This window comes from Streptomyces sp. NPDC054887, assembly GCF_053610585.1.
Map to the genome: position 1 here is coordinate 1 of NZ_JBSGYQ010000014.1, position 102,332 is coordinate 102,332.

96 protein-coding genes are annotated in these 102,332 nt (G+C 72.4%); 52 read left to right on the forward strand and 44 right to left on the reverse strand.

The window, feature by feature from the left end; genetic code table 11:
- Positions 1–249: 249 nt before the first annotated feature.
- Positions 250–1,563, reverse strand: a complete 1,314-nt coding sequence (locus tag ACWGH0_RS10515; RefSeq protein WP_453403761.1) for an Nramp family divalent metal transporter — start codon at positions 1,561–1,563, stop codon at positions 250–252.
- A 200-nt stretch (positions 1,564–1,763) separates the two neighbouring features.
- On the opposite strand from ACWGH0_RS10515, the gene ACWGH0_RS10520 reads away from it, so the two are divergent.
- Positions 1,764–3,131, forward strand: a complete 1,368-nt coding sequence (locus ACWGH0_RS10520; protein WP_453403762.1) for a M14 family metallopeptidase — start codon at positions 1,764–1,766, stop codon at positions 3,129–3,131.
- Positions 3,132–3,308: 177 nt separating this feature from the next.
- Here the strand turns inward: ACWGH0_RS10520 and ACWGH0_RS10525 are convergent, their stop codons facing one another.
- A complete protein-coding gene (locus ACWGH0_RS10525) occupies positions 3,309–3,836 on the reverse strand; it encodes a hypothetical protein (protein ID WP_453403763.1) in 528 nt (175 codons plus the stop codon).
- A gap of 129 nt (positions 3,837–3,965) precedes the next feature.
- On the opposite strand from ACWGH0_RS10525, the gene ACWGH0_RS10530 reads away from it, so the two are divergent.
- Positions 3,966–5,246, forward strand: a complete 1,281-nt coding sequence (locus tag ACWGH0_RS10530; RefSeq protein ID WP_453403764.1) for a serine hydrolase domain-containing protein — start codon at positions 3,966–3,968, stop codon at positions 5,244–5,246.
- A 60-nt stretch (positions 5,247–5,306) separates the two neighbouring features.
- Here ACWGH0_RS10530 and ACWGH0_RS10535 read toward each other — a convergent pair whose 3' ends face one another.
- From ACWGH0_RS10535 to ACWGH0_RS10550, 4 genes are all read right to left on the reverse strand, one after another.
- The gene (locus tag ACWGH0_RS10535; protein ID WP_453403765.1) at positions 5,307–6,779 is read right to left on the reverse strand and encodes a GntP family permease; all 1,473 of its coding nucleotides are present in this window, start codon (positions 6,777–6,779) and stop codon (positions 5,307–5,309) included.
- Between the two features lie 125 nt (positions 6,780–6,904).
- Positions 6,905–7,315, reverse strand: coding sequence for a RidA family protein (locus tag ACWGH0_RS10540; RefSeq protein WP_453403766.1), 411 nt, complete (start codon positions 7,313–7,315; stop codon positions 6,905–6,907).
- A complete protein-coding gene (locus ACWGH0_RS10545; RefSeq protein WP_453403767.1) occupies positions 7,312–8,082 on the reverse strand; it encodes an IclR family transcriptional regulator in 771 nt (256 codons plus the stop codon). Before ACWGH0_RS10545 ends, ACWGH0_RS10540 begins: the two co-directional genes overlap by 4 nt.
- Positions 8,079–9,203, reverse strand: coding sequence for a sugar kinase (locus tag ACWGH0_RS10550; RefSeq protein ID WP_453403768.1), 1,125 nt, complete (start codon positions 9,201–9,203; stop codon positions 8,079–8,081). The genes ACWGH0_RS10545 and ACWGH0_RS10550 overlap by 4 nt, the downstream gene beginning before the upstream one ends.
- Before the next feature lie 92 nt (positions 9,204–9,295).
- Here ACWGH0_RS10550 and ACWGH0_RS10555 point away from each other — a divergent pair, with 92 nt between their 5' ends.
- Together ACWGH0_RS10555 and ACWGH0_RS10560 are read left to right on the forward strand one after the other, a co-directional pair.
- A complete protein-coding gene (locus ACWGH0_RS10555; RefSeq protein WP_453403769.1) occupies positions 9,296–10,621 on the forward strand; it encodes an amino acid deaminase in 1,326 nt (441 codons plus the stop codon).
- A 79-nt stretch (positions 10,622–10,700) separates the two neighbouring features.
- The gene (locus ACWGH0_RS10560; RefSeq protein WP_453403770.1) at positions 10,701–12,308 is read left to right on the forward strand and encodes an N-acyl-D-amino-acid deacylase family protein; all 1,608 of its coding nucleotides are present in this window, start codon (positions 10,701–10,703) and stop codon (positions 12,306–12,308) included.
- Positions 12,309–12,338: 30 nt separating this feature from the next.
- Here ACWGH0_RS10560 and mptB read toward each other — a convergent pair whose 3' ends face one another.
- A complete protein-coding gene (gene mptB / locus ACWGH0_RS10565; RefSeq protein WP_453403771.1) occupies positions 12,339–13,964 on the reverse strand; it encodes a polyprenol phosphomannose-dependent alpha 1,6 mannosyltransferase MptB in 1,626 nt (541 codons plus the stop codon).
- A 301-nt stretch (positions 13,965–14,265) separates the two neighbouring features.
- On the opposite strand from mptB, the gene ACWGH0_RS10570 reads away from it, so the two are divergent.
- Both ACWGH0_RS10570 and ACWGH0_RS10575 read left to right on the forward strand, forming a co-directional pair.
- The gene (locus ACWGH0_RS10570; protein ID WP_453403772.1) at positions 14,266–15,477 is read left to right on the forward strand and encodes a pyridoxal phosphate-dependent aminotransferase; all 1,212 of its coding nucleotides are present in this window, start codon (positions 14,266–14,268) and stop codon (positions 15,475–15,477) included.
- Positions 15,478–15,565: 88 nt separating this feature from the next.
- Complete coding sequence (locus ACWGH0_RS10575; RefSeq protein ID WP_453403773.1) at positions 15,566–15,952, forward strand: SCO4983 family protein; 387 nt, start codon at positions 15,566–15,568, stop codon at positions 15,950–15,952.
- A 187-nt stretch (positions 15,953–16,139) separates the two neighbouring features.
- On the opposite strand, the gene ACWGH0_RS10580 is transcribed toward ACWGH0_RS10575, so the two are convergent.
- Positions 16,140–17,963, reverse strand: coding sequence for a phosphoenolpyruvate carboxykinase (GTP) (locus tag ACWGH0_RS10580; RefSeq protein ID WP_453403774.1), 1,824 nt, complete (start codon positions 17,961–17,963; stop codon positions 16,140–16,142).
- A gap of 222 nt (positions 17,964–18,185) precedes the next feature.
- Between ACWGH0_RS10580 and trhA the strand changes: the two genes are divergently transcribed.
- Together trhA and ACWGH0_RS10590 are read left to right on the forward strand one after the other, a co-directional pair.
- Positions 18,186–18,896: a PAQR family membrane homeostasis protein TrhA gene (gene trhA / locus ACWGH0_RS10585; RefSeq protein WP_453403775.1), complete on the forward strand. Its 711-nt coding sequence runs from the start codon at positions 18,186–18,188 to the stop codon at positions 18,894–18,896.
- Positions 18,897–19,238: 342 nt separating this feature from the next.
- Positions 19,239–19,874 carry a TetR/AcrR family transcriptional regulator gene (locus ACWGH0_RS10590; RefSeq protein ID WP_453403776.1) on the forward strand — a complete coding sequence of 212 codons (636 nt, stop codon included), beginning with the start codon at positions 19,239–19,241 and terminating at the stop codon, positions 19,872–19,874.
- Between the two features lie 143 nt (positions 19,875–20,017).
- Here ACWGH0_RS10590 and ACWGH0_RS10595 read toward each other — a convergent pair whose 3' ends face one another.
- Together ACWGH0_RS10595 and ACWGH0_RS10600 are read right to left on the reverse strand one after the other, a co-directional pair.
- On the reverse strand, positions 20,018–22,459 hold the full coding sequence (locus ACWGH0_RS10595) for a galactose oxidase-like domain-containing protein (protein ID WP_453403777.1): 2,442 nt from the start codon (positions 22,457–22,459) through the stop codon (positions 20,018–20,020).
- A complete protein-coding gene (locus tag ACWGH0_RS10600) occupies positions 22,456–23,904 on the reverse strand; it encodes an ArnT family glycosyltransferase (protein ID WP_453403778.1) in 1,449 nt (482 codons plus the stop codon). The genes ACWGH0_RS10595 and ACWGH0_RS10600 overlap by 4 nt, the downstream gene beginning before the upstream one ends.
- 413 nt (positions 23,905–24,317) lie before the next feature.
- Between ACWGH0_RS10600 and ACWGH0_RS10605 the strand changes: the two genes are divergently transcribed.
- Together ACWGH0_RS10605 and ACWGH0_RS10610 are read left to right on the forward strand one after the other, a co-directional pair.
- Entirely contained in the window at positions 24,318–25,571 is a 1,254-nt protein-coding gene (locus ACWGH0_RS10605; protein WP_453403779.1) for a glycosyltransferase, read from the forward strand.
- Between the two features lie 17 nt (positions 25,572–25,588).
- Positions 25,589–26,812: a glycosyltransferase gene (locus ACWGH0_RS10610; protein ID WP_453403878.1), complete on the forward strand. Its 1,224-nt coding sequence runs from the start codon at positions 25,589–25,591 to the stop codon at positions 26,810–26,812.
- 339 nt (positions 26,813–27,151) lie between these two features.
- On the opposite strand, the gene ACWGH0_RS10615 is transcribed toward ACWGH0_RS10610, so the two are convergent.
- Positions 27,152–29,173, reverse strand: a complete 2,022-nt coding sequence (locus ACWGH0_RS10615) for a thioredoxin domain-containing protein (RefSeq protein WP_453403780.1) — start codon at positions 29,171–29,173, stop codon at positions 27,152–27,154.
- A gap of 45 nt (positions 29,174–29,218) precedes the next feature.
- Positions 29,219–30,553 carry a recombinase family protein gene (locus ACWGH0_RS10620; protein ID WP_453403781.1) on the reverse strand — a complete coding sequence of 445 codons (1,335 nt, stop codon included), beginning with the start codon at positions 30,551–30,553 and terminating at the stop codon, positions 29,219–29,221.
- A 141-nt stretch (positions 30,554–30,694) separates the two neighbouring features.
- On the opposite strand from ACWGH0_RS10620, the gene ACWGH0_RS10625 reads away from it, so the two are divergent.
- Entirely contained in the window at positions 30,695–33,913 is a 3,219-nt protein-coding gene (locus tag ACWGH0_RS10625; protein ID WP_453403782.1) for a tetratricopeptide repeat protein, read from the forward strand.
- A 105-nt stretch (positions 33,914–34,018) separates the two neighbouring features.
- Here the strand turns inward: ACWGH0_RS10625 and ACWGH0_RS10630 are convergent, their stop codons facing one another.
- Both ACWGH0_RS10630 and mca read right to left on the reverse strand, forming a co-directional pair.
- Positions 34,019–34,312, reverse strand: coding sequence for a hypothetical protein (locus ACWGH0_RS10630; protein ID WP_453403783.1), 294 nt, complete (start codon positions 34,310–34,312; stop codon positions 34,019–34,021).
- Positions 34,305–35,186, reverse strand: coding sequence for a mycothiol conjugate amidase Mca (gene mca / locus ACWGH0_RS10635; protein WP_453403784.1), 882 nt, complete (start codon positions 35,184–35,186; stop codon positions 34,305–34,307). The genes ACWGH0_RS10630 and mca overlap by 8 nt, the downstream gene beginning before the upstream one ends.
- 97 nt (positions 35,187–35,283) lie before the next feature.
- Here mca and ACWGH0_RS10640 point away from each other — a divergent pair, with 97 nt between their 5' ends.
- Together ACWGH0_RS10640 and greA are read left to right on the forward strand one after the other, a co-directional pair.
- A complete protein-coding gene (locus ACWGH0_RS10640) occupies positions 35,284–35,703 on the forward strand; it encodes a DUF4307 domain-containing protein (RefSeq protein ID WP_453403785.1) in 420 nt (139 codons plus the stop codon).
- Positions 35,704–35,849: 146 nt separating this feature from the next.
- Entirely contained in the window at positions 35,850–36,347 is a 498-nt protein-coding gene (gene greA, locus ACWGH0_RS10645; protein WP_453403786.1) for a transcription elongation factor GreA, read from the forward strand.
- 83 nt (positions 36,348–36,430) lie between these two features.
- Here greA and ACWGH0_RS10650 read toward each other — a convergent pair whose 3' ends face one another.
- The 3 genes from ACWGH0_RS10650 to ilvA form a co-directional block, all read right to left on the reverse strand.
- The gene (locus ACWGH0_RS10650) at positions 36,431–37,285 is read right to left on the reverse strand and encodes an ABC transporter permease (protein WP_453403787.1); all 855 of its coding nucleotides are present in this window, start codon (positions 37,283–37,285) and stop codon (positions 36,431–36,433) included.
- Entirely contained in the window at positions 37,282–38,253 is a 972-nt protein-coding gene (locus tag ACWGH0_RS10655; protein ID WP_453403788.1) for an ATP-binding cassette domain-containing protein, read from the reverse strand. The genes ACWGH0_RS10650 and ACWGH0_RS10655 overlap by 4 nt, the downstream gene beginning before the upstream one ends.
- Before the next feature lie 123 nt (positions 38,254–38,376).
- On the reverse strand, positions 38,377–39,606 hold the full coding sequence (gene ilvA, locus ACWGH0_RS10660) for a threonine ammonia-lyase (RefSeq protein WP_453403789.1): 1,230 nt from the start codon (positions 39,604–39,606) through the stop codon (positions 38,377–38,379).
- A 144-nt stretch (positions 39,607–39,750) separates the two neighbouring features.
- Here ilvA and ACWGH0_RS10665 point away from each other — a divergent pair, with 144 nt between their 5' ends.
- Genes ACWGH0_RS10665 through ACWGH0_RS10675 form a run of 3 tightly spaced genes read left to right on the forward strand, consistent with a single transcriptional unit; the run spans position 39,751 to position 41,068 of the window.
- Complete coding sequence (locus ACWGH0_RS10665) at positions 39,751–40,287, forward strand: MarR family winged helix-turn-helix transcriptional regulator (RefSeq protein ID WP_453403790.1); 537 nt, start codon at positions 39,751–39,753, stop codon at positions 40,285–40,287.
- Positions 40,288–40,319: 32 nt separating this feature from the next.
- On the forward strand, positions 40,320–40,820 hold the full coding sequence (locus tag ACWGH0_RS10670) for a sigma factor-like helix-turn-helix DNA-binding protein (RefSeq protein ID WP_453403791.1): 501 nt from the start codon (positions 40,320–40,322) through the stop codon (positions 40,818–40,820).
- Positions 40,817–41,068, forward strand: a complete 252-nt coding sequence (locus tag ACWGH0_RS10675) for a hypothetical protein (protein ID WP_453403792.1) — start codon at positions 40,817–40,819, stop codon at positions 41,066–41,068. The genes ACWGH0_RS10670 and ACWGH0_RS10675 overlap by 4 nt, the downstream gene beginning before the upstream one ends.
- 48 nt (positions 41,069–41,116) lie before the next feature.
- On the opposite strand, the gene ACWGH0_RS10680 is transcribed toward ACWGH0_RS10675, so the two are convergent.
- On the reverse strand, positions 41,117–42,262 hold the full coding sequence (locus tag ACWGH0_RS10680) for a cystathionine gamma-synthase (RefSeq protein WP_453403793.1): 1,146 nt from the start codon (positions 42,260–42,262) through the stop codon (positions 41,117–41,119).
- Positions 42,263–42,353: 91 nt separating this feature from the next.
- Between ACWGH0_RS10680 and ACWGH0_RS10685 the strand changes: the two genes are divergently transcribed.
- The 6 genes from ACWGH0_RS10685 to ACWGH0_RS10710 all read left to right on the forward strand — a co-directional run bounded on the left by ACWGH0_RS10685 (position 42,354) and on the right by ACWGH0_RS10710 (position 47,856).
- Positions 42,354–43,460 carry a hypothetical protein gene (locus tag ACWGH0_RS10685; RefSeq protein WP_453403794.1) on the forward strand — a complete coding sequence of 369 codons (1,107 nt, stop codon included), beginning with the start codon at positions 42,354–42,356 and terminating at the stop codon, positions 43,458–43,460.
- 98 nt (positions 43,461–43,558) lie between these two features.
- Complete coding sequence (gene msrA, locus ACWGH0_RS10690) at positions 43,559–44,221, forward strand: peptide-methionine (S)-S-oxide reductase MsrA (RefSeq protein WP_453403795.1); 663 nt, start codon at positions 43,559–43,561, stop codon at positions 44,219–44,221.
- Between the two features lie 107 nt (positions 44,222–44,328).
- A complete protein-coding gene (locus ACWGH0_RS10695) occupies positions 44,329–44,823 on the forward strand; it encodes a hypothetical protein (protein WP_453403796.1) in 495 nt (164 codons plus the stop codon).
- Positions 44,824–45,474: 651 nt separating this feature from the next.
- Complete coding sequence (locus tag ACWGH0_RS10700; RefSeq protein ID WP_453403797.1) at positions 45,475–45,897, forward strand: DUF7919 family protein; 423 nt, start codon at positions 45,475–45,477, stop codon at positions 45,895–45,897.
- Between the two features lie 88 nt (positions 45,898–45,985).
- The gene (locus ACWGH0_RS10705; protein WP_453403798.1) at positions 45,986–46,693 is read left to right on the forward strand and encodes a GNAT family N-acetyltransferase; all 708 of its coding nucleotides are present in this window, start codon (positions 45,986–45,988) and stop codon (positions 46,691–46,693) included.
- Between the two features lie 74 nt (positions 46,694–46,767).
- A complete protein-coding gene (locus ACWGH0_RS10710) occupies positions 46,768–47,856 on the forward strand; it encodes a DUF4034 domain-containing protein (RefSeq protein ID WP_453403799.1) in 1,089 nt (362 codons plus the stop codon).
- A gap of 261 nt (positions 47,857–48,117) precedes the next feature.
- Here the strand turns inward: ACWGH0_RS10710 and ACWGH0_RS10715 are convergent, their stop codons facing one another.
- Positions 48,118–49,251: an NAD(P)-dependent alcohol dehydrogenase gene (locus ACWGH0_RS10715; protein ID WP_453403800.1), complete on the reverse strand. Its 1,134-nt coding sequence runs from the start codon at positions 49,249–49,251 to the stop codon at positions 48,118–48,120.
- Between the two features lie 130 nt (positions 49,252–49,381).
- Between ACWGH0_RS10715 and ACWGH0_RS10720 the strand changes: the two genes are divergently transcribed.
- Both ACWGH0_RS10720 and ACWGH0_RS10725 read left to right on the forward strand, forming a co-directional pair.
- Positions 49,382–50,236, forward strand: a complete 855-nt coding sequence (locus ACWGH0_RS10720) for a helix-turn-helix transcriptional regulator (protein WP_453403801.1) — start codon at positions 49,382–49,384, stop codon at positions 50,234–50,236.
- Positions 50,233–50,721, forward strand: coding sequence for an N-acetyltransferase family protein (locus tag ACWGH0_RS10725; protein ID WP_453403802.1), 489 nt, complete (start codon positions 50,233–50,235; stop codon positions 50,719–50,721). Before ACWGH0_RS10720 ends, ACWGH0_RS10725 begins: the two co-directional genes overlap by 4 nt.
- Positions 50,722–50,806: 85 nt before the next feature.
- Here ACWGH0_RS10725 and ACWGH0_RS10730 read toward each other — a convergent pair whose 3' ends face one another.
- The 5 genes from ACWGH0_RS10730 to ACWGH0_RS10750 form a co-directional block, all read right to left on the reverse strand.
- On the reverse strand, positions 50,807–51,793 hold the full coding sequence (locus ACWGH0_RS10730) for a GNAT family N-acetyltransferase (protein WP_453403803.1): 987 nt from the start codon (positions 51,791–51,793) through the stop codon (positions 50,807–50,809).
- A gap of 100 nt (positions 51,794–51,893) precedes the next feature.
- Complete coding sequence (locus ACWGH0_RS10735) at positions 51,894–52,580, reverse strand: ABC transporter ATP-binding protein (protein ID WP_453403804.1); 687 nt, start codon at positions 52,578–52,580, stop codon at positions 51,894–51,896.
- Positions 52,581–52,631: 51 nt separating this feature from the next.
- A complete protein-coding gene (locus ACWGH0_RS10740; protein ID WP_453403805.1) occupies positions 52,632–54,089 on the reverse strand; it encodes an ABC transporter permease in 1,458 nt (485 codons plus the stop codon).
- Between the two features lie 207 nt (positions 54,090–54,296).
- Positions 54,297–55,565 (reverse strand): L,D-transpeptidase, encoded by a 1,269-nt coding sequence (locus ACWGH0_RS10745; RefSeq protein ID WP_453403806.1) that lies wholly within the window; start codon positions 55,563–55,565, stop codon positions 54,297–54,299.
- A 219-nt stretch (positions 55,566–55,784) separates the two neighbouring features.
- Positions 55,785–56,111, reverse strand: a complete 327-nt coding sequence (locus ACWGH0_RS10750) for a hypothetical protein (RefSeq protein ID WP_453403807.1) — start codon at positions 56,109–56,111, stop codon at positions 55,785–55,787.
- A gap of 109 nt (positions 56,112–56,220) precedes the next feature.
- Here ACWGH0_RS10750 and ACWGH0_RS10755 point away from each other — a divergent pair, with 109 nt between their 5' ends.
- On the forward strand, positions 56,221–56,517 hold the full coding sequence (locus ACWGH0_RS10755) for a hypothetical protein (protein WP_453403808.1): 297 nt from the start codon (positions 56,221–56,223) through the stop codon (positions 56,515–56,517).
- Between the two features lie 102 nt (positions 56,518–56,619).
- Here the strand turns inward: ACWGH0_RS10755 and hutH are convergent, their stop codons facing one another.
- The 5 genes from hutH to ACWGH0_RS10780 form a co-directional block, all read right to left on the reverse strand.
- Positions 56,620–58,164: a histidine ammonia-lyase gene (gene hutH / locus ACWGH0_RS10760; protein ID WP_453403809.1), complete on the reverse strand. Its 1,545-nt coding sequence runs from the start codon at positions 58,162–58,164 to the stop codon at positions 56,620–56,622.
- Between the two features lie 122 nt (positions 58,165–58,286).
- Complete coding sequence (locus ACWGH0_RS10765; protein ID WP_453403810.1) at positions 58,287–59,450, reverse strand: diguanylate cyclase domain-containing protein; 1,164 nt, start codon at positions 59,448–59,450, stop codon at positions 58,287–58,289.
- Between the two features lie 44 nt (positions 59,451–59,494).
- Positions 59,495–60,295 carry an enoyl-CoA hydratase/isomerase family protein gene (locus ACWGH0_RS10770; RefSeq protein WP_453403811.1) on the reverse strand — a complete coding sequence of 267 codons (801 nt, stop codon included), beginning with the start codon at positions 60,293–60,295 and terminating at the stop codon, positions 59,495–59,497.
- Positions 60,296–60,334: 39 nt separating this feature from the next.
- Positions 60,335–61,441 (reverse strand): adenylate/guanylate cyclase domain-containing protein, encoded by a 1,107-nt coding sequence (locus ACWGH0_RS10775; RefSeq protein WP_453403879.1) that lies wholly within the window; start codon positions 61,439–61,441, stop codon positions 60,335–60,337.
- Between the two features lie 412 nt (positions 61,442–61,853).
- Entirely contained in the window at positions 61,854–62,735 is an 882-nt protein-coding gene (locus ACWGH0_RS10780) for a biotin--[acetyl-CoA-carboxylase] ligase (protein WP_453403812.1), read from the reverse strand.
- 105 nt (positions 62,736–62,840) lie between these two features.
- On the opposite strand from ACWGH0_RS10780, the gene ACWGH0_RS10785 reads away from it, so the two are divergent.
- Together ACWGH0_RS10785 and ACWGH0_RS10790 are read left to right on the forward strand one after the other, a co-directional pair.
- Positions 62,841–64,421 carry an acyl-CoA carboxylase subunit beta gene (locus ACWGH0_RS10785; protein ID WP_453403813.1) on the forward strand — a complete coding sequence of 527 codons (1,581 nt, stop codon included), beginning with the start codon at positions 62,841–62,843 and terminating at the stop codon, positions 64,419–64,421.
- 14 nt (positions 64,422–64,435) lie between these two features.
- Complete coding sequence (locus tag ACWGH0_RS10790; RefSeq protein WP_138896790.1) at positions 64,436–64,642, forward strand: acyl-CoA carboxylase epsilon subunit; 207 nt, start codon at positions 64,436–64,438, stop codon at positions 64,640–64,642.
- A 55-nt stretch (positions 64,643–64,697) separates the two neighbouring features.
- Here the strand turns inward: ACWGH0_RS10790 and ACWGH0_RS10795 are convergent, their stop codons facing one another.
- Positions 64,698–65,969, reverse strand: coding sequence for an SGNH/GDSL hydrolase family protein (locus ACWGH0_RS10795; protein WP_453403814.1), 1,272 nt, complete (start codon positions 65,967–65,969; stop codon positions 64,698–64,700).
- Positions 65,970–66,040: 71 nt separating this feature from the next.
- Here ACWGH0_RS10795 and ACWGH0_RS10800 point away from each other — a divergent pair, with 71 nt between their 5' ends.
- The 3 genes from ACWGH0_RS10800 to ACWGH0_RS10810 all read left to right on the forward strand — a co-directional run bounded on the left by ACWGH0_RS10800 (position 66,041) and on the right by ACWGH0_RS10810 (position 67,592).
- Positions 66,041–66,676, forward strand: coding sequence for a TetR/AcrR family transcriptional regulator (locus tag ACWGH0_RS10800; protein ID WP_453403815.1), 636 nt, complete (start codon positions 66,041–66,043; stop codon positions 66,674–66,676).
- 71 nt (positions 66,677–66,747) lie between these two features.
- Positions 66,748–66,876 (forward strand): morphogenic membrane protein MmpB, encoded by a 129-nt coding sequence (gene mmpB, locus ACWGH0_RS10805; protein ID WP_453403816.1) that lies wholly within the window; start codon positions 66,748–66,750, stop codon positions 66,874–66,876.
- A gap of 101 nt (positions 66,877–66,977) precedes the next feature.
- Positions 66,978–67,592: a Maf family protein gene (locus ACWGH0_RS10810; RefSeq protein ID WP_453403817.1), complete on the forward strand. Its 615-nt coding sequence runs from the start codon at positions 66,978–66,980 to the stop codon at positions 67,590–67,592.
- On the opposite strand, the gene pdxR is transcribed toward ACWGH0_RS10810, so the two are convergent.
- Positions 67,573–69,126, reverse strand: coding sequence for a MocR-like pyridoxine biosynthesis transcription factor PdxR (gene pdxR / locus ACWGH0_RS10815; protein ID WP_453403818.1), 1,554 nt, complete (start codon positions 69,124–69,126; stop codon positions 67,573–67,575). The two genes, ACWGH0_RS10810 and pdxR, sit on opposite strands and share 20 nt — an antisense overlap.
- On the opposite strand from pdxR, the gene ACWGH0_RS10820 reads away from it, so the two are divergent.
- Positions 69,125–69,730, forward strand: a complete 606-nt coding sequence (locus ACWGH0_RS10820; protein ID WP_453403819.1) for a LysE family translocator — start codon at positions 69,125–69,127, stop codon at positions 69,728–69,730. The two genes, pdxR and ACWGH0_RS10820, sit on opposite strands and share 2 nt — an antisense overlap.
- A 75-nt stretch (positions 69,731–69,805) precedes the next feature.
- On the opposite strand, the gene ACWGH0_RS10825 is transcribed toward ACWGH0_RS10820, so the two are convergent.
- The gene (locus tag ACWGH0_RS10825; protein ID WP_453403820.1) at positions 69,806–70,297 is read right to left on the reverse strand and encodes a hypothetical protein; all 492 of its coding nucleotides are present in this window, start codon (positions 70,295–70,297) and stop codon (positions 69,806–69,808) included.
- Between the two features lie 353 nt (positions 70,298–70,650).
- On the opposite strand from ACWGH0_RS10825, the gene ACWGH0_RS10830 reads away from it, so the two are divergent.
- Complete coding sequence (locus ACWGH0_RS10830; protein ID WP_453403821.1) at positions 70,651–72,405, forward strand: acetyl/propionyl/methylcrotonyl-CoA carboxylase subunit alpha; 1,755 nt, start codon at positions 70,651–70,653, stop codon at positions 72,403–72,405.
- Positions 72,406–72,652: 247 nt separating this feature from the next.
- Positions 72,653–73,213 (forward strand): TetR/AcrR family transcriptional regulator, encoded by a 561-nt coding sequence (locus ACWGH0_RS10835; RefSeq protein ID WP_453403822.1) that lies wholly within the window; start codon positions 72,653–72,655, stop codon positions 73,211–73,213.
- A 13-nt stretch (positions 73,214–73,226) separates the two neighbouring features.
- Here ACWGH0_RS10835 and ACWGH0_RS10840 read toward each other — a convergent pair whose 3' ends face one another.
- Positions 73,227–74,198 (reverse strand): DeoR/GlpR family DNA-binding transcription regulator, encoded by a 972-nt coding sequence (locus ACWGH0_RS10840; protein WP_453403823.1) that lies wholly within the window; start codon positions 74,196–74,198, stop codon positions 73,227–73,229.
- Positions 74,199–74,342: 144 nt separating this feature from the next.
- Positions 74,343–75,782 carry an NAD(P)H-quinone dehydrogenase gene (locus ACWGH0_RS10845; protein WP_453403824.1) on the reverse strand — a complete coding sequence of 480 codons (1,440 nt, stop codon included), beginning with the start codon at positions 75,780–75,782 and terminating at the stop codon, positions 74,343–74,345.
- A gap of 193 nt (positions 75,783–75,975) precedes the next feature.
- On the opposite strand from ACWGH0_RS10845, the gene ACWGH0_RS10850 reads away from it, so the two are divergent.
- The 4 genes from ACWGH0_RS10850 to ACWGH0_RS10865 all read left to right on the forward strand — a co-directional run bounded on the left by ACWGH0_RS10850 (position 75,976) and on the right by ACWGH0_RS10865 (position 80,466).
- Positions 75,976–76,413 (forward strand): gamma-glutamylcyclotransferase, encoded by a 438-nt coding sequence (locus ACWGH0_RS10850; protein ID WP_453403825.1) that lies wholly within the window; start codon positions 75,976–75,978, stop codon positions 76,411–76,413.
- Positions 76,414–76,515: 102 nt separating this feature from the next.
- Positions 76,516–77,346 (forward strand): purine-nucleoside phosphorylase, encoded by an 831-nt coding sequence (locus ACWGH0_RS10855; RefSeq protein WP_453403826.1) that lies wholly within the window; start codon positions 76,516–76,518, stop codon positions 77,344–77,346.
- Between the two features lie 106 nt (positions 77,347–77,452).
- A complete protein-coding gene (locus ACWGH0_RS10860; protein ID WP_453403880.1) occupies positions 77,453–79,105 on the forward strand; it encodes a phospho-sugar mutase in 1,653 nt (550 codons plus the stop codon).
- Between the two features lie 152 nt (positions 79,106–79,257).
- Entirely contained in the window at positions 79,258–80,466 is a 1,209-nt protein-coding gene (locus ACWGH0_RS10865; RefSeq protein WP_453403827.1) for a hypothetical protein, read from the forward strand.
- Between the two features lie 88 nt (positions 80,467–80,554).
- Here the strand turns inward: ACWGH0_RS10865 and ACWGH0_RS10870 are convergent, their stop codons facing one another.
- Positions 80,555–81,202 (reverse strand): PH domain-containing protein, encoded by a 648-nt coding sequence (locus ACWGH0_RS10870; RefSeq protein ID WP_453403828.1) that lies wholly within the window; start codon positions 81,200–81,202, stop codon positions 80,555–80,557.
- Between the two features lie 88 nt (positions 81,203–81,290).
- On the opposite strand from ACWGH0_RS10870, the gene deoC reads away from it, so the two are divergent.
- From deoC to ACWGH0_RS10885, 3 genes are read left to right on the forward strand one after another with little or no spacing between them, the layout of a single operon-like run.
- Positions 81,291–82,241 carry a deoxyribose-phosphate aldolase gene (gene deoC, locus ACWGH0_RS10875; RefSeq protein ID WP_453403881.1) on the forward strand — a complete coding sequence of 317 codons (951 nt, stop codon included), beginning with the start codon at positions 81,291–81,293 and terminating at the stop codon, positions 82,239–82,241.
- 5 nt (positions 82,242–82,246) lie between these two features.
- Entirely contained in the window at positions 82,247–83,683 is a 1,437-nt protein-coding gene (locus ACWGH0_RS10880; RefSeq protein WP_453403829.1) for an aldehyde dehydrogenase family protein, read from the forward strand.
- Positions 83,676–84,566 carry an aldehyde dehydrogenase family protein gene (locus ACWGH0_RS10885; RefSeq protein WP_453403830.1) on the forward strand — a complete coding sequence of 297 codons (891 nt, stop codon included), beginning with the start codon at positions 83,676–83,678 and terminating at the stop codon, positions 84,564–84,566. Before ACWGH0_RS10880 ends, ACWGH0_RS10885 begins: the two co-directional genes overlap by 8 nt.
- Positions 84,567–84,670: 104 nt before the next feature.
- Here the strand turns inward: ACWGH0_RS10885 and ACWGH0_RS10890 are convergent, their stop codons facing one another.
- Positions 84,671–85,084: a hypothetical protein gene (locus ACWGH0_RS10890; RefSeq protein ID WP_453403831.1), complete on the reverse strand. Its 414-nt coding sequence runs from the start codon at positions 85,082–85,084 to the stop codon at positions 84,671–84,673.
- 54 nt (positions 85,085–85,138) lie between these two features.
- Between ACWGH0_RS10890 and ACWGH0_RS10895 the strand changes: the two genes are divergently transcribed.
- Positions 85,139–85,834: a uridine kinase gene (locus tag ACWGH0_RS10895; RefSeq protein WP_453403832.1), complete on the forward strand. Its 696-nt coding sequence runs from the start codon at positions 85,139–85,141 to the stop codon at positions 85,832–85,834.
- Between the two features lie 128 nt (positions 85,835–85,962).
- Here the strand turns inward: ACWGH0_RS10895 and ACWGH0_RS10900 are convergent, their stop codons facing one another.
- Positions 85,963–86,754: a SigE family RNA polymerase sigma factor gene (locus ACWGH0_RS10900; protein ID WP_453403833.1), complete on the reverse strand. Its 792-nt coding sequence runs from the start codon at positions 86,752–86,754 to the stop codon at positions 85,963–85,965.
- Between the two features lie 160 nt (positions 86,755–86,914).
- On the opposite strand from ACWGH0_RS10900, the gene afsQ1 reads away from it, so the two are divergent.
- The 5 genes from afsQ1 to ACWGH0_RS10925 all read left to right on the forward strand — a co-directional run bounded on the left by afsQ1 (position 86,915) and on the right by ACWGH0_RS10925 (position 90,655).
- Positions 86,915–87,592 (forward strand): two-component system response regulator AfsQ1, encoded by a 678-nt coding sequence (afsQ1, locus tag ACWGH0_RS10905; RefSeq protein WP_176733210.1) that lies wholly within the window; start codon positions 86,915–86,917, stop codon positions 87,590–87,592.
- Entirely contained in the window at positions 87,490–89,130 is a 1,641-nt protein-coding gene (locus ACWGH0_RS10910) for a sensor histidine kinase (protein WP_453403834.1), read from the forward strand. Before afsQ1 ends, ACWGH0_RS10910 begins: the two co-directional genes overlap by 103 nt.
- Positions 89,127–89,732: a hypothetical protein gene (locus tag ACWGH0_RS10915; protein WP_453403835.1), complete on the forward strand. Its 606-nt coding sequence runs from the start codon at positions 89,127–89,129 to the stop codon at positions 89,730–89,732. The genes ACWGH0_RS10910 and ACWGH0_RS10915 overlap by 4 nt, the downstream gene beginning before the upstream one ends.
- A gap of 76 nt (positions 89,733–89,808) precedes the next feature.
- Positions 89,809–90,363: a VanZ family protein gene (locus ACWGH0_RS10920; RefSeq protein ID WP_453403836.1), complete on the forward strand. Its 555-nt coding sequence runs from the start codon at positions 89,809–89,811 to the stop codon at positions 90,361–90,363.
- A gap of 91 nt (positions 90,364–90,454) precedes the next feature.
- Entirely contained in the window at positions 90,455–90,655 is a 201-nt protein-coding gene (locus ACWGH0_RS10925; protein WP_453403837.1) for a PspC domain-containing protein, read from the forward strand.
- Between the two features lie 85 nt (positions 90,656–90,740).
- Here ACWGH0_RS10925 and ACWGH0_RS10930 read toward each other — a convergent pair whose 3' ends face one another.
- Both ACWGH0_RS10930 and ACWGH0_RS10935 read right to left on the reverse strand, forming a co-directional pair.
- A complete protein-coding gene (locus tag ACWGH0_RS10930; protein ID WP_453403838.1) occupies positions 90,741–91,115 on the reverse strand; it encodes an ATP-binding protein in 375 nt (124 codons plus the stop codon).
- A gap of 132 nt (positions 91,116–91,247) precedes the next feature.
- Positions 91,248–92,396: an adenosine deaminase gene (locus ACWGH0_RS10935; protein WP_453403839.1), complete on the reverse strand. Its 1,149-nt coding sequence runs from the start codon at positions 92,394–92,396 to the stop codon at positions 91,248–91,250.
- A gap of 102 nt (positions 92,397–92,498) precedes the next feature.
- Here ACWGH0_RS10935 and ACWGH0_RS10940 point away from each other — a divergent pair, with 102 nt between their 5' ends.
- Positions 92,499–93,266 carry an alpha/beta hydrolase gene (locus tag ACWGH0_RS10940; protein WP_453403840.1) on the forward strand — a complete coding sequence of 256 codons (768 nt, stop codon included), beginning with the start codon at positions 92,499–92,501 and terminating at the stop codon, positions 93,264–93,266.
- A gap of 55 nt (positions 93,267–93,321) precedes the next feature.
- Here ACWGH0_RS10940 and ACWGH0_RS10945 read toward each other — a convergent pair whose 3' ends face one another.
- On the reverse strand, positions 93,322–93,597 hold the full coding sequence (locus ACWGH0_RS10945) for a hypothetical protein (RefSeq protein ID WP_453403841.1): 276 nt from the start codon (positions 93,595–93,597) through the stop codon (positions 93,322–93,324).
- Between the two features lie 79 nt (positions 93,598–93,676).
- Here ACWGH0_RS10945 and ACWGH0_RS10950 point away from each other — a divergent pair, with 79 nt between their 5' ends.
- Positions 93,677–94,777: a calcium:proton antiporter gene (locus ACWGH0_RS10950; protein WP_453403842.1), complete on the forward strand. Its 1,101-nt coding sequence runs from the start codon at positions 93,677–93,679 to the stop codon at positions 94,775–94,777.
- Positions 94,778–94,780: 3 nt separating this feature from the next.
- Here the strand turns inward: ACWGH0_RS10950 and ACWGH0_RS10955 are convergent, their stop codons facing one another.
- Positions 94,781–95,734: a LysR family transcriptional regulator gene (locus ACWGH0_RS10955; protein ID WP_453403843.1), complete on the reverse strand. Its 954-nt coding sequence runs from the start codon at positions 95,732–95,734 to the stop codon at positions 94,781–94,783.
- Positions 95,735–95,796: 62 nt separating this feature from the next.
- On the opposite strand from ACWGH0_RS10955, the gene ACWGH0_RS10960 reads away from it, so the two are divergent.
- The 3 genes from ACWGH0_RS10960 to ACWGH0_RS10970 all read left to right on the forward strand — a co-directional run bounded on the left by ACWGH0_RS10960 (position 95,797) and on the right by ACWGH0_RS10970 (position 98,619).
- The gene (locus ACWGH0_RS10960; RefSeq protein WP_453403844.1) at positions 95,797–97,095 is read left to right on the forward strand and encodes an MFS transporter; all 1,299 of its coding nucleotides are present in this window, start codon (positions 95,797–95,799) and stop codon (positions 97,093–97,095) included.
- Between the two features lie 108 nt (positions 97,096–97,203).
- Complete coding sequence (locus ACWGH0_RS10965) at positions 97,204–98,187, forward strand: sigma-70 family RNA polymerase sigma factor (protein ID WP_453403845.1); 984 nt, start codon at positions 97,204–97,206, stop codon at positions 98,185–98,187.
- A gap of 165 nt (positions 98,188–98,352) precedes the next feature.
- On the forward strand, positions 98,353–98,619 hold the full coding sequence (locus tag ACWGH0_RS10970; RefSeq protein ID WP_453403882.1) for a chaplin: 267 nt from the start codon (positions 98,353–98,355) through the stop codon (positions 98,617–98,619).
- A 97-nt stretch (positions 98,620–98,716) separates the two neighbouring features.
- Here ACWGH0_RS10970 and ACWGH0_RS10975 read toward each other — a convergent pair whose 3' ends face one another.
- From ACWGH0_RS10975 to ACWGH0_RS10985, 3 genes are all read right to left on the reverse strand, one after another.
- Positions 98,717–99,580 carry a tyrosinase family protein gene (locus ACWGH0_RS10975; RefSeq protein WP_453403846.1) on the reverse strand — a complete coding sequence of 288 codons (864 nt, stop codon included), beginning with the start codon at positions 99,578–99,580 and terminating at the stop codon, positions 98,717–98,719.
- A 17-nt stretch (positions 99,581–99,597) separates the two neighbouring features.
- On the reverse strand, positions 99,598–100,122 hold the full coding sequence (locus ACWGH0_RS10980) for a tyrosinase family oxidase copper chaperone (protein ID WP_453403847.1): 525 nt from the start codon (positions 100,120–100,122) through the stop codon (positions 99,598–99,600).
- A 142-nt stretch (positions 100,123–100,264) separates the two neighbouring features.
- A complete protein-coding gene (locus ACWGH0_RS10985) occupies positions 100,265–100,771 on the reverse strand; it encodes a hypothetical protein (protein ID WP_453403848.1) in 507 nt (168 codons plus the stop codon).
- A gap of 143 nt (positions 100,772–100,914) precedes the next feature.
- Between ACWGH0_RS10985 and ACWGH0_RS10990 the strand changes: the two genes are divergently transcribed.
- Positions 100,915–102,207, forward strand: coding sequence for a cytochrome P450 (locus ACWGH0_RS10990; RefSeq protein WP_453403849.1), 1,293 nt, complete (start codon positions 100,915–100,917; stop codon positions 102,205–102,207).
- Positions 102,208–102,332 lie beyond the last annotated feature (125 nt).

A 102,332-nucleotide genomic window follows, 5' to 3' on the forward strand; every position in this document is an offset into this window, starting at 1 on the left:
GCCCGCCTCCGCCTGTACCACGGGGGGGGCCCCCCCGGTCAACACCCCGCCTTACCTGGGGGCGGGGGGGGGGGGCGGCCGCCGCGGTTCTCCGGCGGCGCCGACTTCCGTGTCCGGCCGGGCCCCCATTGACGCGTGCGGTCGGACCCCCGGGTCCGGCCGGGCCGCCATTGACGCGTGTGCCCCCCGGTCCCCCCGGTCCGGCCGGGCCGCCGCTGACGTGTGCGGTCGGGCTCCCGGGTCCGGGTGCTACCAGGGCAGCTCCCGTACCTGCTGGACGCACAGCACGATGAACAGCAGGCCCGCCGCGATCAGCATTCCGTTGCTGAGCGGGCCGTTGCGCCATTCGGCCGGGGTGCGGGTCGAGTTGAGCAGCCACACGAGCGTCAGTGCCAGGAACGGCATGAAGAACGCGCCGAGCACGCCGTACACCACGACCAGGCCGAACGGCTGGTCCAGCCACAGCAGTGCCATGGGCGGGAAGGTCAGCCACAGCGCGTACGCCCGGAAGGGGAGGGAGCGCTCCTTCACGCCGGCGGCGACCTCCTCCACCGTGCCCACGTCGGCGGGGGCGCCCTTGCGGTCGCGCTGGAGGCGTTCGACGAAGTCGGCGAACATCAGGCTCACGCCGTGCCACACGCCGATGAGGGACGAGAACGACGTGGCGAAGAAGCCGACGAGGAAGAGCTTGGCGGTGACGGCGCCGTACCGGTCCTCGAGGATCCTGCCGAGGTCGATCAGGCCGCGGTCGCCCTTCGTGAGGGCGAGCTGGGAGGAGTGCAGCAGTTCGGCGCCGACGATCAGCATCGCGACGACGAAGATGCCGGTGGTGATGTACGCGACGCGGTTGTCGAGGCGCATCACCTTCATCCATCCGGAGTCGGTCCAGCCCTTGGCGTTCACCCAGTAGCCGTACGCCGCCATGGTGATGGTGCCGCCGACGCCGCCGATCAGGCCGAGGGTGTAGAGGAGCGAGCCGTCGGGGAGGACCGGGGCGAGGCCGGCGAAGGACGCGCCGATGTCCGGGCCGACGCGCAGGGCCACGTACACGACCACCACGAACATCACGCCGACCAGGATCGTCATGACCTTCTCGAAGACGGCGTACTGGTTGAACCAGACGAAGGCCAGGCCGATCAGGCCCGTGACGATCGCCCAGGTCTTGAGGCCGGGACCCTCGGGGAAGAGCGCCACGATGGGGAGGGCGGAGGACGACATGGCGGTCGCGCCGTAGACGAAGCCCCAGATGACGACGTAGATCGCGAAGTAGACGGTGGTCCACCGGCCGAGGCTGCGCCAGCCCTCGAAGAGGGTGCGGCCGGTGGCCAGGTGCCAGCGGCCGGCGGCTTCGGCCAGTGAGATCTTGACGACGCAGCCGATCACGGCGGCCCACATCAGCGTGTAGCCGAACTTGCTGCCCGCGATCAGCGTCGCGACGAGGTCGCCGGCTCCGACGCCGGTCGCGGCGACGACGATGCCCGGGCCGATGTACTTCCAACTGGACTTGCGCGGCGGGGAGACGGCTTTCCCCGTGCCGCTGCCGCTCTCTGTCGTCTCTGCCATGTCGGGCGTCCTCCCGCTCGTCCCCAAGTGGTGATCCACGTCACCAAAGCGGGGTCGGGGGTGATCGCGCAAGAGGACGACGGGGCGGACCGGTGGCCGAACACCGCTCTTGACCCGTTCATGCCATGCGCTCACCATGTGCCCAGCACTCCCGCACGACATGCGTCGCACACCCCCACACTCCCCACCCAGGAGACAGCATGCGACTTCGCATCCGCGGAAGAGGGTCCGCCGCGTCCGGCGCCTCCGCCAGGTCCGCCACTCTCGCGGGCCTCGCGGCCCTCGTGGCACTCGCCGTGGCGGCCCCGCTCACCGCGAACGCGTCCACGTCCGGGGCGCGATCCGCCCCCGCCGCCGCAGCCGAGGAAGTGATCAAGCAGTACGAGATCCACGGTCCGGCCACCGCCGCCGACCGCACCGCCGTCGCGGCCACCGGCGTGTCGGTGGACGAGTCCGACGACCACTCCGTCGTCGTCAGCGCCAACGCGGCCCAGCTCAAGCGGCTGAAGGCGCTCGGTTACGCGCCGAAGGCGCTGCCGGGGCCGCCGGCCCGCCTCAACGGGCTGGCCGCCGAACCGTTCGACTTCCCGCCCGCCGACTCGCGCTACCACAACTACGCCGAGATGAACGCGGAGATCGACCAGCGCCTCCAGCAGTACCCCAACCTCATGAGCAAGCGCGTGATCGGGAAGTCGTACCAGGGCCGCGATCTCATCGCCATCAAGATCAGCGACAACGTGGCGACCGACGAGAACGAGCCCGAGGTCCTCTTCACCCACCACCAGCACGCCCGCGAGCACCTGACCGTCGAGATGGCGCTCTACCTGCTGCGCGAGCTGGGGGCGGGCTACGGCTCCGACTCCCGGATCACCAACGCCGTCAACGGCCGCGAGATCTGGATCATCCCCGACCTCAACCCGGACGGCGGCGAGTACGACATCGCGTCGGGTTCGTACCGCAGCTGGCGCAAGAACCGGCAGCCCAACAGCGGTTCGTCGTACGTCGGTACGGACATGAACCGCAACTGGAACTACAAGTGGGGCTGCTGCGGCGGTTCCTCGGGGTCGTTCGGTTCGGAGACGTACCGGGGCCGCGCGGCCGAGTCCGCTCCCGAGGTGAAGGTCGTCGCCGACTTCGTCCGCTCCCGGATCGTCGGCGGGAAGCAGCAGATCAGGACCGGCATCGACTTCCACACGTACAGCGAGCTGGTGCTCTGGCCGTTCGGCTACACGAACGCGGACACGGCGCCCGGCATGACCCAGGACGACCGCAACGCCTTCGCCGCCGTCGGCCAGAAGATGGCGGCGAGCAACGGCTACACGCCGGAGCAGTCGAGCGACCTCTACATCACCGACGGGTCGATCGACGACTGGCTGTGGGGCAACCAGCGGATCTTCGGGTACACCTTCGAGATGTACCCGAGGAGTTCCGGCGGGGGCGGGTTCTACCCTCCCGACGAGGTGATCGAACGCGAGACCAGCCGCAACCGGGACGCGGTGCTGCAACTGCTGGAGAACTCCGACTGCATGTACCGGTCGATCGGCAAGGAGCAGCAGTACTGCGGCTGAGTGACCGTGAGCGCCAGTGACTGAGTGCGAGTGGCTGGTGCGAATGGTTGGTGCAAGTGGCCGGCGCGAGAGGCCGAGTGGCGGTGGCGTGGCGGTGGGGTGTGAGTCCCCGCCCCGGCCGCCGCCTCTCGGTCGTCGCCGGGGCCGCCCCGGGGGCCGTCGGCCTCTTCGTCGCCGTCAGCGTCCTGTGGGCGCTCCGGGCTGGTGGCCCCGGCCTGCGAGGTAGAAGTGCAGCACGGGGGCCAGGTGGGCGAACCACTCCTGGAGCTTGGCCTGGTTGCGGGCCGCGACCACGCCTTCGTAGAACCGGCCGTCGGGCAGCACGACCGCCACCATGAGGACTCCGCCACCGGGGCCGGCCTTGTAGTGGACGGTCGCGATGTCGTGCCAGGGGAAGTCGAGGGTGGCGCCGTCGCGTTCGAGCGACACGCCTTCGGAGTCGACCACGACCGCGTTGCGCCGGTCCGCCGCCAGGAAGTCCGGGCCGGGTGCGGGTGACGGGTGTACGGGTGCGGGTGCGCCCGCGGGCTGCGGTGCGTACGGCGAAGGTGCGTGGGGTGCGGGTGCGTGGGGTGCGGGGGCGTACGGCGAAGGGGCGTACGGCGGTTGGGGGGCGTAGGCCGGGGGCGGCGGGCCGAAGCCCTGGGGTGGCGGGGCGTACGTACCCGGCACCGCGCCGCCCTGCTGTCCGGTCTGTTCGTCCATGCCCCCAGTATGGACGCCCGCCCGCCGCGGTCACCGAACACGCCCACCTACGGCGCAAGCCCGTTCGCCGCCGTCGGCCGCGTGCTACACCGGGCCCGACCACTCCCCGCGGCGAACTGGACGCTACGCATGCACGTACGACTCTTGGCGCGATCCGTCTGTGACCGATCCCCGGCCACCCCGGCCCGGCGCACGCGTGCCCGTTCCTGGGCGGCGCTGCTGGTGGCCGCGCTGCTGCCGCTGTCCGCCGCCGCCCCGGCACTGGGCGTGCCCGCCGACGCGCAGGACGTGCGGGCCGTACGGGCGGCCGGGTCCCCGGAGCGGCTGACGCCGGACCTGGTCGCGCTGACGCAGCGGCTGCGCGTGCCGGGGGCGGTCGTGTCCGTCAGTACGCCCGAGTGGGGTACCTGGACCACGACGATCGGGACCGGCGACCTCGCGACCGCAAGGCCGATCAGTACCGCCGACCACATGCGTGTCGGCAGCATCACCAAGACCTTCACGGCGACGGTGATCCTCCAGCTCGTCGACGAAGACAGGCTGTCGCTCGACGATCCGGTGGCGGCCTACCGCCCGGACGTGCCCAACGGGAAGAACATCACCGTCCGCCACCTGCTCCAGATGACCAGCGGGCTCTACAACTACTCCGAGGACCTGGGCTTCAACCAGCGGCTCGACCGGAAGCCGCAGGCGCGGTGGACTCCCGGGGAGCTGCTGGACGTGGCGTTCAGCCACCGCCCGTACTTCAAGCCGGGCAAGGGGTGGCACTACTCCAACACGAACTACGTGCTGCTCGGGCTCATCGCCGAGCAGCTCACCCGTCAGCCGCTCGGGCGGCTGCTCCAGGAGCGGGTGTTCGGCCCGGTCGGCATGCACAGGACCGCGTTCGCCAACGGCTCGTCGATTCCCGGTCCGTACGCGCGGGGCTACCAGTTCATCGGCAACGTCGCGAGCCTGACCGCGCCGGTGCTGACCGGGAAGAAGGCCGCGTGGGCGAACTGGTCGGCCGGCGACCCGCTGGACGTCACGCACGTCGACGCCTCGTGGGCGTACGCCGCGGGCGCCGCCGCGTCCACCGTGGACGACCTGCGGCGATGGGCGCCGGCCCTGGCCACCGGGGCTCTGCTGAGCCCCGAGGTGCAGCGGGAGCGGCTGAACTTCGTCCCCACGTCCGACGTGCCCGGCAGGCCCACCTACGGGCTGGGGATCGCGAAGATCGACGGGTTCCTCGGCCACGACGGGCAGATCCCCGGCTACAACAGCTTCGTGGGCCACGACCCCGAGCGCGGAGCGACCATCGTGGTGCTCGTCAACCTGAACCAGTCGCCCGACGGCAGCGCGCCGGCCGACGAGCTGACCAAGTTCCTCATCGCCGAGCTCTTCCCCCGCGCGGGCACGGCCAGGGGCTGACGGTCGTACCCGTACCGCGCCCCGCCTCCTCTACGGCCGAGGAGGCGGGGCGCGGCGTCGTCAGAGCGCCAGGCTGAGGAGCGCCGCGACGGCGAAGCCCGCGACGGACAGGACCGACTCCAGCACCGTCCAGGACTTCAGGGTGTCCCGCTCGGATATGCCGAAGTACTTGGCGACGATCCAGAAACCGCCGTCGTTGACGTGCGAGGCGAAGATCGAGCCGGCCGAGATCGCCATGATGACCAGGGCAAGGAACGCCTGGGAGTGGCCGCCGTTCTCGACGAGGGGGAGGACGATGCCGGCGGTGGTGACGATGGCGACCGTCGCCGAGCCCTGCGCGACGCGCAGCACGAGGGAGATCAGGTACGCGAGGACGACGACGGGCAGACCCACGTCGTTGAACGTGTCGGACAGGGCCTGGGCGACGCCGCTCGCCTTGAGGACCGCGCCGAAGACACCGCCCGCGCCGACGACCAGCAGGATGTTGCCGACGGGCTTGAGGGACGAGGTCGACACCTGCTCCAGGGACTTGCGCGACCAGCCGCGCCGGATGCCGAGCAGGTAGTACGCCATCAGCAGCGCGATCGTCAGGGCGACGAAGGGGTGGCCGAAGAACTCGACGACCGAGCGCGGGGTGGACGGGTCGAGCGCGATGGAGGAGAACGTCGCGGCCAGGATGAGGACCAGCGGCGTGCCGATGATGGTGAGGACCGTGGCGAGCGGGACGGGCTGCTCCTGGGTGCCCCGGCCGGCGGCGGTCCGCTCTGCGGCGACGGCGGCCTTGGCGTCCTCGGCGGCCTCCACCATGTCCTGCGGGACCTCGACGAAGACGCGCTTGCCGATCCAGGCGGCGTACGCCCAGGCCGCGAGCACGGCGGGGACGCCGCAGACGACGCCCATGAGGATGACCCAGCCGAGCGACACCTGGAAGAGGCCGGCGGCGGCGACGGGACCCGGGTGCGGGGGCAGGAACGCGTGGGTCATGGAGAGGCCGGCGAGCAGCGGCATCGCGTACAGCAGGATCGACTTGCCGGAACGCTTGGCGGCGGCGTACACGATCGGGGCGAGGACGAAGATGCCGACGTCGAAGAAGACCGGGATGCCGAAGATGAGGCCGGTGAGGCCCATGGCGAGCGGGGCGCGCTTCTCGCCGAAGAGGCCCAGCAGGCGCGAGGACAGCACCTCGGCCCCGCCGCTGACTTCGAGTATCGCGCCGAGCATCGTGCCGAGGCCGATGATGATCGCGACGTGGCCGAGGATGCCGCCCATGCCGGATTCGATGACGGAGACGACGGCCGACTTCTGGACCGTGCCGAAGAGTTCGGTGACCGACAGGCCCGCGCCGAGGCCGACCGCGATGGAGACGGCGAGGAGCGCGACGAACGGCTGGAGCCTGACCTTGATGATGAGGACCAGGAGCAGGGCGATGCCGAGGGCGGCGACGGTCAGGAGGCCGGCGGTGCCGTCGACGAGGGCGAGGAGACCGCCGGTGTGGGGTGGGGTCTGAGCGGTGGCGGTGGCGGCGAGCAGCATGCGGGGGACCTCGTCATTCCACGGGGCTTTCGGGCAGGGGGGATCGCGGCACGGCGCCCGGGCGGTGGGCGCCGTGCCGTGACGGCGTACGGGGAAGGGGGTGCGGGGCGCGGGTGCGGGGCGCGTCAGCTCAGGACGGCGAGCGCGTCGATCTCGACGAGGAGTCCGGCCGGGAGCCCGACGTAGACGGTCGTACGGGCGGCGGGGGCCTCCTTGAGGCCCTGCTCCTCGAAGTACGCGTTGTAGATCTCGTTCATCTCGGCGAAGTGGCCGGTGTCGGTGAGGTAGACGCGCATCATCATCACGTCGTCCCAGGTCGCACCGCCCGCCTCCAGGATCGCCTTGACGTTGGCGAAGGTCTGGAGGGTCTGCACGCGCAGGGTCGGGCCCGCGGGCGTGGGCGCCTCGCCCTCCACGGCCGGCAGGAAGCCGACCTGACCGGCGACCTGGAGGATGTTGCCCTTGCGTACGCCGTGGGAGAACCTGGCCGGCGGGGCGGTGTGGGTGGGCGGGGTGATCGCGGTCTTCTCGCTCATGCGCTTGCTTCCTTCGGGGGTGTGTTTCCTGAGTACTCCCTGCTGATGGCGTCGGCGGTGCGGCGCACCAGCGGCAGGAGGGTGAGGAGTTCCTCGGCGGTGACGACGACGTTCGGCGCGGACACCGACATGGCGGCGACGACCCGGCCGTCCGCGCCGCGGACGGGGGCCGCGACGCAGTTGATGGACTCCTCGTGGCCGCCGAGGTCGGTGGCCCAGCCCTGTTCGCGTACGAGCGCCAGCTCCTTGAGGAAGGCGGCGGCGTTCGGTGTCGAACGGGAGGTGTACGCCGGGTAGTCGAGCTTCTCCGCGAGGGCGCGGCGCTCGGCCTCGGGGAGGTCGGCCAGCAGCAGTTTCGCGACGGCGGCGACGGTGATCGCGACGGGTTTGCCGATGCGCGAGTACATGCGGACGGGGTAGCGGCTCTCGACCTTGTCGATGTAGAGGACCTCGACCTCGGTCTCCTCGTACACGGCGAGGTGGACGGTGTGCCCGCACGCGGTGTTGAGGGCGGCGAGGTGGGGGTGGGCGATCTCGCGCACGTCGAGGTTCTCGACGGCTTCCTGGGCGAGGGCGAAGAGGCGGGCGCCGAGGCGGTAGCGCTGGTCCTGCTGCCGGTAGACGAGGCCGTGCTCGTGGAGGGTGCGCAGGAGGCGCAGGGCGGTGGACTTGTGCACGCCGAGGCGGTCGGCGACCTGTCCGAGGTCGGCCGGTCCCTGCGCGAGCAGCGGCAGGATGCTCAGCGCTCGGTCGACGGTCTGGCTCATGGCGTACGTTCCTCCTGGTCGTCGGCGCCCTGTGCGGGGGCTGGACCGGCTGCGGCCGCTTCGCCCGCTTCGGTCCACCCCGGGCCGAGACGAAGTCTCCCCCAGGCGTCCGGGTCGAGGGCCGCCAGGCGGTCGGCGTGCGCGCGGGACGGGGGCGTGCCGAGGTCGCCGGGGACGGTGAGCGCCGCGGCGGCCATGAGGTGACCGTGCCGGAGCCGGTCGCGTACGGGGAGCCCGCGCAGGGTCGCGGAGAGGAATCCGGCGGCGAAGGCGTCCCCGGCGCCGACGGGGGCGACGACGTCGACGCGGAGGGCGGGGACGGTGGTGACGGTGTCCCCGCCCGTGGCGGCGCGGGTGTAGGCCGTCGCGCCCGTGGCGCCCTGTTTGACCACCAGGGTGTCCGGTTGGGGCAGCGTCTCGCGGATCGCGGACGCGCCCCGCACGCCCCAGGCCGTCTCGGCCTCGTCCTCGCCGACGAAGACGAGGTCCGCGCCGCGCGCGAGGTCGAGCAGCACCCGGGGGCCGTCCGCCCCGCGCCACAGGTGCGCGCGGTGGTTCACGTCGAAGGAGACCAGCGGGCGGCCGGCGCGGCGGGCGGTCAGTGTGCGCATCAGCGCGAGGCAGTCGGCGGAGAGCGCCGCCGTGATGCCGGACAGGTGCAGTACCCGGCCCGCGGCCAGTGCGCCGAGCGGCACGGTGCGCGGGGACATGGCGGAGGCGGCGGACCCGGCGCGGTAGTAGACGACCTCGAAGCCGTCGGCGTCGCGGTCGTCCGCCGTGCGGAAGTAGACGCCGGTGGGGCGGTCGGGGTCGCGCCGGACGGCGGAGGTGTCGACTCCGTAGGCGGCGATGGTGTCGACGAGGTGGTCGCCGAAGCCGTCCGCGCCGACCCTGCCGACCCACCGCGTGCGGTGCCCGGCGGCGGCGAGTGCGCAGGCGACATTGGACTCCGCGCCCCCGATGCCTCGCCCGAAGGAGGGTACGTCGGCGAGGCGGCCGGGCCGGGAGGGCAGGAACGTCACCATGGACTCGCCGAGGCAGACGACATCCACCGTCACGGCGTCCGCTCCTGGCTCTGCTGGTTCGTCCGCGGGCGCGGTCACGATCGGGCTCCTCACCATTGACCCTGCGTCGGCTCGGATGTTAGACAGCGTTCAGCGTTACGCGCAATGGTCGTTGCACATGCTGCAACATGACGTGTGAGGAGGCCAGTATGGCCGTCGACAACCCGGCCGGACGAGGCGCCGACCGTACGGACGGTGCGGGCCGAGCGGCCCTCGCGGCGCTCGCCGGGGAGCGCGTGGACCACCGCTTCAAGGCGCTCCCGCCGGACGCCGACGGGCTGACCGTCGGCGAGCTCGCCGCCGAGCGGCGCAACCTCTTCACGGGCGGCTTCACCACCCCCGTCCTCGCGCTCTCCGCCGAGTCGCTCGAACACAACCTCGCCGCGCTGGAGACGTACGCCGAGCGCCACGGCCTCGCGTTCGCCCCGCACGGGAAGACGTCGATGGCGCCCCAGCTCTTCGCCCGCCAGCTGGAGCGCGGTGCGTGGGGCATCACCGCCGCCGTCCCGCACCAGGCGCGCGTCTACCGGGCGTACGGCATCCAGCGCGTCTTCCTCGCCAACGAGGTCGTCGACGCGGCGGCGCTGCGCTGGCTGGCCGCGGAACTCGACGCGGACCCCGGCTTCCGCTTCGTCTGCTACGTCGACTCCGTGCGCGGAGTGCGCCTGATGGACGAGGCGCTGCGGGCGGCCGCCGCGTCCCGCCCGGTGGAGGTGGTCGTCGAACTCGGCGCCGGGGAGGGCGCCCGTACCGGTGCCCGGACGGCCGCCGACTGCGCGGCGGTCGCGGACGCGGTCGCGGCCACGTCGACGCTGCGGCTGGTGGGAATGGCCGGGTACGAGGGCGAGGTCCCCCGGGCGGACGGCGACCGGGTGCGCGCGTGGGTGCGTGAACTGGTCGCGGTGGCGGTGGAGTTCGACAAGGCCGGCCGGTTCGCCGGGGCGCCGGAGATCGTGGTCAGCGCGGGTGGCAGCGCGTGGTTCGACGCGGTCGCGGAGGTGTTCGCCGAGATCCCCGAGCTGTCGCTGCCGGTCCTCAAACTGCTCCGGTCCGGCGCCTACGTGTCGCACGACGACGGCCACTACAGCCGCCTCACCCCGTTCAACCGGGTCGCGCGGGAGGGCGGACTCCAGCCGGCGTTCCGCCTGTGGGCGCAGGTCGTCTCCCGGCCCACCCCGGAGCAGGCGTTCGTCAACGCGGGCAAGCGGGACGCGGCGTACGACCTGGACCTGCCGGTGGCGCAGGCGGTACGGGACGCCGAAACGGGCGAGATCCGCCCGGCGCACGGCATCACGGTCACCGGACTGTCGGACCAGCACGCCTGGGTGCGTACGGAGCCGGAGGCCCGTCTGGAGGTCGGCGACTGGCTCGGGCTCGGCCTCTCGCACCCGTGCACGTCGTTCGACAAGTGGCAGCTCATCCCCCTGGTGGAGGCGGACGGCACGGTCACGGACTACATCCGCACGTTCTTCTAGCCCGCGGCGGCCCGGCGCGGGGGCGGCGGCCCCCGCCCGTCGCCCCCTGTTCCGCAGCCACCGAGAGAGGCGAACAGCCATGGACCTCGTCATCCGCGACGTACGCGTCATCGACGGCACCGGCGGTGCCTCCTACCGCGCCGACGTCGGCCTGGCCGGGGGCCGCGTCGCCCGGATCCGGCGGCCCGGCGACGGCGGCCCGCGGCTCGGCGCGCCGCGCACGCTGGACGCGCACGGCCTCGCCCTCTCCCCCGGCTTCATCGACATGCACGCCCACAGCGACCTCGCGCTGCTCCGCGACCCCGACCACAGCGCCAAGGCGGCCCAGGGCGTGACGCTCGAAGTCCTCGGCCAGGACGGCCTGTCGTACGCACCGGTCGACGACCGCACCCTGGCGGAGGTCCGCAGGACGATCACCGGCTGGAACGGCGGCGGGCCCGGGGACACGAGCGTCGACTTCGACTGGCGGACCGTCGGCGAGTACCTCGACCGGCTGGACCGGGGCATCGCCGTCAACGCCGCGTACCTCGTCCCGCAGGGCACGGTCCGCATGTACGCGACCGGCTGGGAGGACCGGCCGGCCACCCCCGCCGAGCTGGCCCGCATGCGGCAGCTCGTCGCCGAGGGCATGGAGCAGGGCGCCGTCGGCATGTCCTCGGGCCTGACGTACACCCCCGGCATGTACGCGGACGACGCCGAACTGACGGAACTGTGCCGCGTGGTGGCGCGGTACGGCGGCTACTACTGCCCCCACCACCGCTCGTACGGCGCCGGGGCCCTGGCGGCCTACGAGGAGATGACGACCCTCGCCCGCGACGCGGGCTGCGCGCTGCACCTGGCCCACGCCACCATGAACTTCGGCGTGAACAAGGGCCGGGCACCCGACCTCCTCGCCCTGCTCGACGGGGCGCTCGCCGCGGGCGCCGACATCTCGCTCGACACCTACCCCTACACACCGGGCTGCACGACGCTCGTCGCCATGCTGCCGAGCTGGGCGAACGAAGGAGGTCCCGAGGCGGTGCTCGCCCGTCTGCGGGACGACGGGAGCGCCGAGCGGATCCGGCACCACCTGGAGGTGGTCGGCTCGGACGGCTGCCACGGCGTCCCCATCGAGTGGGACACGATCGAGATATCCGGTGTGAGCGACCCGGCGCTCGCGGGCTGCGTGGGCAGGACGATCGCCGAGTCCGCCGCCCTGCGGGGCGAGGAACCCTGGGCCACCGCCCGCCGTCTGCTCGTCGACGACCACCTCGGCCCGACGATCCTCCAGCACGTCGGCCATGAGGAGAACGTCCGCGCGATCATGCGCCACCGGGTCCACACCGGCGGCAGCGACGGCATCCTCCAGGGCGACAAGCCGCACCCGCGCGCGTACGGCACCTTCCCCCACTATCTGGGCCACTACGCCCGCGACCTGGGCGTCCTGTCGCTGGAGGAGTGCGTCGCGCACCTCACCTCGCGCCCGGCGGCGCGCCTGCGGCTGCCGGACCGGGGGCTCGTACGGGAGGGATACCGCGCCGACCTGGTGCTGTTCGACCCGGACACCGTCGCGGCGGGCTCCACCTTCGAGGCCCCGCGCACCCTGCCGGTGGGCATCCCGCACGTCCTGATCGACGGCCGGTTCGTGATCGAGGACGGGAAGCGGACGGACGTCCTCGCGGGGCGGTCGGTACGGCGTACCGCCTGAGCGCGGGACCGTCCCGCGAAGGCGGGGGCGCTACCGCACCGGCGCGGGGCGCTTCGAGCCGTCGGCCGGCCCGTCGCCCGGACCGCCGGGCGTCGCGGCGGTCCGCGCCGGCGCGGGGTCCGCGTGGGTGCGCATCGAGGGCAGGGCGACGGCCGGGGTCGTGCGGCGTACGGGCCCGCTCGCCGGTCCGCCGGTACGCCGGAAGCCCGCCGGTGGCGGCCACCGGCCGCTCTCGCGCAGCAGCAGCACCGCACCCAGCGCGCACACGGCCCCCGCGAGGTAGAAGCCGTAGCCCGGGGTGCTGCCCGTGGGGTGCGTCTCGTAGACGAGGGCGGCCGACAGCACCGAAAGGACGCGGCCGAGCCGGCCGTTCCAGGCGGTGGCCGCGACGACGGCCGTGCCCCAGAGCAGGTACCACGGCTGCACCATCGGCGAGAGGGCCACCAGCGCCACCAGCGCCACGCCCAGTGCGTGGACCGGGTGCGGCGGCGGACCGCCCCGCCAGGGCCGCACCCGGCGGAAGGTGGCCAGGGCGGCGTACCCGATGACGGCGACCGCGAGGACGAGGCCCAGCGTCTGGAACACGCGCTTGACCGGCTGCGGGTCCCAGCCCCACAGGGCCCGCGCCAACTCGCCGGCGCCCAGGCCGATGTCGCTCGTGGCCGACAGCGCGGTGTGGATGGTCCCGGCGACGCTCTGCGTGTGCAGCCATCCGAAGCCGGTGCCGCAGAGCAGGGTGGCGGTCACGGCGACCGCCGCGGCGACCAGACCGGGGACGGCGAACGCCTTGGCGACGCGCCACGGCAGGGGGCCGGAGGTGCGGCGTACGGCGAGGGTTCCGACGAAGAGCAGGGCGACGGCCGCCGGCGACTTGACCATCATCGCCAGCGCGACGACGGCGCTGCCGAGGATCCAGCGGCCGCGCAGCGCGCACACCAGGCCCGTCAGCATGAGGGCGATCATCAGGCCGTCGTTGTGCATGCCGCCCACGACGTGCATCAGCAGCAGCGGGTTGAGGGCGCCGAGCCACAGCGCGCCGGTCTCACTGGCGCCCCGCGCGCGGGCGATGCGGAGCGTGGCCCAGACGATCAGGGCGAGCGCGGCGAGGGCGACGAGCCGCATCCCGAGTACGGCGGGGACGATCCGGCCGTCGGTCACGAGCGCGACCCATTTCGCCAGCACGAGGAAGACGGGCCCGTACGGGGCCGGGCTGTCCCTCCACTGGGCGCCGCTGCTCGCCGCCGCGTCGGCGCCGAGTTCGTCCGGGCCGATGAGCGAGGGGCCGGACGTGTAGACGTCGTGGCCCTCGACGACCATCGCGCCCTGGGCGATGTAGCTGTAGACGTCGGCGCTGTGCAGCGGAGGCGCCGCCACGAGCGGGGCCGCCCACCAGACCAGCGTGACCAGCACGTCGCGCACCTCGCCCGCCGCGCCCCGGGCCACGAGCCGCCCGTACTGCCACCAGGCCGCGACCAGCACGGTCAGGCCCAGATACGCCAGGACGGCGGCGACCGCGGTCGTCGTGGTCCCGTGGGGTATCCACAGCCCCCACGGGTCGCGAGCCGGCAGCCTCCCGGCGGCCATGCCGCCCACGGCCGCGGCGACCGATCCGGCGGCGCCCAGCCGGCGGTACCCGGCAGCACTCAGCGTCCACATGAACGGTCAACTTATCCGAGCCGGGGAAACGGCCGGAGGACGCGTGGGAACGGCCGGGCGGCGGAGCGGGCCGGGGAGGTCACGCCACTTCGGCACCGCCGTCACCGCTGCTGTCACAGCCACCGTCGGCCTGACCGTGACCGCCACCGTCAGCCTGCCGTGACCGCCGCCGTCGCGGCCGCCGTCACCGCCGCCGGTTCGGTGATTCGTGCAGGTCAGGGCGGTGGCGCCGGGACCGCCGCGCACCCGCGTGGCCAAAAACACGAAGCGGGTCCCGTTATGCACCCGTAAGGTGGCCAGCATGCAGGTGATCCAGTCGACGAAGCTCGCAAACGTCTGTTACGAAATCCGCGGCCCCGTGCTCGAGGAGGCGATGCGGCTCGAAGCGGCGGGTCACCGCATCCTCAAGCTCAACACCGGCAACCCGGCGGCGTTCGGTTTCGAGTGCCCGCCCGAGATCCTTGAGGACATCCTCCGCAACCTCGCGGGCGCGCACGGCTACGGCGACGCGAAGGGCCTGCTGGCGGCGCGGCGCGCGGTCATGCAGCACTACCAGACCAAGGGCATCGAGCTGGACGTCGAGGACATCTACCTCGGCAACGGCGTCTCCGAGCTGATCCAGATGTCGATGCAGGCGCTGCTCGACGACGGCGACGAGGTGCTCGTACCGGCGCCGGACTACCCGCTGTGGACCGCGTCCGTCTCGCTGGCCGGCGGCACCGCCGTGCACTACCGCTGCGACGAGCAGGCCGACTGGATGCCGGACCTCGCCGACATCGAGCGCAAGATCACGGACCGCACCAAGGCCATCGTGATCATCAACCCGAACAATCCGACGGGTGCGGTGTACGACGACGAGATGCTGCGGGGGCTGACCGAGATCGCCCGCCGCCACAACCTGATCGTCTGCTCCGACGAGATCTACGACCGGATCCTGTACGACGGCGCCACGCACACGCCGACCGCCGCCATCGCGCCCGACCTGCTCACCCTCACCTTCAACGGCCTGTCGAAGAACTACCGCGTCGCCGGCTACCGCAGCGGCTGGCTGGCGGTCTGCGGCCCGAAGGCGCACGCCTCCTCGTACATCGAGGGGCTCACGATCCTCGCCAACATGCGCCTGTGCGCCAACATGCCGTCGCAGCACGCGGTGGCCACGGCGCTCGGCGGCCGGCAGTCGATCGAGGACCTGGTGCTGCCGGGCGGCCGGATCCTGGAGCAGCGGAACACGGCGTACGAACTGCTCACCCAGATCCCGGGCATCACCTGCGTGAAGCCCAAGGGCGCCCTGTACCTCTTCCCGCGCCTCGACCCCAAGGTCTACAAGATCAAGGACGACCGCGAGATGGTCCTCGACCTGCTGCGGGCCGAGAAGATCATGGTCGTGCAGGGTACGGGCTTCAACTGGCCCGAGCCGGACCACTTCCGCATCGTGACGCTCCCGGCGGTGGAGGAGCTGGCGGACGCCGTGACGCGGATCGGGACCTTCCTGGACGGATACGGGCAGCCGTAGGCGGGGGCCGCCCCTACGGATCGACCGGACTCAACTTTAGACAGAATCTAATGTAGGCTGGAGTCCTGATCCTGTCAGGAGGCCATCCATGTACGAGCCGATCCGTACCAAGTCGGTGCACCGCATGGCCGCCGACCGGGCCGACTTCCCGCACCGCTCCCGCGAGGAGGAGCTGGACATCCAGCTCGCCGGACACCTGGCGGCGCTCCTCGCGGTCACCGACGAGCTGGGTCTGGGCGCGGCGGCCGACCGCATCGCCACCCAGGTCGCCCGGCTGCGCGGTGCCCCGCCGGCCCGGCACGCCGGTCTCACCCACGCGGACCCGATCGCGCTCCATCGCCGCGCCCACGAGCTGGCGGGCCGCGCGCTCGTCGTCGCCGCCTCGCGCGCCGACACGGCGGTCGCGATCCTGGCCGCCGAGCGCATGGACGCCCACGCGGCCGCGCTCGAAGAGCTCCTCGTCGGAGCCCACTGACGGCCCCGGCCCGCGTGCCTTCGCGGCGCACGGGCCGGGTGCCACCGAATGAACCGCTCCCCCGGCGAAAAGAACAACCCCCGAAGCCGTGAGGGGGCTTCGGGGGTTGTGCCGCGGCGGGTCTGTGACCCCACAGGTCAGGGCGGATGTCAGGAAGGCCCGGCCGCGGAGTCCGGTGGCGCGGGGATCAGCCCAGGCGCTCCACGAGCGCGTGGTACTCGTCCCACAGCTCCTTCGGGGCGTGGTCGCCGAAGGTGTTCAGGTGCTCGGGGACCAGGGCGGCCTCCTCGCGCCAGACCTCCTTGTCGACCGTCAGCAGGAAGTCCAGCTCGTCCTCGGACAGGTCCAGGCCGTCGGTGTCCAGGGAGCCCTTCGCCGGCAGGATGCCGATGGGGGTCTCGACGCCCTGGGCCCTGCCCTCCAGGCGCTCGACGATCCACTTGAGCACGCGGCTGTTCTCACCGAAGCCCGGCCACACGAACTTGCCCGCGTCGTTCTTGCGGAACCAGTTGACGTAGTAGATCTTCGGCAGCTTGGCCGGGTCCTTGTCGGCGCCGACCTTGACCCAGTGGCCCATGTAGTCGCCCATGTTGTAGCCGCAGAACGGCAGCATGGCGAACGGGTCGCGGCGCAGCTCGCCGACCTTGCCCTCGGCGGCGGCGGTCTTCTCGGAGGCGACGTTCGCGCCGAGGAAGACACCGTGCTGCCAGTTGAAGGACTCGGTCACCAGCGGCACGGCGGTCGCGCGGCGGCCACCGAAGAGGATCGCCGAGATCGGCACGCCCTTGGGGTCCTCCCACTCGGGCGCGATAATCGGGCACTGGCCGGCCGGGACGGTGAAGCGGGCGTTGGGGTGGGCGGCGGGGGTGCCGGACTCGGGGGTCCAGTCGTTGCCCTTCCAGTCCGTGAGGTGCGCGGGCGCCTCCTCGGTCATGCCCTCCCACCACACGTCGCCGTCGTCGGTGAGCGCGACGTTCGTGAAGACGGAGTTGCCCCACATCGTCTTCATCGCGTTGGCGTTGGTGTGCTCACCGGTGCCGGGCGCGACGCCGAAGAAACCGGCCTCCGGGTTGATCGCGTAGAGCTGGCCGTCCTCGCCGAACCGCATCCAGGCGATGTCGTCGCCGATGGTCTCGACGGTCCAGCCGGAGATCGTGGGCTCCAGCATGGCCAGGTTGGTCTTGCCGCAGGCCGACGGGAACGCGGCGGCGACGTACTTCGGCTCGCCCTTCGGCGGGGTGAGCTTGAGGATCAGCATGTGCTCGGCCAGCCAGCCCTCGTCGCGCGCCATGACGGACGCGATGCGCAGGGCGTAGCACTTCTTGCCGAGCAGGGCGTTGCCGCCGTAGCCGGAGCCGTAGGACCAGATCTCGCGGTCCTCGGGGAAGTGCGAGATGTACTTCGTGGAGTTGCACGGCCACGGGACGTCGGCCTCGCCCTCGGCGAGCGGCGCGCCGAGGGTGTGGACGGCCTTGACGAAGAAGCCGTCGGTGCCGAGCTCGTCGAGGACGGCCTGACCCATCCGGGTCATCGTGCGCATCGAGACGGCGACGTACGCCGAGTCGGTGATCTCGACGCCGATGGCGGAGAGCGGGGAGCCGACCGGGCCCATGCAGAACGGGACGACGTACATGGTGCGGCCGCGCATCGAGCCGCGGAAGACGCCCTGCTCGCCGGCGAAGATCTCCCGCATCTCGGCGGGGGCCTTCCAGTGGTTGGTCGGGCCCGCGTCCTCCTCCTTCTCGGAGCAGATGAACGTGCGGTCCTCGACGCGGGCGACGTCGCTCGGGTCGGACGCGGCGTAGTAGGAGTTCGGGCGCTTGACCGGGTCCAGCTTCTTGAACGTGCCCTTGGCCACGAGCTCCTCGGCGAGCCGCTCGTACTCGGCCTCCGAGCCGTCGCACCAGACGATCCGGTCCGGCTCGGTGAGGGCTGCGATCTCGTCGACCCAGGAGATCAGCTCCTGGTGTTTCGTCGGAAGGGTGGTGGGAGCCGCGTTCTCGCGCGCCACGGTTGCTCCTAAGTGAGGGTGTTTTCAGGTGTATGCCCCGTGGGGGCTGCGACCCGGATGCTTCACGACGTTGTTTCGCTGGCGCTCATCCGGTGCCGACCGCACTCAAATGATGATCCGTGGAGAGCGCCCATATGTCCAGGGGGCCTCTCACGTGAGCATCACCACTCATTTCGCCCCTACCTGCGCGTAACCTACGGTGGCGTAGCTAGGATTGATCGCATGACGTCCGCCCAGTCCGACCAGCGCACCAACCCCGACGGCCCCGGGGAGGGGCCCGTCGAGATCGACCTTCCGAGCCCCGTCAAACCGAAGCTGCGCGGCTGGCTGCACGCCGGCATGTTCCCCGCCGTGCTGATCGCCGGCGTGACGCTCGTCGTCCTCGCGGAATCCACCCGCGCCCGCGTGGCCTGCGGGATCTACGTCCTGACGGCATGCCTGCTCTTCGGCGTCAGCGCGGTCTACCACCGGGGCACCTGGGGGCCCCGGGGCGAGGCCGTGCTGCGCAGGCTCGACCACGCCAACATCTTCCTGATCATCGCCGGCACCTACACCCCTCTCACGGTCCTCCTGCTGCCCGACTCGACGGGCCGCACCCTGCTGTGGGCGGTCTGGGCGGCGGCCGTCGCCGGCATCGTGTTCCGGGTCTTCTGGGTCGGCGCCCCGCGCTGGCTCTACACCCCCTGCTACATCGCGATGGGTTGGGCGGCCGTCTTCTTCCTGCCCGACTTCATGCGCGCGGGAGGCATCGCCGTCCTGGTGCTGGTCATCGTCGGCGGGCTGCTCTACAGCGCCGGCGGCGTGATCTACGGCCTCAAGCGCCCCAACCCGTCACCGCGGTGGTTCGGGTTCCACGAGGTGTTCCACTCGCTGACCCTGGCCGCGTTCGCCGCGCACTACGTGGGCATCTCGATGGTCGCCTATTCGGCCTGACAGCCCGCGCCCGTTCGGCCGCGCCGCCCGTACGACGCGCACCACCCGCACCGGCCGCGGCCTCGACGCCGCGGCCACCCGCCACGTCGTCAGCGCGACGACGGCCAGCACCACCCCGAGGACGGCGGCCCCGCCGCCGACCAGGACTCCCACCACGCACAACGCCGCCGCGACGACGGCCGACCCGTTGACGACCTCACCCATGACGACAGCCCCCTTCCGCACACCCCGCACACCTGTCCGGTTTCACGGACCGTTCATCTACCCCGCACACATCGTGACATGCCCCACTGACAGCGGCCGGGGGCCCGGCATCGGCCCGCGACGGGCCGATGCCCGACAATGGCGGTCATGGCCGCCGACATCCCGCACCCGCTCGCCGACACCGCACCGCCCCGCCCGGGCCTGCGCGAGCGCAAGAAGCTCAAGACGCGTACCGCGATCCGCACCGCGACGTACCGGCTGATCGCCGAGCAGGGGTACGAGGCCACCACCGTCGACCAGATCGCCGAGGCCGCCGAGGTGTCGCCCTCGACCGTCTTCCGCTATTTCCCGGCCAAGGAAGACATCGTCATCACCGACGAGTACGACCCGCTGATGGAGGCGGCCCTGCGCGCCCGCCCCGCCGACGAGCCGCTCGTCGAGTCCCTGCGCGTCGTCGTCACCCAGGCGCTGCGCCACTCCCTGACGCACGAGCCCGAGGAGATGCTGACGCGTTCGCGGTTGGTGACCGAGGTTCCCGCCGTACGCGCGCGCATGATGGAGAGCATGTCCGTGACCGGCCGCAGGCTGTGCGCGGTCGTGGCCGAGCGGACCGGGCGGCGGGCGGACGACCTCGACGTACGGGTCGTCTCGATGGGCTTCGTCGCCGCCCTGATGGAGACGACCGTGTACTGGGCCGAGCACGGCAGGCAGGACGACCTGATCGCCCTGGTAGACCGCACGCTCGACACCCTCGACCACGGGTTCCGCCTGTGACGGCGCAAGTGGTGACAGCGCGAGCGGTGACCGGGTGAACCGGTGACCAGGTGAACCGGTGACCGCGTCAGCCGGTGAACAGGCCGGTGGCCCGGACCTGCGAGGTCCGGGCCACCGGGTCCGGCAAAGCCGGGAGGCGTCGCTCACCGCCTGCGGAAGTCACCCTTCCCGCACGCCCTGCCGTCCTTGTTCCGGTCCAGCCGGTGCCGGTCGCGCCGCACGTCCAGCACGCCGTACCCCTTGGACTTCAGCCACTCGCACCGGTCGGCCGCCGGCACCGCCTTCGGGAACGTCCACGGCACGCAGGTGCTGACCTCGCCGTACGCGTGGTCGCAGCCGTCGTACCCCACGGGCATCTTCACGCCCCGCTTCCCGCCGCGCGGCTTCCCGTGGTCGCCGTGCCCCGGCGTCCTGGGCGCCGCCGCCAGTTCGTCGGCGAAACTCTGCACGCGCTGCGCCGCGACCTGCCCCTGCGGGCCGATCCGCACCCACTTCGAGACCGACGGCACGCCCTTGGCGTCGACGACCGAGAGCATGTACCAGCCGGGCGGCGCCAGGTTGGGGTTGCTGGTGAGGCTGAGGTCGATGGTGCTCCCGTCGACCGTCATCGGCAGGTCGACGAGGCGCTGGTTCGGGTCGGACGAGTGCGTGACGGCCGCCGGACGGATCAGGGACGCCTTGACCACCGGCCTGTCGACCGTGATGCGCTGCGCCGAGCCGTACGCCCAGTTCTGCGAGGCCACCGAGGTGATCCTGGGGCGGGTGCCCTTGAAGAAGTAGGGCGGCTTGTAGATCGACACCCGCTGGTCGAAGGAGCCGTCGCCCGGGTTGTCACCGACGCTCAGCACCCGCCCGTCCGGCAGCAGCGTGGACGAGGAGTGGTACGTGCGCGGCACCGGGTCGGCGGCGAGTCCCGGCTGGAACGTGTTCGTGGCCGGGTCGTACATCGACGCCTCGAAGACCGGGTCCTCGCGGTAGGTGTGCAGCGCGCCGCCGGTCTCCAGCACCTTGCCGTCCGGCAGGATCACCGCCGACAGGTAGACCTTGCCCTCGGCGCCCTTCTGGAAGGTGCCGTCCTTGTACTTCCCCTGCGGGAGGTCGGGCCCGGCGACGTACTGCGGGGAGGCGGTCTTCAGGTCGATCAGGTCGACGAGCCGGTGCGCGTCGGGCGAGACGGTGTGGTTCCCGCCGCCCGCCGTGAGCACTTTCTGGTCCTGTGCCGGGGGCAGCAGCAGCGACGCGGACTGGTCGCGTTCGTCCTTCTTCCGCAGGCCCGGCACGTCCGTGATGGTGCCGTTCTCGTAGTCGTAGACGGACGCCCCGGTGCCGGGCAGGCCGACGCCGAAGGTGTGGCTGCCGCTGTAGAAGAGACGGCCGTCCTGGAGCAGGATCATCGCCGGGTACAGGCCCCAGAACGACCAGGCCTGCTTGGCCCCGCCCATCGGGAGCCACTTGTTCTGGGCGTAGCTGAAGTGCTCGTTGACGACCGTCCCGGCGGCGTCCTCGCCGAGGCCGCCCAGGGAGAGGACGTCGCCGCTGCCGAGGGCGGTCGCGGACGGGTACCAGTGGCCGGCCAGCATGTCGTTGACCTTGAGGTACTTGTTGAGCTTCGGGTCGAAGACGTAGCTCGTCCGCAGGCCCTTGTAGCCGACCGTGCCGTCCGCCGAGGCGTAGTCCTTGTTGCCGCCGACGACGAGCACGCGCCCGTCGGGCAGCTGGACGTGCCCGGCGCAGAAGAAGTCCTCGGGGGTCGGAACGGCCGTGTACGTGCCGGTGGCCGGGTTGAACAGCGAGGACTTGAACGTCCCGGCGGCGAAGGCGTCACGGTCGTTGCCGGAACCGGCGATCAGCAGCACCTTGCCTGTGTGCAGCAGCACGGAGTGGATGGCGCGCACCGGTGAGGGCGCGGTCTGCACGGTCCACTGCCCCCTGCACTCCGGTCCCTTGCCCTCGCAGGGGTCGGCGGGCGGCTCGGGCACGACGGCGGCGTCGGCCATCGCGTAGTCGTCGGTGGTGAGCGATCCGACGCCGTAGAGCGCCGCGCCCCAGGTGATCCGGTCGGTGCCGGCGGGGATCACGGGCGTACGGACCTCGGTACGGCCGTACGCCTCGCTCTGCGGCAGGGTGTTGAGGTCGGTCCAGAACACCCAGCCGGCCGTCGTGTCGTGCCGGAAGAGCGTCATGGTCACGTCGGGCGACGTCGACTTGTACCAGAGGGACAGGTCGTACTGGTGGCCCTCGGTGACCTGCGGCGCGCACTCGTTCTCCAGCATCATCACCTTGCGGTCGCCGTCGGTGCGGCGGGTGAGGTCGATGCGCAGGGCCCGCTGTCCGGCGTGCGCATCGCCGGTCACCGTGTACGTGAAGTCGTTGTCGCCCCAGCCGGACTTCTCGAAGCACTCGGGGAACTGGCCCTGCGCGTCGAGCGTTTCCAGACCGGGATTGGCTATGAGGTTCGGTGCGGCGCTGGCGGGCGGGGCGTCGAGCGGCGCGAGCCCGAAGCCGGCCGCGAGCAGGGCGAGCGCGGTGAGCACCAGGCGTGTCCTGCCGCGCCGGCGTCCCGCCTTCCTGCGGTACGAGGTCATCGTCCGGCCCCCTTCTTGAACGTGCTGTCACCGTCGACCTGGAGGATGTCGATCCGGCCGTCCCCCTCCCCGAAGGTGGCGACCGGTTCGCTGTGCCGGAACAGGTCCCGCAGCGTCGGCAGGTTGCTCTGCTCGCCGCGCAGGGCGGGCGTGGACACGACGAGGTCGATGTCCTTCCAGCCGTGCGGCAGGGTCCTGGCGACCGCCGGGTCCTGGTCGAGCTTGTAGTGCCAGATGGCGCCGGTGCCCGGCCGGTATCCGGCCTCGACGGCGTCCAGCCACAGCACGCCGTCGGTGACGACCCGCATGCGCGCCCGGTCGCCGACCGGCGTCTCGCGCAGCCAGCGGGCGGCCGCGTGGTAGACGCCGTTGTCGTCGCCGCGCACGGTCTCGCGGTCCTCGCGGTACCAGTGCGGTGCGACGAACACGGCGGCGACCGCGACGAGCGCGGTGGCCGCAGCGGGGCGCGCCAGGCGGTGGCGGGCCGGGACGAGGGCGACCAGCGCGCACCCGAGTCCCGTCACGGTGAGCGCGAGGAACGGCAGCACCTGGGCGACGTACATCTGCGGCAGGTAGCCGCCCGGGCGCAGGGCGACCAGGGCCAGGACCAGGACGGCGAGGGCCACGGGCCGCAGGCGGCGCACGGCGAGGCCGGCCACGGCGGCCGCGCTTCCGGCGGCCAGCAGGTACGGGTCGCGGGAGAACCAGTCGAGGACCAGGGTGTTGGCGTCGGTCCCCGCCTGGAACACGGAGCCGCTGCCCTCCCGCCCGCCGAGCTGGAACTTGAGGGTGCCGATGAGCGAGACGTGGCCGGCGCCCGGCACCAGCTCGCCCTTGAGCGTCGCGTACAGCGGATAGAAGAGGCCGGTCAGGACGAAACCCGAGCCGAATCCGGCGAAGGAGAACTTCCGCGTCCTGGGATGGCTGCCCTGCCACAGCGTCACCAGGACGACGGGCAGCAGGACGGCGATCGTCTCCTTGGACAGGACCGCGAGGGCGAACGCGCTGCCCGCGGCGATGTGGTGCCACAGGTGGCGGCGCGGCGAGAGGGCGAGGGCGAAGGCCGCCAGCGCCCAGACGACCGCGAAGTTGTCGAGGTAGATCTGCCGGTGCAGGGTCACCGCGAGCGGCGAGAGCCCGTACAGCAGCGTCGCGAAGGCGGCGGCCGGGCGGCCGAGGCCGATGCGGCGGCCGACGACGAAGACGAGGAACGCGCCGGCGGCGACCACGGGCAGCATCGCGATGCGGCCCTGGACGAACGTCGGCAGGTCGGGGAAGAGCCAGGCCGGCAGCCAGGCGAGGCCCGCGAGCTGTATCCAGCCGAACGGCGGATGGTCGTACCAGTAGGTGTAGTGGGCGAGGTCGCCGTTGCGCACCGCCCACGCCTGGGCGAGATACGTTCCCTCGTCGTCATTGGGGAACGGGAAATTGCCTATGTTCCACACGCGAACGGAAATGATCAGAAGCAATAGCGGCGCCACCCAGAGGAAATCTCTGAGAAACGTGGACCCGTTCGGAGTTTCCGGAGCTTTCCGGGATGTGGACGCCACGTGAGGAGGGCGTAATTCCGGACCGTTGCGGGTATTGGCGCGCAGCACAGTGTTACTCATGCAGATCCCCCCACCCTGAAGACCCCCCTGGCCTGCAGCTCCCCGAATCCGACCCCCCGGACCCGGGCATGCCGCAGCAGCATGGCACACAACGGGCATGCCACATAAGAAGAATCTTATATTCCGGTTGTGGCGGCGGGAGTGCGACCCATGCGTCGACCCAGGCCTCATTGCCGCGCAAAACAATGACCTGCTAGCTTCCCCGGCGGGGAGGAACAACAGAACACGAGAGACCCAGGGGGGAATTCATGGTCTCCGCCGTCCTTTTATTGGACTCGCTCATACTCATGGCCACCGCCGGAGTCACGCTCTGGTGGATGGTTCACGCCTGGCGCACGCCAGAGACGCTGGAGGCGACCGCCTTCGCCGAACCCGACGGACACCACGGGGTGTCCTTCTCGCTCCTCGTGCCCGCCCGGCACGAGGAGGCCGTGCTCCGGCACACGGTCGAGAACATGCTGAAGATCGACCACCCGGACTTCGAGATCGTGCTCATCGTCGGCCACGACGACCCGGGCACCGCCGCCATCGCCCACCAACTGGCCGCCGAGCACCCGCACATGGTGCAGACCGTCGTCGACCACCACGAGGCCAAGAACAAGCCGCGCGCCCTCAACACGGCGCTGCCGTACGCGAAGGGCGACGTCGTCGGCGTCTTCGACGCGGAGGACATCGTCCACCCGGAGCTGCTCAGCCACGTCGACTTCGCCTTCCGCCGCGACGACGCGGACGTAGTCCAGGGCGGCGTGCAGCTCGTCAACTTCGACACCAGCTGGTACAGCCTGCGCAACTGCCTGGAGTACTTCTTCTGGTTCCGCAGCCGGCTGCACCTGCACGCCCGCAAGGGCTTCATCCCGCTCGGCGGCAACACCGTCTTCGTACGCGCCGCACTGCTGCGCGAGACCGGCGGCTGGGACGGCGACTGCCTCGCCGAGGACTGCGATCTCGGCGTACGGCTGTCGTCACGCGGCGCCAAGGTCGTCGTCGCGTACCACGCCGCACTCGTCACCCGCGAGGAGACACCCGACACGCTGTACGCGCTCTACAAGCAGCGCACCCGGTGGAACCAGGGCTTCCTCCAGGTCCTGCGCAAGGGCGAATGGCGCCGGCTGCCGGGCTGGCGCCAGCGTCTCCTCGCCCGCTACACCCTCTCCACGCCCTTCCTCCAGGCCGCCACCGGCGTCATGATCCCACTGGGCCTCGTGCTCGCCTGGCTCGGCGGCGCGCCCCTGCCGATCGCACTCGTCGCCTGGCTGCCGATGGTCCCGATGGCCGCGATGACGGTCTTCGAAGCCGTCGCCCTGCACGACTTCGGCCGTGAGTACGGCTTCCGCATCGGGCCGTGGCAGTACGTGAAACTCACCGTCGGAGGCCCCGTCTACGCCGTCGTCCTCGCCGGGGCCGCGCTGCGCGCCGTCTGGCGCGAGTACACCGGGCGCAGGGACTGGGAGCTCACCTCCCACATCGGCGCCCACCTCACACCGCAGCAGGAGGCCCGGTGACGGCGGACCCGCTCGACATGGCGCTCGACGTGTCCCTCGGCGCACCACCGGACGCCGCCCCGGACTCGCCGCTCGACGTCTCCGTCGTCGTCCCCACCTTCAACGAGGCCGGCAACATACGAGAGCTGCTGCGCCGCATCACCGCGGCAGTGACCTCGGCCGGCCTCAGCGCCGAGATCGTCTTCGCCGACGACTCGACGGACCACACGTGCCAGGTCATCGAGGACGCCGCGGCCTCGACCCCGCTGCCCGTCGTCCTGCACCACCGGGCGGTCCCGTCCGGCGGGCTCGGCGGCGCGGTCGTCGAGGGCGTCGCCCGCTCCACCGCCCCATGGATCGTCGTCATCGACGCCGACCTCCAGCACCCGCCCGAACTCGTCCCCGAACTGCTCGCCCGCGGCCGGTCCACCGGCGCGGAACTCGTCGTCGCCAGCCGGTACGCCGCGGGCGGCAGCCGGTCCGGCCTCGCGGGCGGCTACCGGACGCTGGTGTCCGGCACGTCGACGCTCCTCACCAAAGCCGTCTTCCCGCGCGCGCTGCGCGGGCTGACCGACCCGATGAGCGGCTTCTTCGCGATCCGCCGCGAGGCGGTGGACCGGGCGGCCGCCGCCGAGGACGGGCTTCAGCCGCTCGGCTACAAAATCCTGCTCGAACTGGCGGTACGGTGCCGGCCGAGCGGCGTCGCGGAAGTGCCGTACGCCTTCGGGGAGCGGCACGCCGGCGCCTCGAAGTCGACGGTGCGGGAGGGCCTGCGCTTCCTGCGGCACCTGGTCACGCTGCGCACGGCGGACCCCCGGGCCCGGGTCGCCGTCTTCGGCCTGATCGGCCTCTCCGGGTTCGTACCGAACCTGGCGCTGCTGTGGCTGCTCAACGGACCGGGGGACATGCACTACGCCCCCGCCGAGATCATCGCCAACCAGGCGGGCCTGCTCTGGAACTTCGTCCTGGTCGACTCGCTCCTGTACCGCCTGCGGCGGGGCCACCACCGCAGATCGCTGCGGCTGCTCACCTTCGCGGCGGTGGGCAACGCGGACCTCGTGGCGCGGCTGCCGCTGGCGGCGCTGTTCATCGCGTACGGAGGGCTCGCTCCGGTCCCCGCGACGGCGGCGGGCATGGTGGTGGTCTTCGCGGGCCGCTTCCTGCTGGTGGACCGCTGGCTCTACCGCCGTTCCCAGGGCCGCCGGCAGCCCCTGCCGGCCCCGGCCCGCACCGCGCTGCCGGACGCGACCGGCGGGGGCTGACGGGGGCGGGGGCGAGGACCGGCAGTGCGGCCGGGCTCCGCCCCCGTAACCCGTCCCGGACGCGCGAGGGGCCTCGACGAGGAGCGTCCGCCGGGCGCGGCCCGGCGGCACGCGCCCACACCCACACCTCGCCTCCGGCCTGCGGAAACCCGGCGCGGAACGCTTGGCCGGGGGCCCGTGCCCCGGCCCGGCGAGCCGGGACGGGCGCGGGAAACGACCAGGGTCCGGCGAGGCGGCGTGGGACACGACCCGACCACACACGGGCGGCCGCGTACGGCCCGGGTCCGCAGAGGCGAGGCGGGCGCCGGACACGGCCCGCGCGCCGGGGCAGTCCGCGCCCTAGCCGGCCGCGTCGCCCAGCCGCTCCCGCAGCACCGCCGGGTCCGAGGTCGGCGCGTCGCACACGAAGTGGCGGCACACATACGCCCCCGCCGGCCGCTCCGCCAGCAGCGGGAACTCGTCACTGCCCACCTCGCCGACCGCGACCACCGCGCCCGGCGCCGCGGTCAGCAGCGCCACCCGGCGCAGTTCCTTCGTCACCGGGTCGTCGCCGGCGCCCACCACCGCCACCTCGCGCGGCCCGTCCAGCGCCGCCTCGGCGACCGCCAGACCCCACCCGATGAAACGCGGCGCACGCGGCCCCAGCGTCTTCACCACGCCCAACGCCCGCTCCGCGGCGCTGCGGTGCGCCTCCGACCCCGTGTGCGCGGCGTACGACAGCAGCGCACCCGCCGCGGCCGTCCACCCGGACGGCGTGGCGTTGTCCGTCGGGTCCTGGGGGCGCCGGATCAGCTTCTCCGCGTCGTGGGCGGTGTCGAACAGCGTCCCGTCGTCCCCGAGGAACTGGTCGATGACGATGTCCAGCAGGAAGCCCGAGAACTCCAGCCAGACGCCCTCCCCCGACACCGCCGCCAGCGCCAGGAACCCCTCCGCCACGTCGGCGTAGTCCTCCAGCACACCCGCGTTCGCGCCCACCTGGCCGTCCTTCGACGTACGGGCGAGCCGCGCCCCTTCGCCCATGTGCACCCGCACCAGCAGGTCGGCGGCCTCGGTCGCCCGCTCCACCAGGTCCGGCCGGTCGAAGTACGCCCCGGTCTCGGCCAGCGCGGCGATCGCCAGGCCGTTCCAGGCGGCCACGATCTTGTCGTCCCGGCCCGGCCTCTCCCGTGCCCCGCGCGCCGCGAGCAGCCGCGCCCGGACGCCGGCCACCCGCGCCAAGTCGTCCTCGCCCTCGCCGGCCGGGAGCTGGAGGACGGACGCCCCTTCCTCGAACGTCCCCTCCTCCGTCACCCCGAAGAGCCGGGCGGCGAACTGCGCGTCCTGCTCGCCGAGCACCTCCCGAAGCTGCTCCGGCGTCCATACGTAGTACGCGCCCTCGACGTGCCTGCCCGTGCCGTCGTCGCTGTCGGCGTCCAGCGCGGACGCGAATCCGCCGCCGGGCGTACGCAGTTCGCTCACCATGAAGTCGGCGGTCTCCAGCGCGACCCGGCGGGCGAGCTCCGAACCGGTGGCCCGCCACAGGTGGGCGTAGACCCGGCACAGCAGCGCGTTGTCGTACAGCATCTTCTCGAAGTGCGGCACGACCCACGCGCGGTCCACCGAGTACCGCGCGAAACCCCCGGCGAGCTGGTCGTAGATCCCGCCGCGCGCCATCGCCTCACAGGTGTCGGCGGCCATGTGCAGAGCGCCCTCGGACTGCGTGCGCGCGTAGTGCCGCAGCAGGAACTCCAGCACCATGGACGGCGGGAACTTCGGCGCCCCGCCGAACCCGGCGTGGGTGGCGTCGTAGTCCCGCGTCAGCGCGAGCAGGGCATGCGCCAGGTCCGACTCCCCCGGCAGTTCGGGCGCCCCGTACGCGAGCGAGCGCTCGCCCAGATCCCGGACGATCTTCCCGGCGACCTCGGCCACCTCGTCCCGCCGCCCGGTCCAGGCGGCACTGACGCCCTCCAGCACCTGCCGGAAGGACGGCATGCCGTGCCGGGGCTCGGGCGGGAAGTACGTACCGAAGTAGAAGGGGGCGGCATCGGCGGTCATGAACACGGTCATGGGCCAGCCGCCCTGCCCCGTGGCGGCCTGCACGGCCTCCATGTACACGGCGTCCACGTCCGGCCGCTCCTCGCGGTCGACCTTGACGTTGACGAAGTGCTCGTTCATGTAGGAGGCGGTCTGCTCGTCCTCGAAACTTTCAGTCGCGAGGACATGGCACCAATGACAACTTGAATAGCCGACACTGAGCAGAACCGGCACCCCCCGCCGTCGCGCCTCCTCGAAGGCCGCGGGCGACCACGGCCACCAGTCGACCGGGTTGTCGGCGTGCTGGAGCAGGTACGGGGACGTCTCATGAGCCAGGCGATTCGGCATACCTCCATCCTGCCTCACGGTGTCCGCCAAGCCCGCGAGCCCAGCTCAAACGGCATGTACGGGCACTGCCACCCGATCTGCCCACTTCCAGACAGGGGTTATGCGCAAGTAGTCCCAGGCGTGTCTGCCCTTGACGCCCGGCTGGACGACGAGGCACCGAAAGACGGAGGCGATCACCTTCCGCCTCTCCTCAAAGCCCATCTCGCCCGAGCTCCAGCGCCGCCGCAGGGGCTCCGGCAAACGCACACGGCCTTCACCACCCACGGGAAAGAGCAGCGTCTCGATGGCGTGGTCCACCAACGGCCCGCTGATGGCACAACGGCCGCAGTGGGTGCAGGCGTACCTGTACGGACTCTTCCTACTGCTGCCCCTGCCACCCCCCAGCTTTTGGTTGCAGGGCTCACCGCTCGCGAGTACCGCGCCGCAGCGGAGAAATCCGCTGGCCAGGTAGAGGGGCCGGGCCTTCTCCTTGGTGAGCCTAGGAGCTCCGCTGCCCCGATGGGCATAAAGGCTGCCGGCCTCGAAGGTGGTGCACACCGCGCGCCACTGATCGGGGGTCACGATGGGGGCCCATTGCCCGACCACTGGCTGGCCACTGTCCGGATGGAGCAGCAGGGTGCCGCGGTTCGCCCGGTAACCGCAAACACGCGGCGCGGTGATGATCTGAGTAACGGTCTGCGACTTGGGAAGGCCGCCACGCGTACCCGTGATACCGAGTTCGCGCCACTCCCTTGCTACGGCTCTGACGGCCTTGCCATTGATGCGGTCCTCGATCGCTCGGCGTACCAGATCGGCTTCCACCGTGTGGAGGGTGAGGCGATCGTCCTGCCAGCCGAATGGACGCGGCCCGCTGTGGGGCGTCCCGTCCACGGCCCGGGACCAGTGCCAGTCGCGCAACCGCCGGCCCCGGGTCTCGGTCTCGGTGTTTGCCGCCTCGAGTGAGTGCACAGCTTGGAGCAGCCCCTCCTTCGTATAGGGATTTCGGATCCCGTTCTGATCCACTTGGACACGCCCCGGTCGGCAGGTCAGGGCCTCGAAGAAGCGGGCGAAGTCTTCCGTCGTGCGGTAGAGGCGATCGTCCGCCACAGAGACGACACCGTGCAGCGGTCTGCCGTCATGGACGGACCCCTTCCTCAGGTCTGCGAGCAGTTGATCGAAGCCCAGCCGTTCGGAGCCGGGCTTGGAGGCGCCGCGTCCGTTGTCGGTGTACGCGGCGACGATGACGCAGCCGTATGCACGGGCCGACCGCTCATTGATCCGGTGCTGGTTGTTGACCCCGTGGGCATCGCGCCTGCGGAAGTCCTCCGAGGTACGCGCGTATGAGGCAACCGGTATGAGTCCCGGCCCTGCGGATTCCGGGTAACTGTGTGTAACGCGCATGTGTCCTCGATCGACTTCACGATTCGACTGTTATTCCGACGACCACCTCAACGATCGATTGCCGAAGCAGGTCACCCTCGCGCGGACGCGCGTCAAGCAGGACACTTGTCGCGCGGTCATCGCTGTCGGAGGGGGACGTACATGCGGGAGAGCCACCGGGCCGAAGCCGAGCGGTTGTTGGTGCGGGCCGTCGAGGAGCAGGTGCGGCGGTCGGGCGGGCGGGTGGACGCCAACGCGCTGCTCGTGCGGGGCCGGGCCGCGCTGGAGTCGATGGCGGCGGGCGCGGGCGAGGAGTACGGCGCGTACGTCCGGGCGCTCGACGAGGCGCAGGCCGGGCAGGAGTCGCTGGCGGAACGGTTCAGCGGTGCGCGCCTGGCAACGCCCGTGCTCGTCGCGGCGGTTGCGGCCGTGGCCGCCTTCGGGGCCGACCTGGCCCTCGGTACGGGTGCCGGCACCGCGCTCGCCGCCGGGGCCGTCGTCGGCGTGGCCGGGGCCGCCGCCACCGTCGCCAAGGTGACCGCCTCGCACTGGCCCGCCGCTCACCGCAGGGCCGGCGCGCTGGCGCAGCCCGGCGGGCCGGAGCAGTTGCGGCTGGAGTGGCTCGCGGCGCTGGAGGTGCGGGGGATACGGCCGTTCCTCGATCAGCAGCAGGTGCTGCTGGCCGCGACCCGGGGGGCCACGGCGAAGAAGAAGGCCGCCGTGGGGCAGCTGCGGGGAGCCGACCGCAGCCAGGCGGCGCGCAGGCGGACCGTACTGGAGCAGTCCTTCGGGCACCTGCCGGAGCCGGAGGGGCCGTTCGCGGGGCGGCGGGGCGCGATGGGGCAGATCGCGCGGTGGGTGCACGCGGCGCGGGCGAGCACCGAGACGCGGCCGACGGTCGTGGTGCTGCACGGGGCGCCCGGTTCGGGGCGTACGACGCTGGCGGTGCGGGCGGCGCACCACCTGCGGGACCAGTTCCGGGGCGCGTGCGTGGTGGATCTGCGCGGTGACTCGGCGGGCGAGGCGCCGCTGTCGACGCGGGAGGCGCTGCTGCACCTGCTGAACCGGCTGGGTGCGCCGCGCGAGCAGTTGCTGTTCCGGGAGCGGTCCTCGCAGGAGCAGCAGTTGCGCAGGCTGACCGAGCTGTACCACCAGCATCTGACGGGCCTGCCGGTGACGGTGGTGCTCGACGACGCCTCGGACGCGGCGCAGGTGCGCACGCTCGTGCCGGAGCGTTCGGACAGCCTGGTGCTGGTGACCGCGCGCGGGCCGCTGGACCTGCCCGCCGACATCCCGGCGTGGGTGCACCAGCTGCCGGTGGAGGCGCTGGACACGGCGGGCGCGGAGGAGCTGCTGCGGGAGGTGGCGCAGGAGAAGGAGGGACCGTACGACGCGGAGGCGGCGGACCGGATCACCGAGCTGTGCGGCGGGCTGCCGCTGGCGCTGCGGGTCGCCGGTTCGTCGCTGGGAACGCGCACCCCGCGGGTCCTGGCGGCGGATCTGGAAGCGTACGGCCCCGTCGAGCCGGTGGAGCGTGCGCTGTGGCTTCGCTACGCCGACCAGCCGGAGGCGGCCCGCCGCCTGCTGCGGCGGCTCGCGCTGGCCGGGCGGGCGAGCCTGGGGGCGGCCGCGGCGGCGGCGCTGCTGGCCACGGACGAGCAGGAGGCGCAGCGGCTGCTGGGGGAGCTGTCACGTGCCGGGCTCATCGACCATGTGCGGGGCAGCCGCTACCGGCTGCACGATCTCGTCCGGGCCTTCGCGCAGGCGCGGCTGCTGGACGAGGAGGAGCCGGCGGACCGTGCGGCGGCGCAGGAGCGGTTGATCCGCAACTACGGCGAGCTGGCCGACTCGGTGATCCGCCTGGTCGACGGGAAGACGTCGACGAGGGCGGACCGTTTCGGCGCCCACGGCTTCACGTCCCTGGAGACGGCCCTGCGCTGGCTGGACGACGAGTCCAGCTTCATCACGGCGGCGCTGCGCCAGGCGGAGGGGGTGGACCAGCAGGCCGTGCTGAACCTGCTGGGCGCGTTGTGCGACTACTGCCTGCTGCGCGGCGACCTGTACCGCCTGGGGGAGATCAGCGAGCTGACGCAGGCGGTCGACCAGGGGCTGCTCGTGCGGTCGGTGCAGTGGCGTACGGGTATCGCGGCGCGCCAGCTCGGTGAGCTGGACAAGGCGCGTACGACGCTGTCCTCGGTCGTCGATCTGTACTTCGAGGCGCAGCACGAGGCGGGCGCCGCCCGCGCCCTGTGTTCGCTGGGCATCACGCTGCACCACCAGGGGAATCTCGTGGAGGCGGCGGCCAAGCTGGGTGAGGCGCTCGCGCTCCAGGCGTCGGACGAGCTGGCGGCGGACCGTGCGTGGACGCTGCACGCGCTGGCGGCGGTGGAGCGGGACCGGGCGGACCTCGCGGACGCGGTCGCCCATCTCGACACCGCGCTGGTGCTCCACCGTGAGAGCGAGAGCCTGCACGGGCAGGCGTGGGCGCACTTCCAGCTCGGCCAGGTGTTCCTGCGGATGGGCGACGTGGAGCGGGCGGAGGGGCAGCTGCGGGAGGCGCTCGGTCTGTACGGGCGTACGCGCGACGGCCGCGGTGAGGCGTGGGCGCTGACGCAGCTGGCCCGCGCGCGGCTGGTGGACGGTGACGCGCCGGCGGCGGTCGGGGAACTGCGGGAGGCGCTGTCGCGCCACCGTGGGGCGGAGGACGCCCGGGGGGAGGCGTGGACGCTGTACTACCTCGGGCAGGCGCTGGAGGAGCAGGGCGACGCGGACGAGGCGGTGCGGGAGCTGGAGCGGGCGCGCGGCATGTTCTCGCGGATGCGGGACGTGTACGGGCTGGCGTGTGCCCGCCATCACTCGGGGCGGGTCACGCGCGACCAGCGGGCGGCCCGGACGGGCAATCTGCGCAACTCCGGTTTCGCCCGTCAGCTCCTGGTGGACGCGCGCGCCGACTTCCGCCGCATCGGGGTGGCGCACGGTGAGGCGTGGACGTGTCTGGAGCTGGCGATCGTGGACGCGGGCAACGACCGGCCGGCGCAGGCGCTGGGGCTGTGCGACGAGGCGGTGCGCCTCTTCACGTCGTACGAGGACCGGCGGGGCGCGGACTGGGCGCGCTTCCTGCGGTGCACGCTGCTGCCGTTCGGTTCGCCGGGGGGTTCGGAGATCGGCACGGCGGTGGCCCAGGAGGAGCTCTCCCAGCTGCTCCGGGCGTCCCACGCGTCCCGTGACGGCAAGCTGGAGGACTGCGCGGAGGCGTACGGCCTGGTCCTGGAGCGGGGGGTGGATCTCGCGGAGGGCTGGCAGGCGTGGCGGCTGGGCATGGTGCCGAATCGGCACGCGCGCGAGGTCATGGGCGTGCCGGTGGAGGCGGCGCGCGGGTAGCGGCCGGGGGCGCGGGGTCCGGGAGGCGGAAGGTCCGGGAAGGCGGAAGGCGCGGGAAGGGGCGGGTGGCGGTACGGGCCCGCCGGGGCCGCCCCCGTCCCGGCCCTAGGCGTCCTTGGGACGGTCCCCCGCCGGGCCGGCCTGGTCCGCCGGGGACGCGGCCGCGGCGGACGCCGTGGCGGTGTCCTTGCCGGGCTTCGCCGCCGGGTCCGGCGCCTCTTCGAAGTTCACCTTGCCCATGTGCCGGTTCATCGACTTCATCAGCATCCACACGCCGACGGCCAGCGCCGCGAACACCAGGAACCCGAGAACACCGGGGGTCACCTTGTTCTTGTCGAACTTGTCCGCGGCGAGCGGGACGAACTGCGTCATTGCCAGGGTTACGTTCACATCAGGCATTGTCGCGGATGCCTGCGAACAGGTCGCTCTCGGGGAGGGACGTATCGACGAGCGACTTGGCCAGCTCGTACTCCTCGGTCGGCCAGACCTCCCGCTGGATGTCCATCGGCACGCGGAACCAGCCGCCGTCGGGGTCGATCTGGGTGGCGTGCGCGATGAGCGCCTTGTCACGGATCTCGAAGAAGTCGGCGCACGGAACGTACGTGGTCAGCGTCCGCTCCGCCCGCTGGAACTCCTTCCAGCGCTCCAGCCACTCGCCGTACGGGGACTCCAGCCCGCGCTCCAGGAGCGCCTCGTGGAGGGCGACGGTGCGCGGCCGGTTGAAGCCCTGGTTGTAGTAGAGCTTCTGCGGCTGGTAGGCCGGGCCGAACTCCGCCTCCGGGAACTTCTCGGTGTCCGCCGCGCCCTCGAAGGCCACCATCGTGATCTTGTGGGTCATGATGTGGTCGGGGTGCGGGTAGCCGCCGTTCTCGTCGTACGTCGTGACGACCTGCGGACGGAAGGCGCGGATGGACTTCACCAGGCGGCCCGCCGCCACGTCGACGTCTTCAAGGGCGAAGCAGCCCTGCGGCAGCGGCGGCAGGGGGTCGCCCTCGGGGAGCCCGGAGTCGACGAAGCCGAGCCACTCCTGGCGGATGCCGAGGATCTCGCGGGCCTCGTCCATCTCCTTCTTGCGGACCTCGTGGATGTGCTCCTCGATGTACTTGTCGCCCTGGAGCTTCGGGTTGAGGATGGAACCGCGCTCGCCCCCCGTGCAGGTCACGACCAGCACGTCCACCCCCTCGGACACATACTTGGCCATGGTCGCCGCACCCTTGCTCGACTCGTCGTCGGGGTGGGCGTGAACGGCCATCAGTCGCAGCTGCTCAGTCAAGACTCGATCCTCAGTGATTCGGCGCAATAAGCGGCTTCTATAGTGACCGAATCGGGGGACGGAAAATTCCGGAGTCCCGGATCCAGGAGGAACGATCATGACCGCGGTGCGGCAGGACCTGCCCGAGGGCCGTTACGGCCGGTCGGCGGACGAGCGCGCGGACCGCAAGCTCAAGATCCTGGGCGCCGTGCTGGGCGCCGCGCTGCTGGCGATGACGGCCTGGTTCGGTTACGACTACATCACCGGCCAGAGGATCAGCGCCGAAGTGATCAAGTTCGACACCGTCTCGGACTCCGAGGTGAAGGTGCACCTGGAGGTCCGCAAGGAGGCGGGGGCGACCGGTACCTGCACCCTGCGCTCGCTCGCGGAGGACGGCGCCGAGGTGGGCCGCAGGGACGTCCGCGTCGAGCGGGCCGGCGTCGACCGCTTCGACGAGGTCTACTCGGTCCGTACGACGGCGAGGGCGACGAGCACCGAGCTGACAGGGTGCGTCGCGGACCCCGGTTCCACCGGCTGACCTGCGGATCTCCCGCTCCGGGCGTTTTCCTCCTCCCCCTTTTCCGCCTGAATTGTTAGGCTCGTGGTTTCGCCCGCCCCTGGAGGCACATCCTTCTGGGTAGGGCGATGCTTGCTTTGTAATCCCAGTACCGACGAGGAGCACCTGTGACCCAGACCAGCGAGAGCGTCACCTGGCTGACCCAGGAGGCGTACGACCAGCTCAAGGCCGAGCTGGAGTACCTGTCGGGTCCCGCACGCACGGAGATCGCCGGCAAGATCGCGGCTGCCCGCGAGGAGGGGGACCTGCGGGAGAACGGCGGGTACCACGCGGCCAAGGAGGAGCAGGGCAAGCAGGAGCTCCGTGTGCGCCAGCTGACCCAGCTCCTGGAGAACGCGAAGGTCGGCGAGGCCCCCACGACCAGCGGCGTCGTGGCCCCCGGCATGGTCGTCAAGATCGCCTTCGACGGCGACGAGGACGACACGATGACGTTCCTGCTCGCCTCCCGCGAGTACGCGAGCTCGGAGATCGAGACGTACTCGCCGCAGTCCCCGCTGGGCACCGGCGTGATGGGCAAGAAGGTCGGCGAGGACGCGCAGTACGAGCTCCCGAACGGCAAGAAGGCCTCGGTGAAGATCCTCGAAGCCACGCCGTACCAGGGCTGAGCTGCGCAACGCCCCGAGCTGCGCGAAGCCCCCGGCCGGATCCCCGGCCGGGGGCTTCGTCGTGCGTACGCCGGTCCGCGCGGTCAGACCGACGCCGAGCGGTACTTGCGCACCGCCAGCGTCCGGAACACCACGATGATCACGAGTGACCAGAGCAGCGAGGCCAGTACCGGCTGCTGCATGGGCCAGGCGTCGGACTGCACGACGCCCGGGTTGCCGAAGAGCTCCCGGCACGCCTGCACGGTGGCGCTGAAGGGGTTCCACTCGGCGATGGGGCGGATCCAGGAGGCCATCATCGTCGGGTCCACGAACGCGTTCGAGACGAACGTGACGGGGAAGAGCCAGATGAGGCCGCCGGACGTGGCCGCTTCGGGGGTGCGGACGGACAGGCCGATCAGGGCGCCGATCCAGGAGAACGCGTACCCGAGGAAGAGCAGCAGGGCGAAGGCGGCGAGCGCCTTCGCGACGCCCTCGTGGATGCGCCAGCCGACCAGCAGGCCGACGGCGGCGAGGACGACGACGGTCAGCGCCGTCTGCACGAGGTCGGCGAGGGTGCGGCCGGTGAGCACCGCGCCGCGCGCCATGGGCAGGGAGCGGAAGCGGTCGACGAGCCCCTTGTGCATGTCGTCGGCGATGCCGGCGCCCGCGCCGGCCGTGGCGAAGGTGACGGTCTGGGCGAAGATCCCGGCCATCAGGAACTCCCGGTAGGTGGCCGGGTCGAGGCTGCCCCCGACGCTCATGGAGCCGCCGAAGACGTAGCTGAACAGCACGACGAACATCACCGGCTGGATCAGCCCGAAGACCACCATTTCCGGGATCCTGGCCATCCGGATGAGATTCCGCTTGGCGATGACCAGGGAGTCGGTGACCGACTGGGCGAGGCCGCCGCGCGGCTGCGGGGCGCGGGGGCCGGGTGCGGTGTCCGTTACGGCGCTCACTGGGCGGCCTCCGCTTCTTCCTCCGCCGCCGCGGCCGCGTGGCCGGTCAGGGAGATGAAGACGTCGTCGAGGGTGGGGCGGCGCAGTCCGATGTCGTCGATCTCGACCCCGCGGAGATCCAGTTCGCGGATCACCTCGGCGAGCAGCTTGGCGCCGCCGGTGACGGGGACGGTGATCCTGCGGGTGTGCCGCTCGGTCTTGGTCTCGCCCTTGCCGAAGGCGCGCAGTACCTCGTCGGCCGCGGCGAGGTGTTCGGGGTCGTGCACGACGACCTCGATGCGCTCGCCGCCGGTGCGGGCCTTGAGCTGGTCGGAGGTGCCGCGCGCGATGACGCGGCCGTGGTCGATGACGCAGATGTCGTGGGCCAGGTGGTCGGCCTCTTCGAGGTACTGGGTGGTGAGCAGGAGCGTCGTACCGCCCTGGACGAGTTCCTGGATGACCTCCCACAGCTGCTGCCGGTTGCGGGGGTCGAGTCCGGTGGTGGGCTCGTCCATGAACATCACGGGCGGGCTGACGACGAGCGCCGCGGCGAGGTCGAGGCGCCTGCGCATGCCGCCGGAGTACGTCTTGGCCGTGCGGTCGGCGGCGTCGGCGAGGTGGAAGCGCTCCAGCAGTTCCTCCGCGCGGGCTTTCGACGCCTTCGCGGACATCTGGTAGAGCCTGCCGACCATCTGGAGGTTCTCGCGCCCGGTGAGGTATTCGTCGACGGCGGCGAACTGGCCGGACAGGCCGATGGAGCGGCGTACCTCGTTGGGATGCTTGAGGACGTCGATGCCGGCCACGACCGCCCTTCCGCTGTCGGGTCGCAGCAGGGTGGTCAGGACGCGGACGGCGGTGGTCTTGCCGGCGCCGTTCGGGCCGAGGAGGCCGAGGACCGTGCCGTGCGGCACGTCGAGATCGACCCCGTCCAGAGCTTTGACGTCGCCGAAGGTCTTCACCAGACCTTCGGCATGGATGGCGCCTGGCATGAGCGGTCCCCCCATGTGAGTGGGCGTTGCCTACGCGGATCCTAGATTCGCCGGACGTGCCCTGCTCGGCGAAAGCGTGCCGCGAAGACCACCGTAACGCGATACATCGCGTTCAGTCATCCCTCATGACAGCACGGTGTACCCCGCCGCCCGGAGCGACGACCTGACCTCCGCGCAGTGCTCGGGGCCCTTGGTCTCCAGGTGCAGTTCCACCTCGACCTCGGTGAGACCGAGGCGCGGATCGGTGCGTACGTGCCCCACGTCCAGGACGTTGGCGTCGGCCAGCGACAGCACCCCGAGCATGGCCGCGAGGGCGCCCGGCCGGTCCGTCAGGCGCAGCCGCAGGGACAGGTAGCGGCCCGCCGCGGCCATGCCGTGCCGCAGGATCCGCTGCATCAGCAGGGGGTCGACGTTGCCGCCCGACAGCACCGCCACCACGGGCCCCTCGAACGACTCCGGCCTGCTCAGCAGCGCGGCGACGGGGCTGGCCCCGGCCGGCTCGACGACCATCTTGGCCCGCTCCAGGCAGAGCAGCAGGGCGCTCGACAGCTCGTCCTCGGAGACCGTCACGATCCCGTCGAGCAACTGGTTGATCACCGCGAACGGCACGTCGCCGGGGCGCCCCACCTTGATGCCGTCCGCCATCGTCTGCGCCGTGTCGACCGACACCGGCCGCCCGGCCGCCAGCGACGGCGGGTAGCACGCCGCGTTCGCCGCCTGTACGCCGATGATCCGCACGTCGGGCCGCAGCGCCTTGACCGCGACCGCGATCCCGGCGGCCAGCCCGCCGCCGCCCACCCCGACGACGATGGTCCGCACCTCCGGGCACTGCTCCAGGATCTCCAGGCCCAGCGTTCCCTGGCCCGCGACGATGTCGGGGTGGTCGAAGGGGTGGATGAAGGCCGCGCCCGTCGTGTCGGCGTACGCCTGCGCGGCGGCCAGCGTCTCGTCGACCACCTGCCCGTGCAGGCGCACCTCGGCGCCGTACTCACGGGTCGCCGCGACCTTCGGCAGGGGCGCCCCCAGCGGCATGAACACGGTGGACCGTACGCCGAGGAGTGTCGAGGCCAGGGCGACGCCCTGCGCGTGGTTGCCGGCGCTGGCGGCCACGACGCCGGCCGCGCGCTGCTCGGGGGAGAGCCCGGCGATGCGCACGTACGCGCCGCGCAGCTTGAACGAACCGGTCCGCTGGAGGTTCTCGCACTTCAGGTGGACCGGTGACCCGACGAGTCGCGACAGGTGACGGCTGCCCTCCATCGCCGTGCTCCTGGCCACCCCGGAGAGCATCTTCTGCGCCCCCCGGATGTCGTCGAGCATGAGGTCGCGGAAGGGGTCGGCCGTACGGAAGCTCATGACCGCAAGTCTGGCAGCTCGGCGGCCGGGGGGCCGCCGGGGTACGAGCCCGCACCGTTTCTCGCAGCGCCGGTACGCGCCCGCTGCCACCCGCGTACTCTGTCCCCCACCAAACCGACCACCGCACGAAGAGAGCCCCCAGCCATGCCCACTTCCCAGGACATGACGACTGATCCGGACACCGGCCTCCTCGATGCCCTCCAGCACCAGGTGGCCGTCTTCGCCCGCCGTGCCGAGCAGACCAGGCTCGGCGGAGTGGGCCAGGTCCGCAACTCCATGGACCGCGCGGCCTATCTGCTGCTCAACCGGCTCGACCAGGAGGGCCCGATGGGCGTCAAGGCGCTGGCCGCGGGCATGGGGATCGACTCGTCGACCGTGACCCGGCAGGTCGCGCCGCTCGTCGACACGGGCCTCGTGAAGCGCACGTCGCACCCGGAGGACGGCCGCGCCGTCGTGCTCCAGCTGTCGCCGCGCGGGCAGGCGCGGCTCGACGAGGTGCGCTCGTCGAGGCGCGAACTGATGGCGCAGGTGACGGACGGCTGGACCCAGGAGGAGCGCGACGCGTTCTGCACGCTCCTCACGCGCTTCAATTCCGCGCTGTCGGCCCGCCAGAGCGCGGCCGGGACCGAGCCGGGCGCCGAGGCGGCGGGCGCCGGCGCAGAGGTGCCTCCCGCCTCTTGACCCGGGGCGGGTTCCTGCCCTGATATGAGGGCGTGCGAGAGCGGCAGGCGGTTCGGCACCGCCGCACGGCCCGGGAGTTCGAGACGTTCGTCGCGGGCGCGGCAGGCAGGCTGCTGCATGCCGCGACGCTGCTGACGGCGGAGCCGCCGGACGACAACGCGCGGGCGCGGCGGCTGCTGACGGCCGCGCTGGCCCGTACGTACGCCGACTGGGACCGGCTGCGCGGCGAGGACCCGTACGACCGCACGCGCCAGGAGCTGGCCGCCCGTTTCGCGCGCGGCGCGTGGCGTCACCGGCAGCACGGCGGGCTGTGCGCGCCGCCCTCCGGCGCCGTCGGGTCCGGCGGCGTACTGGAGCGGCTGACGCCGCAGGAACGGCTGATCCTCGTCCTGCGGCTGTACGAAGGCGTCGCCGAGGAGCAGGCGGCGGCGCTGCTCGGGCTCCCGGCGGAGCGCGTGAGGGCGATCTGCGCGCGGGCGACCGCCGCGATGCGCGGCCGGCCGCCGGCGCCGGCCCGCAGGGCGGCGCCGTGAGCTTCCCCGACCGCAAGCAGGAGGAGGTCCGCCGGATGCTGGAGGGCGCGCACCCCCCGGTCCCCGCCGACCTGGGCGACCGCGCCGCGGAACGCGGGGCCCGCCTGCTGCGCCGGCGGCGGCTGGCGCGGCGACTGCTGTGGCTGCTGCTGGCCCTGGCGGCGGTGTCGTTCGCGGTGTGGGCGGTGCTGGAGCAGCCGTGGGTCGCGCCGCCGTCGGAGGTCGCACCGCCACTGGAGGGCTGGTAGCAGGGCCGCCGCCCCGCCGGGCGGGGCGGCGGCGACCCGGACGCCGGGTCAGCCCAGCATCTGCTTCAGGTCGGCCAGCAGGTCGTCGCCCGACTCGATGCCCACCGAAAGCCGCACCAGGTCCGCCGGAACCTCCAGCGCGGAGCCCGCCGCCGACGCGTGCGTCATCCGGCCCGGGTGCTCGATCAGCGACTCGACGCCGCCCAGCGACTCGCCCAGCGTGAACAGCTTCGCGCGGTTGCACACCTCGACCGCCGCCTCCTCGCCGCCCTCGACGCGGAACGACACCATGCCGCCGAACGCCTTCATCTGCTTGGCCGCCGTCTCGTGGCCGGGGTGCTCCGGCAGGCCCGGGTAGAGGACCTGCGTGACGCGCGGGTGCCGCGTCAGCATCTCCGCGGCCCGCGTCGCGTTCTCGCTGTGGCGGTCCATGCGCACCGCGAGCGTCTTGATGCCGCGCAGCACCAGCCACGCGTCGAAGGGCCCGGCGACCGCGCCCATCGCGTTCTGGTGGTACGTCAGCTCCTCGCCGAGGGCCGCGTCGTTGACGATCAGCGCGCCGCCGACGACGTCCGAGTGGCCGCCCATGTACTTCGTGGTCGAGTGCACGACGACGTCCGCGCCAAGAGCCAGCGGCTGCTGGAGGTAGGGGCTCGCGAAGGTGTTGTCGACGACCAGGCGTACGCCGGCCGCGCGCGCGACGCCCGCGAGCGCCTGGATGTCACTGATGCCGAGCAGCGGGTTCGACGGGGTCTCGACCCAGATGACCTTGGTCTTCGGGGTCAGGGCCGCCCGTACCGCCGCCGGGTCGGAGGAGTCCGCGACCGAGAAGTCGACGCCCCACCGGGAGACGACCTTGGCGAACAGGCGGAAGGTGCCGCCGTAGGCGTCGTTCGGGATGACCACGTGGTCGCCCGGGCTCAGCAGGGTCCTGAGCAGGCAGTCCTCCGCCGCCAGGCCCGACGCGAAGGCCAGGCCGACGCTGCCGCCTTCCAGCGCCGCCAGGTTCTCCTCCAGAGCGGTGCGGGTCGGGTTGGCGCTGCGGCTGTACTCGTAGCCGCCGCGCAGTCCGCCCACGCCGTCCTGCTTGTACGTGGACACCTGATAGATCGGCGGTACGACCGCGCCCGTGAGGGGGTCCGCGGTGTTTCCGGCGTGGATCGCGAGAGTCTCGAAACTGTGCTGGTCGCTCATGGGAAACGAGCGTAGTTCGTCGCCGCCCGGGTCCCGTCCTCCCCACACGGCATCCGGCCATGCTCCGGACGGCGTCCGGGACAATGGAGCCATGGAGATTCTCTGGTTCCTGATCGCTCTGTGCATGCTCGCGGCGATCATCGGCCCTGTCGTACGCCGCAGGCGGGCCGGTGGCATCCGCCTGGTCGCACCCGGTTCGCCCGACGCCGCCGACCCGGCCGCCTACGGGTTCGTACGCCAGGAGCTGCTCGACGTACGGATGCCGGGCCCGGACCGGGACCTGGAGGACGTGCTGGAAGTGGTGCAGCGCTCGCAGGACTGGCGGGCGGCGGCCCAGCTGCTGGCCGGGACGCCCAAGGACGGCGAGGTGCGCTGGCAGCGCGTGCAGGCGTTCGCCGGGGCCGCGTCCCTGGAGCTCGCGGGGCAGCCCGGCGAGGGCGGGCGCTGGCTGCGGGCCTGGCGGGCCGAGTCGCCGAAGGACGCGGGCGGGGCGCAGGTGCACGCCGAGTTCCTGGTGCAGCAGGCGTGGCGCACCTCGACGCCCGGCACGGACGACTTCCGGATCATCCTGGAGGAGGCCCGCACGGTGTGCGGCGAGGCCGCCCTGCTGGCGCCGGGCGACCCGGTCCCGTACATCACCGAATTGGCCGTGGCCCGCGGGCTCGCCTACCCCGAGCCGGAGTTCGACCAGCTGTGGGCGAAGATCCTGGACCGGGCGCCGACCCACATGGGCGCGCACCTCGCGGCGCTGAGCTACCGCAGCGAGAACTGGCACGGCTCGCGGGAGGCCGCCGACGCCTTCGCGACCGCCGCAGCCGCCCGCGCCCCGAAGGGCTCGCTGCTCGCGGCGCTGCCCCTCTTCGCGGTGTACGAGCACCTGCCCGAGGTGGTGCTCGTGCAGAGCTTCTACCAGAGCGCGGTGGTGACCAGGGCGATGGAGGGCGCTCTGTACGCCGTGCACGCCGCCCGCCCCGACGACCCGATGCTGGCGCACGTACGCCACCTCCTGATCCTCTTCCTCGTACGCGCGGAACGCTGGTCGGAGGCCATGGACCAGATCCGCCACGTCGACGGCCACGTCGGCGCGCTGCCCTGGACGCACAGCCCCGACCCGGCGGCGGACTACGCGGTGTACCGGGCCCTCGCGGTGGCGGGCTACGAGGCGAACGGCGGCAGCCCGGCGACGCTTCCGGGCTGACCCGGCAGCCCGCCCCGGGCGCCCCACAGCCCGTGCGGAATCCCGCGCCCCTTCCCGGCGTTCACCCAAGGCGCAGTCCGTCCAGGAGGAGAGATCGCATGATGTTCGGCCGTACCCCCCAGCTCCCCACCCCGGAGCAGGCCCTGAAGGGCCGCCCGACCCCCGAGTTCGACGTCCCCTCCCGGCACACGGTCCTCGGCAACCCGCTCACGGGCCCGTACCCCGACGGCCTGGAGACCGCCGACTTCGGCATGGGCTGTTTCTGGGGCGCGGAGCGCAAGTTCTGGCAGACGGACGGCGTCTGGACGACGCTCGTCGGCTACCAGGGCGGCTACACCGAGAACCCGGCGTACGAGGAGACCTGCTCGGGCCTGACCGGCCACACGGAGGCGGTGCGGGTGGTCTTCGACCCCTCCGTCGTCTCGTACGAGGAGCTGCTGAAGGTCTTCTGGGAGAACCACAACCCGACCCAGGGCTTCCGCCAGGGCAATGACGTGGGCACGCAGTACCGCTCGGCGGTCTACACCCACTCCCCCGCCCAGGCGGCGGCCGCCGAGGCGTCCCGCGAGGCGTACCAGAAGGTGCTCACGGCCACGGGCCACGGCACGATCACCACGGAGATCCTCCCGGCGGACACCCGCCCCTTCTGGCCCGCCGAGCCGTACCACCAGCAGTACCTCGACAAGAACCCGGCCGGTTACTGCGGCATCGGCGGCACGGGTGTCTCCTGCCCGATCGGAGTGGCCAAGACCGACGGGTGACCTCCACCCCCGCGGCGACGAGGCGGGCACGACGACCGTCGTCCCCACCCGTCGCCGTGTACACGTACCGCGGGAACCCCACGACGCCGGAAGCGGAACAACGGCCGATGCGTACGATCGCCCACCGCGTACTGGGCCCCACCTGGGGCATAGCCATCGACCTCACGGCCGCCTCGGCCACGGTGACCACCCCACCGCCCGACGCCCACCGCATCGGCCCACGCATCTGGCTGGACCCGCACCCCGTCCTGCACCACCCTCCCACCGACCGCGCGGGCCTGCGCCTGTCCCCCGCCGAAGCCCAGTGGCTGCGGCACGGCCTCGTCCTGTCGGCGGAGAGCATCGAAGCGACCCTGCCACCGGAGCGGCTCACCCTGGTGACGACCCACCGCGTGTTGTTCCCCGAGACGCACTTCCAGCCGGAGGGCCTGGCCGGGGCGATGATGACGTGGTGCGCCGAGGAGTTCGCCCTGGCCCCTCCCACCGACCTCATCACGTTCGACCCCGCGGCGAACCGATTCCGCTACGGCTGGGAGCAACACCCCCCCTCCCAGCAGACGGCCCCCGCACGCACACCGCGCCGCACCCGCTTCCTGACGTGAGCCCCCGGGACCAACCACACACATGCGCCCCGTCCGTTAAACGCATGTGACTCCCGAAACTCCTGAGGCGTCGCCCACCGCCAACTGTCGACTTCCTCCCACCTCCACCCGTCGAACCGGCTGAGGGCTGGTGCCGGTGAGCCCCCTGTGACGGGACAGGCCCACCAGACGGCCCGCAGGCAGCCAACCGCCGCTCCCAAACGACAGCCACGAACGGACAGGTCGCCCCACACCCGCAGCCCCACCGACGGGTGTGCCGGCGCGGGTCGGGATGCTGATGTCGCACCGACAACCGTCGCCGCACCCGCCGAGCCAGGGGCCGCACCACCGCAGAAGCGACCGCGCCCCACCCACCGACCCGTCGCCCGGCAACGGTGTACGGCCACTCACCGAGCCTGACCCGTGGGCTCCCCCCGGGGGCCGCCCCCTCAAGCATTGCGTCGGAGGTTCGGCGGTCAAGGGTGGAGCGCAGCGCAATCGCCGCAGGCGACGCGACGCAGGAGCGCCCTTTACCGCCGAACCTCCGACGCCACCCTCCAGAAAGGCGGCCCCCACACCAGAAACAACCAACGCCCCGGCTCCACGAAGCCGCCCGCGCCACCCCGTCGCGCCCATGCCGCTGCCCGGCAATGCGACTGATAGACAGCAACCATGACTTACTACGCAGACCTCACGCCCTACACCTACGGCACGAACACAGCCGCGCCTCAACAAGCCGACAGGGCACCCCTGTTCGACGGTCTGCCGCAGGTGAACGTCGGCTGGCTCGCGCGGGTCAGGCCGTACGCCAAAGGCGACGCTCCTCCCGGCCTGGTGGAAGCCCTCAGAGACATGCAGCACACCCACCGGGCCCAGCAGACCCGCGGCTATCACTTCTGCCCCTGGTGTGCCGCGAGGCTCCTCGGCCTCAACGGCGCTCGTGACACCTGTCCGCGCGGCAGCGCCGAGATACGCGTCGTCGGAGACGGCGTCGTCTACGCCGCACCCGAGCTCATCACCCACTACGTCGAGGCCCACGAGTACGCGCCGCCCGCCGAGTTCGTCCGAGCCGTCCTCGCCGCCTCCGCGAGCTGAACCGCCCTCCTCCCCCGCCTGCGCCCCGCACCCCGAGGCGGCCCGTAATTCGTTGGCCCGCCGCAGCACAGCCCGCCACCATCACAGGATGCGCAACATCTTCCTGGAGACCGACCGGCTCATACTCCGCCCCTTCCGTGACGGTTCGGCAGACGGCTCGGACGACTGCTTCGCCGACGGTGACAGCGACGTCGACCGGCTCGTCGCCCTCGACAGCGACCCCGAAGTCATGCGCTACCTCAACGGAGGCCGACCCACCTCCCGCGCTGCCGTCGTCGAGCGCGTGCTGCCGCGGCTGATGCACGACTACGCCTGCACCGGCACCCGCGGCTTCTGGGCCGCCGAGGAAAAGGCGACGGCGCCGGCCCCGGGAACGGGGGCAGGGACGGCCGCGGGGAAGGGATCCCCGGTCGACAACCCCCGTACCTTCCTCGGGTGGTTCGAGTTCCGGCCGTTGTCCGAGGACAGCGGTGAAGTCGTCGAGCTCGGGTACCGGCTCGGCCGGGCCGCCTGGGGGCGCGGCTACGCCACCGAAGGGGCCCGCGCGCTGATCGACAAGGGCTTCACCGACCTCGGCGTCCAGCGCGTCACCGCCAACACCATGTACGTCAACTCCCGTTCGCGGCGCGTGATGGAGAAGGCCGGCCTCACGTTCGTACGCCGCTGGTACGGGGACTGGCCCGACAGCATCGAGGGCTCGGAGCACGGTGAAGTCGAGTACGCCCTCGAACGCGGCCAGTGGAAGGGCAGCCGCAGCCCAGCCGCACTCCCAGCCCCAGCCGCGGATGACCGGTGACGAGCACCCACCGAGTCCGGTACTTCTCCAGGCCGTGTACGGAACGTGATCCTGACCAGGGATGATTACGTCCTGTGTTCACGAACCTCATCACCGCCGTCGGCCTCGCCGTTCTCGCCTGGGCGCTCGTCCATGTCACCCGCCTCGCCCTCCGCAACCAGCAGGCCAAGCGTTTCGACGCCGCCGCCTACGGCCTCGTCCCCCGCGATCAGCTCGACGCCCACCGTGCCGGCCCTCCCCGCGACGAACCCGCTCTGGACCTCGCCGTAGAGGCCGCCTGCAACGGCGACTGGGAGCCGGCCGCCGGGCTGCTGGCCTCGGCGGCCGACGACGCGAACTGGGAGGCGCGGTGGCGGCTCGTCCAGGTCTTCGCGGACATCGCCGTGGAGGACGAGCGTTGGTTGCGGATCTGGCGCGCGGAGCTGCCGCACGACGCCGACGCCGTCGTCGTGCACGCCCATGCGCTCCTCCTGCGCGCCTGGGCGGCGCGCGGAGAGGCGTACGCCCATGCGACCTCCGACAGCCAGATGGCGCTCTTCGCCGAGCTCCTGCCGACCGCGATGCACGCCGCCCGGGAGGCGGCCCAGCTGGCGCCGCGCGACCCCTCACCGTGGATCACCATGGTCGCCGCGGCACGCGGGCTCGGGCTCTCCCACGACGAGTTCGAGAAGCTGTGGTCCGAGCTCAAGGCGCGCGCGCCGCACCACTACGACGCCCACTGGCAGGCGCTCCAGTACTGGTGCCAGAAGTGGTACGGCTCGCACAAGGCCATGTTCAGGTTCGCCAAGGAAGCGGCCGAGTCGGCGCCGGCCGGCTCCCTGCTCTCCGCCCTCCACCTGTTCGCCCTGCACGAGGCGGTGCTCATGGACGGTGACGAGGCGTACCGCACCTGGGTTTCCAAACCGCTGCTCGCCCGCGTCCAGGCCGACGTGGCGCAGGTGGACCCGGAGGATCACCGGCTGCGCGGGATACGGCACCTGCTCGCCTGGGCGCTGGTGAAGGGCGGGCGTTACGCCGAGGCCCTCGCGCAGTTCCGGCTGATCGGCGGGTGGTGCGGAGCGGCCCCGTGGACCGCCGCGAAGGACCCCGTGCTCGCCTTCGACCACGCCCGCGGCCTCGCGGCTCTGCACTCCGGCCGCCCGGGCAGCGCTCCGGCCGCGTAGCGAGCCGACCGGGGTGACGCGCGGCAGTGCTCACCGCCGCGGGTCACCCCGCCCCTCTCCGCCGCGCGTCACCCCACGTGCCGCCCCGGCCTCACCGCCGCCCGTCACCCCGCCTGCTGCCGCAGCTTCGCCGCCGTGGTCGCCGCGCTGGAGCCGGGGGCGACTCCGTCGGCCAGCACCGCGTCTCCGACGGACCGACCGACAGGGAAGGGTCCGGGAGCGGCGGCCCGCCCCCGCCGCCCGGGAGGTCCTCCGTCCGCCTCAGATCGTCGCCGCGTCGATCACGAAGCGGTAGCGCACGTCGCTCGCCAGGACCCGCTCGTACGCCTCGTTGATCCGGTCCGCGTCGATCAGCTCGATCTCCGCGCCGAGACCGTGCCGCGCGCAGAAGTCGAGCATCTCCTGCGTCTCGGCGATACCGCCGATCATCGAGCCGGCCAGCGTCTTGTTGCCGCCGATCAGCGAGAACATGTTGAGCGAGTTGGGCTCCTCGGGGGCGCCCACGTTCACGAACGCCCCGCCGACCTTCAGCAGGCGGAGGTACGCGTCCATGTCGAGCGGTGCCGAGACCGTCGACACGATCAGGTCGAACGAGCCCGCGAGCTGCTCGAAGGTGCTCGGGTCGCCGGTCGCGTGGAAGTGGTCCGCGCCGAGCTTCAGCCCGTCCTCCTTCTTGCGGAGGGTCTGGCTCAGTACGGTGACCTCGGCGCCCAGCGCGTGGGCGATCTTGACGCCCATGTGGCCGAGACCGCCGAGGCCGAGGATCGCGACCTTCTTGCCCGGGCCGGCCTGCCAGTGGTTGAGCGGCGAGTAGAGGGTGATTCCGGCGCACAGCAGCGGCGCGGCGACGTCCAGCGACAGGCCCTCGGGGATGCGGACGGCGTAGTTCTCGTCGACGACGAGGTGGGTGGAGTAGCCGCCGTAGGTCGGCTCGCCGTTCTTGTCGAGGGCGTTGTAGGTGCCGGTCGCGCCCTTGGCGCAGTGCTGCTCCTGACCCGCCAGGCAGGCCTCGCACTCCCGGCAGGAGTCGACGAGGCAGCCGACGCCGACCCGGTCGCCGACCGTGTACTTGCTGACGGCGGAACCGACCTCGGTGACGATCCCCGCGATCTCGTGGCCGGGCACCATCGGGTAGATGCCCTTGCCCCAGCCGTCACGGACCTGGTGGATGTCGGAGTGACAGATGCCGGCGTACTTGATCTCGATCAGTACGTCGTGCTCGCCGACCGGGCGGCGCGGCACAGTGATCTTCTCCAGCGGGGCCTTCGCGGACGGAGCGGCGTACGCGGCGACGGAGGAGACCGACGCGGTGGAAGAGGCGGACGTGGCCTGCGAGGCCACGGAGACCGGTGCGGAGGAGGGCGCGGACGCTGCGGAGGAGGAAGAAGAACTCATACGGGCAGCCTGCCTGAGCTGCGCTTGTCCACCCAGCCCTCTGTTGAGCGTACGTCTGCTGTGCGTACTACTGGCAGGGTCAGGATGACCGGCGTACGACAGGCGATACGACAGGCAATACTTGAGTGTCATGGACCAGCGCGCCGAACTGAGTGAGTTCCTCCGCTCCCGCCGTGCGCGGCTCAAGCCCGAGGACGTCGGCCTGCCCGACTTCGGCAGGCACCGCCGCGTGCCCGGGCTGCGCCGCGAGGAGCTGGCGCAGCTCGCCGGGGTCTCGGTCGCGTACTACACGCGTCTTGAGCAGGGCAACGGCCGCAACGTCTCCATGGGGGTGCTGGACGCGATCGCCCGCGCCCTGCGGCTGTCCGACGCCGAGCGCGCCCACCTCACGCACCTCGCCAAGCCGACGCAGAAGCGGAAGCGGCCGGCGCGCCCGCAGCGCCTGCGGCCCGGCGTCCAGCAGCTCATGGACGCCATGGAGGGCGTCCCGGCGTACGTCATGGGGCGGCGCACCGACGTCCTCGGCAGCAACCGCCTGGCCCGCGCGCTCTTCGGTGACATCACCGCCCTGCCCCCGGAGGAGCGCAACCTCGCCCGGCTGCTGTTCCTGGCCGACGAGTTCCGTGACGTGTACGTCGACTGGGAGCTCAAGGCGTGCGAGGTCGTCAGCTACCTGCGGCTGGACGCGGGCTGCCACCCGGACGATCCGCTGCTGAGCACGCTGGTCGGCGAGCTGTCGGTGAAGAGCGAGGTGTTCAGGAGCCTGTGGGCGGCGCACCACGTGAAGGACAAGGGGCACGGGAGCAAGCGCCTGCACCACCCGCTGGTGGGCGACCTGACGCTGTCGTACGAGACGCTGACGCTGCCCGACGACCCGGAGCAGTGCCTGGTCACCTTCCACGCGGAGCCCGGGTCGCCGTCGCAGGACTCCCTGCGGCTGCTCGCGAGCTGGGGGTCGGACGTCGGTCTTGAGGTGCGCGGATGAGTGACGCTGCGGTGACCCTGCGCCGGGCGGCCGGGTCCGACGACGCGGCGGCGGTGGCCGGCGTGTGGCTGCGGTCGTACGACGCCGCGCTGCCCACGGTGCGGCGGGCCCACGGCGACGACGCGGTACGGGACTTCTTCCGGTACGTCGTCGTGCCCGAGCAGGAGACCTGGGTCGCGGAGAGCGGCGGGGCCGTGGTCGGGATGATGGCGCTGGAGCCGGGCCGGATCGAGCAGTTGTATCTGGCGCCGGAACACCGGGGGCGCGGAATCGGCGACCGCTTCGTGCGGCTCGCGAAGCAACGTTCCCCCGGCGGACTGGAGCTGTGGACCTTCCAGGTCAACGGGCCCGCCCACCGCTTCTACGAGCGGCACGGCTTCCACGCGGCCGAGCGGACGGACGGCTCGCGCAACGAGGAACGCGAGCCGGACGTGCGCTACGTGTGGACGCCGGAGCCGGCATCGGAGCCCGCACCGGCGCGCTGAGTGGAGGGGCGTGCGGGATCGGCGGGCTGAGCGCCCGGCGGGCCGCCGGTCCCCGCTCCGCCGCGGTCCGCCCGGTCACCGGACGTCAGACCCTCGCCTGGAAGATCCCCCCGGCCCGCTCGCGCCGGTAGCCGAGGGCCTCGTTGACGGCTCGCATCGGCCCGTTGTCCTCCGCCACCGTGGTGCCGATCCACCGCACTCGCGGCCGCTCGCGCGCCAGCTCGCGCAGCATCCGCGACTTCACCGCCCGGCCCAGGCCCCGGCCCCGGTGACCCGGCACGACCACGGTGTCGTACTGGAGCGCGCGTACGTCGGACGGGTCGCCCAGCACGATCTCGGTGTACGCGGCGACGGCCTCGCCGCCGCCCCGGGTGTCGACGGCGGCCACGGTGAACATCATTCCGCCCCGGTCGTGGACGACCTGCGCGGCGGCGCGAACCTTGTCCGCGTCCCAGGAGGGCGGCGCCTCGTCCCGTTCGCCGCTGGGGGCGTCGTCCATGGCGCTGTGCGCGGCGGCGGAGGAGGCGGCGAGGTGGTCGGGGACGACGCCTTCCCAGGCGACGAACGCATAGCCGTCGGGGAGTTCGCCGTCCGGGCGCGGGAGCGTCGTGTCCTGTACGTAGCAGGTGTGCGGCAGTACGTTCGCGAAGCCGCGTGCGGCGGCGAACCCCTCCCCCTCGCCGCCCCGGTCGAGTTCGGTGGCGACGGAGGTCCTGCCGTCGGCGGCCAGCTCGGCGCGTACGGCCTCCCACAGCGCGGACCCCACTCCGCGCCGCCGCGCCCCGGGGCGTACCGCCAGGGTGTCGAGGAACGCGGTGTGCTCGTTGCCCGGGTCCGTGCGCAGGAGCACCGAGGCGACTCCTTCGTACGACCCGTCGGGCGCGGTCACCGCGAAGGCGGTCATCCGGCCGCGCGGCGAGGGCACTTGTATCTTGCCGCCGGTCAGGGCACGGCCCGGGGGCGGGATGTCGGCGGGGAGGTCGTGGGCGTGGGCGGCGGTGACGACGGCGTGCCAGGCGTCGGCCTCGGCGTCGGTGGGCGGGGTGGCCAGGGTGTTCACGGTGAGAGGCATGTGCGGGAACGTACGCGCGCCATCCCGGGCCCGCACGCGAGTTCCGCCGGTCCGCCGGGCGCAGCCCGCCCCGCGGCGTCCCGGGGCGGGCCGGTGGTGGTCAGGGCGTGGTCGCGTTCTCCGTCACCGTGACGCGGCCCTTGCGGATGGTGGCGAGGCGCGGTGCGCGGCGGGCGATCGCGCTGTCGTGGGTCACCATCACGAACGTCAGCCCGTGCTCCTTCCACAGCCCTTCCAGCAGCTCCATGATCTCGTCCCGCATCGACTCGTCGAGGTTTCCGGTGGGCTCGTCGGCCAGCAGTACCTTGGGCCGCTTGACGAGCGCGCGGGCGATCGCGACGCGCTGCTGCTGGCCGCCGGACATCTCGCCGGGCAGATGGCCGAGGCGTTCGCCGAGGCCCACGGAGTGCAGCGCCTCCCCCGCCCGTTCGCGCCGGTCCGCCGCCTTCAGGCCCAGCGGTACGAGCGCCGTCTCGACGTTCTCCTGGGCGGTCAGGGTGGGGATGAGGTTGAAGCTCTGGAAGACGAAGCCGATGCTTTCGGCGCGGACCTTGGTGAGCCGGGCCTCCGGCAGCGCGGCGAGGTCGACGCCGTCGAGTTCGACGCTGCCCGACGTCGGCCGGTCGAGGCCGCCGAGCATCTGGAGGAGGGTGGACTTGCCGCCGCCGGTGGGGCCCTGGATGACGAGCCGGCCGCCGTCCTCGATGGTCAGGTCGACACCGGCGAGCGCGTCGATCGTTTCCCGGCCGCGCCGGTAGCGCTTGGTGACGCCTCTGAGCTGGTACATGGGTGGGTCAACTCCTGCGGGACGAGAAGGGGGTACGGGAGGGCGCGCGCATCAGGCCACGCGGCGCAGTGCGTCGGCCGGGCGCAGCCGGGAGGCCCGCCAGCCTCCGAAGGCGCCCGCGACGAGTCCGCCGGTTACGGCGAGCGCCACGGCGAGACCGATGGTGGTGAGGGAGACCGGCGCGGTGAGCGCGATGTCCACGGCCTTGCCGCCGGCCTGCCGGAGCGGGCCGCCCATGCCGCCCCCGGGGCCGGTCACGGTCGCGGCGGCCCCGCCGCCACCGCCTGCGCCGCCGCCGAGCTGGGCGGTGAGGGTGGGGCTGATCGCGGTGACGAGGTACGCGCCGCCCACGCCCACGGCGATGCCGAGCGCACCGCCGAGCAGGCCGTTGGCCAGGGCTTCGCCGACGACCTGGCGGGTGACGCGGCCGCTCTTCCAGCCGAGCGCCTTGAGCGTGCCGAACTCCTGCACCCGGCGGCTGACGGCCGCCGAGGTGAGCAGCCCGGCCACCAGGAAGGCGGCGGCCAGTACGACGACGGAGAGCCACTTGCCGACGCTGGTGGCCAGGTCGGACGCGGTGGACAGGGAGCCGGACACGGTGTCGGCGAGGTCGGCGGAGGTGGTGACGGTGGTGCCCGGGATGTTCTTCCGCACGGCCGTCTTGACGTCCTGGATGCGCTGGGAGTCGGTGGCCCTGACGTAGACGGTGGTGACCTTGTTCTTCGCGTCGGCCAGGGTCTGCGCCTGCTTGAGGGGGAGGTAGACGTTGGCGGCGGCGTCTCCGCTGTCGGCCGTCGCTATGCCCACGACCTCGTACTTCGTACCGGAGACGGTGACGCTGTCGCCGACGCCGAGCTTCTTCTCCTTGGCGTAGGCGCTGTCGACCACGGCGGTCCTGGCGTCGGTCTCCGACTTCGTGAAGGCGCGCCCCGCCGTGATCTTCGAGGAGGTGAGCGGGCCGAGGGCGGGCTCGGTGACGTCGGTTCCGTAGACGGAGAAGGAGTCGACGCCGAAGGCGGCGCCGCCGCCGCGCACCGCTCCGCCGCCGCCCGGCACACCCGGCTTCGCGGGCTGCGCCCTGTCGATCTCGCCGCGCTTGAACTGGCCGCTGACCTTGAGGACCTGGAGGCTCAGTCCTCCGACGGCGTCCGCGACGCCGTCCTGGTCCGCGACCTCGGCGACGGTGGAGGCGGCGAGGGTCTGGAAGCCCTGCACCAGCACCCGGTCGCTGCTCTGCTCCTTGTCGTCGCCGCTGTCCTTGGCGTCGAACTCGAAGCGCGGCTTGCGGCTGCTGTCGTTCTCACCCGGCGGTGGCGCGGCCTTGGTGACCGTCATGTCGGTCCCGAGTCCGTACAGCGATTCCAGGACCTTGTCCTGGGCGCGGCCCATGCCGGCGGAGACCGAACTGACCACGATGACCAGTGCGATACCCAGCGCGAGGCCGGAGGCGACCACGAAGGCCGCCTTTCTGCGGCGGCGCAGTTCGCGCCGGAGGTAGGTGAAGAACATGGCGCGAAGCTATGGGCGGCTCGTGATGGCTGGATAAGGCCGGTCTGAGAGCCGTATGAGAAGCGGACGCGGGCGGGAGGCCGGCCCGGACGGCCCATCACGGGGCGAGGGCGGGCCGGACGGCGTACGACGGCGGGCGCCGCCCTCGGAGTCGAGGGTGACGCCCGCCGTCGTACGTGCTGGGGGAACGCGGGGAGGAGGCTCGGATCAGACCGCGGAGCCGGCCTTCCACTGCTCCCAGTCCATGTTCCAGCCGTTGAGGCCGTTGTCCGGCTTGATGGTCTTGTCCGGGGAGTTCTTGACCACGACCACGTCGCCGATGAGGGAGTTGTCGAAGAACCACGCGCCCGGCTGGTTCGGGTCGTTCGCGCCCTTGGCGTCGTTCAGGCCCACGCAGCCGTGGCTGGTGTTGGCGCTGCCGAAGATCGAGTCGGCGCCCCAGTAGTTGCCGTGGATGAACGTGCCCGACGTGGACAGCCGCATGGCGTGCGGCACGTCCTTGATGTCGTACTCGCCCTTGCCGTCGTCGTCGGTGAAGCCGACCGTCGCACCGTTCATCCGGGTCTCCTTGAACTTCTCGGAGATCACCATCTGACCGTTGTACGTCGGGTTGTCCGGCGCGCCCGCGGAGATCGGGATGGTCTTGATCGTCTTGCCGTCCCGCGTGACCGTCATGGTCTTCGTCTTGGCGTCGACGGTGCTGACCTGGTTGCGCCCGACGCTGAAGGTGACGGTCTTGTCCTGGACGCCGTAGATGCCCTCGGCGCCTTCGACGCCGTCGAGAGCCAGCTTCATGGTGACCGTGGAGCCGCCCTTCCAGTACTCCTGGGGGCGGAAGTCGAGGCGCTGGGAGCTGAACCAGTGGCCGACGACCTCCTGGCCGCTGCTCGACGTGACCGTGATGCCCTTCTGGACGGCGGCCTTGTCGGTGATCGGCTTGTCGAAGTTGATCGACACCGGCATGCCCACGCCGACCTTGGAGCCGTCGTCGGGGGTGAAGTTCCCGATGAAGCTGTTGGCGGGCGAGACGGTGGTGAAGGAGGCGTTCTCGTGGGCCTCACGGCCCTCGGAGTCGGCCGCCGTCGCGGCGATCTTGTACGTCGTCGAGCGCTCGAGCTGCGCGTCCGGCTTCCAGCTCTTGCCGTCGGCGGCGATCGTGCCGGCCACCTTCGCACCGGCGGTCGAGGTCATGGTGACCTCGGTCAGCTTGCCCTCGCTGACGGTGACCTTGGTGCCGCGGTTGATGCTGACGTTGTCGGCGCCGCCCTTGGGCGTGATCGCTATTCGGGCCTTGGAGGTGTCCTTGGCCGCCGCCTCGTCCACCTCGGCCTGCGACTTCTTCGAGTTCTGGGCGCTGCTGCCGCCCTTGTCGCCGCCGTCGCTGCACGCCGAAAGGACCAGAACGCCGCTTAGCAGTGCGGACGCGGCCATCAGGCCCCTGCGCCGCTTGCTGTCCGTCATCACACGCTTCTCCATCGTTGCCGATTCCCCACACAGTCCCCGGGCAGAGCCGCTGGGCAGCGTCACCCTGCCAATGTTTTAAACACCTGTACCGTTTCGTCCGTTCCACATCTGGGGGGAATGTGGGGAACACCACTGAACACAGTGATCGACGCAGCCACGCCGCCGCCGGTTGCGGCGGCGGCGCGCAATTCTTCGCGGCGCCCGCCGGGCGGGCCCGGCTCACCGCGAACGCTACGCGGGGCCCTCCTCGTCGTCGTCATCCAGGTCCCACTCCACGGCGTCGGGGTTGTAGTCGATCCGTTCGCTGCTCCACGAGGCCTGCGCGAGTTCCACCCCGGGGACGCCGCTGATCAGGTCGAACGGGTCCACCAGGTGGGCGAGGGCCTCAGCCTCGTCTTCCCGCACGGCGGCCTCGGCATGCGTGCGTTCGACGTCCGCCGCATGGGCGTCCTGCGAGACATGGGCGAGAGCCGCTTCGGTGAGTTCTCCGGGGTGCGAGATTTCGAGTACCAATTCCACCTGGAGACGGACAAAGCGGGAGGTGTCAGTTGCGTTCATGTCTCGGAGCGTAGGCTGCGGGACCCCCGCGACTTTCCTGCGACCCGCTGCTTTCATTAGCATCGGCGCACACGGCCAATTCCCGGTTGCCTCAAGGGGGATCGATTACGTGTCCGCACGCCGACCGCTGCTGACCGCCACCGCCGCGGGCACACTGCTGTGTGCCCTGTGGTTCGTCCCGTCCGCCAACGCCACGGCGGAGCAGGAGGCGAAGCCGCAGCCCGCGTCGCAGGCGCAGTCGCCCGCCCAGTCCCCCGCCCGGTCCGCGCAGGACCAGGATCTCGCGCTGGCCGACACGGGCAGCGTGGACACGACGCCGTACCTGCTCGGCGGCACCGCGTTCCTCGGCGTGGGCGCCGGGTTCATGGCGTACTCGATGCGAAGGGCCGCGCGTCCGGTGATCTGACGCACGGCCCCCGCTCCACTCTTCCGGCGGCGCTGACGCCCCCGCGGTCCGGCCCGTCCGGTTCCGTTTCGGCGTCCGGCGGTCCGGTCCTCCCCCGCTCCCTTAGGCGAGCGGTCCTGTCACCGGCTCGACGGCCGCGACGAGTCCGCCCGCCCGTACGAAGGCGTCGGCCGCGGCGAGGTCGGGCGCCAGGAAGCGGTCCGGGCCGGGGCCCTGGACCCCCGCGTCCCGCACGGCCTTGATGACGGCCTGCGAGGCGGGCGCGGGCGTCAGGCCGGCGCGCAGTTCGATGCCGCGCGTGGCGGCGTACAGCTCGACGGCGACGATGCGGGCGAGGTTGTCGATCGTGGTGCGCAGCTTGCGCGCCGCCGACCAGCCCATGGAGACGTGGTCCTCCTGCATGGCGGAGGACGGGATCGAGTCCACGGACGCGGGCGACGCGAGCCGCTTCATCTCGCTGACCAGGGCGGCCTGCGTGTACTGGGCGATCATCAGGCCCGAGTCGACACCGGCGTCGTCGGCGAGGAAGGGCGGCAGCCCGTGCGACCGGTTCTTGTCGAGGAGCCGGTCGGTACGGCGCTCGCAGATGGAGCCGAGGTCGGCGGCGGCGATGGCGAGGAAGTCCAGTACGTACGCCACGGGCGCGCCGTGGAAGTTGCCGTTGGACTCGACGCGGCCGTCGGGCAGCACGACGGGGTTGTCGACGGCGGCGGCCAGCTCCCGCTCGGCGACGGTCAGGGCGTATGCGATCGTGTCGCGTCCGGCGCCGGCGACCTGGGGGGCGCAGCGCACGGAGTAGGCGTCCTGGACGCGGGGCGCGTCGTCCTGGTGGTGGCCGGTGAGCCCGGAGCCCGCGAGGACCCGGAGCATGTTGTCGGCGGACTCGCCCTGGCCGGGGTGGGGCCGTATGGCGTGCAGTTCGGGCGCGAGGACCTTGTCGGTGCCGAGGAGCGCTTCGAGGCTGAGGGCCGCGGTGATGTCGGCGGAGGTGTAGAGCCGCTTCAGGTCCGCGATGGCCATGATCAGCATGCCGAGCATGCCGTCGGTGCCGTTGAGGAGGGCCAGGCCCTCCTTCTCGCGCAGCTCGACCGGGGCGATGCCGTGCGCGGCGAGCAGTTCGCCGGCGGGCCGTACGACGCCGTCGGGCCCCGCCGCGTCGCCCTCGCCCATCAGCGCGAGGGCGCAGTGGCTGAGGGGGGCCAGGTCGCCGGAGCAGCCGAGCGAGCCGTACTCGTGGACGACGGGCGTGATGCCGGCGTTGAGGAGGTCCGCCATGGTCTGGGCGACGTGCGGGCGTACGCCGGTGTGGCCGGAGGCGACGGTCTTGAGCCGCAGGAACATGAGGGCGCGTACGACCTCGCGCTCGACGTGCGGGCCCATGCCGGCGGCGTGGGACCGGACGATGTTGCGCTGCAACTGGGCGCGCAGGTCCTGGCTGATGTGCCGGGAGGCGAGGGCGCCGAAGCCGGTCGAGACGCCGTAGACGGGCTCCGGCTTGGCGGCCAGCGCGTCGACGATCTCGCGCGAGGCGGCGAGGGCGGCGACGGCCTCCGGGGAGAGCTCGACCCTGGCGTTGTCCCGGGCGACGGCGATGACGTCCGCTGCGGTCGTCCCGGACGTCCCCAGCACGACTGTGTGCATATCCATATTCAGAACCCTACGGACTGAATCCCAATCTGTCACTACCCGACGACGGGTTGACCCCTTACCGCAACGCGGGCCGCCCGCCGCCCCTGTCCACGGGCGTGCGGACACCGGCCGACGGCCTCTCAGACGCCGGGCGGCCCCTCCTCGCCCGGCCGCAGACCCCGGAACGCCCGGCGATCGTGCGGCGCTGCGGGCGGGGCATCGGCGAGGCGGACCACCGCGCCGTCACGTCCCGCGACCACCGGTCGCGCCGACCGCGCCGCCTTCGCGCGGTACTGCGCCGCGTCCGCGAGCCGGAAGAGGCGGCGGGCCGTGCGCACCGGCCCGATCGGATCACCGGTCGAGGCGACGCCGCAGGCCACCCCCTCGCCCAGGTCCATCTCGGTGGCCCGTACGCACAGGTCCTCGGCCACCTTCACCACCGCGTCCGACGGCGGCCCCACCGCCAGCAGGCAGAACTCGTCGCCGCCGAGCCGCGCCGCCAGCGCCCCGGGCAGCATCGCGCCGCACAGGGACAGGACCGAGCCGAAACGTTCAAGCAGACGGTCGCCCACCGCATGGCCGAGCGAGTCGTTGACCCGCTTGAGACCGTTCAGGTCGCAGACGACCAGACTGACGACCGCCCCGGACTCCCGGTGGCGCTCCACCGCCTCGTCGAGCCCCATGTCGACGGCCCGCCGGTTCGCGAGCCCCGTCAGCGGGTCGGTGAAGGCGAGCTTGCGGACCTCCTCCAGCAGCTCCGTCTGGGCGATGCCGGCCGCCACGACCGAGGCGAGCACCGTCGCGAAGTCCGCGTCGGCCCGGCCGAAGACCGGGGCCCCGGCGGGCCGGGCCACGTACAGCTCCCCCCACGCCTGCCCGCGCAGCACGATCGGCGCGACCACGCAGGACCCGCGCCCGCGTCGCCGCAGCGCCGCCACGCGCTGGTGGCAGTAACCGGCGGGGCGGGCGGTCGGCCCGGGGCCCCGCGCCGTCTCGACCCAGGCGTTGGGCTCGCCGCCGCCCGCCCACTTCTCGTGCAGGAACTCCGTGATCTCCGGGAACTGGTGCACGGGATAGGTCTCCCCCTCGGGGAACTCCTCCTCGCCCTCGGCCCGCGCGCCCGCGTTGACGAGCACCCGCAACCGCCCCAGCTCGCGTTCCCACACCGAGACCGCCGCGAAGCTGCCCCCCAACGCCTGCTGCGCGCCCAGCGCGGCCGCGCGCCAGGACTCGCGCGGGGTGTGCGCCGCCGCCATCGCCTGCGCCAGCGTCACGACGGCCCGCAGCCGCACATCCTCACCCATCTCCCCAGCTTAGGGAGTCTGGGGTGATTTGTATCGTTTGATCCCTATTCGCCCGGCCACTGGGGTGCACGCTTCTCGTTGAACGCCGCCACGCCCTCCGCCCGGTCGCCCGAGAAGGCCACCGACCGCCACGCCGCGTCCTCGACCTCCAGGCCGGCCCGCAGGTCGAGGCCGTGCCCGAGCCGCATGGCCCGCTTCGCCGCCCGCAGCCCGACCGGCGAGTTGCCGGCGATCCGCGCCGCCAGCTCCAGCGCCTCCTCGCGGTCCCGCCCCGCGTCCACCAGCAGGTCCACCAGTCCGAGGGAGGCGGCCTCGGCGGCCTCCACGCGCCGCGCCGTGAACACCAGCTCCGCCGCCCGCGCCGCCCCGACCCGCCGGGGCAGCAGCTGCGTACCGCCGCCGCCGGGGATGACGCCCACCGACACCTCCGGCAGTCCCACCACCGCCGTACGGTCCGCCACGATCAGGTCGCAGGCCAGCGCCAGCTCGAAACCGCCGCCCAGCGCGAAGCCGTGCACGGCGGCGATCGTCGGCATCGGCAGTTCCAGCACCCCGGTGTACGCGCCCCGGGCCACCGGCCGCTGGCGCACCAGCTCGGCGTCCGTGAAGGAGTTGCGCTCCTTGAGGTCCGCGCCGACGCAGAACGCGCGCTCGTGGCTGGAGGTCACCACCGTCACCCGCACCCCCGGGTCGGCGCCCAGCGCGTCGCAGGCCGCGGCGACGGAGCGGGCCATGTCCGTCGACACCGCGTTCATCGCCTTGGGCCGGTCGAGGACCAGCTCGGCGACGTGCCCGTGCCGCCGTACGCCGACGAACTCCCCGAAGCGTTCCTGTTCCGCGGTCATGCCACACCCTCCCGGTTAACGATCGTTACCGGGAGGATCCTAGGTGGAGCGCCTGGTCAGAAGCCATGGTTCGACGGTGCCGAGCCCGCGCACGGGCCGCTGCCACATCGGCTGGAGCGCGAAGCGGTACGAGGGCGGTGCGACGCCCTCCTTCTCCGCCTTCTCCGCCTCGGCGGCGGCCTCCGCCTCGGACACCGGCGCGTCGCCCGTCCGCGACAGCTCCTCGGCCAGCGCCCCGTCCACCAGGAGTGCGTCCTTCGGCGCTATCGAGGTGAGCCTGCTGGCCAGGTTCACGGTCGTGCCGAACACATCGCCCATGCGGGTGGTGACCGTGCCGAACGCTATGCCGACGCGAAGGGCCGGCATCGTCTGGTCCGCGGCCATCGTCTCGATGAGCCGCAGCGCGATCTCCGCCGCCGTGCCCGCGTCGTCCGCCGCGTACAGGACCTCGTCGCCCAGCGTCTTGATGAGCCGGCCGCCGTGCGCCGCGACGAGGTCGGCGCAGGTGGTCTCGAACGCCTCGACCAGCTCGCCCAGCTCCTCCTCCTCCAGCCGCCGCGTCAGCCGCGTGAACCCGACGAGGTCCGCGAACCCGACGGCGAGCCGGCGGTCGACCATCTCCTCGTCGTCGGCGGCCTGGACGACCCGGCCGGTCGCGGCGGCGAGCTGGCGCCGCCAGACGTAGCGCAGGAACTCCTCCAGCTCGGGCAGGAGCAGCTCGACCAGCGGATACGTGACCTCGGTCCGGGTCATGCCCGGCTCCGGCGGCTCGGTCAGACCCTCCAGGAAGGAATCGATCTGCCATTCCGCCAGCCGGGCGGTGGTCTGTCCCGTGGACCGGGCGACCTGCACCGCCATCGGTTCGCTGAGCAGCCCCGCCTCGACGAGACCGGCGAGCCGCCGCAGGGCCAGGACGTCCGCCTCGGTCAGCGCCTTGGCCTGCCCGATGTCGGCGAAGCCCATGGCCCGCCAGAACCGGGACGCGAGGTCCATGGAGACGCCGGCCGTACGGGCGGCCTGAAAGGGGGTGTACCGGCGCTCGGCACCGAGGATGAGCTGCTCCAGCCGGATGGCGAGCGGATCGTCGGTCGGCTCGGCGGTGTGGTCGACGGCGTGGTGCGGAGTGGGGTACGGCGAGGGGTCCACGGCGGCGGGCACGGTGCCGTCCGTCCCGTCGGCGCGGACGATCCCGTGCGGCGGACCGCCCGCGGCGGAGGCGTCCGGCGCGTCGGCGCCGCCGGACCCGTCCGGTCCGTTCTCGGCGGGCGCCCGGTTCGCCGGGGAGCCCTCCCCGGCCGCGGAAGCACCCGCGCCGGGGCCGGAGGAGGCTGCCGCACCCACAGAGGACTCCTCACCCGCACCGGCCCCGGACGGCACGGCCGCACCCGGGTCCGGCGTCGCGCCCCGGCCCCGCCGCGCACCCGCAGAGGACCCCGCGTCGTCGACGGTCACCTACCGCCTCCTGCCCGTTCCCTGCGCACTGCCGTGTGTCCTGCCGATCGTCTGTCGCACCGATCCGTCACGGATCGCCTCAACGATACGGCAGGTGTGCCGTAGCTCACTCCCCCGTCCCGCGCGTTCCCTCTGTACTCGCCCCCGGCCTGAGGTGTACGACGTCACCCGCTCCCACCGGCTGCTGGACCCCCTCGGCGGTCGCCAGCACCAGCCGCCCGTGGCCGTCGACCGCCACCGCCTCGCCGGTCACCGACCGGCCGCCGGGCAGTTCCGCCCGTACGGTCCGGCCGAGGGTCGCGCAGCCCGCCGCGTACGCCTCCTGGAGCCGGCTCGCCGCCGGGTCGCCGCCGGACGCCCGCCACTCGCCGTACCACCGGTCGAGCGAACGCAGCACGGACCGGAGCAGCGGATCGCGGTCCGTCGAGACCGCTCCCGCGAGCGCCAGCGACCCGGCGCCGGGCACCGGCAGCTCCTTCTCGGACAGGGTGACGTTGACGCCGATGCCCACGACGACGCCGTCCGCGGCCCGCTCGGCGAGGATGCCGCCGGCCTTGCGTTCCTCGCCCCCGACCGTCACCAGCAGGTCGTTGGGCCACTTGAGCGCCGTGTCGACGCCGGCGGACCGGGACAGGGCGCTCGCCACCGCGACGCCGGCGAGCAGCGGCAGCCAGCCCCACTTCTCGACGGGGATCCCGGTGGGCTTCAGCAGGACGGAGAAGAAGAGCCCGGAGCGCGCGGGCGCCGACCAGCGCCGGTCGAGGCGGCCCCGGCCCTCGGTCTGCTCCTCGGCGACGAGGACGGCCCCTTCGGGGAGGCCGGCCGCCCGCGCGGCGAGGTCGGTGTTGGTGGATCCGACGGAGGCGACGACGTCCAGGGACGTCCACAGGCTGCCCTCCCGCACGAGTGCGCGGCGCAGCGCGACGGCGCTGAGCGGCGGCCGGTCGAGGTCGGACCAGCGGTGGTCTGAAGCATCGGGAGGCGTCATGCAACCCAGCGTAGGTGTGGCAAACGACGCACTGCCGAGCGGCACACGCGCCGCTACGCTACGTGCCAGTAGCCGTCCGCTGACCAGGCAGGGAGCCGCATCCCGATGTCCGAGCCCGAGACAGACATTCACACCACCGCGGGCAAAATCGCGGATCTGCAGCGCCGTATCGACGAGGCGACGCATGCGGGCTCCGCGCGCGCGGTCGAAAAGCAGCACGCCAAGGGCAAGTTGACGGCCCGTGAGCGCATCGATCTCCTCATGGACGAGGGGTCGTTCGTCGAGCTCGACGAGTTCGCCCGGCACCGCTCGACGAACTTCGGCATCGAGAAGAACCGCCCGTACGGCGACGGCGTGGTCACCGGCTACGGCACGGTCGACGGCCGCCCGGTCTGCGTCTACTCGCAGGACTTCACCATCTTCGGCGGGTCCCTCGGCGAGGTCTACGGCGAGAAGATCGTCAAGGTGATGGACTTCGCACTGAAGACCGGCTGTCCGGTCGTCGGCATCAACGACGGCGGCGGCGCGCGCATCCAGGAGGGCGTCGTCGCGCTCGGCCTGTTCGCCGAGATCTTCCGCCGCAACGTGCACGCGTCGGGTGTGGTCCCGCAGATCTCGCTGATCGTCGGCCCGTGCGCCGGCGGCGCGGTGTACTCGCCGGCGATCACCGACTTCACGGTGATGGTCGACCAGACCTCGCACATGTTCATCACCGGTCCTGACGTCATCAAGACCGTCACGGGCGAGGACGTCGGCTTCGAGGAGCTCGGCGGCGCGCGCACGCACAACACCACGTCGGGTGTGGCGCACCACATGGCGGGCGACGAGAAGGACGCGATCGAGTACGTCAAGTCGCTGCTCTCGTACCTGCCCTCGAACAACCTCAGCGAGCCGCCGGCCTTCCCCGAGGAGGCGGACCTGGAGACGTCCGACGAGGACCGCGAGCTGGACGCGCTGATCCCGGACAGCGCGAACCAGCCGTACGACATGCACACGGCCATCGAGCACGTGCTGGACGACGGCGAGTTCCTGGAGACGCAGGCGCTTTTCGCGCCGAACATCGTCACCGGCTTCGGCCGGGTCGAGGGCCACCCGGTCGGCATCGTCGCCAACCAGCCGATGCAGTTCGCGGGCTGCCTGGACATCAACGCGTCCGAGAAGGCCGCGCGCTTCGTCCGCACCTGCGACGCGTTCAACGTGCCGGTGCTGACGTTCGTGGACGTGCCCGGCTTCCTGCCGGGCGTGGACCAGGAGTACGGCGGCATCATCCGGCGCGGCGCGAAGCTGATCTACGCGTACGCGGAGGCGACGGTCCCGCTCATCACGGTCATCACCCGCAAGGCGTTCGGCGGCGCGTACGACGTCATGGGCTCCAAGCACCTGGGCGCGGACCTGAACCTGGCGTGGCCGACCGCGCAGATCGCGGTGATGGGCGCGCAGGGCGCGGTGAACATCCTGCACCGGCGGACGATCGCGGCCGCCGAGGACCCGGAGGCGACCCGCGCGGAGCTGATCGCCGACTACGAGGACACGCTGCTGAACCCGTACGTCGCCGCCGAGCGGGGTTACGTCGACGCGGTGATCATGCCGTCGGAGACGCGCCGCCACATCGTGCGCGGACTGCGTCAGCTGCGGACCAAGCGGGAATCCCTCCCTCCGAAGAAGCACGGCAACATCCCCCTCTAGGAAGGCGCCTGACGATGATCAAGGTCGTACGGGGCAACCCGACCCCTGAGGAGCTGGCCGCCGCACTGGCGGTGGTCCAGGCACGCGCCGCGGCGGCGGCCGGCGCGCCGTCCGGCGCCGAGGAACCGCCGACCGCCTGGTCGGACCCGGCCAGGGTGGCCAGGCACCGGCTGCCGCAGCCGGGGCCGACGGCCTGGGGCCGGACGTACTGGCCCGGCTAGACGAAGTGACGAAGGCCGGGCCCGGTGAGCGGGTCCGGCCTTCGCCGTCCTGGCCTCAGAGGACTTCGGCGAGGGTCTCCGCCATCAGCCGGTAGCCGGCGTCGTCGGGGTGCAGGGCGTCCCCGTGGTCGTACGCCGGGTGCAGGCGGTCGGGGTCGGCCGGGTCGGCGAGCGCCCGGTCGAAGTCGGCGTACGCGTCGAACTCGCCCGACGTGCGGATCCAGTGGTTGACCTCGTCGCTCACCCGCGCCGCGTGCTCGCCCCAGTGGTCGGAGCCCTTGAGCGGCAGCAGGGTCGCGCCGACGATCCGCAGGCCCTCGGCGTGGGCGGCGCGGATCAGCTTCCGGTAGCCGGCGACGAGTTCGGCGGAGGAGACGACCGGCGAGGGCTTGTAGGTCGGCCGGTCCTTCGCCTCGCTGAAGCCGATGTCGTTGACACCTTCGAGCACGACGACGGTGGAGACGCCGGGCTGGTCGAGGGCGTCGCGGCCGAAGCGGGCCGTGGCGCGTTCGCCGTACCAGGCCGAGTCGTTGAGGACGAGGTTGCCGCCGATGCCCTGGTTGACGACCGGTCGGCCGGTGCGCTCGGCGAGGGCGTCGGACCAGCGGCGGTCGGCGTCCGGGGTCGAGCCGAAGCCGTCGGTTATCGAGTCGCCGAACAGCACGACGCCGTCCTTCTTGCGGGGCTCGCGGGGCTCGCGGAGAGGGGCCGAGCCGACCTCGACGCCGGAGAGGTAGTACCAGGACCGGGTGGTGCCGGTGAAGGCCGCGCCGGACGGGTCGGCGCGGTGGTCCCCTTCGGCGCGGTAGGTGCCGGTCCATGCCTGGGCGTGGAAGGTGGCTGGTCCGGTGGTGCCGGCGAAGTGGAGGGTGACGGTGACGGACTCCAGCCGGTCCAGGGGCAGGGCGGCGGGGTCGCTGCGCAGTTCGCCGCGCGCGGGTATCCGCACAGACCGTCTGCCGGAGAAGGTGAGGTGGCGGACGCTGCCGGCCTCGACCGCGGCGCCGCCGCCCTTCGCGGTGCGGGCGATCGTGGCGCCGGTGACGTCGAGCGGCGAGGTCCCGTAGGCGTTGGAGAGGCGGATACGGGCCCGTTCGCCGGCGGCCGTGACGCGGACCACCTGGCGGACGGTCTGGTGCGAGAAGCCCTCCTGGGACCAGTTGGGCGTGAAACCGGTGCTGGGGGACTGGGGCGATGCGCCCCAGGCGGCGGTCCAGCGGGCGACGGGCTGGGGCGCGGGCGCCGGCTGGGCGGCACCGAGCAGGCCGAGCGCGAGGGCGGAGGCGGCGACGGGGGCGGCGATACGGCGGACACGGTGGGCGTTCATGGGCACGGCCTTCCCTAATGGGAAATCAGTTCCGTTAAGATGCGGGGACCGTACCAGACTCGGAGCGCCTAATGGAACAGAATTCCCGTTTGCAGCCGTCCGCCTCGGCCACGCCGGGGACCGTGCGCCCCGGCGGCCGGACCGCCAAGGTGCGCGCCGCCGTGCTGGAGGCGACGCGGGACGCGCTGGTGGAGGGCGGCTTCCACGGGGTGAACCCGGACCGGGTGGCGGCCCGCGCCGCCGTCGGCAAGACGACGGTCTACCGCCGCTGGGGCTCGGCGGCCGGACTCGTCGCCGATCTGCTGCGGGACATGGCCGAGCAGTCGGTCCCCGCCGCCGACACCGGATCGCTGGACGGCGATCTGCTGGCCAACGCCCGCCTGGTGCACCGGACCCTCACCGACCCCCGCATGGGCCCGGTGTTCCAGGCGGTCGTCGCGGCGGCGGCGTGCGACGAGGAGTGCGCGACGGCACTGAACGGCTTCTACGCGACCCGCATCCACGCCTGGGCGCCGTGCGTGGACCGCGCGGCGGACCGGGGGGAGGTGCCGGCCGGCACGGACGCGGGCGAGGTGGTGCGGGCGGTCTCGGCCCCGCTCTACTACCGCTTCCTCGTCAGCCGCGAACCCCTGTCCGACGCGGACGCGGTGCGGGCGGCGGCGGTGGCCGTGACGGCGGCGAAGACCGGAGCGTTCACCCGGAATTAGTCCCCTGGTACTGGACGCCCTGAGTACACGTACTCAGGCGCCGAAGCCGTTTCGGTCGCAGGATCGAAGGCATGCTGTGGTCCGACCCGGAGAACGAGCCTCCGAAAGAACTGCGCGAGACGCAGGCGATGCTCCGGCGCGCGGGCGTACTGCTCGCCCTCGCGATGGTGCTGGCGATGCTGGCGGCCGGTATCCGCTGAACCTTCCGTCCGCCGCGGGGTCACGTCCGCGGGGTCACGTCCGTGGGGGTTGCCTCCGTCGCCGTACGGGGCGCCCGGCCGCCTCCCGCGCGCCTCGTACGATGAAGCGCATGACTGATCCGCGCCGCCGCCTCGTCCTCGCATCCGCCTCCCCCGCCCGCCTCGGACTCCTGCGCCAGGCCGGGCTCGCCCCCGAGGTGATCGTCAGCGGCGTCGACGAGGACGCCGTCACCGCGCCCACGCCGGGCGAGCTGGCACTCGTACTCGCCGAGGCCAAGGCCGCGTCCGTGGCCGCCCGCCCCGAGGCCGCCGGCGCCCTCGTCGTCGGCTGCGACTCCGTGCTCGAACTCGACGGGGCCGCACTGGGCAAGCCCGCCGACGCCGAGGACGCCACCGCCCGCTGGAAGGCCATGCGGGGCCGCTCCGGCATCCTCCAGACCGGCCACTGCGTGATCGACACCGCCACCGGCCGCCGGGCCTCCGCCACCGCGTCCACCACCGTCCGCTTCGGCGAGCCGACGGACGCCGAGATCGCCGCGTACGTGGCCACCGGCGAACCCCTCCACGTCGCCGGCGCCTTCACGCTCGACGGCCGCTCGGCCCCGTTCGTCGACGGCATCGACGGCGACCCCGGCAACGTCATCGGCCTGTCGCTGCCCCTGCTGCGCCGCCTGCTGGGCGAGCTGGGCACGCCGATCACCGCCCTGTGGGCCTGACCCCCGCAGCCACCTCCGCCAGGGCCTCGCCCAGCGCCGCGACGCCCTGGGTGATGCCGCCCGGGGGCGTCGCGGCGTAACCGAGCACCAGGCCGGGGCTGCCCGCCCGCTGCCGGTGCCACGACAGCGGCTGCACCTTGACGCCGCGCGCGAGCGCCGCCGCCGCGAGGCCGGTGTCGTCGAAGCGCGCGCCGTCGAAGGTGATCATCAGGTGCAGGCCCGCCGCCGCCCCGTGCACCACCGCCCCCGGCAGATGCGCCCGGATCGCCGTGATCATCGCGTCACGGCGACGCCGGTGCCGACGCCGCAGCAGGCGCAGATGGCGCTCCATCTCGCCCGACTCCATGAGGCGGGCCAGGACGAGCTGCGGGAGCACCGCGTTGCCGAGGTCGGCGAACCGCTTGGCCTCCACCAGGGCGTCCCGGTACCGCGGCGGCGCCAGCATCCATCCCACCCGCAGCGCGGGCGCCAGCAGCTTGGACACGCTCCCGGCGTAGCAGACCCGCTCCGCCAGCACCGAGCGCAGCGCGGGCACCGGCGGCCGGTCGTAGCGGTGCTCGGCGTCGTAGTCGTCCTCGACGAGCAGACCGCCCCCGGCCGCCCACCGCATCAGCTCCCGCCGGCGCCGGCCGCCGAGCACCACTCCGGTCGGGAACTGGTGCGCCGGGGTGAGCAGCACCGTTTCCGCGCCGGTGGCCCGCAGCGCGTCGACCCGGATACCCTCGGCGTCCACCTCGACCGGCGGCGTCTCCAGCCGCCGGTCGCGCAGATGGTGCCGGGCCCCGAGCGACCCGGGGTCCTCCACCGCCATCGCGCGGACCCCGTCGTCCCGAAGCACCTGCGCCAGCAGCCCGAGGCCCTGCGCGGTGCCGTACGTGATCACGACGTCGGCCGGGTCCACCCTGAACCCCCGGTTGCGGGCCAGCCAGTTCGCCACCGCGTCGCGCAGTCCGGGCGCCCCGCGCGGGTCCCCGTACCCGAGGTCGGACGCCGACAGGTCCTTCAGCACGGCGCGTTCGGCACGCAGCCACGCCGTGCGGGGGAACGCGGCGAGGTCGGGGACGCCGGGCGACAGGTCGATGCGCGCCCGGACCGCGCGCAGCGCGTCGAAGACGTCCGGGCCGGGCGGCGTCGCGGTGAACACCGCACCGGGGGGCGCGGGCGCGGCGGGCGCGGCGGCGGGAGCAGGGGCGGCGGCCACGGGGGCCGCGACGACCACCGTCCCGCCCCTCCCCCGGCCCGCCACGTGGCCGTCCTCGGTGAGGCGCTGGTACGCCTCGGTCACCACCCCGCGGGAGACCCGCAGCTCGGCCGCGAGGACCCGGGTGGCGGGCAACCTGCCGCCGACCGGGAGGCTCCCGTCCGCGATCGCGGTCCTCAGCCTGGCCGCCAGCCAGTCGGACAGCCCGCCGGCCGGTGCCTCGCCGGGATCCAGCTGGAGGAAGTCCGATCCGGGGGACGCGGTTATGGACCGGTCTGACGAGGAGTCAATGGACCTGTTCACCGGTCCATAGTGGCGCGACGCTGAACGCATGACCACAGAATTCCTGCTGACCTCGCTCGTCGTCGTGGCCACCCCCGGCACCGGCGCCCTCTACACGATGGCGGCCGGCCTCTCGCGCGGCGCCCGCGCGAGCGCGCTGGCCGCAGCCGCCTCCACCCTCGGGGTCGTGCCGCACATGGTGGCGGCGATCACCGGCCTGGCCGCGCTGCTCCACACGAGCGCGACGGCGTTCCAGATCCTCAAGTACCTGGGCGTCGCCTACCTGCTGTACATGGCGTGGAGCACGCTGCGGGACAAGGGCGCTCTGACGGCGGAGCAGGAGACCGGGAACCCGTCGGCGGTGAAGGTCCTCACCTCCGGAGTCCTCATGAACCTCCTCAACCCCAAGCTGACCGTGTTCTTCTTCGCTTTCCTGCCCCAGTTCGTCAGCCCGGGCGAGCCCCGCGTACCGCTGCGGATGGCCGAGTTGAGCGCCGTGTTCATGCTGCTCACCTTCGTGGTGTTCGCGCTGTACGGGGTGTTCGCCGCCGCGATGCGCCGCCACGTCCTGAGCCGGCCCCGGGTGCTGACCGTGATGCGCAGGGTCTTCGCGGGCGCGTTCGCCGCCCTCGGCGCCCGGCTCGCGTTCCTCTGAGCGCCGGGGCGCACGGCTCCGGCGCGCCGCGACCGGAAGCCCCCGGAGCTGTCGCAGGCGAGGCGGCAGGGGCCGTCAGGCGGGCGCCGGAGCCCCGTTCGCGGGCCCGGTGGGCGGAACGTCCTGGGTGTCCGCGGGGCCGGAGACGCCGCCGGCGTCCCGCTCGTCCCGCTTCCCGTACGCGATGACCGACAGCACGACGAGGCCGAACTCGGCCATCAGCACCACGAACGCGGCCCAGCCGACCAGCCCGACGCACAGCGCCCCGAGCACCCCGTGCACCACCGCGCAGGCGATCAGCAGGATGCGGCCGAGGCGGCCGGGCGCCCGGTCCGTCAGCGCGGCGCGCAGCAGCAGCACCCCGCACGCCACCAGGTAGAGGCCGAAGCCGCCGCCCATCACGTACGTCGACGTGGACATCACATCCGGGTCGAGCCCGGCGAGGGACATCGACTGCCCGCTGACGACCTTGCCGAGGATCCAGTGGACGAACACGATCCCGACGGCTTCCACGACCAGCACCGCCGCGGCAGCGGCAGCTATCGGCCTGCGCGCCACGGCGCCCACCCTCTTCCGGCTGTTACCCCTAGTACGTAGCGACACCCAAACGCTACTAACCGGTAATGCTCCGTACAAGGGTTCTGACGCGGCCGGTGCCGACGGCAAAGAATCGCGCGGCGCTTCGTAGGGACCCGACAAAGAAAGCTGGCGCGCCGCTGGCCGCCCAGACAGAGACCTGCGCCACACCCGAGGGCTACTGTGCGGTGGGAGAACCCGTCGTACCGTGGTGCGACAAGGGAATTCGCGACTCGAGCGGGACTCGCATCACGCTCCGTGTGGGCAAGCTCACTATTGGGGATGGGTCGTAGGTCCGTGTCGGCAGTCCCTAAACTCAGCTTGTTTCAAGGAGGGAGCCAATCGTGCGCAAGGTGCTCATCGCCAACCGAGGCGAAATCGCTGTCCGCGTTGCTCGGGCCTGCCGGGATGCCGGGATCGCGAGCGTAGCCGTCTACGCCGACCCGGACCGGGACGCTCTGCACGTCCGCGCGGCCGACGAGGCGTTCGCTCTGGGCGGTGACACCCCGGCCGCCAGTTACCTGGACATGGCCAAGGTGCTCCAGGCCGCCAAGGATTCGGGGGCGGATGCCGTTCACCCCGGCTACGGCTTCCTTTCCGAGAACGCCGAGTTCGCGCAGGCCGTGCTCGACGCGGGCCTGACCTGGATCGGCCCGCCGCCGCAGGCCATCCGCGACCTGGGCGACAAGGTGGCGGCCCGGCACATCGCGCAGCGCGCGGGAGCCCCGCTCGTCGCCGGTACGCCGGACCCGGTCTCCGGCGCCGACGAGGTCGTCGCGTTCGCCGAGCAGAACGGTCTGCCGATCGCCATCAAGGCGGCCTTCGGCGGCGGCGGCCGCGGCCTGAAGGTCGCCCGTACGCTCGAAGAGGTACCGGAGCTGTACGACTCCGCCGTCCGCGAGGCCGTCGCCGCCTTCGGCCGCGGCGAGTGCTTCGTCGAGCGCTACCTCGACAAGCCGCGCCACGTCGAGACGCAGTGCCTGGCCGACAGCCACGGCAACGTCGTCGTCGTCTCCACCCGTGACTGCTCGCTCCAGCGCCGCCACCAGAAGCTGGTGGAGGAGGCCCCCGCGCCGTTCCTGAGCGAGGCCCAGAACGCCGAGCTGTACCGCGCGTCCAAGGCCATCCTCAGGGAGGCCGGTTACGTCGGCGCCGGCACCGTCGAGTTCCTCGTCGGCGTGGACGGCACCATCTCCTTCCTGGAGGTCAACACCCGCCTCCAGGTCGAGCACCCGGTCTCCGAAGAGGTCACCGGCATCGACCTGGTCCGCGAGATGTTCCGGATCGCCGACGGCGAGGAGCTGGGGTACGACGACCCGGCCGTGCGCGGGCACTCCATCGAGTTCCGCATCAACGGCGAGGACCCGGGCCGCGGCTTCCTGCCCGCCCCCGGCACGGTGACCGCCTTCGCGCCGCCGTCCGGCCCCGGTGTCCGCCTGGACGCGGGCGTGGAGTCGGGCAGCGTCATCGGCCCGGCGTGGGACTCGCTGCTGGCCAAGCTGATCGTCACCGGCGCCAGCCGCGAGCAGGCGCTCCAGCGCGCCGCGCGCGCTCTGGCGGAGTTCAACGTCGAGGGCATGGCCACCGCCATCCCGTTCCACCGCGCGGTCGTCGCGGACCCGGCGTTCACCTCCGACCCGTTCACGGTCCACACCCGGTGGATCGAGACCGAGTTCGTCAACGAGATCCCGCCCTTCACCGTTCCGGGCGCCGACGCGGACGAGGACGAGTCCGGTCGCGAGACCATCGTCGTCGAGGTCGGCGGCAAGCGGCTCGAAGTCTCGCTGCCGTCCTCGCTGGGCATGACGCTGGCCCGGACCGGCCTGGCCGCCGGCGCCAAGCCGAAGCGCCGCGCCGCGAAGAAGTCCGGCCCCGCCGCCTCCGGCGACACCCTCGCCTCGCCCATGCAGGGCACGATCGTCAAGGTCGCGGTCGAGGAGGGCCAGGAGGTCAAGGAGGGCGACCTGGTCGTCGTCCTGGAGGCCATGAAGATGGAGCAGCCGCTGAACGCGCACCGTTCCGGCACCGTCAAGGGCCTGACCGCCGAGGTCGGCGCGTCGCTCACGTCCGGTGCCGTCATCTGCGAGATCAAGGACTGACGTCCGGCGGCCGTGCGCCGTGAGTGAGCCGAGGGCCCCGTCGATACCGGCGGGGCCCTCGGCTCGCAATGGCATCCTGGAGACCGGAGCAGGAAAGGGCAACGCCATGGCGACGAGCAGACCACAGCCGTCGGGAGCGCCGACCCCGCCGCTGTCGCGGCCGCCGTCGGAGTCCCGGACGCAGCAGCCGGCCCCCGGGCACGGGACCCGGCCGGCCCCGGCCACCGCCGCGGGGGCGGTGCGGCCCATGCGCGCCGATGCCCGGCGCAACTACGAACGCGTGCTGGCCGAGGCCCGTACCGCCTTCGCCGAGCACGGCACCGACGCCTCCCTCGAAGACGTCGCACGCCGCGCCGGGGTGGGCATCGGCACGCTGTACCGGCACTTCCCCACCCGGCACGCCCTGATGAGCGCGGTCTTCCAGGGCGCCGTGGACGAACTCCTCGCACGGTCGCGGGAACTCGCCGACAGCGACGCACCGTGCTCCGCGCTCGTCGTCTGGCTGCGCGACATCGTCACGCACGCCGGTGAGTACCGCGGGCTCGCCCGCGCGCTCATGTCGGCCTCCCGCGACAAGAGTTCGGCCCTCGCGCGGTGCAGTACGCCGATGAACGCGGCGGGTGAGCGGCTGCTCGTACGGGCTCAGGAGAGCGGCGCCGTGCGGCCCGACGTGTCGATCGGCGACGTGATGCAGCTGACGAACGCCATCGCGCTGGCCGCCGAACAGGCCCCGGACGATCCGGAGTTGGCCGACCGGCTGCTGACGCTGACGCTGAAGGGGCTACGGGCGGAGCCGGGTCCGGGGTGACCGGAGCTCCGGTTCAGCGGCGGCGCATGTCGGCGACGCGGGCCCGCTCCCGCTCGGCGGGCCCGGACTGCTGGTCCGCCAGCGCTCCGGCGCCGCGCAGCGCCCCGGGGCCGCCCGGGTGCGTACGCCGCTGACCGGGCAGCGGCATGTCCCGGCGGGGCTGGCGTCCGGTCGGGACGCTCTCTGCCCCTGAGCCCGCCGGTCCCGGGCCGGCGACGGCGATCTGCACGCCCTGGTCCGCCAGGGCCTGCAACTCGGTCGCGGCGCGGTCGTCGTGCTGCGGCGGCTCGTCGGTGACCAGACGCGTGATGACGTCCGTCGGCACCGTCTGGAACATCGTGTCGGTGCCGAGCTTGGTGTGGTCCGCGAGGACCACCACCTCGGCGGCGGCCTGCACCAGCGCCCTGTCGACGCTGGCGGACAGCATGTTGGACGTGGACAGACCGCGCTCGGCGGTCAGTCCGCTGCCGGAGAGGAAGGCCCGGGAGACGCGCAGGCCCTGGAGGGACTGCTCGGCCCCGCTGCCGACCAGCGCGTAGTTCGACCCGCGCAGGGTGCCGCCGGTCATGACGACCTCGACGCGGTTGGCGTGCGCCAACGCCTGTGCGACGAGCAGGGAGTTGGTGACGACGGTGAGCCCGGGAACCCGGGCGAGCCGTCTGGCCAGCTCCTGTGTGGTCGTCCCGGCGCCGACGACGATGGCTTCGCCCTCTTCGACGAGTCCCGCGGCGAGGTCGGCGATGGCCGTCTTCTCCGCGGTCGCGAGATGGGATTTCTGCGGAAAGCCGGACTCCCGCGTGAAACCGCCCGGCAGTACCGCACCGCCGTGCCGGCGGTCGAGGAGTCCTTCTGCCTCCAGCGCCCGCACGTCCCGCCGTACGGTCACTTCGGAGGTCTGGACGACACGGGCGAGCTCTCGGAGCGATACAGCCCCGTTGGCGCGCACCATTTCGAGGATCAATTGGCGACGTTCTGCAGCGAACACGAAACTGACAGTAACCTGGGCAGCCGATAGTTTTCAGCAGTTTGCGCCGAATAACAGAAGTTGTGCCCAAAGTGGGGCGCGGAGTGGTATACGCGGCGTACGCCGGTGGCGTATGCCGCGTGACCTCCCCGGTGACCCCGCGGACTACGCCTCGGCGGACGTCTTGCGGGTGTGCAGCTGCCGCGCGACCTCGGCGATCGATCCCGACAGGGACGGGTAGACCGTGAACGCGTTCGCGATCTGTTCCACGGTCAGGTTGTTGTCGACCGCGATCGAAATCGGGTGGATGAGCTCACTCGCGCGCGGCGCGACGACGCAGCCGCCGACCACGATGCCCGTGCCCGGACGGCAGAAGATCTTGACGAAGCCGTCGCGGATGCCCTGCATCTTCGCGCGCGGGTTGCGCAGCAGCGGCAGCTTCACCGAGCGCGCGTCGATCTTGCCCGCGTCCACGTCGGCCTGGGTGTAGCCGACCGTGGCGATCTCGGGGTCGGTGAAGACGTTCGACGAGACGGTCTTGAGGTTCAGCGGCGTCACCGCGTCGCCGAGGAAGTGGTACATCGCGATCCGGCCCTGCATGGCCGCGACCGACGCGAGGGCGAAGACGCCGGTCACGTCGCCCGCCGCGTACACGCCGGGAGCGGTCGTACGGGAGACCTTGTCGGTCCAGATGTGGCCCGAGTCCTTCAGCCGGACGCCGGACTCCTCCAGGCCCATCCCCGCGGTGTTGGGGATGGCGCCGACGGCCATCAGGCAGTGCGTGCCGCTGATGACGCGCCCGTCGGACAGGGTGACCTCCACCCGGTCGCCGACCCGCTTGGCGGACTCGGCGCGGGAGCGGGCCATGACGTTCATGCCGCGTCGCCGGAAGACGTCCTCCAGGACCGCCGCGGCGTCCGGGTCCTCGCCCGGCAGCACGCGGTCGCGCGAGGAGACGAGGGTGACGCGGGAGCCGAGCGCCTGGTACGCGCCGGCGAACTCGGCGCCGGTGACACCGGAGCCGACCACGATGAGCTCCTCGGGGAGCTCGTCCAGGTCGTACACCTGCGTCCAGTTCAGGATCCGCTCGCCGTCCGGCAGGGCGTCGGGGATCTCGCGCGGGTGGCCGCCGGTGGCGATCAGCACCGCGTCGGCGGTGAGGCGCTCCTCGTTGCCGTCGCCGTACGTGACGACGACCGTGCGCGAGCCGTCCGCGTCCTGCTGGCCCTCCAGGCGGCCCCGGCCGCGCAGCACGCGCGCGCCGGCCCGCGTGACGGACGCGGTGATGTCGTGGGACTGCGCGAGCGCGAGGCGCTTCACGCGGCGGTTGACCTTGCCCAGGTCCACGCCGACCACGCGGGCCGCCTGCTCGACGTGCGGCGTGTCGTCGGCGACGATGATGCCCAACTCCTCGTACGAAGAGTCGAAGGTCGTCATCACCTCGGCCGTCGCGATCAGAGTCTTGGACGGTACGCAGTCGGTCAGCACCGACGCCCCGCCCAGACCGTCGCTGTCGACGACGGTCACCTCCGCGCCGAGCTGGGCGCCCACCAGGGCCGCCTCGTATCCGCCGGGTCCGCCACCGATGATCACGATCCGGGTCACGAAAAAGTCCGCCTCGCATTGTCAATCCCGGCCCGCCTGCCCGCTCGGCCGGGGATCCGGGGATCGCCCGGGGGGAATGCAGTACGTACTCCATTGTCCCGCACGCTTCAAGGTGCTTCGCCCCGGGGCCCTCCATCCGGCCGCACCGGTTCACGGCCCCCGCCGCGCCACCCCCTCCCGTACCCTCGACCACATGTCGCTCTACGCCGCGTACGCCGGCAACCTCGACGCGCGGCTGATGACGCGCCGCGCACCGCACTCACCGCTGCGCGGGACCGGCTGGCTCAACGGCTGGCGGCTGACCTTCGGCGGGGAGGCGATGGGCTGGGAAGGCGCACTCGCCACCATCGTGGAGGCCCCGCGCTCACAGGTCTTCGTCGCGCTGTACGACATCGCCCCGATGGACGAGGACTCCATGGACCGCTGGGAGGGTGTCGGACTCGACATCTACCGCCGGATGCGGTTGCGCGTGCACACCCTGGACGGCGAGGAACCCGCCTGGGTGTACGTCCTGAACGGGTACGAGGGCGGGCTTCCGTCCGCCCGCTACCTGGGTGAACTCGCCGACGCGGCGGAGTCTGCGGGCGCGCCGCACGACTACGTCATGGAACTGCGCAAGCGCCCCTGCTGAGGGGTTAGGTCGCACCCTTGTCCGATCCGACAAGGCAACGATCGCAACACCGTCGGCAGCGACATCTACGCGCGTAGGGATTCACCGGTTACCCTCGTCGGCGTGAACGCATCTGTTACCCCTGACCCCGCCGACGGCTTCGCCGACCCCCACGCGGCCGCCGACGCCGCCGCCGCCCGCCTGCGCGAGCTGACCAGCGCCGAGACCCACGACGTCGCCCTCGTGATGGGGTCGGGCTGGGTGCCCGCCGCCGAGGCGCTGGGCGCGCCCGAGCACGAGTTCCCCGTCACCGAGCTGCCCGGCTTCCCGCCGCCGGCCGTCGCCGGACACGCGGGCACGGTCCGCTCGTACAAGATCGGGGACAAGCGGGCGCTGGTCTTCCTCGGCCGTACGCACTACTACGAGGGCCGCGGTGTCGCCGCCGTCTCGCACGGCGTGCGCACCGCCGTCGCGGCCGGCTGCAAGACCGTCGTCCTGACCAACGGCTGCGGCGGTCTGCGCCCGGGCATGCGCCCCGGCCAGCCGGTCCTCATCAGCGACCACATCAACCTGACGGCCACCTCGCCGATCATCGGGGCGAACTTCGTGGACCTGACGGACCTGTACTCGCCGCGCCTGCGCGCGCTGTGCAAGGAGGTGGACGCCACCCTGGAGGAGGGCGTGTACGTCCAGTTCCCCGGCCCGCACTACGAGACGCCCGCCGAGATCAACATGGTCCGCGTCATGGGCGGCGACCTGGTTGGCATGTCCACGGTCCTGGAGGCCATCGCCGCCCGTGAGGCCGGCGCCGAGGTGCTCGGCATCTCGCTGGTCACCAACCTGGCCGCGGGCCTGTCCGGTGAACCGCTGAACCACGAGGAAGTCCTCCAGGCCGGCCGCGACTCGGCCACCCGTATGGGCGCGCTCCTGGCGCAGGTACTCGAACGCATCTGACCGTCCTCGCCGGACGGGCCGAATGCGCCCGCCCCGCGGGCGGATCCGGCCCGTCCGGCGTTCGCGGCTCAACGACACGCACCACACACGAGAGGTGGACCACATCGTGCAGCAGGAGCAGGAGCTCATCGCGCGGGCCAGGGCCTGGCTGGCCGAGGACCCGGACAGCGAGACCCGCGACGAGCTCGCCAAGCTCATCGACGCCGGGGACCTGGACGAGATCTCCGCCCGCTTCGCCGGCACGCTCCAGTTCGGCACGGCGGGCCTGCGCGGCGAGCTGGGCGCCGGCCCGATGCGCATGAACCGGGCCGTGGTCGTCCGCGCCGCCGCCGGCCTCGCCGCGTACCTGAAGGCGAAGGGGCAGACCGACGGCCTCGTCGTCATCGGGTACGACGCCCGCCACAAGAGCGCCGACTTCGCGCGCGACACCGCCGCCGTGATGACCGGCGCCGGCCTGCGCGCCGCCCTCCTGCCGCGCCCGCTGCCCACCCCCGTCCTGGCCTTCGCCATACGGCACCTGGGCGCCGTGGCCGGCGTCGAGGTCACCGCCAGCCACAATCCGCCCCGCGACAACGGCTACAAGGTCTACCTGGGCGACGGCTCGCAGATCGTGCCGCCCGCCGACGCGGAGATCGCCGCCGAGATCGCCGCCGTGGCCTCGCTCGCCGACGTACCGCGTCCCGAGGACGGATGGTTCACCCTCGACGAGGAGGTGCTGGAGGCGTACCTCGCCCGTACGGACGCGGTCCTCGACCCGGACTCGCCCCGCACCGCCCGCGTCGTCTACACGGCCATGCACGGCGTCGGCAAGGACGTCCTGACGGCCGCCTTCGCGCGCGCCGGGTTCCCCGAGCCCGTGCTCGTGGCCGAGCAGGCCGAACCGGACCCCGACTTCCCCACGGTCGCCTTCCCGAACCCGGAGGAGCCGGGGGCCATGGACCTGGCCTTCGCCACCGCCCGGCGCGCGAAGCCCGACCTGATCGTCGCGAACGACCCGGACGCCGACCGCTGCGCCGTCGCCGTGCCCCTGCCCGGCACGGACGAGTGGCGGATGCTGCGCGGCGACGAGGTCGGCGCGCTGCTCGCGGCGCACCTGGTCCGCAAGGGCGCGACGGGCACCTTCGCCGAGTCGATCGTCTCGTCGTCCCTCCTCGGCCGGATCGCCGCCGCCGCGGGCCTGCCGTACGAGGAGACCCTGACAGGCTTCAAGTGGATCGCGCGCGTCGACGGTCTGCGCTACGGCTACGAGGAGGCCCTCGGCTACTGCGTCGACCCCGAGGGCGTGCGCGACAAGGACGGCATCACGGCGGCGCTGCTCGTCACCGAGCTGGCGTCCGTGCTGAAGTCCGAGGGCCGCACCCTGCTCGACCTCCTCGACGACCTCGCCGTCGAGCACGGTCTGCACGCCACCGACCAGCTCTCGGTCCGCGTCGAGGACCTCACGGTGATCGCCGACGCGATGAGCCGGCTGCGCGCGCGGCCGCCCGCCGAGCTGGCCGGCCTGACCGTCACCGCCGCCGAGGACCTGACGCGCGGCACGGACGCGCTGCCGCCGACCGACGGGCTGCGCTACTACCTCGACGGTGAGGTGAAGGCCCGCGTGATCGTCCGGCCCAGCGGTACGGAGCCCAAGCTGAAGTGCTACCTGGAAGCCGTCGTCCCGGTCTCGGCCGCGGACGGGCTGCCGGCGGCGAAGGAGCGGGCCGAGTCCATCCTCGCCGCGATCAAGCGCGACCTGTCGGCGGCCGCCGGCATCTGACCGACCGCGTCCGGGCGGCCGGTTCCCTGCCCGGGACCGACCGCCCGGACGAGTGGTTTGCGTACGGCAGGTGACGCAGCGCCCGGTGCCCCATGCCGAGCGTGCGAGGAAGGGTGACCCGGTATCCCCCGCCGAGTCCCTGGAGCTGCCGCGTGCCCCCGACCGCACCCCCGGCGACCGCCCGGTCCCGCACGGCCGTCCCCGCCGCCAGGCGTCCGTACGGGGTGCCGCGGGGCCGGCTGGCCACGTCGCTGCGGCGGGCCGCCCCGGCCCTCGCCGGTTACGTCGCCGTACGCGCCCTGGGGGTGCTGGTGCTGGCGCACTGGTCCCATCTGAAGGGGCACGGCCTGTGGCCCGCCCTCGCCACCTCGTGGGACTCCCGCTGGTACCTGGAGATCGCGGACAGCGGGTACGACTCCGCCCTCGGCACCGCCCGCAACAGCAACAACCTGGCGTTCTTCCCGCTCTACCCGTTGCTCGTCAGGGCCGTCTCGGCGGTCGCACCCGGCTCGCGCGCGAGCGTGGGCGTGCTCCTCGCGGTCGCCTGCTCGCTCGTCGCGGCCTGGGGGATCTTCGCCGTCGGCGAGCGGCTGCACGGGCGCCGCGTAGGCACCCTGCTGGCCGTCCTGTGGGGCTGCGCGCCGGTCGCGGTCGTGCAGTGGATGGGTTACACCGAGTCGCTGTTCACCGCGCTCACCGCCTGGTCCCTGTACGCCGTCCTCGCCGGCCGCTGGCTGTGGGCCGGCTCGCTCGCCGCGCTGGCCGGCCTCACCCGTCCGACGGGCGTGGCGGTCGCCGCGGCCGTGTCGGTGACGGCGGCGGTGGCCCTGTGGCAGGCGTGGCGCGGGGGCCGCGCGCCACGCCCGGCCGTGCTCGCCGCCGGGCTGATCGCACCGCTGGGCTGGACGGGTTACGTCGCCTGGGTGGGGCTGCGGCTCGGCCGCTGGGACGGCTACCTCGCCGTGCAGAAGCTGTGGCTGAACGAGTGGGACGGCGGGGTCGGCACGCTGCGCGAGATGCGGCGGTTCCTGGTCTACCAGTCGAGGCCGCCGCTGTTCCTCGTGGTGGTGACGCTGGTGCTGATCCTCTCGGTGGCGCTGTTCGTGCTCTGCGCCGCCGACCGCCAGCCGCTGCCGCTGCTCGTGTTCACCGGCGTACTGCTCCTGGTGGTGCTGGGCAGCGGCGGTGTCTACTTCCCGCGCGCCCGGTTCCTGGTCCCCGGCTTCCCGCTGCTGCTGCCGGTCGCGCTGGCGGTGGCGCGGGCGCGGCGGGTGACCGGGACGCTGGTGCTCGGCGGTACGGCGCTCGCCTCGCTGTGGTTCGGGGCGTACATGCAACTGGTCTGGGCCGGCCCGCCGTAGGGGGCCGCGGTGTGGCCCGGCGGGCGGTCGGGCTCAGTGCCCGGTGCGGCTCGCGGGTCGCGTGGCTCAGCGGGTGGGTCCGCGTGGCTCAGCGGGTGGCGAACAGGACGGCGAGCGCGATCGCGCCCGCCACGCAGGGCACGATGATCTCGTACGCCCAGCGGACCGAGGGGCTGCCCTGGGCCGTCGGGCGCGACGCGCAGCGCTCGGCCTGCTCGCGCAGGTCGTCGACGTGCTGGTCGGCCGGGGCCCGGCGCGCCCGCGCGTCGGTGACGTCGGCGGTGGCGGAGGTCCTGCCGTACGGATCGTCCGACGCCTGCTTCGCCTGCCGCCGGGCGACCTGCTTGCGCTGGCGCAGCGACACGGGGATCGCCCACAGCTGGTATTTGCGGCCGTCCGCGAGCACCTCGCTGGAGTAGCCGGCCCGTACGCCGTCGACCGCGGCCCAGGGCAGCGTGATCGTGCGGAAGGGATTGCGGATCCGCAGCCGGTCGTCGTTGGCGAAGACCGCGGGCCGCAGGGTGAAGGCGACCACCAGCGGCACCGCGAACAGCAGACCCGCCACGGCGGCCCACGGCGTACGGCCCTCGCCGCGCACCAGCGCGTCGCCGCCGACCCACGCGGCCAGGGCGAGCACCAGGACCCCGCCCGCGAGGGAGGAGGAGGACCGGAACACGCGGTCGGCGTACGTCGGCTCGGCGGGCGGCTCGTTCGGTCCGCCGGGGTTGCTGGTCATGCGGCCGATTCTGCCTCACGTCACACCGGCTCGACGGGTACGGGGGTGTACAGGCAGCTACGCGCGTAGATATGCTCATCTGGTGACCATGCCCACCACTGCACCCGCATTCGCCGACGTGACCGCGTCCGACGGTGCGCTGCGCCGCTTCCTGCACGGGCTCCCCGGCGTTGACACCGTCGGCCTCGAAGCGCGCGCCGCGTCCCTCGGCACCCGTTCGGTCAAGACCACGTCGAAGGCGTACGCCATCGACCTGGCCATCTCGATGATCGACCTGACCACGCTCGAAGGCGCGGACACCCCGGGCAAGGTCCGGGCGCTCTGCGCCAAGGGCGCCAACCCCGATCCGACCGACCGCACGACGCCGCGCGTCGCCGCGATCTGCGTCTATCCGGACATGGCGGAGACCGCGAAGGAGGCCCTGGCCGGAACCGGCATCAAGGTCGCCTCGGTCGCCACCGCCTTCCCGGCCGGCCGCGCCGCCCTGCCCGTGAAGCTGGCTGACGTGCGCGACGCCGTGGCCGCGGGCGCCGACGAGATCGACATGGTGATCGACCGGGGCGCGTTCCTGTCCGGTCACTACCTGAAGGTCTACGAGGAGATCGCGGCCGTGAAGGCCGAGTGCGGCGACCGTGCCCGTCTCAAGGTCATCTTCGAGACCGGCGAGCTGTCGACGTACGACAACATCCGCCGCGCGTCCTGGCTCGGGATGCTGGCGGGCGCCGACTTCATCAAGACCTCGACCGGCAAGGTCGGCGTGAACGCCACCCCGCCGAACACCCTGCTCATGCTTGAGGCCGTACGCGACTTCAAGGCGCAGACTGGAATCCAGATCGGCGTGAAGCCGGCCGGCGGCATCCGTACGACCAAGGACGCGATCAAGTTCCTGGTCCTGGTCAACGAGACGGTCGGCGAGGACTGGCTGACCAACGAGTGGTTCCGCTTCGGCGCGTCCTCGCTGCTGAACGACCTGCTGATGCAGCGGCAGAAGCTGAGCACCGGCCGTTACTCCGGTCCCGACTACGTGACGGTGGACTGATCACCATGGCATCCGCATTCGAGTACGCACCCGCCCCCGAGTCCCGCTCGGTGGTGGACATCGCTCCGTCGTACGGCCTGTTCATCGACGGCGAGTTCACCGACGCGGCCGGCGGCAAGGTCTTCAAGACCGTCTCGCCGTCGACCGAGGAAGTCCTCTCCGAGGTCGCCCGCGCGGGCGCCGAGGACGTCGACCGGGCCGTGCAGGCGGCCCGCAGGGCGTTCGGGAAGTGGTCCGCGCTGCCGGGCGCCGAGCGCGCCAAGTACCTCTTCCGCATCGCGCGGATCATCCAGGAGCGCTCCCGCGAGCTGGCCGTCCTGGAGACGCTCGACAACGGCAAGCCGATCAAGGAGACCCGCGACGCGGACCTCCCCCTGGTCGCCGCGCACTTCTTCTACTACGCGGGCTGGGCCGACAAGCTCGACCACGCGGGGTACGGCGCCGACCCGCGCCCCCTCGGCGTGGCAGGCCAGGTCATCCCGTGGAACTTCCCGCTCCTCATGCTGGCGTGGAAGATCGCCCCGGCGCTCGCGACGGGCAACACCGTCGTCCTGAAGCCGGCCGAGACGACGCCGCTCTCCGCCCTGTTCTTCGCGGACATCTGCCGTCAGGCGGGCCTGCCCAAGGGCGTCGTCAACATCCTTCCCGGTTACGGGGACGCCGGCGCCGCGCTCGTCGAGCACCCGGACGTGAACAAGGTCGCCTTCACCGGCTCCACGGCCGTCGGCAAGGCCATCGCCCGCCAGGTCGCGGGCACGGACAAGAAGGTCACCCTGGAGCTGGGCGGCAAGGGCGCGAACATCGTCTTCGACGACGCCCCGATCGACCAGGCCGTCGAGGGCATCGTCACCGGCATCTTCTTCAACCAGGGCCAGGTCTGCTGCGCGGGTTCGCGCCTGCTGGTCCAGGAGTCGATCCAGGACGAACTGCTCGACTCCCTCAAGCGCAGGCTCTCCACCCTCCGCCTGGGCGACCCGCTGGACAAGAACACCGACATCGGCGCCATCAACTCCGCCGAGCAGCTCGCCCGCATCACCGCGCTCGCCGAGACCGGCGAGGCGGAGGGCGCCGAGCGCTGGTCCGCGCCGTGCGACCTGCCGTCCTCCGGGTACTGGTTCGCGCCGACGCTCTTCACCGGCGTCACCCAGGCGCACACCGTCGCCCGTGACGAGATCTTCGGCCCGGTGCTCTCGGTGCTGTCGTTCCGTACGCCCGACGAGGCCGTCGCCAAGGCCAACAACAGCCAGTACGGCCTGTCCGCCGGCATCTGGACGGAGAAGGGCTCGCGGATCCTCGCGGTCGCGAACAAGCTGCGGGCGGGCGTCGTCTGGGCCAACACGTTCAACAAGTTCGACCCGACCTCGCCCTTCGGCGGCTACAAGGAGTCGGGCTTCGGCCGCGAAGGCGGCCGCCACGGTCTGGAGGCCTACCTCGATGTCTGACCGCTTGACTGTCCTCAAGACCTACAAGCTGTACGTCGGGGGCAAGTTCCCCCGTTCCGAGAGCGGCCGGGTGTACGAAGTGCAGGACCACAAGGGCAAGTGGCTGGCCAACGCTCCCCTGGCGTCCCGCAAGGACGCCCGTGACGCGGTCGTCGCAGCGCGCAAGGCGTTCGGCGCCTGGTCGGGCGCGACGGCGTACAACCGGGGCCAGGTGCTCTACCGCGTCGCGGAGATGCTGGAGGGCCGCAGGAGCCAGTTCGTGCACGAGGTGGCGCACGCGGAGGGCCTGTCCAAGTCCAAGGCGGCCGAGGCCGTCGAGGCGGCCGTCGACCGCTGGGTCTGGTACGCGGGCTGGACCGACAAGATCGCCCAGGTCGTGGGCGGGGCGAACCCGGTCGCGGGCCCGTTCTTCAACCTCTCCACCCCTGAGCCCACGGGCGTCGTCACGGTGGTGGCGCCCCAGGAGTCGTCCTTCCTGGGCCTGGTCTCGGTGATCGCGCCGGTGATCGCGACGGGCAACACGGCCGTCGTCGTCGCCTCGGAGCAGTCACCGCTGCCCGCGCTCGCCCTCGGCGAGGTGCTGGCCACGTCCGACCTGCCGGGCGGCGTGGTCAACGTCCTGTCCGGGCGCACCCGCGAGATCGCGCTGCCGCTGGCCTCGCACCAGGACGTCAACGCGATCGACCTCGCGGGCGCGGACGCCGACCTGGCGCGCGAACTGGAGATCGCCGCCGCGGACAACCTCAAGCGGGTTCTTCGTCCACAGCCTGTGGACGGGAACTGGTCGGCCGACCCCGGCACCGGCCGCCTGACGGCCTTCCTGGAGACGAAGACGGTCTGGCACCCGACGGGCACGCTGGGCGCCTCCGGCTCGGCGTACTGACGCCCGCCGGAGCGCACGGACGGGCCCCGTACCGATACCGGTACGGGGCCCGTCCGCGTTCGCCGTTCCGGTACGGCGGTCCCGTACGGCGCCGACGTGTCGGGTCAGCCCGGCAGCAGCCCTGTCACCGGGCCGAGCACCGGCAGTTCCCGCAGCGCGTCGCCCTGGGTCAGCGGGGCCGTGACCGTCGACGTGCTCAGCGGCTGGAAGTCGGCGACCTGGGTGCCCAGTCCGTTGTCGAGCGGGTCGACGCCCGTCCCGGCCAGCGGGTTGAGGCGGAAGTCCTTGAGCGGGCCGACGCCCCCTGCGGTCGCGGCGCCGAGCCCGCCGGTCAGGCCGAGGCCGCTGGCCGCCGGGTCGAGGTTGTCCAGGGGCACGTCGATGCCGGCCTCCTTCGGCACCGGCGCCGCCTGGGCCGCACCGCCGCCCGCGGCGAGGGCCGCACCTGCGGCGGTGACGGCCAGACCTGCGCGCAGGAGAGCGCTCAGCTGGGACTTCGGAGCTGCGTGACGTGCCATGGGATTCCCGCCTGCGTGAGTAATCATGAGCGCACGCAGCGTAGTTGAGATGTGATGCTCGATACCAATGCCTTCCCGGTGGGATCCCCCGACCGGGTCAATGCCGCACAATGGTTCCCCGTGAGTTCATCCCCCATAGCCACGCGCGTCGTCCTGCTGACGGGTCCCTCCGGTTCCGGCAAGTCGTCGCTCGCCGCCCGTACGGGCCTGCCCGTGCTGCGCCTCGACGACTTCTACAAAGAGGGCGACGACCCCACCCTCCCGCTGGTCGTGGGAAGTACGGACATCGACTGGGACTCACCGCTGTCGTGGGACGCGGACGCCGCCGTCGCGGCGATCGCGGAGCTGTGCCGTACGGGCCGTACGACGGTCCCCGTGTACTCCATCGCCAGCAGCTCCGTCGTGGACAGGGAGGCGCTGGACATCGAGCGCACGCCGCTGTTCGTGGCGGAGGGGATCTTCGCGGCGGACATCGTGGCGCGCTGCGCGGAGCTGGGTGTGCTCGCCGACGCGCTGTGTCTGCGCGGGCGTCCGGTGACGACGTTCCGCCGGCGGCTGCTGCGGGATCTGCGGGAGGGGCGCAAGTCGGTGCCGTTCCTGCTGCGCAGGGGATGGCGGCTGATGCGGGCGGAGCGGGGGATCGTGGAGCGCCAGGCCGCCCTGGGGGCGCACCCCTGCGCGAAGCAGGAGGCCCTGGGCAGGCTCGCGGCCGCCGCGGCGGGCCGCCACCGCGCCCCGGCGGCGCGCTAGCCCGGCGAGGCCCCCGTACGGCGCGGAACAGCGCGGCGGGGCCGTACAGGCTCCCCCGCCTGTACGGCCCCGCCGCGTTCCCCCCGGTACTTCCGCCGTCTCCCCCGAAACGGCGGCCCCCGTACCCCTCAGGCCACCAGCTCGCCGAAGGACTCCTCCTCGTCACGGCCGAAGCTGAGGACGTCGTCCTCGCGCAGCCGGCGCAGTGACCGCCAGATGCTGCTCTTGACCGTGCCGACACTGATGTCGAGGATTTCCGCGATCTCCGGGTCCGTGCGGCCCTCGTAGTACCGCAGGACCAGCATGGTGCGCTGGAGTTCCGGCAGCCGGGCCAGCGCCTGCCACAGCACGGCGCGCAGCTCGGTGCCGCGCATCGCGTCCGTGTCGGTCGCCGTCTCCGGCAGCTCCTCGGTCGGGTATTCGTTCAGCTTGCGCCGGCGCCAGGCGCTGATGTGCAGGTTGGTCATCGTGCGGCGCAGGTAGCCGCCGACGGCCGCCTTGTCGCTGATCCTGTCCCAGGCGCGGTACGTGGAGAAGAGGGCGCTCTGGAGCAGGTCCTCGGCCTCGTACCGGTCGCCGGTCAGGTGGTAGGCGGTCGCGTACAGGGAGGCGCGGCGCTCCTGGACGTAGGTGGTGAACTCCACCTCCGACACCGAAGCGCCTTCCCCCGTCGCCTCCCGGTACGCCGCTCCCCCGTGCCCCCCGTCTCCCCCCGCGGAAGCACCCGGTGCCGGGGCCACGTGCAGGGACTGCGTGCGCTGACGCACGATCCCCCGACCGCATCCCCGCACCCCCCCGAGTTCCCTGCTCCGCTCGAGCAGGGAGGTGCCCCCCTCGCCGCCGGACTTCTCGGCGCTCCGCGTGATGTCGTGGAGACGCGTGACAACTGCGCTGGAGGTGGTGCTGTGCAGTGCGTTCATCTCGCGCCCCCCGTCGGTGGAGTCCGGTGCTGTCCGTGTGCCCAAAAGCTTGCCGGGGCAGTTTCATCGGGGTGTCCGCCGACTGTCACAGCCGTGTCACAGGGACCGGGGGTGCTCCAACTGTCGATCCACCCCTCCCCCATGGGCCAGAATGACCTCTGTGCCTTTCCTGTTGCTGATCGAGGACGACGACGCCATCCGCACGGCCCTCGAACTCTCCCTGTCACGCCAGGGCCACCGTGTGGCCACCGCGGCGACGGGAGAGGACGGCCTGAAACTGCTGCGCGAGCAGCGGCCGGACCTGATCGTGCTGGACGTCATGCTGCCCGGCATCGACGGTTTCGAGGTGTGCCGGCGCATCAGGCGCACCGACCAGCTGCCGATCATCCTGCTGACCGCGCGCAGCGACGACATCGACGTGGTGGTGGGGCTGGAGTCGGGCGCCGACGACTACGTTGTCAAGCCGGTGCAGGGCCGGGTGCTGGACGCCCGTATCCGCGCGGTGCTGCGGCGGGGCGAGCGGGAGGCCAACGACGCCGCCGTGTTCGGCAACGTGACGATCGACCGGTCCGCGATGACGGTCACCAAGAACGGCGAGGACCTCCAGCTCACGCCGACCGAGCTGCGGCTGCTGCTGGAACTGAGCCGCCGTCCCGGGCAGGCCCTGTCGCGGCAGCAGTTGCTGCGGCTGGTGTGGGAGCACGACTACCTCGGCGACTCGCGGCTCGTCGACGCGTGCGTGCAGCGGCTGCGGGCCAAGGTCGAGGACGTGCCGTCGTCCCCCACGCTCATCCGTACGGTCCGCGGGGTCGGCTACCGGTTGGACTCGCCTTCGTGAGCGCTGCCCCGGAGAAGTCCCCGCAGGCGGGACCGCGCTGGACCAGTCTGCGGCTGCGGCTCGTCGTCGTGTTCGCGCTGGTGGCGCTGACCGCCGCCGTGTCCGCGTCGGGCATCGCGTACTGGCTCAACCGCGAGGCGGTGCTGACCCGTACGCAGGACGCGGCGCTCAACAGCTTCCGCCAGGAGATGCAGAACCGCGCGGCCACGCTGCCGCTGCGGCCCACCCAGGCGGAACTCCAGGCCGCGGCGACGCAGATGGCGGCCGGCGGCAACCCCGGCTACAGCGTGCTGCTGGTGGACGAGCGGGAGCCGGGCAAGCCGATAGCGGGGACCTCGGACATCGACGTGCTGACGCTGGAGGACGTGCCGCAGGAGCTCCAGGACGCGGTGAACCGGCGGCAGAAGGTCACGGACGCCAACGAGTTCCCGTACCACCTGTACTGGGTGCGCATCAGCCCGAAGGACAAGCCGTCCCTGGTGGCGGGCACGAAGGTCATCGGCGGCGGGCCGACCGGCTACATGCTGACCTCTCTGGAGCAGGAGCGCGACGACCTCAACTCGCTGGCCTGGTCGCTGGCCATCGCGACGGCGCTGGCCCTGCTGGGCTCCGCGCTGCTCGCGCAGGCGGCGGCGACCACCGTGCTCAAGCCCGTGCAGCGGCTCGGCGACGCGGCGCGGCGGCTCGGCGAGGGCAAGCTCGACACCCGGCTGCGGGTGTCGGGGACCGACGAACTGGCCGAGCTGTCACGGACGTTCAACCGGACCGCCGAGTCGCTGGAGAAGAAAGTCGCGGACATGAGCGCGCGGGAGGAGTCCAGCCGCCGCTTCGTCGCCGACATGTCGCACGAGCTGCGGACCCCGCTGACCGCGATCACGGCGGTGGCGGAGGTGCTGGAGGACGAGGCGGACAGCCTCGACCCGATGATCGCGCCCGCCGTGCACCTGGTGGTGAGCGAGACGAGGCGTCTGAACGACCTGGTGGAGAACCTCATGGAGGTGACCCGCTTCGACGCGGGTACGGCCCGTCTCGTCCTCGACGACGTGGACGTGGCCGACCAGGTGACCGCCTGCATCGACGCCCGCGCGTGGCTCGACGCGGTCGATCTCGACGCCGAGCGCGGCATCATGGCGCGCCTCGACCCGCGCCGCCTCGACGTGATCCTGGCGAACCTGATCGGGAACGCGCTCAAGCACGGCGGTTCCCCGGTGCGGGTGTCGGTCCGGCCGGTCGACCACGAGCTGCTCATCGAGGTACGGGACCACGGCCCGGGCATCCCCGAGGCCGTACTGCCGCACGTCTTCGACCGCTTCTACAAGGCGAGCGCGTCGCGGCCGCGCTCCGAGGGCAGCGGCCTCGGCCTGTCCATCGCCATGGAGAACGCGCACATCCACGGTGGCGACATCACCGCCTCCAACTCGCCCGAGGGCGGCGCCGTCTTCGTCCTGCGGCTGCCGCTCGACGTGTCGCGGACGGCGGACGACGGCGACGACGGGGACGACGGCGTGCGGGAGGGACAGGAGTGCGAGGACCAGTGAAGCGCAGACTGACCCGCCTGACGGCCCTCGCCGCGCTCTGTGCGGCGCTCGCCGGGTGCGGGATCCGGACCACCTCGGTGCCGGTCGACGCGGGCGCCGCGCCGTCCCGGGTGCCGTGCGAGCTGTCGGCGCAGGAGCCGGCCGCCGAGGCGGCCTCCGGCGTACCGCTCCAGGTGCACCTGGTCTGCGGCGCCCAGCTCGTCTCGGTGGACCGTACGGTGCGGATCCCCGAGGAGCGGTTGTCCGACCGGGTGCGCGTCGCGCAGACGCTGCTCGACGAGCTCAAGAAGGAACCCTCGGCCGAGGAGAAGCAGGCGGGTTTCAGCACCGACGTGCGGGAGTCGCTGACCGTCTCGGGGGCGCGCGAGGGTGATCCCAGGGGCGCGCTGCGGCTGAGCAGCCAGCCGGAGGACCTGCCCACGCACGCGCTGGCCCAGATCGTCTGCACGTACGCGGACAGCGCGGCGGCCGGGCGGGACCGGTCGGTCGTGCTGGGCGGTCCCTCCGACGACCCGGTGCGCGGGTACCAGTGCACGGCGGCGCTCCGGGCGCGTCCCGAGTCGGTGCTGCCGACGCTGGGCGAGATCCGTCCCACGCGCTGAACCGTTGCGGCAGCCCGCTCGTCACACTGTCGTCACGGGCGGAACCGATCCTGCCGGTACCCGCGTCTTGGGGGGCGTGCGTCATGGCTCGGACGGCAGCGCCGTCATCAACCGCCTCCGCGCGGCGGGAGGCTTACTCCTCGTCGCGCACCTGCTGGTCGTCGCGTCGCTGACGCTGCGTCCTCTGGACGTCCCGTGGGTGACCTCACCGAACTTCCAGCCGCTGGCCGGCATCGAGGCCGACCTGGCGCTCGGGCCCGCGCGGGCGGCGCGGCGCATCGGCGAGGGGCTTCTGCTGCTGGCGCCGCTGGGCGTGCTGCTGCCGATGGCGGGCGGCCGCCTGCACGTGTCGCCGGTCGCCTCGCTGGCGCGTACGGCGCTGGCGGGGGCCCTGTTCTCCCTGGGCATCGAGCTGCTCCAGACCGGGGTGCCCGGGCGGGTCGTCGACGTGGACTCGCTGCTGCTGAACACGGCGGGGGTGGCCCTGACGCACCTGGCGGTCGTGCCGGTGGGGCGGGCGCGGCTGCGCCGCATGGACCGCGCGGAGGCGGGACGGCCGCAGGTCGTGCGCCGGGACGAGGTCTCTCAGGGGGCCACCCCGACGATTCCCAGGGTCGGGATCGCCCCGTAGAGCGACGCTTTGACCGTTCTCGGCGAGCAGCATGGAGGTATCGGGAGGCACACCGGAAGTGACCTCCGGACCAGCTCACGAGGAGCCCGCCATGACCGCCCTTGTCCGCCCCCGTAACGGCCGAATGATCGGTGGAGTCTGCGCTGCGCTGGCACGGCGCTACGGCACCTCGTCGACCACGATGCGAGTGATCTTCCTGGCCTCGTGCCTGCTGCCCGGGCCCCAGTTCCTGCTGTACCTGGCGCTGTGGGTCTTCCTGCCCGCCGAGCAGAGCGCGAAGACCGCCTGGTAGCCGCGCGGGGAACGCACGAGGGGGCGGGCACCGGGCCGCTAGTCCGGTGCCCGCCCCGTGCGCGTGCGGCGCGCCGTACGGTGCGTCAGCCGCCGATGCCGGGCAGCGCGCCACCGGCCGGGAGGCCGCCGAGCAGGCCCTTGAGCGGGTCGGCGCTGCGGGCGCCGTCCTTGCCCGCGGGGGTCTGGGCCTTGGAGAGGGCGTCGGTGGTGGTCGCCGGGAGGGTGGAGGCGCTGCCCGTGAGGGCGCTCACTCCGCCGTTCAGAGCCTCGGGGGCGCCGCCGGGGAGCTTGCCGACGACGTCCTGGAGCGGCAGCGTCGTCGTGGCGGAGCTCAGCGCGCCCGTCAGGTCGGGCACGGCAGGGGCGGCCGGCGCCGCGGAGGCGCTGCCCGCGGCGGCGGCGGCGAAGGCGGCACCGAGAGCGGCGGCACCGAGAGTCTTGGCAGCAGACTGCTTCATGAAGAGAACGTCCTCGCAAACGGGGAATGGGGAGCGGCTCTGCAAGCTAGCCACGCCCGGACTCCGTCGCAAACACGCGAAGGCGGCCGGGAATTGACATTCCCGGCCGCCTCGACCGCGGTGCGTTCGGCCTCAGTTGGAGGAAGAGCCGCTGGTCGCAGCGGTCTGGCGGAACAGCCATTCGGATTTCAGCTCGGCGTAACCGGGCTTGATCACGTCATTGATCATGGCGAGGCGTTCGTCGAAAGGAATGAATGCTGATTTCATCGCATTGACTGTGAACCACTGCATGTCGTCGAGCGTGTAGCCGAAGGCCTCGACCAGGTGCTCGAACTCGCGGCTCATGCTGGTCCCGCTCATCAGCCGGTTGTCGGTGTTCACCGTGGTCCGGAAGTGCAGCTTGCGCAGCAGCCCGATGGGGTGTGCGGCGTACGAGTCGGCCGCGCCCGTCTGGAGGTTGGACGTCGGGCACATCTCCAGCGGGATGCGCTTGTCGCGCACGTACGCGGCGAGGCGGCCCAGCGTGACGGTGCCGTCCTCGGCGACCTCGATGTCGTCGATGATGCGCACGCCGTGGCCGAGGCGGTCGGCGCCGCACCACTGGAGCGCCTGCCAGATGGAGGGGAGACCGAAGGCCTCGCCGGCGTGGATGGTGAAGTGGTTGTTCTCGCGCTTGAGGTACTCGAAGGCGTCGAGGTGGCGGGTGGGCGGGAAGCCCGCCTCCGCGCCGGCGATGTCGAAGCCGACGACGCCGTTGCCGCGGTAGCGGTTGGCGAGCTCGGCGATCTCCAGGGCGCGGGCGGCGTGGCGCATCGCGGTCAGCAGGGCGCCGACGCGGATGCGGTGGCCGTTCGCCTTCGCGCGGCGCTCGCCCTCCCGGAAGCCGTCGGTGACGGCCTCGACGACCTCTTCGAGGGTCAGGCCGTTCTCGAGGTGCTGCTCGGGGGCGTACCGGATCTCGGCGTAGACGACGCCGTCCTCGGCGAGGTCCTCGGCGCATTCGGCGGCGACGCGGAACAGCGCGTCACGCGTCTGCATGACGGCGCAGGTGTGCGCGAAGGTCTCCAGGTAGCGCTCCAGCGAGCCGGAGTCGGCGGCCTCGCGGAACCAGATGCCGAGCTTGTCGGCGTCGGTCTCGGGAAGGGCCTGGTACCCCGCCTCGCGGGCGAGATCGATGATCGTGCCGGGCCGCAGACCACCGTCGAGGTGGTCGTGGAGCAGCACCTTCGGGGCGCGGCGGATCTGGTCCGCGGTGGGCTTGTTGGTGGTCTCGCTCGTCATCTGCGCACTCTAACGCCTACGCGCGTAGATCGCCTCTGTCGATACGTAACAGTGACCGCGCGGACGGGTGGAGTACACCTGCGCTTCTGAGACTGTTCTGTCATGGCACAGCAAGCGATCCCGGTTTCCGGGGCCCGGTTGGGGCGGGCGGTGGGGGCGGCCGGGGGCGGTGACCGCACGGTGTGCGGCGTGGTCCTGCTGCTTCCCGCCGGTGAACCGCTGTCGGCGCGCGGACCCTCACCGCTGGCGCACGCGGGCGTACGGCCGCTGGCGCGGCGACTGGCCGCGGCGGGGCGCGACGAGGGGCTCCTCGTCCACGTCGTGCGCTACCGCGGCCGCGGCTGGAACGGGGCGGACGCACGGCTCGCGGCGGACGCGACGTGGGCGGCGGACGAGGTCGTACGCCGCTACGGCGACGTACCGGTCTGTCTGGCGGGGATCGACATGGGCGGACGGGCGGCGCTGCACGCGGCGGACCATCCGGCCGTCAACTCGGTGCTCGCGCTCGCGCCGTGGCTGCCGGACGACGACGTGGCGGCGGCCGAGGAGCCGGTGAAGCAGCTCGCCGGGCGGCGGGTGCTGATCGTGCACGGCACGAACGACGAGCGCACCGATCCGGAGCTCTCGTACCGGCTGGCGGAGCGGGCCAAGAAGGTCAACCGCGACACGTGCCGCTTCGAGGTGCACTCCGACGGCCACTCCATGCGGCAGCACCGGCCCGAGGTGCTGGCGCTGGCGGCCGACTTCGTACGGGGGTCGCTCTTCGGGAGCGGGTACGCCCGTCCGGTGGCCGACGCGCTGGCGGCGCCGCCGCCGCTGGGGCTGCGCATGCCGCTGGCCGCCGGATTCGGACGCCGTCCCGGCCGCTAGCGGCGGGGGTGGGACCGGGTGGCCCGGTCGGGTCGGAGACCGGCGCGCGGCGTGGTCATGCCGGTGGCTCGGTGACCTCGGCGATCCAGCCCATGGGGAGTTCGGCGCCGTCGAGGGTGATCGCCTCCACCGCGCCGCTGCGGGGGTCGATGTCGGCCGCCACGCCGTCGCCCTCGTAGCGCGGGTAGCCGGAGACCCCGGCCGCGCCGGTGGCCTCCACGAGGGCCGTACGCAGCGTGGACCCGTGGTCGGGGTGTCCGGCGGCGTCGGCCGCCCGGGGCTTGATCTCCACCGTGTAGCGGGCGGGCGGCGGCGTGGTGGGCGTAGGCATGGCTTCGACGCTAGCGCCGCCCGCCGCCGTACGCGCCGTACGACGCGCGCCGCGTGCGCCCCTCTGTCAGGGTCGGACCATGATCCGTCTGGTCCGCGCCCCCGCCGCGCACTGGCCGACCGCCGTGCCCGTACTGGCCGTCGTACTGCTGGTCCTCACGTGGGGACGCGACCTGCCGGGACCGGTGGTGGCGCTGCTGGCGTGCTTCCTGGCCGGCGCGGTGCTCGCCGCCGTGCAGCACGCCGAAGTGGTCGCCCACCGGGTGGGCGAGCCGTTCGGCTCGCTCGTGCTCGCCGTCGCGGTCACGATCATCGAGGTGGCGCTGATCGTCACGCTCATGGCCGACGCGGGCGACAAGAACAGCTCACTGGCGAGGGACACCGTGTTCGCCGCCGTGATGATCACCTGCAACGGCATCGTCGGGCTCTCGCTGCTGGTCGGGTCGCTGAAGCGGAAGGTGGCGGTGTTCAACGCCGAGGGCACCGGAGCGGCGTTCGCCACGGTGGCGACGCTGGCGGGTCTGAGCCTGGCGCTGCCGACGTTCACCACCAGCGCGCCGGGTCCGGAGTTCAGCTCCGCCCAGCTCGTCTTCGCGGCGTTCGCGGCCGTGGTGCTCTACGGGCTGTTCGTGATGACACAGACCTGGCGGCACCGGGACTACTTCCTGCCCATGACGACACAGGGCAGGGTGATCGACGTGGAGGAGCACGCCGATCCGCCGTCGCGGCGCACCGCCCTCGTCAGTCTCGGCCTGCTCGCCGTCTCCCTGGTCGCGGTCGTCGGGCTGGCCAAGGGCGTCTCCCCGACGATCGAGGCGGGGGTGGCCGCCGCCGGACTGCCCGCGTCGGTGGTGGGCGTCGTGATCGCGCTGCTCGTCCTGCTGCCGGAGTCGATCGCCGCCGTACGGGCCGCCCGGCGCGACCGCGTGCAGACCAGCCTGAACCTGGCGCTCGGGTCGGCCATGGCGAGCATCGGGCTCACCATCCCGGCGGTCGCCGTCGCCTCCGTCTGGATGGACGGGCCGCTGCTGCTGGGGCTCGGCGCCTCGCACATGGTCCTGCTCGCGCTGACCGTGGCCGTCGGGACGCTGACCATCGTGCCCGGACGCGCCACGCCCCTCCAGGGCGGCGTGCACCTCGCCCTCCTGGCGGCGTACCTGGTGCTCGCCGTCAGTCCGTGACGCTCACTCCGGCAGGAGGTGGCCCCGGCGCGACAGCAGGAAGCGCTTGAAGGCCGCCACCGGCGGGGTGTCGGGGTGGCCGTCGAGCCACGCCAGTCCGATCTCGCGTACGGCGCGGGGAGCCGTAACCGTCAGCTCCCGTACGCCGGGCCGGGCCACCGCAGGCGGTGGCAGCAGGGCCACGCCGAGGCCGGCCGCCACCAGGCCGCGCAGCGTCTCGGCCTCCTCGCCCTCGAACGCGACGCGCGGCTTGAAGCCCGCCTCCGCGCACAGGTCGTCGGTGATCCGCCGCAGCCCGTAGCCCGGTTCCAGGGTCACGAACGCCTCGTCGGCCGCCTCCGCGAGACGCACCCGCTTGCGGGTGGCGAGGCGGTGGTCGTCCGGCACGACCAGGCGCAGCCGCTGCTCGTCGAGGCGGCGGGCGACCAGGTCGGGGGCGTCGGGCACGGGCGAGGTCAGGCACAGGTCGAGGTCACCGGCGCGCAGCCGCTCGATCATGGCTTCGCCGTAGTTCTGGACGAGCTGGAAGCGTACGCGCGGATGGTCGGCGCGAAAGGCCCTGAGCAGACCGGGCACGGTCTCCGAACCCATCGTGTGCAGGAACCCGAAGGCGACCTTGCCGGTCGCCGGGTCGGCGTCGGCGCGTACCGAGTCCGCCGCCCGCTCGACCTCGGCCAGGGCGCGGTCGACCGTCGTGAGGAAGGTCCGGCCGGCCGGGGTGAGGGCGACGGTGCGGCCCCTGCGGGCGAAGAGGGCGACGCCCAGGTCCTCCTCCAGCCTGACCATGGCGCGCGAGAGCGTCGACTGGGGGACGGCCAACTCGTGCGCGGCGCGGGTGACGTGCTCGTGGCGGGCGACCGCCGCGAAGTACGCGAGCCGCGGCGCGAGTACTTGCTGGATGTCTTCTTCGTAACTGCTCGGTGACAGGCGAGGCCGTGAGCTGGGGTTATGCACCATGGGATTGATTATCTCGGGTTTGTGCATTGGACGCATGAACCTGCCGTGTCTACGTTCGATGCATGCCTTCTGCCAGTACCAAGGCGTCCACCACCCCTGTGGACGCCGACGCCGTTGTTCCCGCCGCCGACTCCCGTCTCGCCCCCTCCGCTCCCGGCTACCGCCGTATGAGCTTCGCGCTCTTCGCCGCGGGGGTGGCGACCTTCGCCCTCCTCTACTCCACGCAGGCGCTGCTGCCGCTGATCTCCGCCGACTTCGGCGCGAGCGCGAGCGCCGCCAGCTGGACCGTCTCGGCCGCCACCGGCGCGCTGGCCCTGTTCGTGCTGCCGATGAGCGCCCTGTCGGAGCGCTTCGGGCGCAGCCGCATGATGACGGTCTCGCTCACGGTCGCCGTCGCGGTGGGTCTGCTGGTCCCGTTCGCGCCCTCGCTGGAGTGGCTGGTGGCCCTGCGCGCGGTTCAGGGCGCCGCGCTGGCCGGTGTGCCGGCCTCGGCGATGGCCTTCCTCGCGGAGGAGGTGCGGCCGAAGGCGCTGGTCGCGGCGATCGGACTGTTCGTGGCGGGCAACTCCATCGGCGGGATGAGCGGGCGCATCGTCACCGGCTGGGCCGCCCAGTTGTGGGACTGGCGCGCGGCGCTCGCCGCCGTCGGCGTGCTGTCGGTGGTGTGCGTGGTGGTGTTCCGGCTGATGCTGCCGAAGGCCCGCCACTTCACGCCCGGTTCGCTGAACCCGGGGGCGCTGGCCAAGACGGTCCGCGGTCACCTGGCCGATCCGCTGCTGCTGCGGCTCTACGCGATCGGCGCCCTGTTCATGACCGTGTTCGGCGCGGTCTACACGGTGATCGGCTACCGGCTCGTGGAGGCTCCCTTCAGCCTCCCGCAGGGTGTCGTCGGCTCCGTCTTCCTGGTCTACCTCGTCGGTACGGTCTCCTCCGCGGCGGCCGGAAAGCTGGTCGCCCGCATGGGCCGCCGGGGCGCGCTGTACCTGGCGGTCTCGACGACGGCGGCCGGCCTGCTGCTCTCGGTGGCCGACGCGCTCGCCGCGGTGCTGGCCGGTTTGGTGCTGATCACCGCCGGGTTCTTCGCGGGGCACGCGGTGGCGTCGTCCTCGGTCAGCCGTACGGCGAAGACCGGGCGGGCGCAGGCTTCCGCGCTCTACCAGTCGGCGTACTACCTGGGCAGCAGCGTCGGCGGCACGCTCGGCGCGATCGCCTTCCACGCCGGCGGCTGGGCGGGGACCGTACTCCTCGGGCTGGTCGCGGTGCTCGGCGTCGTGTCGATCACGCTGTACGGGACCCGGGTCGCCCGGGTCGAGCAGCGCCAGCTCGTGGCGCTGCGGACGCGGAGCGCGGCACGGGCCTGAGCGCCGGCCGCGCGCGTGTGCCGGGTTTTCCCGGCTGAGTCATGCTTGTCGGTGGGGTCCGGTAACTTCCCAAGAGCTGGTGCCAAAGGCGGCGAGTGGGGTGGACCGATGAGTGATGTCGTGACGACGCAGGATCTGGATTCCCGGCTGGAGAAGCACCGGACGGAGCTGACCGGGTACTGCTACCGGATGCTGGGGTCCGCCTTCGAGGCCGAGGACGCCGTGCAGGACACGATGGTCCGGGCCTGGCGCAACTTCGACAAGTTCGAGGGGCGGTCGTCGCTGCGCTCCTGGCTGTACCGCATCGCGACCAACGTGTGTCTCGACATGCTCAACGCGGGCAACCGCAGGGCCCGCCCGATGGATCTGACGGCCGCGACCCCGGTGGCGCAGGCGGCGCTCAACTCGCGCCCCGAGGTCACCTGGCTGGAGCCGGTGCCGGACGGGCGGGTGCTGCCCTCGGTGGCCGACCCGGCGGAGACCGCCGTGTCCCGCGAGAGCGTGCGCCTGGCGTTCGTCGCCGCGCTCCAGCACCTGCCGCCGAAGCAGCGGGCGGTGCTGATCCTGCGCGAGGTGCTGGCCTGGAAGGCGAGCGAGGTCGCGGAGCTGCTGGAGACCACGGTCGCCTCGGTGAACAGCGCCCTCCAGCGGGCCCGCGCCACGATCGCCGAGCAGGGCGCGAAGGGCACGGACACCGCCGACCCCCTCGACGAGGAGCAGCGCAAGCTGCTGGAGCGGTACGTCGCGGCCTTCGAGGGGTACGACATGGCCGCGCTGACCGCGCTGCTCCACGAGGACGCCACCCTGTCCATGCCGCCGTACGACCTGTGGCTCCGGGGCCACGACGACATCGTCGGCTGGATGCTGGGCGTCGGGGAGGTGTGCCGGGGCTCGAAGCTGGTCCCGGTCGTGGCCAACGGCACGCCGGCCTTCGCCCACTACCACCCGAGCCGGTCGGGCGACGGCTTCGAGCCGTGGGCGCTCATGGTCATCGAGATCGTGGAAGGGAAGGTCAGCGGGATCACGTCCTTCCTGGACACGAAGCGCTGGTTCCCGCTCTTCGACCTGCCCGAGCGGCTCGAAAAGGAGTAGGAGCAGGCGAGGAGCCCGTTTCGCCGCGTCCGCGTTCCGGTGACCGGATTCCGGCGATACGGCGGACTTTTCCTTCTATCCGTTACTGGCCTCCGCTTGTCGCGTTGAAGGTGCGTGAAGGCCGCAAGCCCTGCGGTCGACCTCTTCATCTCGCAAGGAGACCTGATGTCGCATATCGCGAAGGCAGCTGCCGTCATCGCCGGCGCCGGTGCCATCCTGGCCGGCGGCGCCGGCCTGGCCGCCGCCGATGCCGGAGCGCATGGTGAGACCGTCAAGAGCCCCGGCGTCATCTCGGGCAACGCGGTCCAGGTGCCGATCCACGTCCCGATCAACCTCTGCGGCAACACGGTGAACATCGTCGGCCTGCTCAACCCGGCCTTCGGCAACGTGTGCGCGAACATCTCGGAGCATCACGGCGCCTACGGCCACTGATCTGCCGCCCCATGCCACTGCGGCCTCCCCTTCGCGTTCGGGGAGGCCGCAGTCGTCATGTCGGCGGGGGCCGCCGGATCCGCCGGCCGGCGGCAGGTCACGCGTAGCGGTAGATCCGGTTGTGGTCGAGCAACTGGGCGGGGGTCGCGTTCCACGGCGGCATCGGCTCGTGGAGGCTGAAGATCCGACCGCTCTGCGGATCGGATGCGGGCAGCTTGCGGCGCGGCAGATAACCGGCGTCCGGATGCGCCTTCTGCCAGCGGTCCCACAGCAGGTCCATGAAGGCATGGTGCAGCCAGAAGACCGGATCGTTGGGCGAGGTGGCGCCCAGCATCGCCCCGCCGACCCAGCGGTGCACCCGGTTGTGGTTGTACGTCGTGACGGTGCCGCGGGGCCCCCATCCCTCCATCCGGTTCCGGAACCCCTTGGCGACGGTGGAGTTCCACGGCGCGGCGTCGTACACCGGATCGCTCAGCGCCTTGGCCACGTCCTGCCGGGTCGGCAGTGAGACGGGGTCGGAGGGCCGGCCGAGGTCGCGAGTGAGGAAGGAGCCGTCGCCGACCCGGGCGCGGATGTTCCAGTTCCCGTTGGCGTGGGCGAACGCGCCCGTCGTCACCTTCCGGTCACCGGCCCGGCCGGTGCCCCCGAGGAAGTCCTCCGCCCAGAGCGAGGAGGCCGGGGAGTTGTCCCTCGTCCAGTCCCAGTACGGGACCGACACCCCGGGGTCGACGGCCCGCAGGGCGCGTTCGAACTCCAGGAGGAAGCGGCGGTGCCACGGGAAGAACGAGGGGGTCATGTGGCTGGCGCGCGGCCCCTCCTCGTCGTCGGTGACGTAGTGCTCGCCGTGCAGGACGACGAACTCGTCGTAGCGGCCGGAGCGCTTGAGCTCCAGGAGTGCGCCGACGAAGCGCCTCTTCTCCGTACGGGTGAGGTTTCGCTGGTTCTTCCGGGTGTAGACCACGGTCGGCTCTCCCGTTGTCAGAGGTGGTGCAGGGGAGACGGCGCCAGCTGGGCGTCGCCCAGTTCGTCGACGGCGGCGCGCGCGGCGTCGAGGAGCGTCGGGAACGACTCGTAGTGGTTGACCACGCTCAGGTAGCTGCCGTCGGCGCGGCGCATCACGTGCAGCGGGCGGCCGTCGATGCGGACCTCCACGTCCCGTACGGCGGCGACGGTCATGGCGTCACCGGCCGCCGCTGCCCGCCGGGCGCCGGCCGCCCCCGCGGGCCGCGTGCCCCGGGCGGTGCCCTGGATGTGCCGGCCCCGGTACGTCTCGGCGAACCGCTCGGCGTACCGCTCCGGCTCCGTGCCGCCCGGTCGCACCGCCGCCGCCCCCGGGCTGCCGGCCGCGGGGGTTCCCTGTGTGGGCCGCTTGCCCAGGATGGGGGCGAGCGCCCCCGCGGTGCCCGCGATCACGCTCAGCGCGAAGGCGCCGCGCAGCAGGATGCGGCGCGGCAGGGAACCTCCTCGGACGGTCGCTGCGCTCCCGCGCGTCATCAGGCCCATGCCGAACACCCCTTGCCCCTCGCTCCGGTCCGCTTCCGCGCTGTGCGCCTGCCTCGGTGTTGCCAACGACCCGTCGGCGAAACAGTTCTCGTACGGGAGCGGCCGGCGTCCGTCCCGGTACGCCGGCCACCGGTGCGGGACGTCAGTCCATGAGCAGGGCGGCGGCAGGCGTGCCCTGCAGCACGGGCGAGATCAGCGCGACCTGGGGCAGGACGGGCTCGAGCCGCCCCCCGCGGTCGGCGCGCGGCGCGGACACCGGCGCGTCCACGGAGGCCCCCGGCGTCGAGAGCAGCACGTCGGAGGCGTCCGAGACGGCGCGCAGCGCTCCGATGTTCGTGTCGGCCAGCGGCCCGTCGACGGGGAGTTCGAGCGTGGTCTCCGGGAGCTCGGCGGTGAACGGCACGGAGGGCAGCGTCCGCTTCGGAAGCATCCGGCCGCTGACGTGACGCGGCCCGTCGGGCACACCGGCCACGGGCACCGGGACTCCGGTGCGCAGTTCGGGGGCCCGGATCGGCAGGACCCTCTCCAGGTTCTCCAGCGGCAGGTCGACCGGCACCGACGTGCCGGCGGCGGCGGGTGACGCCGCCGCGACGGTCGCCATGCATGCCATGAACGCCGCCGCGACAGAACCTCGGGTGGTCAGCTTCATTGATACGTACGTCCCCTCTGAAATCGCAGACACGCTGTCGCTCTGCAAGAACGAGCCAAACGCCCGAACCAGTGCATAGTTCCCCCGTCCGCAGCAACCGGCTCCGGTCAAAACGGTCGTACGCGCTCCTGGAGGGTGTGGGTATGAAGATCCCGACGCAGGCGTCCACGCAGCAGATGCTGCGGGCGCACAACGCCGATCTCGCCGATCCTGACTTCTGGCAACTGCCGCGCTCCGAACGGCTGAAAGCGTTCGCCCTGCTGCGCGGGCTCGACGCCCCGGTGCTGTTCGGGGACGGAGCGGGGGCGCCCGGTCGGCGCGGCCGGGCGGGCAAGGGGTTCTACGCGCTGGTGAAGCACGCGGACGTGGTGGGGGCGAGCCGGCAGCCCCGGCAGTTCGCGAGCGCCCCGGGCGTCACCACACCGGAACCGGCCGCCTGGGCGAAGGCCGTGTTCGGGAACTCCATGGTCAACATGGACGGCGCCGAGCACGCCACGATGCGCCGGATCGTCTCGCGGGCCTTCACGCCGCGCCTGCTGGCCGCCGCCGAGGAGGACATCCGCGACGTCGCCCGGCGCGTGGTCGACGAGATGATCGCCGGGCGCCCGCACGACTTCGTCCCTTCGGTCGCCTCCCGGATGCCGTTCGAGATCATCTGCAACCTGATGGGCATCCCGGAGCGCTACCGGCCGGAGATCGCCGACCGGGTGAACCACGCGTCGGAGAACGTCGGTGTCAAGCGCGGCGCACGGGCCAGGCTGCGGGTGCCGGGTCGCGGCCTGCGGGCCCTGGCGCACATGCAGTTGGTCATGGCGAAGCTGGCCCGTGAGCGGCGCAGCCGTCCCACCGGCGACCTCATCTCGGCGCTGGTGCGCGCGGACATCGACGGCCAGTCGCTGTCCTCCCGGCAGCTCGGCGCCTTTTTCTCCCTGCTGCTGGTGGCGGGGGTGGAGACCACCCGCAACGCCATCGCCCACGGGCTGGCGCTGCTGACCGAACACCCGGATCAGCGCGAGCTGTTGGTGTCCGACTTCGACCGGTACGCCGACGGGGCCGTGGACGAGATCGTGCGGCACTCGACGCCGATCATCCAGTTCCGCCGGACGGTGACGGCCGAATGCACCCTCGGCGGGCGGGAGTTCCGGCCCGGGGAGAAGGTGGTGCTCTTCTACGCGTCGGCCAATCGGGACGAGGCGGTCTTCGAGAATCCCGACGCCTTCGACATCACCCGGGACCCCAATCCGCATCTCGGGTACGGCGGTGGCGGTCCGCATTACTGCCTGGGGTCACATCTGGCCCGGCAGGAGATGAAAGCGCTGTTCCACGAATTGCTCACCAGGCCGCGGGATCTGCGGGCGGTGGGAATTCCGGAACTCGTCGACTCGAACTTCGACAACCGCGTGCGCGCGCTGCGTTTCGCTTTCGAGCCGTCCTGAACGGGCCTTTCCGGGGGCCGGAGAGCCGTGGGGGGCGGGGGGGGGGCGGCCGCGGGCCCCCGGGGGCGGGGCGGGCGCGCCCCGGGGGGCCCCCGGAACAACACCGGGCGGGGGGGCGGACAGCC

Bases quoted from the DNA above. Each gene is read 5' to 3' on its own strand.
- ACWGH0_RS10515 (WP_453403761.1), bottom strand. From the start codon at position 1,563: ATGGCAGAGACGACAGAGAGCGGCAGCGGCACGGGGAAAGCCGTCTCC.
- ACWGH0_RS10520 (WP_453403762.1), top strand. From the start codon at position 1,764: ATGCGACTTCGCATCCGCGGAAGAGGGTCCGCCGCGTCCGGCGCCTCC.
- ACWGH0_RS10525 (WP_453403763.1), bottom strand. From the start codon at position 3,836: ATGGACGAACAGACCGGACAGCAGGGCGGCGCGGTGCCGGGTACGTAC.
- ACWGH0_RS10530 (WP_453403764.1), top strand. From the start codon at position 3,966: ATGCACGTACGACTCTTGGCGCGATCCGTCTGTGACCGATCCCCGGCC.
- ACWGH0_RS10535 (WP_453403765.1), bottom strand. From the start codon at position 6,779: ATGCTGCTCGCCGCCACCGCCACCGCTCAGACCCCACCCCACACCGGC.
- ACWGH0_RS10540 (WP_453403766.1), bottom strand. From the start codon at position 7,315: ATGAGCGAGAAGACCGCGATCACCCCGCCCACCCACACCGCCCCGCCG.
- ACWGH0_RS10545 (WP_453403767.1), bottom strand. From the start codon at position 8,082: ATGAGCCAGACCGTCGACCGAGCGCTGAGCATCCTGCCGCTGCTCGCG.
- ACWGH0_RS10550 (WP_453403768.1), bottom strand. From the start codon at position 9,203: ATGGTGAGGAGCCCGATCGTGACCGCGCCCGCGGACGAACCAGCAGAG.
- ACWGH0_RS10555 (WP_453403769.1), top strand. From the start codon at position 9,296: ATGGCCGTCGACAACCCGGCCGGACGAGGCGCCGACCGTACGGACGGT.
- ACWGH0_RS10560 (WP_453403770.1), top strand. From the start codon at position 10,701: ATGGACCTCGTCATCCGCGACGTACGCGTCATCGACGGCACCGGCGGT.
- mptB (WP_453403771.1), bottom strand. From the start codon at position 13,964: ATGTGGACGCTGAGTGCTGCCGGGTACCGCCGGCTGGGCGCCGCCGGA.
- ACWGH0_RS10570 (WP_453403772.1), top strand. From the start codon at position 14,266: ATGCAGGTGATCCAGTCGACGAAGCTCGCAAACGTCTGTTACGAAATC.
- ACWGH0_RS10575 (WP_453403773.1), top strand. From the start codon at position 15,566: ATGTACGAGCCGATCCGTACCAAGTCGGTGCACCGCATGGCCGCCGAC.
- trhA (WP_453403775.1), top strand. From the start codon at position 18,186: ATGACGTCCGCCCAGTCCGACCAGCGCACCAACCCCGACGGCCCCGGG.
- ACWGH0_RS10590 (WP_453403776.1), top strand. From the start codon at position 19,239: ATGGCGGTCATGGCCGCCGACATCCCGCACCCGCTCGCCGACACCGCA.
- ACWGH0_RS10595 (WP_453403777.1), bottom strand. From the start codon at position 22,459: ATGACCTCGTACCGCAGGAAGGCGGGACGCCGGCGCGGCAGGACACGC.
- ACWGH0_RS10605 (WP_453403779.1), top strand. From the start codon at position 24,318: ATGGTCTCCGCCGTCCTTTTATTGGACTCGCTCATACTCATGGCCACC.
- ACWGH0_RS10610 (WP_453403878.1), top strand. From the start codon at position 25,589: ATGGCGCTCGACGTGTCCCTCGGCGCACCACCGGACGCCGCCCCGGAC.
- ACWGH0_RS10615 (WP_453403780.1), bottom strand. From the start codon at position 29,173: ATGCCGAATCGCCTGGCTCATGAGACGTCCCCGTACCTGCTCCAGCAC.
- ACWGH0_RS10620 (WP_453403781.1), bottom strand. From the start codon at position 30,553: ATGCGCGTTACACACAGTTACCCGGAATCCGCAGGGCCGGGACTCATA.
- ACWGH0_RS10625 (WP_453403782.1), top strand. From the start codon at position 30,695: ATGCGGGAGAGCCACCGGGCCGAAGCCGAGCGGTTGTTGGTGCGGGCC.
- ACWGH0_RS10630 (WP_453403783.1), bottom strand. From the start codon at position 34,312: ATGCCTGATGTGAACGTAACCCTGGCAATGACGCAGTTCGTCCCGCTC.
- ACWGH0_RS10640 (WP_453403785.1), top strand. From the start codon at position 35,284: ATGACCGCGGTGCGGCAGGACCTGCCCGAGGGCCGTTACGGCCGGTCG.
- ACWGH0_RS10655 (WP_453403788.1), bottom strand. From the start codon at position 38,253: ATGCCAGGCGCCATCCATGCCGAAGGTCTGGTGAAGACCTTCGGCGAC.
- ilvA (WP_453403789.1), bottom strand. From the start codon at position 39,606: ATGAGCTTCCGTACGGCCGACCCCTTCCGCGACCTCATGCTCGACGAC.
- ACWGH0_RS10665 (WP_453403790.1), top strand. From the start codon at position 39,751: ATGCCCACTTCCCAGGACATGACGACTGATCCGGACACCGGCCTCCTC.
- ACWGH0_RS10680 (WP_453403793.1), bottom strand. From the start codon at position 42,262: ATGAGCGACCAGCACAGTTTCGAGACTCTCGCGATCCACGCCGGAAAC.
- ACWGH0_RS10685 (WP_453403794.1), top strand. From the start codon at position 42,354: ATGGAGATTCTCTGGTTCCTGATCGCTCTGTGCATGCTCGCGGCGATC.
- msrA (WP_453403795.1), top strand. From the start codon at position 43,559: ATGATGTTCGGCCGTACCCCCCAGCTCCCCACCCCGGAGCAGGCCCTG.
- ACWGH0_RS10695 (WP_453403796.1), top strand. From the start codon at position 44,329: ATGCGTACGATCGCCCACCGCGTACTGGGCCCCACCTGGGGCATAGCC.
- ACWGH0_RS10700 (WP_453403797.1), top strand. From the start codon at position 45,475: ATGACTTACTACGCAGACCTCACGCCCTACACCTACGGCACGAACACA.
- ACWGH0_RS10705 (WP_453403798.1), top strand. From the start codon at position 45,986: ATGCGCAACATCTTCCTGGAGACCGACCGGCTCATACTCCGCCCCTTC.
- ACWGH0_RS10715 (WP_453403800.1), bottom strand. From the start codon at position 49,251: ATGAGTTCTTCTTCCTCCTCCGCAGCGTCCGCGCCCTCCTCCGCACCG.
- ACWGH0_RS10720 (WP_453403801.1), top strand. From the start codon at position 49,382: ATGGACCAGCGCGCCGAACTGAGTGAGTTCCTCCGCTCCCGCCGTGCG.
- ACWGH0_RS10725 (WP_453403802.1), top strand. From the start codon at position 50,233: ATGAGTGACGCTGCGGTGACCCTGCGCCGGGCGGCCGGGTCCGACGAC.
- ACWGH0_RS10730 (WP_453403803.1), bottom strand. From the start codon at position 51,793: ATGCCTCTCACCGTGAACACCCTGGCCACCCCGCCCACCGACGCCGAG.
- ACWGH0_RS10735 (WP_453403804.1), bottom strand. From the start codon at position 52,580: ATGTACCAGCTCAGAGGCGTCACCAAGCGCTACCGGCGCGGCCGGGAA.
- ACWGH0_RS10740 (WP_453403805.1), bottom strand. From the start codon at position 54,089: ATGTTCTTCACCTACCTCCGGCGCGAACTGCGCCGCCGCAGAAAGGCG.
- ACWGH0_RS10745 (WP_453403806.1), bottom strand. From the start codon at position 55,565: ATGGAGAAGCGTGTGATGACGGACAGCAAGCGGCGCAGGGGCCTGATG.
- ACWGH0_RS10750 (WP_453403807.1), bottom strand. From the start codon at position 56,111: ATGAACGCAACTGACACCTCCCGCTTTGTCCGTCTCCAGGTGGAATTG.
- hutH (WP_453403809.1), bottom strand. From the start codon at position 58,164: ATGGATATGCACACAGTCGTGCTGGGGACGTCCGGGACGACCGCAGCG.
- ACWGH0_RS10765 (WP_453403810.1), bottom strand. From the start codon at position 59,450: ATGGGTGAGGATGTGCGGCTGCGGGCCGTCGTGACGCTGGCGCAGGCG.
- ACWGH0_RS10770 (WP_453403811.1), bottom strand. From the start codon at position 60,295: ATGACCGCGGAACAGGAACGCTTCGGGGAGTTCGTCGGCGTACGGCGG.
- ACWGH0_RS10780 (WP_453403812.1), bottom strand. From the start codon at position 62,735: ATGACGCCTCCCGATGCTTCAGACCACCGCTGGTCCGACCTCGACCGG.
- ACWGH0_RS10785 (WP_453403813.1), top strand. From the start codon at position 62,841: ATGTCCGAGCCCGAGACAGACATTCACACCACCGCGGGCAAAATCGCG.
- ACWGH0_RS10790 (WP_138896790.1), top strand. From the start codon at position 64,436: ATGATCAAGGTCGTACGGGGCAACCCGACCCCTGAGGAGCTGGCCGCC.
- ACWGH0_RS10795 (WP_453403814.1), bottom strand. From the start codon at position 65,969: ATGAACGCCCACCGTGTCCGCCGTATCGCCGCCCCCGTCGCCGCCTCC.
- ACWGH0_RS10800 (WP_453403815.1), top strand. From the start codon at position 66,041: ATGGAACAGAATTCCCGTTTGCAGCCGTCCGCCTCGGCCACGCCGGGG.
- mmpB (WP_453403816.1), top strand. From the start codon at position 66,748: ATGCTGTGGTCCGACCCGGAGAACGAGCCTCCGAAAGAACTGCGCGAG.
- ACWGH0_RS10810 (WP_453403817.1), top strand. From the start codon at position 66,978: ATGAAGCGCATGACTGATCCGCGCCGCCGCCTCGTCCTCGCATCCGCC.
- ACWGH0_RS10820 (WP_453403819.1), top strand. From the start codon at position 69,125: ATGACCACAGAATTCCTGCTGACCTCGCTCGTCGTCGTGGCCACCCCC.
- pdxR (WP_453403818.1), bottom strand. From the start codon at position 69,126: ATGCGTTCAGCGTCGCGCCACTATGGACCGGTGAACAGGTCCATTGAC.
- ACWGH0_RS10835 (WP_453403822.1), top strand. From the start codon at position 72,653: ATGCGCGCCGATGCCCGGCGCAACTACGAACGCGTGCTGGCCGAGGCC.
- ACWGH0_RS10850 (WP_453403825.1), top strand. From the start codon at position 75,976: ATGTCGCTCTACGCCGCGTACGCCGGCAACCTCGACGCGCGGCTGATG.
- ACWGH0_RS10870 (WP_453403828.1), bottom strand. From the start codon at position 81,202: ATGACCAGCAACCCCGGCGGACCGAACGAGCCGCCCGCCGAGCCGACG.
- deoC (WP_453403881.1), top strand. From the start codon at position 81,291: ATGCCCACCACTGCACCCGCATTCGCCGACGTGACCGCGTCCGACGGT.
- ACWGH0_RS10880 (WP_453403829.1), top strand. From the start codon at position 82,247: ATGGCATCCGCATTCGAGTACGCACCCGCCCCCGAGTCCCGCTCGGTG.
- ACWGH0_RS10885 (WP_453403830.1), top strand. From the start codon at position 83,676: ATGTCTGACCGCTTGACTGTCCTCAAGACCTACAAGCTGTACGTCGGG.
- ACWGH0_RS10890 (WP_453403831.1), bottom strand. From the start codon at position 85,084: ATGGCACGTCACGCAGCTCCGAAGTCCCAGCTGAGCGCTCTCCTGCGC.
- ACWGH0_RS10895 (WP_453403832.1), top strand. From the start codon at position 85,139: ATGCTCGATACCAATGCCTTCCCGGTGGGATCCCCCGACCGGGTCAAT.
- ACWGH0_RS10900 (WP_453403833.1), bottom strand. From the start codon at position 86,754: ATGAACGCACTGCACAGCACCACCTCCAGCGCAGTTGTCACGCGTCTC.
- ACWGH0_RS10925 (WP_453403837.1), top strand. From the start codon at position 90,455: ATGACCGCCCTTGTCCGCCCCCGTAACGGCCGAATGATCGGTGGAGTC.
- ACWGH0_RS10930 (WP_453403838.1), bottom strand. From the start codon at position 91,115: ATGAAGCAGTCTGCTGCCAAGACTCTCGGTGCCGCCGCTCTCGGTGCC.
- ACWGH0_RS10935 (WP_453403839.1), bottom strand. From the start codon at position 92,396: ATGACGAGCGAGACCACCAACAAGCCCACCGCGGACCAGATCCGCCGC.
- ACWGH0_RS10940 (WP_453403840.1), top strand. From the start codon at position 92,499: ATGGCACAGCAAGCGATCCCGGTTTCCGGGGCCCGGTTGGGGCGGGCG.
- ACWGH0_RS10945 (WP_453403841.1), bottom strand. From the start codon at position 93,597: ATGCCTACGCCCACCACGCCGCCGCCCGCCCGCTACACGGTGGAGATC.
- ACWGH0_RS10950 (WP_453403842.1), top strand. From the start codon at position 93,677: ATGATCCGTCTGGTCCGCGCCCCCGCCGCGCACTGGCCGACCGCCGTG.
- ACWGH0_RS10955 (WP_453403843.1), bottom strand. From the start codon at position 95,734: ATGGTGCATAACCCCAGCTCACGGCCTCGCCTGTCACCGAGCAGTTAC.
- ACWGH0_RS10960 (WP_453403844.1), top strand. From the start codon at position 95,797: ATGCCTTCTGCCAGTACCAAGGCGTCCACCACCCCTGTGGACGCCGAC.
- ACWGH0_RS10965 (WP_453403845.1), top strand. From the start codon at position 97,204: ATGAGTGATGTCGTGACGACGCAGGATCTGGATTCCCGGCTGGAGAAG.
- ACWGH0_RS10970 (WP_453403882.1), top strand. From the start codon at position 98,353: ATGTCGCATATCGCGAAGGCAGCTGCCGTCATCGCCGGCGCCGGTGCC.
- ACWGH0_RS10980 (WP_453403847.1), bottom strand. From the start codon at position 100,122: ATGGGCCTGATGACGCGCGGGAGCGCAGCGACCGTCCGAGGAGGTTCC.
- ACWGH0_RS10985 (WP_453403848.1), bottom strand. From the start codon at position 100,771: ATGAAGCTGACCACCCGAGGTTCTGTCGCGGCGGCGTTCATGGCATGC.
- ACWGH0_RS10990 (WP_453403849.1), top strand. From the start codon at position 100,915: ATGAAGATCCCGACGCAGGCGTCCACGCAGCAGATGCTGCGGGCGCAC.